The organism is Paraburkholderia phenazinium (assembly GCF_900100735.1).
Lineage (GTDB): Bacteria > Pseudomonadota > Gammaproteobacteria > Burkholderiales > Burkholderiaceae > Paraburkholderia > Paraburkholderia phenazinia.
Genome location: NZ_FNCJ01000004.1, coordinates 59,690 through 175,032, shown reverse-complemented (window position 1 = coordinate 175,032; position 115,343 = coordinate 59,690). Strand labels below are relative to the sequence as shown.

Annotated in this window: 97 protein-coding genes and 2 tRNA genes (2 of these 99 running past the window's edge); 52 read left to right on the top strand and 47 right to left on the bottom strand. The window is 63.6% G+C overall.

The features are described from left to right. The 5 genes from BLQ92_RS11085 to BLQ92_RS11065 form a co-directional block, all read left to right on the top strand. A protein-coding gene (locus tag BLQ92_RS11085) for a transglycosylase SLT domain-containing protein (RefSeq protein WP_090684309.1) crosses the window boundary here: on the top strand, nucleotides 1–838 show its end. 863 nt of this gene lie to the left of the window's left edge; only the last 838 of its 1,701 coding nucleotides appear in the window; its start codon lies off the left edge, out of view; it ends in the stop codon at nucleotides 836–838. Between the two features lie 525 nt (nucleotides 839–1,363). Further along, nucleotides 1,364–2,527: a glutamine-hydrolyzing carbamoyl-phosphate synthase small subunit gene (gene carA / locus BLQ92_RS11080; RefSeq protein WP_090684308.1), complete on the top strand. Its 1,164-nt coding sequence runs from the start codon at nucleotides 1,364–1,366 to the stop codon at nucleotides 2,525–2,527. 224 nt (nucleotides 2,528–2,751) lie between these two features. Further along, complete coding sequence (gene carB / locus BLQ92_RS11075; RefSeq protein WP_090684307.1) at nucleotides 2,752–6,006, top strand: carbamoyl-phosphate synthase large subunit; 3,255 nt, start codon at nucleotides 2,752–2,754, stop codon at nucleotides 6,004–6,006. Nucleotides 6,007–6,158: 152 nt separating this feature from the next. After that, nucleotides 6,159–6,635, top strand: coding sequence for a transcription elongation factor GreA (greA, locus tag BLQ92_RS11070; protein ID WP_090684306.1), 477 nt, complete (start codon nucleotides 6,159–6,161; stop codon nucleotides 6,633–6,635). A 32-nt stretch (nucleotides 6,636–6,667) separates the two neighbouring features. Then, on the top strand, nucleotides 6,668–7,192 hold the full coding sequence (locus BLQ92_RS11065) for a DUF4149 domain-containing protein (RefSeq protein ID WP_090684844.1): 525 nt from the start codon (nucleotides 6,668–6,670) through the stop codon (nucleotides 7,190–7,192). A 72-nt stretch (nucleotides 7,193–7,264) separates the two neighbouring features. Here the strand turns inward: BLQ92_RS11065 and BLQ92_RS11060 are convergent, their stop codons facing one another. Beyond that, on the bottom strand, nucleotides 7,265–7,798 hold the full coding sequence (locus BLQ92_RS11060; RefSeq protein ID WP_090684304.1) for a YhbY family RNA-binding protein: 534 nt from the start codon (nucleotides 7,796–7,798) through the stop codon (nucleotides 7,265–7,267). 199 nt (nucleotides 7,799–7,997) lie between these two features. Here BLQ92_RS11060 and BLQ92_RS11055 point away from each other — a divergent pair, with 199 nt between their 5' ends. From BLQ92_RS11055 to phoR, 11 genes are all read left to right on the top strand, one after another. Further along, the gene (locus BLQ92_RS11055; protein ID WP_090684302.1) at nucleotides 7,998–8,660 is read left to right on the top strand and encodes an RlmE family RNA methyltransferase; all 663 of its coding nucleotides are present in this window, start codon (nucleotides 7,998–8,000) and stop codon (nucleotides 8,658–8,660) included. 193 nt (nucleotides 8,661–8,853) lie between these two features. After that, the gene (gene ftsH, locus BLQ92_RS11050; RefSeq protein ID WP_090684300.1) at nucleotides 8,854–10,743 is read left to right on the top strand and encodes an ATP-dependent zinc metalloprotease FtsH; all 1,890 of its coding nucleotides are present in this window, start codon (nucleotides 8,854–8,856) and stop codon (nucleotides 10,741–10,743) included. 80 nt (nucleotides 10,744–10,823) lie between these two features. Continuing rightward, nucleotides 10,824–11,735 (top strand): dihydropteroate synthase, encoded by a 912-nt coding sequence (gene folP, locus BLQ92_RS11045; protein WP_090684298.1) that lies wholly within the window; start codon nucleotides 10,824–10,826, stop codon nucleotides 11,733–11,735. 28 nt (nucleotides 11,736–11,763) lie between these two features. Beyond that, nucleotides 11,764–13,122, top strand: a complete 1,359-nt coding sequence (gene glmM / locus BLQ92_RS11040; protein WP_090684296.1) for a phosphoglucosamine mutase — start codon at nucleotides 11,764–11,766, stop codon at nucleotides 13,120–13,122. A gap of 372 nt (nucleotides 13,123–13,494) precedes the next feature. After that, nucleotides 13,495–14,526 carry a phosphate ABC transporter substrate-binding protein PstS gene (gene pstS / locus BLQ92_RS11030; RefSeq protein WP_090684294.1) on the top strand — a complete coding sequence of 344 codons (1,032 nt, stop codon included), beginning with the start codon at nucleotides 13,495–13,497 and terminating at the stop codon, nucleotides 14,524–14,526. Between the two features lie 111 nt (nucleotides 14,527–14,637). Continuing rightward, entirely contained in the window at nucleotides 14,638–15,624 is a 987-nt protein-coding gene (gene pstC / locus BLQ92_RS11025) for a phosphate ABC transporter permease PstC (protein WP_090684293.1), read from the top strand. Then, nucleotides 15,621–16,517 carry a phosphate ABC transporter permease PstA gene (pstA, locus tag BLQ92_RS11020; protein ID WP_090684291.1) on the top strand — a complete coding sequence of 299 codons (897 nt, stop codon included), beginning with the start codon at nucleotides 15,621–15,623 and terminating at the stop codon, nucleotides 16,515–16,517. Before pstC ends, pstA begins: the two co-directional genes overlap by 4 nt. Nucleotides 16,518–16,533: 16 nt before the next feature. Next, nucleotides 16,534–17,382: a phosphate ABC transporter ATP-binding protein PstB gene (pstB, locus tag BLQ92_RS11015; protein WP_090684289.1), complete on the top strand. Its 849-nt coding sequence runs from the start codon at nucleotides 16,534–16,536 to the stop codon at nucleotides 17,380–17,382. Nucleotides 17,383–17,411: 29 nt separating this feature from the next. Then, nucleotides 17,412–18,116: a phosphate signaling complex protein PhoU gene (gene phoU / locus BLQ92_RS11010; protein WP_090684287.1), complete on the top strand. Its 705-nt coding sequence runs from the start codon at nucleotides 17,412–17,414 to the stop codon at nucleotides 18,114–18,116. A gap of 27 nt (nucleotides 18,117–18,143) precedes the next feature. Next, a complete protein-coding gene (phoB, locus tag BLQ92_RS11005; RefSeq protein WP_006051991.1) occupies nucleotides 18,144–18,845 on the top strand; it encodes a phosphate regulon transcriptional regulator PhoB in 702 nt (233 codons plus the stop codon). An 86-nt stretch (nucleotides 18,846–18,931) separates the two neighbouring features. Beyond that, nucleotides 18,932–20,245, top strand: a complete 1,314-nt coding sequence (gene phoR, locus BLQ92_RS11000; protein ID WP_090684285.1) for a phosphate regulon sensor histidine kinase PhoR — start codon at nucleotides 18,932–18,934, stop codon at nucleotides 20,243–20,245. A 105-nt stretch (nucleotides 20,246–20,350) separates the two neighbouring features. Here phoR and ppk1 read toward each other — a convergent pair whose 3' ends face one another. After that, nucleotides 20,351–22,414, bottom strand: a complete 2,064-nt coding sequence (ppk1, locus tag BLQ92_RS10995; RefSeq protein ID WP_090684283.1) for a polyphosphate kinase 1 — start codon at nucleotides 22,412–22,414, stop codon at nucleotides 20,351–20,353. Between the two features lie 202 nt (nucleotides 22,415–22,616). Here ppk1 and ppx point away from each other — a divergent pair, with 202 nt between their 5' ends. Further along, nucleotides 22,617–24,197, top strand: coding sequence for an exopolyphosphatase (ppx, locus tag BLQ92_RS10990; protein ID WP_244106188.1), 1,581 nt, complete (start codon nucleotides 22,617–22,619; stop codon nucleotides 24,195–24,197). 142 nt (nucleotides 24,198–24,339) lie between these two features. Here the strand turns inward: ppx and BLQ92_RS10985 are convergent, their stop codons facing one another. From BLQ92_RS10985 to BLQ92_RS10975, 3 genes are all read right to left on the bottom strand, one after another. Then, on the bottom strand, nucleotides 24,340–25,155 hold the full coding sequence (locus BLQ92_RS10985) for a GNAT family N-acetyltransferase (protein WP_090684281.1): 816 nt from the start codon (nucleotides 25,153–25,155) through the stop codon (nucleotides 24,340–24,342). A 132-nt stretch (nucleotides 25,156–25,287) separates the two neighbouring features. Further along, nucleotides 25,288–25,746, bottom strand: a complete 459-nt coding sequence (gene sixA / locus BLQ92_RS10980; RefSeq protein ID WP_090684279.1) for a phosphohistidine phosphatase SixA — start codon at nucleotides 25,744–25,746, stop codon at nucleotides 25,288–25,290. A gap of 453 nt (nucleotides 25,747–26,199) precedes the next feature. Then, a complete protein-coding gene (locus tag BLQ92_RS10975) occupies nucleotides 26,200–26,487 on the bottom strand; it encodes a hypothetical protein (protein ID WP_175772287.1) in 288 nt (95 codons plus the stop codon). A gap of 303 nt (nucleotides 26,488–26,790) precedes the next feature. On the opposite strand from BLQ92_RS10975, the gene BLQ92_RS10970 reads away from it, so the two are divergent. Next, nucleotides 26,791–27,054 (top strand): DUF4148 domain-containing protein, encoded by a 264-nt coding sequence (locus tag BLQ92_RS10970; protein ID WP_090684277.1) that lies wholly within the window; start codon nucleotides 26,791–26,793, stop codon nucleotides 27,052–27,054. A 179-nt stretch (nucleotides 27,055–27,233) separates the two neighbouring features. After that, nucleotides 27,234–27,392 (top strand): hypothetical protein, encoded by a 159-nt coding sequence (locus BLQ92_RS39925; protein WP_175772288.1) that lies wholly within the window; start codon nucleotides 27,234–27,236, stop codon nucleotides 27,390–27,392. 63 nt (nucleotides 27,393–27,455) lie between these two features. On the opposite strand, the gene BLQ92_RS10965 is transcribed toward BLQ92_RS39925, so the two are convergent. The 4 genes from BLQ92_RS10965 to BLQ92_RS10950 all read right to left on the bottom strand — a co-directional run bounded on the left by BLQ92_RS10965 (nucleotide 27,456) and on the right by BLQ92_RS10950 (nucleotide 29,761). Beyond that, on the bottom strand, nucleotides 27,456–27,659 hold the full coding sequence (locus BLQ92_RS10965) for a hypothetical protein (RefSeq protein ID WP_090684275.1): 204 nt from the start codon (nucleotides 27,657–27,659) through the stop codon (nucleotides 27,456–27,458). A gap of 67 nt (nucleotides 27,660–27,726) precedes the next feature. Continuing rightward, nucleotides 27,727–27,803: transfer RNA gene (locus tag BLQ92_RS10960), tRNA-Pro, on the bottom strand. Between the two features lie 111 nt (nucleotides 27,804–27,914). After that, a complete protein-coding gene (locus tag BLQ92_RS10955) occupies nucleotides 27,915–29,030 on the bottom strand; it encodes an S-adenosylmethionine:tRNA ribosyltransferase-isomerase (RefSeq protein ID WP_244106189.1) in 1,116 nt (371 codons plus the stop codon). Then, a complete protein-coding gene (locus tag BLQ92_RS10950) occupies nucleotides 29,027–29,761 on the bottom strand; it encodes an SDR family oxidoreductase (RefSeq protein WP_090684273.1) in 735 nt (244 codons plus the stop codon). The genes BLQ92_RS10955 and BLQ92_RS10950 overlap by 4 nt, the downstream gene beginning before the upstream one ends. Nucleotides 29,762–29,889: 128 nt before the next feature. Between BLQ92_RS10950 and BLQ92_RS10945 the strand changes: the two genes are divergently transcribed. After that, entirely contained in the window at nucleotides 29,890–30,495 is a 606-nt protein-coding gene (locus tag BLQ92_RS10945; protein ID WP_090684271.1) for a helix-turn-helix domain-containing protein, read from the top strand. 137 nt (nucleotides 30,496–30,632) lie between these two features. Here BLQ92_RS10945 and BLQ92_RS39920 read toward each other — a convergent pair whose 3' ends face one another. After that, nucleotides 30,633–30,806, bottom strand: coding sequence for a hypothetical protein (locus tag BLQ92_RS39920; protein WP_175772289.1), 174 nt, complete (start codon nucleotides 30,804–30,806; stop codon nucleotides 30,633–30,635). Nucleotides 30,807–30,977: 171 nt separating this feature from the next. Between BLQ92_RS39920 and BLQ92_RS10940 the strand changes: the two genes are divergently transcribed. Beyond that, nucleotides 30,978–31,190 (top strand): lipoprotein, encoded by a 213-nt coding sequence (locus tag BLQ92_RS10940; protein WP_090684269.1) that lies wholly within the window; start codon nucleotides 30,978–30,980, stop codon nucleotides 31,188–31,190. A 230-nt stretch (nucleotides 31,191–31,420) separates the two neighbouring features. Here the strand turns inward: BLQ92_RS10940 and BLQ92_RS10935 are convergent, their stop codons facing one another. Continuing rightward, the gene (locus BLQ92_RS10935; RefSeq protein WP_244106198.1) at nucleotides 31,421–32,746 is read right to left on the bottom strand and encodes an MATE family efflux transporter; all 1,326 of its coding nucleotides are present in this window, start codon (nucleotides 32,744–32,746) and stop codon (nucleotides 31,421–31,423) included. A 140-nt stretch (nucleotides 32,747–32,886) separates the two neighbouring features. Further along, entirely contained in the window at nucleotides 32,887–33,195 is a 309-nt protein-coding gene (locus BLQ92_RS10930) for a DUF2288 domain-containing protein (RefSeq protein WP_090684267.1), read from the bottom strand. Between the two features lie 241 nt (nucleotides 33,196–33,436). Here BLQ92_RS10930 and BLQ92_RS10925 point away from each other — a divergent pair, with 241 nt between their 5' ends. Then, nucleotides 33,437–34,147, top strand: coding sequence for a pentapeptide repeat-containing protein (locus tag BLQ92_RS10925; protein ID WP_090684265.1), 711 nt, complete (start codon nucleotides 33,437–33,439; stop codon nucleotides 34,145–34,147). A gap of 751 nt (nucleotides 34,148–34,898) precedes the next feature. Here the strand turns inward: BLQ92_RS10925 and BLQ92_RS10920 are convergent. From BLQ92_RS10920 to BLQ92_RS10910, 3 genes are all read right to left on the bottom strand, one after another. Further along, nucleotides 34,899–35,225, bottom strand: a complete 327-nt coding sequence (locus BLQ92_RS10920) for a hypothetical protein (protein ID WP_090684263.1) — start codon at nucleotides 35,223–35,225, stop codon at nucleotides 34,899–34,901. A gap of 113 nt (nucleotides 35,226–35,338) precedes the next feature. Further along, complete coding sequence (locus BLQ92_RS10915; RefSeq protein ID WP_090684261.1) at nucleotides 35,339–36,076, bottom strand: peptidoglycan DD-metalloendopeptidase family protein; 738 nt, start codon at nucleotides 36,074–36,076, stop codon at nucleotides 35,339–35,341. 174 nt (nucleotides 36,077–36,250) lie between these two features. Next, on the bottom strand, nucleotides 36,251–37,237 hold the full coding sequence (locus tag BLQ92_RS10910) for an aldose epimerase family protein (RefSeq protein WP_090684259.1): 987 nt from the start codon (nucleotides 37,235–37,237) through the stop codon (nucleotides 36,251–36,253). 714 nt (nucleotides 37,238–37,951) lie between these two features. On the opposite strand from BLQ92_RS10910, the gene BLQ92_RS10905 reads away from it, so the two are divergent. Further along, nucleotides 37,952–38,782 carry an undecaprenyl-diphosphate phosphatase gene (locus tag BLQ92_RS10905; RefSeq protein ID WP_090684257.1) on the top strand — a complete coding sequence of 277 codons (831 nt, stop codon included), beginning with the start codon at nucleotides 37,952–37,954 and terminating at the stop codon, nucleotides 38,780–38,782. Nucleotides 38,783–38,986: 204 nt separating this feature from the next. Next, nucleotides 38,987–39,061 (top strand) — tRNA-Arg (locus BLQ92_RS10900). 88 nt (nucleotides 39,062–39,149) lie between these two features. Here the strand turns inward: BLQ92_RS10900 and yfcF are convergent. From yfcF to BLQ92_RS10880, 4 genes are all read right to left on the bottom strand, one after another. Next, nucleotides 39,150–39,782 carry a glutathione transferase gene (gene yfcF / locus BLQ92_RS10895; RefSeq protein WP_090684255.1) on the bottom strand — a complete coding sequence of 211 codons (633 nt, stop codon included), beginning with the start codon at nucleotides 39,780–39,782 and terminating at the stop codon, nucleotides 39,150–39,152. A gap of 21 nt (nucleotides 39,783–39,803) precedes the next feature. Continuing rightward, nucleotides 39,804–40,310 (bottom strand): M48 metallopeptidase family protein, encoded by a 507-nt coding sequence (locus BLQ92_RS10890; protein ID WP_090684253.1) that lies wholly within the window; start codon nucleotides 40,308–40,310, stop codon nucleotides 39,804–39,806. A 100-nt stretch (nucleotides 40,311–40,410) separates the two neighbouring features. Continuing rightward, the gene (locus tag BLQ92_RS10885) at nucleotides 40,411–42,351 is read right to left on the bottom strand and encodes an AI-2E family transporter (RefSeq protein ID WP_090684251.1); all 1,941 of its coding nucleotides are present in this window, start codon (nucleotides 42,349–42,351) and stop codon (nucleotides 40,411–40,413) included. 324 nt (nucleotides 42,352–42,675) lie between these two features. Beyond that, the gene (locus BLQ92_RS10880) at nucleotides 42,676–42,906 is read right to left on the bottom strand and encodes a hypothetical protein (RefSeq protein ID WP_090684249.1); all 231 of its coding nucleotides are present in this window, start codon (nucleotides 42,904–42,906) and stop codon (nucleotides 42,676–42,678) included. A 283-nt stretch (nucleotides 42,907–43,189) separates the two neighbouring features. Between BLQ92_RS10880 and BLQ92_RS10875 the strand changes: the two genes are divergently transcribed. Both BLQ92_RS10875 and BLQ92_RS10870 read left to right on the top strand, forming a co-directional pair. Next, nucleotides 43,190–43,579 (top strand): hypothetical protein, encoded by a 390-nt coding sequence (locus tag BLQ92_RS10875; RefSeq protein WP_090684247.1) that lies wholly within the window; start codon nucleotides 43,190–43,192, stop codon nucleotides 43,577–43,579. Between the two features lie 32 nt (nucleotides 43,580–43,611). Beyond that, a complete protein-coding gene (locus BLQ92_RS10870) occupies nucleotides 43,612–44,061 on the top strand; it encodes an NUDIX hydrolase (protein ID WP_090684840.1) in 450 nt (149 codons plus the stop codon). 94 nt (nucleotides 44,062–44,155) lie between these two features. Here the strand turns inward: BLQ92_RS10870 and BLQ92_RS10865 are convergent, their stop codons facing one another. Together BLQ92_RS10865 and BLQ92_RS10860 are read right to left on the bottom strand one after the other, a co-directional pair. Next, a complete protein-coding gene (locus tag BLQ92_RS10865; protein WP_090684245.1) occupies nucleotides 44,156–45,070 on the bottom strand; it encodes a transporter substrate-binding domain-containing protein in 915 nt (304 codons plus the stop codon). A 48-nt stretch (nucleotides 45,071–45,118) separates the two neighbouring features. Then, nucleotides 45,119–46,828 carry a glutamine--tRNA ligase/YqeY domain fusion protein gene (locus BLQ92_RS10860; RefSeq protein WP_090684243.1) on the bottom strand — a complete coding sequence of 570 codons (1,710 nt, stop codon included), beginning with the start codon at nucleotides 46,826–46,828 and terminating at the stop codon, nucleotides 45,119–45,121. A gap of 280 nt (nucleotides 46,829–47,108) precedes the next feature. Here BLQ92_RS10860 and BLQ92_RS10855 point away from each other — a divergent pair, with 280 nt between their 5' ends. Further along, the gene (locus BLQ92_RS10855; RefSeq protein ID WP_090684241.1) at nucleotides 47,109–47,663 is read left to right on the top strand and encodes an RBBP9/YdeN family alpha/beta hydrolase; all 555 of its coding nucleotides are present in this window, start codon (nucleotides 47,109–47,111) and stop codon (nucleotides 47,661–47,663) included. Between the two features lie 9 nt (nucleotides 47,664–47,672). On the opposite strand, the gene BLQ92_RS10850 is transcribed toward BLQ92_RS10855, so the two are convergent. Next, a complete protein-coding gene (locus BLQ92_RS10850; protein ID WP_090684239.1) occupies nucleotides 47,673–48,893 on the bottom strand; it encodes a CaiB/BaiF CoA transferase family protein in 1,221 nt (406 codons plus the stop codon). Between the two features lie 349 nt (nucleotides 48,894–49,242). Between BLQ92_RS10850 and alaS the strand changes: the two genes are divergently transcribed. Then, nucleotides 49,243–51,867, top strand: a complete 2,625-nt coding sequence (gene alaS, locus BLQ92_RS10845; RefSeq protein ID WP_090684237.1) for an alanine--tRNA ligase — start codon at nucleotides 49,243–49,245, stop codon at nucleotides 51,865–51,867. 277 nt (nucleotides 51,868–52,144) lie between these two features. Here alaS and BLQ92_RS10840 read toward each other — a convergent pair whose 3' ends face one another. Then, nucleotides 52,145–53,065, bottom strand: a complete 921-nt coding sequence (locus tag BLQ92_RS10840; RefSeq protein ID WP_090684235.1) for a LysR family transcriptional regulator — start codon at nucleotides 53,063–53,065, stop codon at nucleotides 52,145–52,147. 142 nt (nucleotides 53,066–53,207) lie between these two features. Between BLQ92_RS10840 and BLQ92_RS10835 the strand changes: the two genes are divergently transcribed. From BLQ92_RS10835 to BLQ92_RS10790, 9 genes are all read left to right on the top strand, one after another. Next, nucleotides 53,208–54,452, top strand: a complete 1,245-nt coding sequence (locus BLQ92_RS10835) for a YbfB/YjiJ family MFS transporter (RefSeq protein ID WP_090684233.1) — start codon at nucleotides 53,208–53,210, stop codon at nucleotides 54,450–54,452. 110 nt (nucleotides 54,453–54,562) lie between these two features. Beyond that, entirely contained in the window at nucleotides 54,563–55,594 is a 1,032-nt protein-coding gene (locus BLQ92_RS10830; RefSeq protein WP_090684231.1) for a threonine aldolase family protein, read from the top strand. A gap of 57 nt (nucleotides 55,595–55,651) precedes the next feature. Further along, nucleotides 55,652–56,182 (top strand): NUDIX domain-containing protein, encoded by a 531-nt coding sequence (locus tag BLQ92_RS10825; RefSeq protein WP_090684229.1) that lies wholly within the window; start codon nucleotides 55,652–55,654, stop codon nucleotides 56,180–56,182. Nucleotides 56,183–56,188: 6 nt separating this feature from the next. Next, the gene (locus tag BLQ92_RS10820; RefSeq protein WP_090684227.1) at nucleotides 56,189–56,632 is read left to right on the top strand and encodes an acyl-CoA thioesterase; all 444 of its coding nucleotides are present in this window, start codon (nucleotides 56,189–56,191) and stop codon (nucleotides 56,630–56,632) included. Nucleotides 56,633–56,646: 14 nt separating this feature from the next. Then, nucleotides 56,647–57,585 carry a branched-chain amino acid ABC transporter permease gene (locus BLQ92_RS10815; RefSeq protein WP_090684226.1) on the top strand — a complete coding sequence of 313 codons (939 nt, stop codon included), beginning with the start codon at nucleotides 56,647–56,649 and terminating at the stop codon, nucleotides 57,583–57,585. Next, nucleotides 57,578–58,897 (top strand): branched-chain amino acid ABC transporter permease, encoded by a 1,320-nt coding sequence (locus BLQ92_RS10810; protein ID WP_090684224.1) that lies wholly within the window; start codon nucleotides 57,578–57,580, stop codon nucleotides 58,895–58,897. Before BLQ92_RS10815 ends, BLQ92_RS10810 begins: the two co-directional genes overlap by 8 nt. Further along, complete coding sequence (locus BLQ92_RS10805; protein ID WP_090684222.1) at nucleotides 58,894–59,646, top strand: ABC transporter ATP-binding protein; 753 nt, start codon at nucleotides 58,894–58,896, stop codon at nucleotides 59,644–59,646. The genes BLQ92_RS10810 and BLQ92_RS10805 overlap by 4 nt, the downstream gene beginning before the upstream one ends. Next, nucleotides 59,643–60,356 (top strand): ABC transporter ATP-binding protein, encoded by a 714-nt coding sequence (locus BLQ92_RS10800; RefSeq protein WP_090684220.1) that lies wholly within the window; start codon nucleotides 59,643–59,645, stop codon nucleotides 60,354–60,356. Before BLQ92_RS10805 ends, BLQ92_RS10800 begins: the two co-directional genes overlap by 4 nt. A 418-nt stretch (nucleotides 60,357–60,774) precedes the next feature. Beyond that, complete coding sequence (locus BLQ92_RS10790) at nucleotides 60,775–63,387, top strand: hypothetical protein (RefSeq protein ID WP_244896635.1); 2,613 nt, start codon at nucleotides 60,775–60,777, stop codon at nucleotides 63,385–63,387. A 694-nt stretch (nucleotides 63,388–64,081) separates the two neighbouring features. Here the strand turns inward: BLQ92_RS10790 and iolB are convergent. The 7 genes from iolB to BLQ92_RS10750 all read right to left on the bottom strand — a co-directional run bounded on the left by iolB (nucleotide 64,082) and on the right by BLQ92_RS10750 (nucleotide 73,149). After that, entirely contained in the window at nucleotides 64,082–64,879 is a 798-nt protein-coding gene (iolB, locus tag BLQ92_RS10780; RefSeq protein WP_090684213.1) for a 5-deoxy-glucuronate isomerase, read from the bottom strand. Continuing rightward, entirely contained in the window at nucleotides 64,876–65,802 is a 927-nt protein-coding gene (iolE, locus tag BLQ92_RS10775) for a myo-inosose-2 dehydratase (protein WP_090684210.1), read from the bottom strand. Before iolE ends, iolB begins: the two co-directional genes overlap by 4 nt. A gap of 10 nt (nucleotides 65,803–65,812) precedes the next feature. After that, a complete protein-coding gene (gene iolD / locus BLQ92_RS10770; protein WP_090684208.1) occupies nucleotides 65,813–67,774 on the bottom strand; it encodes a 3D-(3,5/4)-trihydroxycyclohexane-1,2-dione acylhydrolase (decyclizing) in 1,962 nt (653 codons plus the stop codon). Continuing rightward, nucleotides 67,771–69,795, bottom strand: a complete 2,025-nt coding sequence (locus tag BLQ92_RS10765) for a bifunctional 5-dehydro-2-deoxygluconokinase/5-dehydro-2-deoxyphosphogluconate aldolase (RefSeq protein WP_090684205.1) — start codon at nucleotides 69,793–69,795, stop codon at nucleotides 67,771–67,773. Before BLQ92_RS10765 ends, iolD begins: the two co-directional genes overlap by 4 nt. Nucleotides 69,796–69,883: 88 nt before the next feature. After that, a complete protein-coding gene (locus BLQ92_RS10760; RefSeq protein WP_090684203.1) occupies nucleotides 69,884–70,714 on the bottom strand; it encodes an ATP-binding cassette domain-containing protein in 831 nt (276 codons plus the stop codon). 14 nt (nucleotides 70,715–70,728) lie between these two features. After that, the gene (locus BLQ92_RS10755; protein ID WP_090684200.1) at nucleotides 70,729–71,898 is read right to left on the bottom strand and encodes an ABC transporter permease; all 1,170 of its coding nucleotides are present in this window, start codon (nucleotides 71,896–71,898) and stop codon (nucleotides 70,729–70,731) included. A gap of 204 nt (nucleotides 71,899–72,102) precedes the next feature. Further along, entirely contained in the window at nucleotides 72,103–73,149 is a 1,047-nt protein-coding gene (locus BLQ92_RS10750; RefSeq protein WP_090684198.1) for a sugar ABC transporter substrate-binding protein, read from the bottom strand. 279 nt (nucleotides 73,150–73,428) lie between these two features. Here BLQ92_RS10750 and BLQ92_RS10745 point away from each other — a divergent pair, with 279 nt between their 5' ends. The 4 genes from BLQ92_RS10745 to BLQ92_RS10730 all read left to right on the top strand — a co-directional run bounded on the left by BLQ92_RS10745 (nucleotide 73,429) and on the right by BLQ92_RS10730 (nucleotide 76,747). Continuing rightward, the gene (locus BLQ92_RS10745) at nucleotides 73,429–74,310 is read left to right on the top strand and encodes a MurR/RpiR family transcriptional regulator (RefSeq protein ID WP_090684196.1); all 882 of its coding nucleotides are present in this window, start codon (nucleotides 73,429–73,431) and stop codon (nucleotides 74,308–74,310) included. Next, the gene (iolG, locus tag BLQ92_RS10740; protein WP_090684194.1) at nucleotides 74,303–75,325 is read left to right on the top strand and encodes an inositol 2-dehydrogenase; all 1,023 of its coding nucleotides are present in this window, start codon (nucleotides 74,303–74,305) and stop codon (nucleotides 75,323–75,325) included. The genes BLQ92_RS10745 and iolG overlap by 8 nt, the downstream gene beginning before the upstream one ends. Continuing rightward, entirely contained in the window at nucleotides 75,325–76,362 is a 1,038-nt protein-coding gene (locus tag BLQ92_RS10735) for a Gfo/Idh/MocA family oxidoreductase (protein ID WP_090684839.1), read from the top strand. Before iolG ends, BLQ92_RS10735 begins: the two co-directional genes overlap by 1 nt. A 157-nt stretch (nucleotides 76,363–76,519) precedes the next feature. Next, nucleotides 76,520–76,747: a sulfurtransferase TusA family protein gene (locus tag BLQ92_RS10730; protein ID WP_090684838.1), complete on the top strand. Its 228-nt coding sequence runs from the start codon at nucleotides 76,520–76,522 to the stop codon at nucleotides 76,745–76,747. A gap of 16 nt (nucleotides 76,748–76,763) precedes the next feature. On the opposite strand, the gene BLQ92_RS10725 is transcribed toward BLQ92_RS10730, so the two are convergent. The 3 genes from BLQ92_RS10725 to BLQ92_RS10715 form a co-directional block, all read right to left on the bottom strand. Beyond that, nucleotides 76,764–79,124 (bottom strand): PAS domain S-box protein, encoded by a 2,361-nt coding sequence (locus tag BLQ92_RS10725; protein ID WP_090684192.1) that lies wholly within the window; start codon nucleotides 79,122–79,124, stop codon nucleotides 76,764–76,766. A gap of 189 nt (nucleotides 79,125–79,313) precedes the next feature. Further along, entirely contained in the window at nucleotides 79,314–80,195 is an 882-nt protein-coding gene (gene galU / locus BLQ92_RS10720; protein WP_090684190.1) for a UTP--glucose-1-phosphate uridylyltransferase GalU, read from the bottom strand. Nucleotides 80,196–80,259: 64 nt separating this feature from the next. Beyond that, a complete protein-coding gene (locus BLQ92_RS10715; RefSeq protein WP_090684188.1) occupies nucleotides 80,260–83,139 on the bottom strand; it encodes a valine--tRNA ligase in 2,880 nt (959 codons plus the stop codon). A 216-nt stretch (nucleotides 83,140–83,355) separates the two neighbouring features. Between BLQ92_RS10715 and BLQ92_RS10710 the strand changes: the two genes are divergently transcribed. Next, nucleotides 83,356–85,707: a UvrD-helicase domain-containing protein gene (locus BLQ92_RS10710; protein WP_090684837.1), complete on the top strand. Its 2,352-nt coding sequence runs from the start codon at nucleotides 83,356–83,358 to the stop codon at nucleotides 85,705–85,707. Further along, nucleotides 85,704–86,489, top strand: a complete 786-nt coding sequence (locus tag BLQ92_RS10705) for a 5'-methylthioadenosine/adenosylhomocysteine nucleosidase (protein ID WP_090684186.1) — start codon at nucleotides 85,704–85,706, stop codon at nucleotides 86,487–86,489. The genes BLQ92_RS10710 and BLQ92_RS10705 overlap by 4 nt, the downstream gene beginning before the upstream one ends. A 76-nt stretch (nucleotides 86,490–86,565) precedes the next feature. Here BLQ92_RS10705 and BLQ92_RS10700 read toward each other — a convergent pair whose 3' ends face one another. Both BLQ92_RS10700 and BLQ92_RS10695 read right to left on the bottom strand, forming a co-directional pair. Beyond that, a complete protein-coding gene (locus tag BLQ92_RS10700) occupies nucleotides 86,566–88,470 on the bottom strand; it encodes a propionate--CoA ligase (protein WP_090684185.1) in 1,905 nt (634 codons plus the stop codon). Nucleotides 88,471–88,780: 310 nt separating this feature from the next. Beyond that, nucleotides 88,781–90,031, bottom strand: coding sequence for an MFS transporter (locus tag BLQ92_RS10695; protein ID WP_090684182.1), 1,251 nt, complete (start codon nucleotides 90,029–90,031; stop codon nucleotides 88,781–88,783). A 479-nt stretch (nucleotides 90,032–90,510) separates the two neighbouring features. On the opposite strand from BLQ92_RS10695, the gene BLQ92_RS10690 reads away from it, so the two are divergent. Both BLQ92_RS10690 and BLQ92_RS10685 read left to right on the top strand, forming a co-directional pair. After that, nucleotides 90,511–92,175 (top strand): methyl-accepting chemotaxis protein, encoded by a 1,665-nt coding sequence (locus BLQ92_RS10690; protein ID WP_090684180.1) that lies wholly within the window; start codon nucleotides 90,511–90,513, stop codon nucleotides 92,173–92,175. 125 nt (nucleotides 92,176–92,300) lie between these two features. Further along, nucleotides 92,301–93,011: a glycosyltransferase family A protein gene (locus tag BLQ92_RS10685; protein ID WP_090684178.1), complete on the top strand. Its 711-nt coding sequence runs from the start codon at nucleotides 92,301–92,303 to the stop codon at nucleotides 93,009–93,011. A gap of 660 nt (nucleotides 93,012–93,671) precedes the next feature. Here the strand turns inward: BLQ92_RS10685 and BLQ92_RS10675 are convergent. From BLQ92_RS10675 to BLQ92_RS10660, 4 genes are read right to left on the bottom strand one after another with little or no spacing between them, the layout of a single operon-like run. Next, nucleotides 93,672–94,532: an efflux RND transporter periplasmic adaptor subunit gene (locus BLQ92_RS10675; RefSeq protein ID WP_090684173.1), complete on the bottom strand. Its 861-nt coding sequence runs from the start codon at nucleotides 94,530–94,532 to the stop codon at nucleotides 93,672–93,674. Between the two features lie 13 nt (nucleotides 94,533–94,545). Then, nucleotides 94,546–94,746, bottom strand: a complete 201-nt coding sequence (locus BLQ92_RS10670; protein ID WP_090684170.1) for a DUF1656 domain-containing protein — start codon at nucleotides 94,744–94,746, stop codon at nucleotides 94,546–94,548. Then, a complete protein-coding gene (locus BLQ92_RS10665) occupies nucleotides 94,736–96,937 on the bottom strand; it encodes an FUSC family protein (RefSeq protein WP_090684168.1) in 2,202 nt (733 codons plus the stop codon). The genes BLQ92_RS10670 and BLQ92_RS10665 overlap by 11 nt, the downstream gene beginning before the upstream one ends. Nucleotides 96,938–96,951: 14 nt before the next feature. Further along, nucleotides 96,952–98,523: an efflux transporter outer membrane subunit gene (locus tag BLQ92_RS10660; RefSeq protein WP_090684166.1), complete on the bottom strand. Its 1,572-nt coding sequence runs from the start codon at nucleotides 98,521–98,523 to the stop codon at nucleotides 96,952–96,954. A gap of 155 nt (nucleotides 98,524–98,678) precedes the next feature. Here BLQ92_RS10660 and BLQ92_RS10655 point away from each other — a divergent pair, with 155 nt between their 5' ends. Together BLQ92_RS10655 and BLQ92_RS39915 are read left to right on the top strand one after the other, a co-directional pair. After that, nucleotides 98,679–99,617 (top strand): LysR family transcriptional regulator, encoded by a 939-nt coding sequence (locus BLQ92_RS10655; protein WP_090684164.1) that lies wholly within the window; start codon nucleotides 98,679–98,681, stop codon nucleotides 99,615–99,617. Nucleotides 99,618–99,827: 210 nt separating this feature from the next. Continuing rightward, a complete protein-coding gene (locus BLQ92_RS39915; protein ID WP_175773093.1) occupies nucleotides 99,828–99,983 on the top strand; it encodes a hypothetical protein in 156 nt (51 codons plus the stop codon). 132 nt (nucleotides 99,984–100,115) lie between these two features. Here BLQ92_RS39915 and BLQ92_RS10650 read toward each other — a convergent pair whose 3' ends face one another. The 4 genes from BLQ92_RS10650 to wrbA all read right to left on the bottom strand — a co-directional run bounded on the left by BLQ92_RS10650 (nucleotide 100,116) and on the right by wrbA (nucleotide 103,799). Beyond that, complete coding sequence (locus tag BLQ92_RS10650) at nucleotides 100,116–100,973, bottom strand: metallophosphoesterase (protein ID WP_090684836.1); 858 nt, start codon at nucleotides 100,971–100,973, stop codon at nucleotides 100,116–100,118. Between the two features lie 54 nt (nucleotides 100,974–101,027). Continuing rightward, complete coding sequence (locus BLQ92_RS10645) at nucleotides 101,028–102,449, bottom strand: FAD-binding oxidoreductase (protein WP_090684162.1); 1,422 nt, start codon at nucleotides 102,447–102,449, stop codon at nucleotides 101,028–101,030. A gap of 214 nt (nucleotides 102,450–102,663) precedes the next feature. Beyond that, a complete protein-coding gene (locus tag BLQ92_RS10640) occupies nucleotides 102,664–103,068 on the bottom strand; it encodes a DUF2069 domain-containing protein (protein ID WP_090684835.1) in 405 nt (134 codons plus the stop codon). Nucleotides 103,069–103,196: 128 nt separating this feature from the next. Next, nucleotides 103,197–103,799 carry an NAD(P)H:quinone oxidoreductase gene (gene wrbA, locus BLQ92_RS10635; RefSeq protein ID WP_090684160.1) on the bottom strand — a complete coding sequence of 201 codons (603 nt, stop codon included), beginning with the start codon at nucleotides 103,797–103,799 and terminating at the stop codon, nucleotides 103,197–103,199. Nucleotides 103,800–103,909: 110 nt separating this feature from the next. Between wrbA and BLQ92_RS10630 the strand changes: the two genes are divergently transcribed. After that, nucleotides 103,910–105,223 carry a YihY family inner membrane protein gene (locus BLQ92_RS10630; RefSeq protein ID WP_175773092.1) on the top strand — a complete coding sequence of 438 codons (1,314 nt, stop codon included), beginning with the start codon at nucleotides 103,910–103,912 and terminating at the stop codon, nucleotides 105,221–105,223. An 82-nt stretch (nucleotides 105,224–105,305) separates the two neighbouring features. Here BLQ92_RS10630 and BLQ92_RS10625 read toward each other — a convergent pair whose 3' ends face one another. The 3 genes from BLQ92_RS10625 to BLQ92_RS10615 all read right to left on the bottom strand — a co-directional run bounded on the left by BLQ92_RS10625 (nucleotide 105,306) and on the right by BLQ92_RS10615 (nucleotide 108,104). Continuing rightward, a complete protein-coding gene (locus BLQ92_RS10625) occupies nucleotides 105,306–105,626 on the bottom strand; it encodes an Mpo1-like protein (RefSeq protein WP_090684159.1) in 321 nt (106 codons plus the stop codon). A 265-nt stretch (nucleotides 105,627–105,891) separates the two neighbouring features. Then, nucleotides 105,892–106,746, bottom strand: a complete 855-nt coding sequence (locus BLQ92_RS10620) for an alpha/beta fold hydrolase (RefSeq protein WP_090684157.1) — start codon at nucleotides 106,744–106,746, stop codon at nucleotides 105,892–105,894. Beyond that, on the bottom strand, nucleotides 106,743–108,104 hold the full coding sequence (locus tag BLQ92_RS10615; protein ID WP_090684155.1) for an O-acetylhomoserine aminocarboxypropyltransferase: 1,362 nt from the start codon (nucleotides 108,102–108,104) through the stop codon (nucleotides 106,743–106,745). Before BLQ92_RS10615 ends, BLQ92_RS10620 begins: the two co-directional genes overlap by 4 nt. Nucleotides 108,105–108,335: 231 nt before the next feature. On the opposite strand from BLQ92_RS10615, the gene BLQ92_RS10610 reads away from it, so the two are divergent. From BLQ92_RS10610 to BLQ92_RS10595, 4 genes are all read left to right on the top strand, one after another. Then, on the top strand, nucleotides 108,336–108,794 hold the full coding sequence (locus tag BLQ92_RS10610; RefSeq protein ID WP_090684154.1) for a CBS domain-containing protein: 459 nt from the start codon (nucleotides 108,336–108,338) through the stop codon (nucleotides 108,792–108,794). A 157-nt stretch (nucleotides 108,795–108,951) separates the two neighbouring features. Then, complete coding sequence (locus BLQ92_RS10605) at nucleotides 108,952–110,889, top strand: MFS transporter (RefSeq protein WP_090684152.1); 1,938 nt, start codon at nucleotides 108,952–108,954, stop codon at nucleotides 110,887–110,889. A 210-nt stretch (nucleotides 110,890–111,099) separates the two neighbouring features. Continuing rightward, on the top strand, nucleotides 111,100–112,200 hold the full coding sequence (gene aroC / locus BLQ92_RS10600; RefSeq protein ID WP_090684150.1) for a chorismate synthase: 1,101 nt from the start codon (nucleotides 111,100–111,102) through the stop codon (nucleotides 112,198–112,200). Between the two features lie 43 nt (nucleotides 112,201–112,243). After that, a complete protein-coding gene (locus BLQ92_RS10595) occupies nucleotides 112,244–113,713 on the top strand; it encodes a tetratricopeptide repeat protein (RefSeq protein WP_090684147.1) in 1,470 nt (489 codons plus the stop codon). A 180-nt stretch (nucleotides 113,714–113,893) separates the two neighbouring features. Here BLQ92_RS10595 and BLQ92_RS10590 read toward each other — a convergent pair whose 3' ends face one another. Continuing rightward, nucleotides 113,894–115,343: the 3' portion of an electron transfer flavoprotein-ubiquinone oxidoreductase gene (locus tag BLQ92_RS10590; RefSeq protein WP_090684145.1), read on the bottom strand. Its footprint extends 224 nt past the window's final position; only the last 1,450 of its 1,674 coding nucleotides appear in the window; the start codon falls outside the window, past its right edge — the gene reads right to left on this strand; the stop codon is at nucleotides 113,894–113,896.

The following is a 115,343-nucleotide window of genomic DNA, read 5'->3' as shown; positions in this document are numbered from 1 at the left end:
CATGACGCCTGACGAATTCCGCTCGCTGAACCCGTCGTTCAAGAAGCCGGTCATCCTGGGCGCGACGCAGCCGCAGATCCTGCTGCCGTTCGATAACGCCAGCGCCTTCGAGCACAATCTGAAGTCGTACTCCGGCAATCTGTCGTCGTGGACCACTTACACGGTCACCGAGCGCGCTGCGCCGGCCGCGATTGCGCAGAAGATCGGGGTGGACGCGGACACGCTGATGGAAGTCAACAAGATTCCCGTCGGCATGCGCCTGAAACCGGGTTCGACCATCGTCATTCCGCGTAGCGACGACGATGCCGACGAAGACATCAGCGCCGACGTCGCCGAAAGCGCCGTTCTCGCGATGGAGCCGGACGTCCCGGACACGCGCAAGATGCTGATTCGCGTGCGGCGCAAGCAGACCATGGCGGCGCTGGCGGTTCGCTATGGTGTCTCGATCGGTCAATTGAAGTCCTGGAACCGTACGCATCGCGACCAGGTGAATCCGGGTCAGGTCATCGTGCTGCACGTGCCGGTGGGCAAGGCGATGCCGAGCGAACCGGGTCCGGAGCGCATCGCCACGAGCGTGCAGGGCGGTGGCGTCGAGCGCATCGGCACCCAGGTCGCAGACACGAAGAGCGATTCGCGCTACGATAAGAAGTCAGGTCGTGGCCGCACCGCCGTCGTCAAGGTGTCGGATCCGGCGGGCAAGGCCAGCAAATCGTCCGCGTCGAGCGCTGCCAGGAGCAAGACGTCGAAAGCGCCTGCCCCGGGCACGTCCAGCAAGGCGTCGAAGGCTGTGGCAACAAGCCGCCCGAAGACCGCGGCCAAGGCGAAGAAGGGTAACTAGACCAAAGCGGCTCCCACGGAAGTGGCCACATGCGTTGCGGGGGCAGCGCATGAATTGCGCTCCGATCACTTCTCGTTTTTCGACGCCGTCACCTGTGGTGACGGCGTTTTCATTTCAGGGCTCTTGCACCGGACCGGTTGCATATCCCGATTCCGCTTTCTAAATTGGGGTCCGGCGGCCTGAGAGCCATATGGGGCAAGGCTTCTGCCTGCCCGGCGGGGCCCTGAACCCGGTCCCGGCGCCATCTCGCATTTGGAGGGAAGGGCACTTTAGAGCTATAATTCCAAGGTTTGAGCTTATCAACCCGCACCCTAGCGCCTACCTCTCCCACACCGTTCATCCGCCGCGCGCGGCTGACGCACCGCACCCTGCCGATCAGTCCATACAATGGATCCATCGCGCCCTTGCGACGTCTGCTGCGGTACGCGAGCGAGCCTGCGCGCGCATCACGACGATGCGCCTCGCTGCGGCTCGCACGGCTCGGATAGACAGGTCGGCACAGGGTGTTCCCCCAAGGAGTCTCCCGTGTTGCCGTCTTTTTCTCCCGCTCTGCTCGCGCTCGCCGACGGCACGGTCTTTCGTGGCTACTCGATCGGCGCCCCCGGCCATACGATTGGCGAAGTCGTTTTCAACACCGCTATCACCGGTTATCAGGAAATCCTGACTGACCCGAGCTACGCGCGTCAGATCGTGACCCTCACGTATCCGCACATCGGCAACGTCGGCGTGAACGCCGAAGATGTCGAAGCCACGAAAGTCCATGCCGCCGGCCTCATCATCCGCGACCTGCCGGTTCTCGCCTCGAACTTCCGCATGGAGCGCACGCTCTCGCAATACCTGCAGGACGAAGGCGTGGTGGCCATCGCCGGTCTCGACACCCGCAAGCTGACGCGTGTACTGCGCGACAAGGGTGCGCAGAACGGCGCGATTCTGGCTGGCTCGGATGACGAAGCCAAGGCAATCGAACTGGCACGCTCGTTCCCGGGTCTGGCCGGCATGGACCTCGCGAAGGTTGTGTCGACGAAAGAGTCGTTCGAGTGGACCCAGACCGAATGGCGTCTGGGCGAGGGCTACGGCACGCAGAAGGCGCCGAAGTACCGCGTGGTCGCGTTCGACTACGGCGTGAAGTACAACATCCTGCGCATGCTGGCCGAGCGCGGCTGCCACGTCACCGTGTTGCCGGCACAAGCAACTGCGGCGGATGCGCTGGCGCTCAATCCGGACGGCGTGTTCCTGTCGAACGGCCCTGGTGACCCGGAACCGTGCGACTACGCGATCGCGACCGCCAAGGAGCTGATCGAGCGCGGCATCCCGACCTTCGGCATTTGCCTTGGCCACCAGATCATGGGCCTCGCGGTTGGCGCGAAGACCATCAAGATGAAGACCGGCCACCACGGCGCGAACCACCCGGTGAAGGATCTGGGCGACGGCCGCGTGGTCATCACATCGCAGAACCACGGTTTCGCAGTCGACGCCGCCACGCTGCCCGCCAATGCACGCGCCACGCACGTGTCGCTGTTCGACGGCACGCTGCAAGGCTTTGCGCTGACTGACAAGCCGGCGTTCTGCTTCCAGGGTCACCCGGAAGCGTCGCCTGGCCCGCACGACATTGCTTATCTGTTCGATCGCTTCACCGGCTTGATGGACCAGAAAAAAGCCGGCACGACGGCAGCCGCAGCGGCCGCCTAAGGTACGCAACTAAGGTACGCAAATAAGGCGTCGCACACAGGGTGTCTGTAAAGGACGCCCGCGCAAGGCGGAGCGCCGGCAGCAACAACGCCGCCCGCTTGCGCCAGGCGAACAGAATAGAGCGCGCCGCCGCAGCAGCGGGAAGCCAGCAGTAACAACGGCCCCAGCAGCAGCGGCGCAGCGCGCCAACGGAAAGAATTCAGGAATACATTAGCGAGAGCGTTATGCCCAAGCGGACAGACATCAAGAGCATCCTCATCATCGGCGCGGGTCCGATCATCATCGGCCAGGCGTGCGAGTTCGATTACTCGGGCGCGCAGGCGTGCAAGGCGCTGCGTGAGGAAGGCTACAAGGTCATTCTCGTCAACAGCAATCCGGCGACGATCATGACCGACCCGAACACGGCCGACGTGACCTACATCGAGCCGATCACGTGGGAAGTGGTGGAGCGCATCATCGCCAAGGAGCGCCCGGACGCGATCCTGCCGACGATGGGCGGCCAGACCGCGCTGAACTGCGCGCTGGATCTCCACGCGCACGGCGTGCTGGAGAAGTACAAGGTCGAGCTGATCGGCGCGTCGCCGGAAGCCATCGACAAGGCGGAAGACCGTCAGAAGTTCAAGGACGCGATGACCAAGATCGGTCTCGGTTCGGCCAAGTCGGGCACGGCGCATTCGATGGAAGAAGCGCTGCAGGTGCAGGCGCAGATCGCAGCCGAAACCGGCAGCGGCGGCTACCCGGTGGTGATCCGTCCGTCGTTCACGCTCGGCGGTTCGGGTGGCGGCATCGCCTACAACCGTGACGAATTCGAAGAGATCTGCAAGCGCGGCCTGGACCTGTCGCCCACGCGCGAACTGCTGATCGAAGAATCGCTGCTCGGCTGGAAAGAGTACGAGATGGAAGTGGTCCGCGACAAGAAGGACAACTGCATCATCGTCTGCTCGATCGAAAACCTGGACCCGATGGGCATCCACACCGGCGACTCGATCACCGTCGCGCCGGCGCAGACGCTCACCGACAAGGAATACCAGATCCTGCGTAACGCATCGCTCGCAGTGCTGCGCGAAATCGGCGTGGACACGGGCGGCTCGAACGTGCAGTTCTCGATCAATCCGAAAGATGGCCGGATGATCGTGATTGAAATGAACCCACGCGTGTCGCGTTCGTCGGCATTGGCTTCGAAGGCCACCGGCTTCCCGATCGCCAAGGTCGCAGCGAAGCTCGCCTGCGGCTACACGCTCGACGAACTGAAGAACGAAATCACCGGCGGCCAGACCCCGGCGTCGTTCGAACCGACGATCGACTACGTCGTCACCAAGATTCCGCGTTTCGCGTTCGAAAAATTCCGCGAAGCCGATCCGCGCCTGACCACGCAGATGAAGTCGGTTGGGGAAGTGATGGCAATCGGCCGTACCTTCCAGGAGTCGTTTCAGAAGGCGCTGCGCGGTCTCGAAGTCGGCGTGGACGGTCTGGATGAAAAGACCACCAGCCGCGACGAGATCATCCGCGAGATCGGCGAAGCCGGTCCGGACCGCATCTGGTACGTGGGCGACGCGTTCCGTATCGGCATGAGCGCTGCGGAAATCTTCGAAGAGACCGCGATCGACCCGTGGTTCCTCGCGCAGATCGAACAGATCGTGCTGAAGGAAAAGGCGCTGGGCGGCCGCACGCTGGCGAGCCTGTCGAAGGAAGAGCTGAAGTATCTGAAGCAAAGCGGCTTCTCGGACCGGCGTCTTGCCAAGCTGCTCGGCGCGAAGCCGGCTGAAGTGCGCCAGCGCCGGATCGAACTGAACGTGCGCCCGGTCTACAAGCGCGTCGACACCTGCGCGGCCGAGTTCGCCACCAAGACGGCGTACATGTACTCGACCTACGAGGAAGAGTGCGAGGCGAACCCGACCAATAACAAGAAGATCATGGTGCTGGGCGGCGGCCCGAACCGGATCGGCCAGGGTATCGAGTTCGACTACTGCTGCGTGCACGCTGCACTCGCCATGCGCGAAGACGGCTACGAAACGATCATGGTCAACTGCAACCCTGAGACCGTTTCGACCGACTACGACACCTCCGATCGTCTGTACTTCGAATCGCTGACGCTCGAAGACGTGCTCGAAATCGTCGACAAGGAAAAACCGGTCGGCGTGATTGTCCAGTATGGCGGCCAAACCCCGCTGAAGCTCGCGCTCGATCTCGAAGCGAACGGCGTGCCGATCATCGGCACCTCGCCGGATATGATCGATGCGGCCGAAGACCGCGAGCGTTTCCAGAAGCTGCTGCAGGACCTCGGCCTGCGTCAGCCGCCGAACCGCACGGCCCGCGCCGAAGACGAAGCGCTCAAGCTCGCCGAAGAGATCGGCTATCCGCTGGTGGTGCGTCCGTCGTACGTGCTGGGCGGCCGCGCCATGGAAATCGTTCACGAGCCGCGCGACCTCGAGCGTTATATGCGTGAGGCTGTGAAGGTATCGAACGATTCGCCGGTGCTGCTCGACCGTTTCCTGAACGACGCAATCGAATGCGACGTGGATTGCATCTCCGATGGCGAAGCCGTGTTTATCGGCGGCGTGATGGAGCACATCGAACAGGCGGGCGTGCACTCGGGCGACTCGGCTTGCTCGTTGCCGCCGTACTCGCTGTCGAAAGAGACCGTGGCTGAGCTGAAGCGTCAAACCGGCGCGATGGCCCGCGCGCTGAACGTGATCGGCCTGATGAACGTGCAGTTCGCGATCCAGCAAGTGCCGCAAGCCGACGGCTCGAAAGAAGACATCATCTACGTGCTGGAAGTGAACCCGCGCGCTTCGCGCACGGTGCCGTATGTCTCGAAGGCGACCAGCCTGCCGCTCGCGAAGATCGCAGCGCGTGCGATGGTCGGCCAGAAGCTGGCGGCCCAGGGCGTGACGAAGGAAATCGATCCGCCGTACTTTAGCGTCAAGGAAGCGGTGTTCCCGTTCGTCAAGTTCCCGGCGGTCGACCCGGTGCTCGGACCGGAAATGCGCTCGACCGGCGAAGTGATGGGCGTGGGCCAGACCTTCGGCGAAGCGCTGTTCAAGTCGCAGCTCGCCGCAGGTTCGCGTCTGCCAGAATCGGGCACGGTGCTCTTGACCGTGATGGACGCCGACAAGCCGAAGGCGGTCGAAGTCGCACGCATGCTGCATGAGCTGGGCTATCCGATCGTCGCGACCAAGGGTACGGCTGCCGCGATCGAAGCGGCCGGCGTGCCGGTCAAGGTCGTCAACAAGGTGAAGGACGGCCGTCCGCACATTGTCGACATGATCAAGAACGGCGAAATCGCGCTGGTCTTCACGACCGTCGACGAAACCCGCGCGGCGATTGCCGATTCGCGTTCAATCCGCATGAGCGCCCAGGCGAACAAGGTCACGTACTACACGACGATGTCGGGTGCACGGGCCGCGGTCGAAGGTTTGCGGTATTTGAAGGACCTGGAAGTCTATGATTTACAAGGACTCCACGCTCGCCTAAACTAAGGCTTCGAATACCTGTCCAAGATGTAAGTGCCGCGGTTAAGCGGCGTCCCTCAAGGTACCGGCATGGGCTTTGCCCGGGCTCAGGCGCCAGCGGGGATGCACTTAACCGCGGTGATTTTTTTTATGGCCGTTTTTTGCCACTAGAGCTGTTTATGAGCACTATTCCATTGACGACGCGTGGCGCCAAGAAGCTGCGCGATGAACTGCAGCACCTGAAATCGGTTGAACGTCCGGCGGTGGTCAACTCGATCGCCGAAGCGCGTGCCCAGGGCGATCTCTCGGAAAACGCCGAATACGACGCTGCGAAAGAGAAGCAGGGCTTCATCGAGGGCCGCATTGCGGAAATCGAGTCGAAGCTGGCCGGCGCACAGATTATCGATCCCGCCCAGGTGGACGCGGATGGCCGCATCGTGTTCGGTGCGACCGTGGAGCTGGAAGACCTCGATTCGGGCGCGCCGGTCAAATACCAGATCGTCGGCGACGACGAAGCGGACCTCGAGCACGGCCTGATCTCGATCAGCTCGCCGATCGCCCGTGCCCTGATCGGCAAGTCGGAAGGCGACGTCGCCTCGGTGCAGGCGCCGGGCGGCGTGCGCGAGTACGAAATCATCGCCGTCAGCTACATCTAAAGGCCGTTCAGGTGTCTACTCAGGTGTCCGCCGTGCCGCATCGGGTGTTCCGGCTGCTGACCGTGATTTGGGTCGGCAGTCTGCTCACTATCGGCTATGCGGTTGCGCCCGTGCTGTTCAACTCGCTAGACCGGATCGATGCGGGCGCGCTTGCGGCTCAGATGTTTCGCATCGAAGGCGTGCTTGGCGTGGTGTGCGGGGTGTTGCTGCTGGTGCTTGCCAACGTGCTGATCCGCCGCGGCAACGACGCTTATCGCCGCCTGCGCTGGTTGATTGCCGGGATGCTGATGTGCGTGCTGCTGGGATACTTTGCGCTGCAGCCTTTCATGAATGCCATCCGCATCGCTGCGCTCGAGGCCGGCACGGATGTGGCCCATTCTCCGGACGCGATGCGCTTCGGCGTACTGCACGGAGTGTCGAGCCTGTTTTACCTGATCGAGAGCTTGCTCGCGATTGCCCTGGTGTGGAAGTTGCCCACCGATGCAGGCGTGGCGCGCGCCGCGAATGGGACCGAGGAAGGAGCCCAAGGCGCAGCGGGTAAGGGCGTCACCGGTTAAGGCTGACGTCCCGCGAGCGACGCCCCATGCTGCGGGCAAGGCGCCCGCAGCCTTCTCGGCCTTTCGGGCCGCTTACTTCACCGACTGATGCGGACGCTTGGCGCTGGTTTGGCGCTTTTTGGCGCGCTTGATATTGCCGCCTTGCGTGACGCGTTCGTTGCCGCGTACCACGACCTTCTTGGGCTTCGGCTTGCGCATCGGGATTTCGGAAGGCTTGACCACCGTGACCACGCGCGGGGCGCGGCCTTTACCCGGCTTGGCATCTTCAGATGCCGCTTCGCGGGCGCTCGGCAGCTCGCCACGCTTGGCGCGGCTGGCAGGCCTGGCCGCTGCTTCCGGCTTCCAGATCACCAGCAGCTTGCCGATATGCTGGATCGGCGCGGCATTCAGCGTGTCGCAGATCTGTTCGTAGATCGCAATCCGTTCTTCGCGTTCGTCGCCGAACACGCGGATCTTGATCAATTGATGGGCGCCAAGGTGGACCTTGATTTCGGCCAGAACGGCGTCAGTCAAGCCCTCGGCGCCGATGAGCACGACCGGTTTGAGCGCATGTGCCTGGGAGCGCAACTCGGCGCGTTGATCGGAAGAGACTTTGAGGGCTGGCATGGAAAGTGGGAGACTCGACTAAAATGGCGGCGCCTGCATTTCCGATCGCTTTGGTCGATCGCGCAGGGCGGCGCGTCAGAACAACAGAGAACGCGGTTGATAGCCCAAGGGTGAATGACCCAAGGAGCGGCAGCCGCGCGAATTAAACGCGTATTATCCGCTAAAAGCGCGACATCACGCAGCAAGAGTTCAACGTTTAATGGCAAAAAACAAGTTCAACACGTCGTGGCTGCACGATCACATCAACGATCCGTACGTCAAACTGGCGCAGCGGGAGGGTTACCGCGCCCGAGCGGCCTACAAGCTGAAGGAAATCGACGAACAGGACAAGCTGATCCGTCCCGGCCAGATCATTGTCGACCTCGGCTCGGCGCCCGGCAGCTGGAGCCAGTACGCCCGTAACAAGCTGGCGCAGGGCGCGAAGCGCGATGCGACGCGCGAAGGCGGCATCGACGGCATGATTATCGCGCTCGACATGCTGCCCATGGAGCCGATCGCCGACGTCACCTTCATCCAGGGCGACTTCCGCGAGGACACGGTTCTGCACCAATTGGAAGAATTGGTCGGAGAACGCCAGGTCGACCTTGTAATTTCGGATATGGCGCCCAACCTGTCGGGAGTGGCGCTCGCGGACGCCGCGCGGATCGAGCATGTATGCGATCTCGCGCTGGAATTCTCGCAGAATCATCTGAAGCCGGATGGTGCCCTTTTAGTGAAATGCTTTCACGGCAGCGGTTACAGCCAGATTGTCGAGAAATTCAAGCAGCAGTTCAAGACGGTGGCCGCGCGCAAGCCGAAAGCGTCGCGCGACAAATCGTCCGAAACTTTTATTTTGGGTAAGCATCTGAAACGGCCCGGCTAAGTGGGTACCCCAGCGGGCGTCCCGCGACCTTTTTGAGTCCCAGATTTGTCGGAAAAGCGGCACTGGGGCAGCGTCCTGCGCTATTTCTGTGGTAGCGAAACGTTATGGCAGGGGTCTGCGGACTGGATTAGAATGCTTTAGTGGTGCCGCAAGGCAAATGTAGGCGCCCGTCTATGAGTGAAGGAGTGGTGCTTTGAACAACAATATGTTTTCGAAGGCAGCAGTGTGGCTGGTTATCGCACTGGTGCTGTTTACGGTGTTCAAGCAGTTCGATAAGCCCCGTGTCCAGGAAGGCGTTTCCTATTCGCAGTTCATGGATGACGCGAAGAACGGCAAGGTCAAGAACGTCATCGTTCAGGGGCGTAACCTCACGGTCACTCCAGCAGACGGCCAGAAGTACCAGATCGTGTCGCCCGGCGACATCTGGATGGTCGGCGACCTGATGAAGTATGGCGTTCAGGTGAGCGGCAAGGCCGATGACGAACCGAACGCGCTTGTGTCCGCGCTGTATTACCTTGGACCCACAATCCTGATTATCGGGTTCTGGTTCTACATGATGAGACAGATGCAGGGGGGCGGGAAGGGCGGTGCGTTCTCGTTCGGCAAGTCCCGTGCACGTCTGATCGATGAGAACAACAACGCAATCAATTTCACCGACGTCGCCGGTTGCGACGAAGCCAAGGAAGAAGTCTCGGAACTGGTCGACTTCCTGCGCGATCCGCAAAAATTCCAGAAGCTCGGCGGGCGCATCCCGCGCGGCGTGCTACTGGTCGGGCCGCCGGGAACCGGTAAGACGCTGCTCGCCCGTGCCATTGCTGGCGAAGCGAAAGTGCCGTTCTTCAGCATTTCCGGTTCGGACTTCGTGGAAATGTTTGTCGGTGTCGGCGCCGCACGTGTGCGCGACATGTTCGAACAGGCCAAGAAGCATGCCCCGTGTATCGTGTTCATCGACGAAATCGACGCGGTCGGCCGTCATCGTGGCGCCGGCATGGGCGGCGGTAACGACGAACGCGAACAGACGCTGAACCAGATGCTGGTCGAGATGGACGGCTTCGAAGCGAACTCGGGCGTGATCGTGATCGCTGCCACGAACCGTTCCGACGTGCTGGACAAGGCGCTGCTGCGTCCGGGCCGTTTCGACCGTCAGGTCTATGTCGGCCTGCCGGACATCCGCGGTCGCGAACACATCATGAAGGTCCACCTGCGCAAGGTGCCGATCTCGAACGACGTCGACGCAGCGGTGATCGCACGCGGCACGCCGGGCTTCTCGGGCGCCGACCTGGCGAACCTCGTGAACGAAGCGGCACTGTTCGCGGCACGCCGCGGCAAGCGCATCGTCGAAATGATCGACTTCGAAGACGCCAAGGACAAGATTTTCATGGGTCCGGAGCGCAAGTCGGCCGTGATCCGCGAAGAATCGAAGCGCGCCACGGCGTACCACGAGTCGGGCCATGCGGTGATCGCCAAGCTGTTGCCGAAGGCCGATCCGGTGCACAAGGTCACGATCATCCCGCGCGGTCGCGCACTGGGTGTGACGTGGCAGTTGCCGGAGCACGACAACGAAACGTATTCGAAGGACTACCTGCTGGATCGTCTGGCGATTCTGTTCGGTGGCCGGGTGGCGGAAGAACTGTTCCTGAACCTGATCAGCACGGGCGCCTCGGACGACTTCAACAAGGCAACGGCTACGGCTCGCGCCATGGTGGCCCGCTTCGGCATGACCGATGCGCTCGGACCGATGGTCTACGTGGACGACGAGAACGACGCTACGCCGTTCGGTCGCGGCTTCACGCGCACCATCTCGGAAGCGACGCAGCAGAAGGTCGACGCGGAAATCCGCCGCGTGCTGGACGAGCAGTACAACCTCGCCAAGCGTCTGCTGGATGAGAACCGCGACAAGGTCGAAGCGATGACTGCAGCCCTGATGGAGTGGGAGACGATCGACGCCGATCAGATCAACGACATCATGGCAGGCCGTCCGCCGCGCGCCCCGAAGAGTTCGCCGCCGTCGGCAAGCGACGCTTCGTCGGGTGGCAGCGCGGGTACCGAGGTGAAGCCGGGCAGCGCGACTGCGCCGGCCTGATCGAAGCCACGTCCAAAGCACGGGCCGGTGTGATTTCACACCGGCCCGTTTTGCATTGATCTCTTTTGCCCGCAGCAGGTATGGCCCTTCACGTGTCGAACACCGCATTACCGCATCTCCCCACACCTGAGCCGTTGCAATGCGGCCGCTTCACCTTGAGCTTCGAGCGCCCGTTGGTGATGGGCATTCTCAACGTCACGCCCGATTCGTTCTCCGACGGCGGCAAGTTCGCGTTGCGCGGCGATGCGCTGCGCCAGGCCGAGCGGATGCTGCTCGACGGCGCGGACATGATCGATATCGGCGGCGAGTCGACCCGTCCCGGTGCGCCGCCGGTGCCGCTCGACGAAGAACTGGAGCGGGTGATTCCGCTAGTCGAGCAGTTGCGCGCCGCCCAGGTGCCCTTGTCCGTCGACACCTACAAGCCCGAACTCATGCGTCACGCGCTGGCCGCCGGCGCGGATCTGATCAACGACATCTGGGGCTTTCGCCTGCCCGGCGCCATTGACGCCGTGCGCGACAGCCAATGCGGCCTGTGCGTGATGCACATGCTGGGCGAGCCGCAGACCATGCAACTGGGCGAACCGGCCTATCAGGACGTGGTTGGCGAAGTGCGGGCGTTTCTGGAGGAGCGGGTCGCCGCTTTGACGCAGGCGGGTGTCGCCAAGCGGCGCATCAGCGTCGACCCCGGTTTCGGCTTCGGCAAAGCCGTGATCGAACACAACTACGCCTTGCTCGCCCACCTGCCGGACACGGCACCGCGCGGCGAGCCGCCGTCCCCAGAAGCGTTCCCAATCCTGGCGGGCATGTCGCGCAAGTCGATGCTCGGTGCGGTCACGGGCCGGGCGGCGCCGGAGCGGATGGCCGCGAGCATCGCTGCGGCGGTCTGCGCCGCCGAGCGCGGTGCCGCGATACTGCGCGTGCATGATGTGGCGCAGACAGTCGATGCATTAAAAGTTTGGGCGGCCATGCGCGACGCAGCGCGTCGCAGCTGACCCGTCGAAGAGAGAGGAAAACATCAAGATGGCACGTCGTTTTTTCGGTACTGATGGCATTCGAGGCAAGGTCGGCGACGCGCCGATCACGCCGGATTTTGTATTGCGGCTCGGTTACGCCGCCGGCAAGGTGCTGGCGGGCGGGGACCGCTGGGTCAACAGCGGCCAGCGCCCGACTGTGCTGATCGGCAAGGACACGCGCGTCTCGGGCTACATGCTCGAAGCCGCGCTGGAGGCGGGTTTTTCGGCAGCAGGCGTCGACGTCATGCTGGCCGGCCCGATGCCCACGCCGGGTGTCGCCTATCTCACGCGCACCTTGCGCCTCGCAGCTGGTGTGGTCATCAGCGCCTCGCACAATCCTTACTACGACAACGGCATCAAGTTCTTCTCGGCCAACGGCGACAAGCTGCCCGACGAAGTCGAGCTGAAGATCGAGGAGCAACTGGACCAGCCGCTCGACTGCGCCGCCTCCGAGCAACTCGGCAAGGCGCGGCGTCTGGACGACGCTGCTGGCCGTTATATCGAGTTCTGCAAGAGCACCTTCCCGGCCGCCTTCGATCTGCGCGGCATGAAGCTGGTGGTCGATTGTGCGCACGGCGCGTCGTATCACATTGCGCCGCACGTATTCCACGAACTCGGGGCTGACGTAATCTCCATCGGCGTCGCGCCGAACGGCTTCAACATCAACGACGGCGTCGGCGCCACCGCGCCGGACGCGCTGGTGCGCGCGGTACGCGCAAATCACGCCGACCTCGGCATCGCGCTAGACGGCGACGCCGACCGCCTGCAGGTGGTCGACGCCGCCGGCCGCCTCTACAACGGCGACGAGTTGCTATATGTGCTGGTCAAGGACCGCATTGCAACTGACGGCAAGGTGGAAGGCGCAGTCGGCACGCTGATGACCAATATGGCGGTCGAAGTGGCCTTGCAGCGCGCCGGCGTGCAGTTCGTGCGCGCGGCGGTCGGCGACCGCTACGTGCTCGAACAACTGCGCGAGCACGGCTGGCAACTGGGCGCCGAGGGCTCGGGCCACATCCTCTCGCTCGACCGCCATTCGACCGGTGACGGAATCGTCTCGTCGCTGCTGGTGCTGGCGGCCATCAAGCGCAGCGGCAAGACGCTCGGCCAACTGCTCGAAGGCGTGACGCTGTTCCCGCAGAAGCTGATCAACGTGCGGATGCAGCCGGGCGCGGACTGGAAGGGCAGCGATGCAATCCGCCGCGCCATCAGCGCAGCCGAGGCCGCCCTGGAAGGGCACGGCCGGGTGTTGATCCGCGCCTCCGGCACCGAGCCGGTATTGCGTGTGATGGTCGAAGCCCAACAGGTGGACGACGCGGTCCAGCACGCCGAGGCGATCGCCAGCGTGGTCAAGCAGGCGACTGCCTGATTCGAAAGCTGCCCGCTCAGGGTGGAGTGTACGGCGCTGCGGCCAATTGTCGCGCCGCCGCACGCTCCGCCTGCTAAAACGCAGGCAGCTCTCGCGCCTCGGAATCCAGGTTTACCTTTCTAATCGCTTCCGTTTCGATCACCCCCCTTCCAGAAGTCCTTCATCTGCGCGCAAACGTTCCCACTGCGCATTTTTCGCCTAATCTCTACAGACACGGCGGGAACGCCGCTCCGACAGCTTTCACTAGCCGAATCTTGCTTTCATCGCAGTAATCGTACTGTCACGCGCTTTTCACGGTTCGTCACGTTACTGTCACAAAGAGACCCTATTCTTCGCGGTGTCGTGTAATCCGCTCACACCACTGGAGGTCTCATGAAATTGATGCAAACCGCGTTCGCTGGCCTGGCTAGCGCGCTCTTCGCGATCGCAGCGCAAGCCACCGACATTACCGGCGCGGGCAGCACCTTCGCAGCACCCATCTATACGAAGTGGGCTGACGCTTATCAGAAGTCGGGCGGCGGCAAGGTCAACTACCAAGGTATCGGTTCGTCGGGCGGCATCAAGCAGATCAACGCCAAGACGGTTGATTTCGCAGGTTCGGACGCTCCGCTGAAGGACGACGAGCTCGCCAAGGACGGCCTGTTCCAGTTCCCGACGGTGGTCGGCGGCGTGGTGCCGGTTGTGAATCTGCCGGGCGTGACGCCGGGCCAACTGGTGCTGTCGGGCGAAGTGCTCGGCGACATCTACCTGGGCAAGATCAAGAAGTGGAACGATCCGGCGATCGTTGCACTGAACCCGAAGGTAAAGCTGCCGGATACGGATATCGCTGTGGTGCGCCGTGCTGACGGTTCGGGCACCAGCTTCATCTGGACGAACTACCTGTCGAAGGTCAACGCAGACTGGAAGTCGAAGGTCGGTGAAGGCGCAACGGTCAGCTGGCCGACGGGCACGGGCGGCAAGGGCAACGACGGCGTCGCAGCCTTCGTGCAACGTCTGCCGGGCGCAATCGGTTATGTCGAATGGGCGTACGCCAAGCAAAACCACATGAACTACACCGCGCTGAAGAATTCGTCGGGTGCAGTGGTCGAGCCGAAGACGGACACCTTCAAGGCTGCAGCGGCAGGCGCAGACTGGTCGAAGTCGTTCTACCAGATCCTGACGAACGAGCCGGGACAGAACGCATGGCCGGTCGTCGGCGCAACGTTCGTGCTGCTGCATACGACGCAAGAGAAGGCACCGCAAGGCGCCGAAACGCTGAAGTTCTTCGACTGGGCGTTCAAGAACGGCGCGCAGGCTGCAAACGATCTTGACTACATCTCGCTGCCGGAATCGGTTGTGTCGGAAATCAAGACGCAGTGGAAAGAGAAGGTGAAGGACGCATCGGGCAAGTCGCTCGCCGAGTAAGCGTCAACACGTAGTAACAAGCCGCCCAGCCTCACATGAGGCTGGGCGGCTGTAGTGCTGGTTGCATGGCGTTGTGTCATGCAGCATCTGGTCACAGGTACATAGGTCCCCATGTCCGACATCCCTATCGTGTCGAGCACTCCCGGCAGCGCGGCGCAGCAGAAAGCGCCCAGTCGCGCCGGCGATGTCATTTTTGGCGGTCTCGCGCGCCTCTCCGCGATCGTCACCCTCTTGCTGCTCGGCGGCATCATTGTTTCGCTGATCGTCGCCTCGATGCCGTCGATCAAGCAATTCGGCCTGAGCTTTCTCTGGACTGCCGACTGGGATCCACCCAGCCAGAAGTTCGGCGCCCTCGTGCCGATCTACGGCACGATCGCCACGTCGATCATTGCGCTCGTGATCGCGGTGCCGGTCAGCTTCGGCATCGCGCTGTTCCTCACTGAACTGTCGCCCGCGTGGCTGCGCCGTCCGCTCGGCATTGCGATCGAGCTGCTGGCGGCGATCCCGTCGATTGTCTACGGCATGTGGGGCCTGCTGGTATTCGCGCCGATCTTCGCGACGTGGTTCGAAAAGCCGCTCGGCGTCGTGCTCGGCAGCGTGCCGTTCATCGGCATCTTCTTCCAGGGCCCGCCGATCGGTATTGGCATTCTGTGCGCGGGCGTGATCCTCGCCATCATGATCATTCCGTATATCGCCTCGGTGATGCGCGACGTGTTCGAAGTCACGCCGGTGCTGCTCAAGGAATCGGCTTATGGCATCGGCTGTACGACGTGGGAAGTCATGTGGAAGATCGTCCTGCCGTTCACCAAGAGCGGCGTGATCGGCGGCGTGATGCTGGGTCTGGGACGTGCCCTCGGCGAGACGATGGCGGTCACCTTCGTGATCGGCAACACCAATCTGCTCGACAACGTCTCGCTGTTTTCGCCGGGCAACAGCATTACCTCGGCGCTGGCTAACGAATTCGCGGAAGCGGAACCGGGCCTGCATACCTCGGCGCTGATGGAACTGGGCCTGATCCTGTTTGTGATTACCTTTATCGTCCTTGCGATCTCGAAGATCATGCTGCTTCGCCTCGAGAAAGGGGAGGGCGCAAAATGAGCCAGTCCACCATGAATATGCCGGGTTCGGCGGATCCCGCCGCGCTGGAGGCGATGCGCGTCAAGCTGCAAAGCCGCCGCCGCGTGAAAAACGCCATCGCGCTGACGCTCTCGCTCGGCGCCATGGCCTTCGGCCTCATCTGGCTGGTGTGGATTCTCTATACGACGCTGCGCCTCGGGGTCGGCGGCCTGTCGATCGAACTGTTCACGCAGTCCACGCCGCCGCCGAATACCGATGGCGGCGGCCTCGCCAACGCGATCGTCGGCAGCCTGATGCTGATCGTGCTGGCCACCTTCGTCGGCACGCCGATCGGCATTCTCGCGGGCGTCTATCTGGCCGAGTACGGTCAGAAGGGCTGGCTTGCCAGCGTCACGCGCTTTATCAACGACATTCTGTTGTCGGCGCCGTCGATCGTGGTGGGCCTGTTCGTGTACGCCCTGGTCGTCGCGAAACTCGGCCACTTCAGCGGCTGGGCCGGCGTGTTCGCGCTCGCGCTGCTGCAGATCCCGATCGTGATCCGCACCACCGAAAACATGTTGAAGCTGGTGCCGAACGCGCTGCGTGAAGCGGCCTTTGCGCTCGGCACGCCGAAGTGGAAGATGGTGCTGTCGATTACCTTGAAGGCGTCGATTGCCGGGATCATCACCGGCGTGCTGCTCGGCGTCGCCCGGATTGCCGGTGAAACCGCGCCGCTGCTGTTCACCGCGATGTCGAATCAGTTCTTCTCGTGGAACATGAATCAGCCGGTCGCAAACTTGCCGGTCACGATCTATCAGTTTGCGATGAGCGCCTTCCCGCAGTGGCAATCGCTTGCCTGGGCCGGCGTCTTCCTGATCACGCTCGGGGTGCTGGGTCTGAACATCCTCGCGCGTACGATCTTTTCGAAAAAGTAAGGGCGGAGTAAATCCGATGAACATGGCAGAAACTCAACTCAATCCGACCGCGCGTCCCACCGCGCCCGCCGGTTTCGACCCCGCCCAGGGCGCCCGTGCCCAAGCGTCGGCGCAGCCGAAGATCCAGGTCAACGACCTCAACTTCTTCTACGGCAAGTACCACGCGTTGAAGAACATCAACCTGCAGATTCCCGAAGGCAAGGTGACCGCGTTCATCGGCCCGTCGGGCTGCGGCAAGTCCACGCTGCTGCGCACCTTCAACAAGATGTACGCGCTCTATCCGGAGCAGCGCGCTGAAGGCGAAATCCTGATGGACGGCGAAAACCTGCTGACCTCCAAGCGCGATATTTCGCTGCTGCGCGCACGGATCGGCATGGTGTTCCAGAAGCCGACGCCGTTCCCGATGTCGATCTACGACAACATCGCATTCGGCGTGAAGATGTTCGAAACGCTGCCGCGCTCGGAGATGGACGACCGGGTCGAATGGGCGCTCACCAAGGCGGCGCTCTGGAATGAAGTGAAGGACAAGCTCGGCCAGAGCGGCTACGGCCTCTCGGGCGGCCAGCAGCAGCGCCTGTGCATTGCGCGCGGCATTGCGATCCGCCCGGAAGTGCTGCTGCTCGACGAGCCGTGCTCGGCGCTCGACCCGATTTCGACGGGCCGCATCGAAGAACTGATCGGTGAACTGAAGACCGATTACACCGTGGTGATCGTCACCCACAACATGCAGCAGGCAGCGCGTTGTTCGGACTACACTGCCTACATGTACCTCGGCGAGCTGATCGAGTTCGGTGACACCGAAAAGATCTTCATCAAGCCGGTCCGCAAGGAAACCGAGGACTACATTACCGGCCGCTTCGGTTAAGCCCGAGCTGCACCATTAGGGAGCACGATATGTCCGATAAACACCTCTCCAGTCAGTTCGACGCCGATCTGAATCTCGCTTCGTCGAAGGTTCTCGAAATGGGCGGACTCGTCGAGTCGCAGATCGTCAATGCGATGATCGCACTCAATAATTTCGACCTCGACATGTGCGAGCAGGTGATCGCTGCCGAAGATCGCCTGAACCAGATGGAAGTCGAGATCGACGAGGAGTGCAGCAACATCATCGCGCGCCGCCAGCCGGCCGCGCGCGACCTGCGCCTTCTGATCGCGATTTCGAAGACCATCACGAATCTCGAGCGCGCCGGCGACGAAGCCGAAAAGATCGCCAAGCGCACCAAGCGCCTGATGGAAGACGGCGCCTCGCGCCAGATCAACATCGCCGAAATCAAGCTGTCGGGCGAGATGGCAGTATCGATCCTGCGCCGCGCACTCGACGCGTTTGCGCGTCTCGACACGGTGGCCGCCGCGCAGATCGTGCGCGACGATAAGGCGATCGACGAGGAATTCCGTGCTTTCGTGCGCAAGCTGATTTCGTACATGACCGAAGATCCGCGTTCGATTTCGGTGGGCCTCGATTTTCTCTTCATCGCCAAGGCGATCGAGCGGATTGGCGACCACGCAAAGAACATCGCGGAATTCATCATCTACATCGTCAAGGGCACCGACGTGCGGCACAAGTCGCGCGACGCGCTCGAACGCGAAGCGCTTAGTTAACCCCTGCATAAAGGTCAAGAGGTGCCGATGCCTAGCAGCATTCTCGTCATCGAAGATGAGCCCGCCATTTCCGAACTGATTTCGGTCAATCTTCAGCACGCGGGCCATTGCCCGATCCGCGCCTATAACGCGGAGCAGGCGCAGAACCTGATCAGCGACGTGTTGCCTGACCTCGTCCTGCTCGACTGGATGCTGCCGGGTAAATCGGGCATCGCGTTCGCGCGCGATCTGCGTAACAACGAGCGGACCAAGCACATTCCGATCATCATGCTGACCGCACGTGGCGATGAACAGGACAAGGTGCTCGGCCTCGAGATCGGTGCGGACGACTACGTCACCAAGCCGTTCTCGCCGAAAGAACTGATGGCGCGCATCAAGGCGGTGTTGCGCCGCCGTGCGCCGCAGTTGACCGAGGACGTGGTTGCGATCAACGGGCTCAAGCTCGATCCGGCCACGCATCGCGTCGCGGCGCATGCGGAAGGCAGCGAGATCAAGCTCGATCTCGGTCCGACCGAGTTCCGTCTGCTGCACTTCTTCATGACCCATCCGGAGCGCGTGCATAGCCGTACGCAACTGCTCGACCAGGTATGGGGCGACCACGTGTTCGTCGAAGAGCGCACGGTGGACGTTCATATCAAGCGCCTGCGCGCCGCGCTCAAGCCGGCAGGGTGCGATGCTATGATTGAAACGGTTCGGGGCAGCGGATACCGTCTCGCGAAAAGCGCTTAACCACGCCGGGCGGGTTTAACGCCAGTTGCATCAACGCGCCGCGACATTCACTCGCGGCGCATTGTTTTCTCTTCGATCGCTAGAACATGAACATCATCTGGGCGCGTTCCATTGTGTCGATCGTGCTGCTTGCTGTTCTGTGCGCGGTGCTTGGCATGTTCGTCAATGTCAGGACAGCACTGATCGTCGCGATCGTCGTGCTACTCGCGCAGAGCGGCTTTAGCACTTTCCATAAACAGCGTCTGTGGCGTCTGCTCGACGCGCCGGTCTACGGCGAAGTGCCGAGCGCACCGGGTATCTGGGGCGAAATCTATTACCGTTTGCACAAGCTCGCGAAGCGCTGGCATGCCCAGGTGCGCCAGGTCGAGCAGCAGCACTCGCGTTTCATCCAGGCGATTCAGGCTTCGCCGAACGGCGTGGCGATGCTCGACGATCACGACCAGATCGAATGGTGTAACGCCATCTCCGAGGTGCATTTCGGCCTCGATGCGAAGCGCGATCTGCGTCAGCACATCACGCATCTGGTGCGCCATCCCGACTTCGTCCGCTACCTGAATTCGCATCATTACGAAGACATGCTGATCATGCGCGGGATGGGCGAGAAGCGCCAGAACGTGCTGTCGGTGCAGGTGTTTCCGTATGGCGAGAACCGCAAGCTGGTGCTGTCGCAGGACATCACCGAGCTCGAGCGCACCGACGCCATGCGGCGCGACTTCGTGGCCAACGTTTCGCATGAACTGAAGACGCCGCTGACCGTGCTGTCGGGTTTCCTTGAGACGATGCGCGAGCTGCCGCTGGGAGAAGCCGAGCGGGCGCGCTACCTCGAACTGATGGAGCAGCAGGCGGCGCGCATGCGCCATATCGTCGACGACCTGCTGGTGCTCGCCAAGCTCGAAGGCGACAACAAGCCGCCGAGCGACCAGATGATCGATATGCGGGCGGTATTGCGGCATCTGCGCGACGATGCGGAGAACCTATCGAGCGATCATCATCACATCAGCTTCGACGCCGACGAGGGGCTCACCGTTACCGGTGTCGAAACGGAGATACTGAGCGCGCTCGGCAACCTCGTGACCAATGCGATCCGCTATACGCCGGACGGCGGCAAGATTCATGTGACGTGGCAGGCGAACGGCGGTTGCGCGACCTTCACCGTAGTCGATAGCGGCCTGGGTATTCCGGCCGCGGATATTCCCAGGTTGACCGAACGGTTCTACCGGGTCGACCGCAGCCGCTCGCGCGACACCGGCGGCACGGGTCTGGGGCTGGCGATCGTCAAGCATGTGCTGCAACGGCACGATGCCCAGCTCGAAGTGAAGAGCGAAGAAGGGCGCGGCAGTACGTTCACTGTGCGCTTCCCGGTGTTCCGCACGGCGCGGCGGCAACCCGCACCGGCTTGATGGCCTGATATGCTGGCCCAATGAAAAACCGCCTTTTCAGGCGGTTTTTTTACGATCGGAGTAGCGAGCCGCTTTGCTTGCGGCTGCGCTGTTTTTGACGCCGCGTCAGGAGCAGAATTTCCCGAGTAGGCTCATCTGCGCGTTACGCGAAGACTTGCCCGGCCGACGGCGGCGATAGTGCCCGTCGCTTTGCATGAGCCACGCCGACTGATTGTCGCCGAGGAAGGCCGACAGGCCCTCGGCGATCACGCGGCGCTTCAGGCGGCGGTTGTTGATCGGAAACGCCACTTCGACGCGGCGGAAGAAATTGCGGTCCATCCAGTCGGCGCTCGACAGATACACCTGCTCTTTGCCGTCGTCGTAGAAGTAGAAGATCCGGTGATGTTCGAGGAAGCGCCCGACAATCGAGCGTACCGTGATGTTCTCCGACAGCCCAGGCACGCCGGGTTGCAAGGAGCACACTCCACGCACGATCAGGTCGATCTTCACGCCGGCCTGCGACGCTTCGTACAGCTCGGCAATCACGGTCGGCTCGAGCAGCGCATTCATCTTGGCGACGATGCGCGCTTTTTTGCCGGCGCGCGCATGGTCCGCCTCGGCGCGAATCGCCTCGACGAGCTTCGGGTGCAACGTGAACGGCGACTGCCACAGCTCGTGCAGTTTCAGCTCGCCGCCGATGCCGGTGAGCTGCTGGAACACGTGGTGCACGTCCTCGCAGATCTTCTGGTCGGCCGTCATCAAGCCGAAGTCGCTGTACAGACGTGCGGTGCGCGGGTGATAGTTGCCAGTGCCAAGGTGGGCATATCGCTTGAGCGTCATCTTGCCGTTATGCGACACGCGCCGCACGATCAGCATCATCTTCGCATGGCACTTGTGGCCCACCACGCCGTAGACGACGTGCGCGCCCACCGCTTCGAGCTGCGCCGCCCAGTTGATATTGGTTTCTTCGTCGAAGCGCGCCAGCAGTTCCACCACCACCGTGACTTCCTTGCCATTGCGCGCGGCTTGCATCAGCGCGTCCATCAGCGGCGAATCGGTGCCGGTGCGATAGATGGTCTGCTTGATCGCCATCACATTCGGATCTTTGGCGGCCTGCAGCAGCAGTTCGAGCACCGGCTGGAAGCTTTCGTACGGGTGGTGCAGCAGCACGTCGCCGTTATCGATCACATCGAACAGGCTCGCGCTGTTGGCGATCTGCGGCGGAATCGACGGAATATGCGGGACGAATTTCAGATCCGGCCGGTCGACCATCTCCGGCAATTGCATCAGCCGCACCAGGTTCACCGGGCCGTCGACGAAGTAGCAGTCCTTCTCCGACAGGCCGCTTTCGTCGAGCAGACGCCGCACCAGATGCGCCGGCGTATCCGCCGACACTTCGAGACGCACCGCATTGCCCAGGTGCCGTGCCGGCAGTTCGCCTTGCAGCGCGACGCGCAGATTGGTGATTTCGTCTTCGTCGACAAACAGTTCGCTGTTGCGGGTAATGCGGAACTGGTTGCAACTGCGCACCACCAGATTCGGAAACAGTTCGCCCACGAAGCGCTGCAACAGCGAGCTGAGCAGCACAAAGCCGTGCGGGTAGCCCGACAGCTCCTGCGGCATGCGCACGAGCCGCGGCAACGCGCGCGGCGCCTGCACGATGCCCATCAGCGCCTGGCGGCCGAAGGCATCCTTGCCTTCCAGCTCGACCACAAAGTTCAGACTTTTATTGAGCACGCGCGGGAACGGATGCGCGGGATCGAGTCCGATCGGCGTCAGGACCGGCAGTAATTCGTCGACAAAGTAATTGCGCGCCCATTCGGTCTGCGCTTCATTCCACGCTTCAGTGCCGTGAAAATAAATGCCTTCCTGTTCGAGTGCGGAAAGCACGGTGTCGTGCAACATGCGATATTGGCGATGCACGAGTTTTTGCGCGCGCTCGACCACGAGGTCGTAGACGTGCTGCAGCGACATGCCATCCGGCGACAGTGCGCCCGGATTGTCGCGCATCTGCTCCTGCAGCCCGGCCATACGGACTTCGAAGAACTCGTCGAGGTTGCTGCTGGTGATGCAGATGAAGCGCAGGCGCTCGAGCAAGGGCACGGCGGGGTCGGCGGCTTGCGCCAACACACGCTCGTTAAAACCCAGGATGCCCAGTTCGCGATTCAGCAGAGGGTAGCGGGTGGACATCGGTGGTGAGAATGTAAGGTCAGGGAGGGACGACGAGAGACGCTCGGAAATTCTCACAGTATGATGAAGCTCTTATGACATTTGAATTGTCATAAATTTTACGCTGGATTCGTGCTGTGTCGTAAATATGACGCAGTCAAATGGGACCATATCGCATGCAATCACGCGCGAAGGTTACATCGTGAGGTCCGGTACGCTTAAAATGTCGTCTTTGAACAGCTCGGCTAGCAACAAGCTGGCTGCGCTTGCGCGCATGGAGTCCGCTCAATCGATGGTCCACACTCCACAACTTCTCGCTGCCGTCGATCTCGGCTCGAACAGCTTCCGGCTGATCGTGGGCCGGGTCGAGGAAACCGATGCCGGCAGCCAGATCTACCAGGTCGATGCACTGCGTGAGCCCGTGCGGCTCGCGGCCGGCCTGTCGAGCGACAAGATGCTTGACCGCGCCTCGCAGGTGCGCGGCTGGGATGCGCTCAAACGCTTCGGCGAACGGCTGCGCGACTTTCACCCTGATCACGTGCGCGCCGTCGCCACCAACACGCTGCGGATTGCCAAGAACGCTAGCGAGTTTCTCGGCGAGGCGCAGGCAGCGCTCGGTTTTCCGATCGAAGTGATTGCCGGGCGCGAAGAAGCCCGTCTGATCTATGCGGGCGCTGCGCACTCGGTGCCCGCCAGTCCCGGCAAGCGGCTGGTGGTGGATATCGGCGGCGGCTCGACCGAATTCATCATCGGTTCGCACTACACGCCGATCAAGATGGAAAGCCTGTATATCGGCTGTGTGAGCCATAGCCGGGCCTTCTTCCCGGCAGGCAATGTCGACGAGTACACGATGCGCCAGGCCGAGCTCGCGGCCGGCCGCGAAATCCAGATCATTTCCAACGAGTACAAGAAGACCGGCTGGGAACAGGCAATCGGCTCGTCGGGCACGGCCCGCGCACTCGCGGAACTGGTCGAGGCGAACGGCTTCAACGATCCGGGCGTGACGCACGGCATCTCGCGCGGCGGCCTCGAGCGTCTGAAGCGCGCGTTGATCAAGGCGGAGAACGTCAACCGGCTGAAACTGGTGGCGCTCAAGGCGGACCGGATTCCGGTGCTGGCAGGCGGCCTGTCGATCATGCTGGCGGTGTTCGACGAACTGGGCGTCGACTATGTTGACACGACCGACGGCGCCTTGCGTCTGGGCGTGCTGTACGACCTGCTGGGGCGTTCGCAGCACGAAGACATGCGCACGGTCACGGTGGAAGGCTTCATGCGCCGCTATGGCGTCGACCGCGCTCAAGCAGGGCGCATCGGCGAGCTGGCGGTGAGCTTTTACGACCAGTTCGACGAGCCGGATGCCGAGCGTCGTACCGAGAACCGCATGTTCCTGAGCTGGGCCGCTTCGCTGCACGAGATTGGCCTGTCGATCTCGCACAGCGCGTACCACAAGCACTCGGCCTATATCACCAGCAACGCGGACATGCCGGGTTTTTCGCGTACCGACCAGGCGCGCCTCGCCGCACTCGTGCTGGGGCATGCGGGCAAGCTCGGCAAGCTCTCGCAAACGCGTGAGGTGGAATGGCCGCTGCTGTTCTGTCTGCGCCTCGCAGCACTGCTATGCCGGCGCCGTGCCGATGTCGGCTTGCCGGGAATTGTCGTGAGCCGCGTCAACAACGGCTATGAAGCGCGCCTGCCGAAGGAGTGGGTGGCGAACAACCCGCTCACCGACTACAGCCTGATTCAGGAAGCGGCGGAATGGGAAAAGGTCGGGATTCCGTATCGGGTCGTTTATACGGACGACTGACGACCCGCAGCAGACGACGTGTGCGACGCTGACGGCGACGCATCAATTGCGTTGGAGCTCCGAAGCAAACAGCCCGGCAAACGATCTTTGCCGGGCTGTTGTCGTTTACGGCGTCAGCGCATCGCTACGCTGAATGTGCAGATCAACCCGGCAACGCATCGCCAAGGAAGTGGCGTGCATAGCGCGCATTGATTTCCGACAGGCGCAGCAGTGTCAGAAAGTCTGCGGTATTGAAGTCAGGATCCCAGGCCGGTGCGCCGCAGATCTTTGCGCCGAGCCGCAGATAGCCTTTGACGAGCGGCGGCGGGGCAACCTTCGCGCCGGTTTGCAGTTCGTCGACCGGCAGCGGCGTGTGCGGGAAGGCGCGGTATTCCTGCGCCGTCATCGCGTCGTCGCGCAACGCGCAGTACAGGTTCGCCGCGTAGTGGCCGCCGTCGGCCATCGCCACGCTCGCGCAGCCGAGCATCGTTTCGTAGCCGTTATGCAGCATGTACGAGGCGAGGCCGCCCCACAGCGACATGATCACGGCGCCGCTGCGATAGTCCGGGTGCACGCAGGAGCGGCCCACTTCGACCATCTTCGGGCGCAGGTGCGTGAGACGCGAGACGTCGAACTCGCTTTCGGCGTACAGGCGGCCGATGCGCGCCGCCTGGTGCGGCGGCAGGGCACGGTAGGTGCCGACCACCTTGAGCGTATCGAGATCGCGCACCAGCAGGTGATCGCAGTAGTGATCGAAGGCATCGACGTCAAGGCCAGCCGGGCCGGTCAGGCGTGCGCCCATTTCTTCGGCGAACACACGGTAACGCAGACGCTGTGCTTCGCGAAGCTCCTCGTCGGTACGCGCCCAGGCGACTTGCAGCCTGTGTTGCGCGGTGACCGTCTCTTCGGCATGCGGCAGACGGCGGCGTGTCTCGAGGTTCGAAGCGAGCGGCAGGGAGGACGTCGGCAAATCTTGCATGTGGCGTTCCAGGTCGAAAAAGGAGAATTTCGCTTTTTCGCCAATGTAGTAACGCCCGGTGACGTTCGCATGGCAATGCCGTGACCTTTAGATGACGGTCCGTAAGCTAAACCGGTTTAGTGTGCGGCTGGTTTACAGCAGATCGGGGCCTATAGCGGCGCGCAGAACCACCTGCTCGTCGCCGTCGCGTTCGCGGTTAGCGAGCCACCATAGCCCGGCTTTTTTAAGGGGCCAGCTCGATTCGCTGTTGGCAAGCAACAACGCCGCGACATGGCCCAAGGTGGGCTGGTGTCCCACGATGACCACGGTCGGCGCGATGCCTTCCGGCCAGCCGGCCGCGGCGAGCACGTCAGCCGCACTGGCGCCGGGCGCGAGTTCGCGCACCACACGGTATTGATCGGTGAGGCTTTCGACGGTCTGGATGGTGCGCACGGCCGGGCTCGAGAGAATCACGGCGTCTTCGTCGAGCCGCGCGCGCAGCCATTTCGCCACGGCTTGCGCCTGCTTGCGGCCGCGGACGGTCAACTGGCGGGCGAGGTCGCTCGGAGCGATGTCTTCGGCTTCGGCATGGCGCCAGAGGATCAGATTCATGCATGTCTCCTAATCTTGGACGACGCAAACGGGAGCGACGCTGTGTTGTACCACTGTCGCATGGGTGCGCACATGACAGCAAGACGATGCGACGCCAGCGCCGCGCGCGGCAAGAGCGGGAGAGGAGTTCTCGGAGGTAACGAAGAAAGGCGAGGGAGTCGACGCGCGGGTTCGTGACGGCGGTGCGTCACGAACCCGCTTCGGTGCGTTGCGAAGCGGGTCCTGAACCTGGGCGGATCAGACCAGCGCCAGCTTCACGACGCAGCACATCACTAGCAGGAGTAAGGCATAGGCAACGGCGATATCGAACGGATAGCGCATGGTGTGACTCTTCAGAATTTTGCCAGCAGTCATCTTAGTTAGACGTTTTGCGAAGCAACGTTATCAAGCCAACAGTTCGCCCAAAGACGTGCCGGGCCGGCTGTTGGACGGCTAAGGTGCAACCGCAGGCGCTCAGGAGGCTTTCCAGCGGGGCGCCTGGGTGGTGGAGATATCGATCGACAGCGGCGCCTGACTGGTGGGGGCGGCGCGGTGATGGCGCGCGTCGAAGGCATCGAGCTGGAGTAGCAGTCGATCCAGTGCACATAGTTGCGAGCGCGTCAGATGGCTCGCGTCCAGCAGCTTGTGGAGCCGCCGGCGCCAATATTCGGACGACAGGATCGGCCCGCCGCGGCCTTCGGCGAGGGCGGCCGGCATGACGCAGGCGATGTGTGCGATGTCCTTGTCAAGAAACATAAGCATGTGTGCGCCCCCGATTTTGCCTGTGGTCTGTGAGCGGTTTTCTGGCATCCGATGTCTTTCCCCGGCCGCTCATGGCTCGATGCTGGCGGCGATCTATTAAAACGGTGCTTACATGCTAGGGCGAGCAATGAAAGCTGACTGTTAACAATGGTCAGATCTCATCTCGAAATTGTGCTGATTTTGGCAACAGTGAATTCGTGATCTAGGTATTTACCCTAGGTCGCCGTAATCATAGACTGTTCACATCGGTCGCACACCAAGTGGCTGTAGCGCCGAACAAAACAATTTCTGGAGGTAGTTGTCATGAAGTCGCTGATTGAAGCCGTTGTCATTGCCGCTCTGATTACGGCGCCGCTTGCCGCGTTTGCCCAGTCAACCCAAGGGGTGACGCGTGCACAAGTGCGTGCGGATCTGGTTCAGGTCGAGAAGGCCGGTTACAACCCGAGCGACTGGATTCATTACCCGGAAAACATTCAGGCTGCCGAAGCCCGCGTCGCTGCCGAAAAGGGCGATGCAAGTGGCTACGGCGCAGGCAGCAATGGTACGTCGCAAGCAGGTCAGCGCTAAGCGCAGCGGTTAGCGCGGCGTAGAGCACGCCGGTGGTCAGGTACGGTCAGCAAGCCGTATGCAGACTTCGAATTGCGGGTGGCGAAGCGAACACCGCTGCGGATGAGCGCAGTATCTGGCTTTGCATGGGACCGGAGTAAGCGCCAAAGCGCTTACTCCGGTCGACATAGGAGGGCGTCATGGACGAAACGGTCTTGGCCACCGCAATTGGATTTTCGGTTTTATTGTTCGCGGTGATTTTCGCGGTCGGCCACTACCGGCGCGAGATGATGCGCAAGCGCGTGATCGGCGAGATGCAGCGCCGCCGCCTTTACGATCTCAGCAGGCCCAAACATTGATGAGGGTGGTGGACGGGACGTTCGAGCTCGATGCGGCTCGCGGCACACCACCCGGCGGTTGAGTTAGACGTAGTTCGGCTTGCGATGCGGAGGCGGACGGCGGTGATGCCGGTGATGATGCGGCGGCGGAACCTGACGGCAACGGCGCACCAGGTGGCCTCGATACCATTCCCGTTTGCAGACCACGCGCGGATGCGCCTCGGCGGTAACGGGTGCGAATGCTGCGGCGCTGGCCACGAGCAGAATGAGCGATACGAATTTGCGCACGGATCGATCCTTCAATGGCAGAAAAGAAAAAGGGTTACACGCCGAAACGTGTAACCCTTTGATTCTATGGTCGGAGCGATAGGATTCGAACCTACGACCCTCTGATCCCAAATCAGATGCGCTACCAGGCTGCGCTACGCTCCGACGAATCAGAGATTCTATCTGGTCTGATCTATCCCCGTCAATCTCGAAATGCGGAAATTGTCTGGGCGTGCTTTGCAGGGCATGCAGGCGCCCCCCCGCGACATCACAGAGTCAACAGGTCTCGCAACGCTCGCGCTCCCGCTTCCGCGGATTCACTGGACGCGCGGACATCCCTCGCACCACACAGGCGCGCCGCTCGATCCACACCGAATCGCCGAACTCATGTGTGCGATAGCGATGCGCCTCGAGTTCCTGGGTTGCCCCAAGCAAAGTCAACGTATCGGTAAAGGCGCGCAATAACGCGTAGTGACTCGTCTCCGGTTCATGCGTGCCGGAGACGATCACGTCGGCCACGCGCAGCTTCGTCTGCGATCCGATCCGCTGGTTGGCGACGCCGTCCCCTGCCCGCACGATGCCATCGCCGCTTGCCGCATGTTCGAGCGCCCGCACCACTGTCGTGCCGATCGCCACCACGCGACCTTGCCGCGCGCGAGTGGCGGCGATTAGCGTCGCCGTTGCGGCCGGAATGCGGTAGGGCTCGTCGAGCGGCAAGCGGGCATCGAGAGCAGCATCGCCGGTGGATGACAGTCCTGCTGCATGCGTGAGCGTCGCAAAGCCGATGCCGCGCGTCTGCAATTCCTTAACCGTGCGCCAGTCGAGTACGAACCCCGCCGACGGCGGTTCGAACGCTACCGGTTGCGCGGCGATCGGTGTCCACACATCCCACAAGGCGAGCGCGTCCTGCAGATGCGCGTACTGAACCGGCTTGCCCTGTTCTGCCAGCGCACGCCAGATGCGGGCTGCATCCGCTTCGAATCGCAGCTCGACAAAACGCGGGTGATCGAGCGTGCGCACGATCCTCGCACCGAGCTTGCCGAACCTCAGCCGGTCGCCAGGCAACAGCTCGGGTGGGGCGCTGCGCGCTTCAGTCGGCGTGTGGAAATCGCCCGTGCCGAACACCACGGCGGTAAAGCGTTTGACGTCCGCGGGATCGAGTGACGCACGGCCCGCGAGCCGGACTTCGATCGCGGCGCCGCTGCGTCGATGGATGCCTTGCAGACTCGCCGGCATGGTTGCCGCGTCGTTGGCGATCACGCAGTCGCCTTCGCGCAGCAATTGCGCGAGGGCCGTACGTGGGCGGTGTTCGATATGGCCGCGCGAGTCGATCACCAGCAGGCGGGCATCGTGGGGCCGTTGAACCGGCAGGGTGGCAGCGCGCATCGTCATGCTCGTACTCCTTCAAGCTGGGCAGGGTTGCGCAGGGCGTGCAAGGCCGCTTCGATCGCGTCGGCGAATTCGCGGGCAGCGTCGGTGGGGCGCTTCAGGCTGGCGGGGTCGTCGCCGGGCGCGGCGAGCGCATGCAGCGGCGTATCCATATCGCCTGGGTCGAGCGACAGCACCCGCACTCTCTGGGTGGCGAGTTCCTTGTCCCAGATGCGGCTCAGGTGCCGCAAGCCGGCCTTGCTGGCGCCGTACGCGCCCCACGTCGGATAGGGCTCGATGGCTGCGTCGCTGGAGACGTTCAGCACGACGGCCCCGCCGCGCTCGCGGGCGGCCGCGCTCAGCGAGCCGAGCAATGCGCGGGTAAGACGGAACGGTCCGAGCAGGTTGGTCGCGAGTGCGTATTCGAAGTCTTCGCATTCGGTGTCGGCGAGCAACGCGAGCGGCACCGGTCCGAGCGCCGACGCATTGTTCACCAGCACGTCGACGCCGCCGAGCAGGCCGCTGATCTGCAGCGCGAGCGGATAGATGTCGTCCTTGTCCGCGACATCGCCGACGATGCCGGCTACCCTCGTGCGTGTCGCGGCCACCTCGGCCACGCGCCGCTCGTGGCGCGCGATGAAGGCGACCTGCGCGCCGCGCGCCAGCAGTTCGTCCAGTAACGCGAGGCCGAGTCCCGAGGTGCCGCCGGTGAGGGCGACGCGCACGCCGTGCAGGTTTTTGTTGGTTCTGGTCATGTGGGTTCTCCCAAAACTGTCAGAGGGAGACGATCGCTATACCTGCGCCGTCTCGATGGCCCGATAATAGGAATCCCACGCCGCACGGCCGAGTGCGATGTCCAACTCCTTGTCAGAAAGTCGATACGATGGACGAGACCGCTTACGAACCCGCTCGCGACACCTCGCCCGACACGGCGCACGCCGCCCAGCATCTGGCGCGCAATCTGGTGGCGTTGCGGCATGCGCGTGCGCTGACACAGGAGGGATTGGCGAAGGCGTCAGGCGTGCCGCGCTCGACGGTGGCCAATCTGGAGTCGGGCGAGGGCAATCCTTCGCTGGCGGTGTTGATGAAGGTGGCGGGCGCGCTCGGTGCGCCGCTCGATGAGTTACTTGCGTCGCCGCGTGCCAAGGTCCGCAAGTGGGCGGTCGACGATATCTCCGCGCAGAATCGCGGCAACGGTTTGACGATCCGGCCTTTGGTCCCGGAGCCGATGCCCGACGGCATTCTGGAGACGATGGCGTTCGCGCCCGGCGCGTATATGCGCGGCACGCCGCACCTGCCCGGCACGCGCGAGTATTTCACCTGCATGGCAGGGCGAGTGGCGATCTTTGTGGCGGGTGAACGGCACGGCCTCGAAACGGGCGACGTGCTCGCGTTTCCCGGCCATGTGCCGCATTCGTATCGCAATGAGGACGCGCAGAGCGAGGCGCTGGGCGTGTCGATTGTGGTGCTGGCGAAGGCAGGCGTGTAAGCCGCCGCTGCGTCACACAAACAGCGACACGCTTCCCCGCTGCATGGCTTCGATAGCGTGCAGCGCAGCGCATTGCCATGAGCCTGGCGTGCGCGTCTTGCTACCTCGCAAGCGAGTGGTCGCGAGGGCGATGCGGATTAGTGCTTGCGCCGCATCCGGTCGAGCACGTGATGCTCGGACAGCCAGTGGTGCATCATCCCTTCACCGTTGTGCTCGCGCCGGTAGGTCCGCGATTCGAAAATCGACAGTCCTAGCAGGACGAGCAGGCCCACTCCGAGCCCGATGAAACCCGCAATCGATTCGGTGTCCATGGCAGCCTCCTTCGATGATTGCAGCCATGGGTACATAGTAGGTCAGGCGACGCAAAAGCGGCACCTGTGCGGTGTGTGGCGGTGTGCGGCTGCCAGCGCGGCGGCGCTGGTCAGGATTTTGCAGGTAGACTCTCGGCGCGCCTGCGTTGTTATGATCATTTTAGAGAGTCTATGAATCGCGTTCTTCTGATTGCATTTGCCGTGGCGGCCCTGGCCGGCTGTTCGAACGATCCCGCTGCGGGCCATCACGGTCCGCCCCCGAAAGATCCGCCTGACTATCACGGCGTGCCGACCGATGACCGGCCGCCTTCGATCGTCGACACACCGGACGCACCGCAAGCGACGCCTTCGCAGCCTGCACCGTCACAAGCTGCACCGCAATAACGTGCCGCAAGCGTGTACCGTGGGGAGGCGTGAAGGCTACGTTGTCCGCACGCCGCACGTCTGAGAATGGAAGGCGAAGTGCCGGCGCGGGCACGCCGGCACTTCTGACCCGCGCAGACTGTTCGCGCGGAGAGCGCGGGCTGCAGCCATTCTAGGGTGCGCAGGTCACGAGATATGTATGCGCTTGTTTCAAGCGGTAACCGGAATACATCGCGCGACAAGCCGTAGAGTCAGCCGGCCGCGGGTGCTGGTGCAACACTATGCGCAATGCGTGGCAACAGCCGCATCAGCGTGGCGCCGCGCACGGCCATGAAGACGAGCAGCGCGGCCCATAGGCCATGATTGCCGTAGAGCGTCATGAAAGCCCACGATGCCGCGACGAATACCGCGAACGAGAGCGTCATCGACACCATCAACTCGCGGGTCCGGGTGGCGCCGATAAACACGCCGTCGAGCAGGAATCCCCACACCGAAATGACCGGCGACAGCGCTGCCCACGGCAAATAAGTTTCCGCGGTGAAGCGCACCGCTGCCTGATCGGTGAGGCGCTCGATTATCCACGTCCCCGCGCTCCAGTACACCAGCGCAAAACCGAGCGCGCCAAGCCCCGACCAGAACATCGTCACCTTGACCGCTTGCCGGAACGCATGGCGGTCGCGGGCGCCGATCGCCGCGCCGACCAGCGCCTCCGCAGCGTGCGCGAAGCCGTCGAGCCCATACGCCATGAAGGTCTGGAAATTGAGCAGCAAGGCATTGGCGGCGAGCGTGGTGTCGCCCTGGCGCGCGCCCAGATGCGCGAACCAGCCGAACGAACCGAGCAGGCAGAGCGTGCGCAGGAAAATGTCGCGGTTCAGCGCAACGAGGCGCTTGAGCGCGGCGGCATCGAGCAGGGCAGTGCGCGTGAGCGGCGCGAGTCCGCGCTCGCGTAAATGCCACAACAATGCAGCGCCGAGCGCGAAGCCGAGGACGTCGGCGCTCGCCGTAGCAGCGCCGATTCCGGCAATACCCCATTTGAAGACGTACACATACAGCAGCACCGCGACGACATTCACGCTGTTGATGAACACCTGGGTTGCCAATGCGAGCCGGACGCGCTGCGTGCCGAGCAGCCAGCCGAGCACCACATAGTTGGCGAGTGCAAACGGCGCGGCCCAGATGCGCGCGTGGCAATACACCTGGGCGTGATGCTGCACGGCGGCGCTGCCGCCGATCGCGCGCAATACATAGCCGATTAGCGGCGTTTGCAGGAGCAGCACGCCTGCGCCTATCGCCAGAGCCAGCAGTAACGCCCGCACGAGGTTGGTTCTGAGTCCGGCCTGATCGTTGGCGCCCCAGGCCTGCGCGACGAGGCCGGTCGTACCCATGCGCAGGAAGCCGAAGCCCCAGAAGACGAAGTTGAAGACCAGGCCGCCGAGCGCCACGCCACCGAGATACGAGGCGCCGTCCAGATGCCCGGCTACGGCCGTATCGACGACGCCGAGAATCGGCTGCGTCAGGTTGGCGAGGACGATGGGGACGGCAAGGCTGAGCACGCGGCGGTGCCAGCGGACTGGCAGAGCGGCGCTTGCTTTGACGGCTGCGTTGGCGGTAGGGCTGGCAGTGGTCTCGGCCGTTGCGCATTCACGCGCCGTGCTCGTGTGGTCCGGCTCGCTCAAGCCGCCGGCGTGGCGTAACCCGCCCGCTTCGCCCGGATTGCTCAACCGCGTTCCTGCACGCACACCCACGGCGAGACCACTACCGCCCACAGGTCCGGATCGCGTGCGGCGAAATCGGCGGCGGTCTCGGCCTGAATGCGTTCGACGAGCCCCGCCGACAGCCATTGCGTGACTTGCGTCGTATCGTCGCTGGCGATGGCTTCGGCGACGCTGACCAGGTCGAGGTCGCGTGCGACGTGCAGCAGGATGCCGCGGGCAAAGAAACGCTCGAGTTCCGGCCAGCCGATTTTCGCGGTTTCCGCGAGCAGCGAGAGGTAGAGCGGACTATGGGCGGCGTCGTTCGAGGTCATCGGGTAGCTGGGTTGCAGAAGGGCGGCCGTTACTATAAACCATCACAGGTTGTGCGCCACGGCGGCGGCGCGTTCCGGTACGCTTACTATTTTGCGCTTGTTTTGTTCCGCGATATGCCGCGTGGCTGATCGCCGTTGTGTGCCGCTGCTGGGTGCTGGCACTTTACGCGTCCCTAATCTGCTGTCTCTCATGGATTCGCGGTTCCGGCATGTGCCGCAGCCTCACAGGAATAACTTTTTCATGTCGCTCAACTCTACGACGCCGGCTGCCGGCGCTCACACCGTCGCCGACGCGACGCTCGCACGGGAAGACGTGCAGCAGTTGCTCGGCGCCACCCAGCAACCGCTGCGCTTCGAGGACTGCGATTTCGAGGGCGCGGACCTGTCGCGGCTCGACTTGCGCGGCGCCGAATTTCAGCGTTGCAACATCGTCGAGACTTCGTTTTTCGGCGCCGCCTTGACGCAAACCCGCTGGTTGCGTTGCCGCGCGCGCCAGGCCGATTTCGCGTCGGCGGATCTGGTCGATGCGGCATTTCAATCGAGCGATCTCAACAACACGAACTGGCGCCGCGCCAAGCTCGCCTCGGCGAGCTACCACGGTTGCAAGCTGACCGGCGCGTACTTCGAGGAGTGCAGCACCCTGGGCCTGACCTTTGTCGAAAGCCTGTTGATCGGCGCACATCTGCGCGGCTTTTCGTTTCGCAAAGCCACACTGCAGGAACTCGATTTCTCCGACGCGGATCTGGCCGGCGCCGATTTTCGCGAGGCTATTTTCGAAGGGGGCAGTCTTAAGGACGCGAACGTGAAGGGAGCCCGCTTCGACGGCGCGGACCTGCGCCTAGCCGATCTGAGTGGCGTGCGCCTTGTGGATGCGGGTCTGTTTCGCGGCGCGACGATTTCGCATCAGCAGGCCGCCGTGCTGGTGACGGAACTGGGCTTGCGCGTGCTGTGACTGAGATTGCACGCCAAGGCAAATGACGCCCCGTCGCGGGCATCATTTGCCAGCGCGTGCAATCTCTTTTTGAGTCGATCCTCAATGAGCGGCATGACTCACTGCCTGGTTTATCTCAAGATATTTAACAGATAAAATGATCCGCGCTACGCGAATTAATCCCAAAGAACTGATGAATACAACCTGAGTGCTGCACTGCAATTTGAAACTTTAACCGGTGAAGAGTGTGCTTTCGCACTAAGGCGAGCAACACTGAAAGAATTGGAAAACTTGCGTTTTAAAATTTAACAATTTAACCGTCGATTGATTGAGGCGAGTAGTGGCTGATTCTATTGAAAGCTCCGTCCAGAAAGGGTGTGTACCCATCTGATCGGCTCTTTAGATGAGCTGGGAATGCGCGCTACCCCGTTTCATTTGACGCGCTTTATCGATGTTTATCTCATTATTTCGGTTCACGGAATGCGTACTCCGTGCGTCGCATCACAGTTTGTCGACAATTAATTGATTGCGTGAGCAGGTTGGCGTTGATAGATTCCGTTTTGGCGCATGGTGAACCGGTCCTTTACCGATATGCGCCGAACCCCCGTTAGCCCGGCCCTAGAGCCGGGCTTTTTTTGTTCAGGCAATTGCGGAATTTGCATTCGGCGGAGTTTATCGCGCTTTAAATGGGATTGAATGCAAGGTTTCACGCAATGCGTCTGATGAATGCAGCAAGCGGCGGCGCCAGTGGCGACCGCCTGCTGGGTTGCCGTTACTGTTTGCAGCGAACCACCATCGAGCGGTTCTTGACGTTGGCGCCGAAGATTCCACCGACCGAACCACCGGAGGTGGCGCCATTGTCGACGTCCTTCGACACCACGTCATAGCCGTACGCACCGCACACTTCACCGGCTCGCTTGTAGCATTCGGCCCAGCTTTCGCTGGCGTCGCTGCCGCTGCAGTTGATGGCGAAGCCGGTGTCGCCGCTCGGCAGATAGGTCATTTTGGTCGAGCTCGCGCAGCCACCGAGACTCGCGAGCGCCAGTACGGCGAGGCTCGCCGCCACGGCGATGGCGCTTGGGGTCCATCCAGATTTCATTGGAGGCTCCTGACAGATTGAGGGGCGCACCAGGCCGCATCGCGTCGCGTCCGGTGTCAGATGGCGTGTCGCGCGGGAACCGGGATTCCCGCGCCGACTGCCATCACCCGCAATTAGCGTGCCGGTAGCGCGCGCGACGGATCGATCGAGCGCCCTTGATAGCGTAGCTCGAAGTGGAGCATGACGCGGTCCGTGTCGGTGTCGCCCATTTCGGCAATCTTCATGCCTTGGGTGACACTCTGGCCTTCTTTGACCAGCAGCACCCGGTTGTGCGCATACGCAGTCAGGTAGTCGGCATTGTGCTTGAGGATCAGCAGATTGCCGTAGCCGCGCAGACCGTTGCCTGCGTAGACCACGGTGCCGGCTGCAGCGGCGACCACCGGCGTGCCTGGGCTTGCGGCGATATCGATGCCTTTCGAGTTCGAGCCGTCGAAACGGCGAATCACCGTTCCGTCGGCCGGCCAGACGAGCGAGATCGACGAAGCCGGCGCAGGGGCCGGCGACGCATCGTCCGGCGCGCTGCGCGGGGCCGGCGCGGCGGCCACACCGCTGCCACGGCTGCTGCTGCGCGCGCCGGCGCTGCCGCCGCCGGTTGAGGCTGTCACCGGCGCCGAATTGCCGGGCGGCGCGACGCGCAGCACCTGACCGACCTCGATGCTGTCCGGATTCGACAGGTTGTTCCAGCGCACGATGCTCTGGACCGACTGCCGGTTGCTGCGGGCGATTTTCGACAAGGTATCGCCCCGTTCGACGCGATAGAACCCCGGACCCACTGGCGCAGACCCGCATGCGGCGAGCACTGCCAACAACGACACGCACGCGAGCCGTTTCATTCTTCTTGTTCCAAACATTGGACCTCGCAAAGCGCTGCCGCGCGCCGATCCCGATCACGCGACAGATTGGCAAAAACGTCCGATTCTAACGGTTTTGCATCGCAGCACACGAAATGGGACCGCGCCGGGTGAGCGGCACGGGTTGAGTCACGGACCGCGCCGCGTCGTGCGGGCGGCCGGTGACGGGACGCGTTAGCTCAGGGTGCCGACAGCGATGCGCAGCGTGGCGGTCTCGGTTTGACCCGGCTGCAGCCAGCGCAGGCCAAGGCCGTTGTGGATCGCGTCGGGCAAGCCGAGCCAGGGCTCGATGCAGTAGAAGTCCGAGTCCGCCGCTTCGGTCCACGTCGTCACGCAGTACCAGGGCACTGAGCCTGGCCGCTGCAGGTCGAGCGTGATCGAGCGGTTCAGGCCGGGCGCGATCAGCCGCACGGGCTGCTGCGGGGCGCCGTCGCCGGGCGTAGCCGGGCCATCGGTCAGGCAATGGAAGCGGTCGAGAATCCGCGCCTCATCGAGCGTGTAGCGCGCCGCGCCGGGCTCGGGCGCGCTGATCGAGCCGTCGGCCTGCTGATAGCGGCGCTCGGTGGGCGGCAGCTCCAGCACGGTTTCGCCGCGCTGCGTATGCGGCAGCGAAAAGTAGAAGTGATGGCCGGCGTAGTAGGGCAGCGCTGCCGTGCCGGTGTTGACGGTGGTCAGTTCGACGTCGAGCGTGTGGTCGTCGACGAGCCGGTAGACCGCTTCGAAGCGAAAGCCGAACGGGTAGCCGCTGCGGGTGGCTTCGCTATCGGCGAGCGTCATGCGCAGCGTCGGGCCTGGAGCGGCCGCCACGGTCGCCGAAGCAGCTACTGAGGCCACCGTCGACGCAGCGGCGGGTTCGACGCTGGCCGCAAACGGCAGGTCGCGCGCGAAGCCGTGCATCGGCAAGTCGCGCACGGTGCCGGCGGCGTCGCGCCAGCGGCCGATCTGACCGTCGACGCGGTGGCGCCCGAGAAACGGAAACAGCAGCGGATTGCCGCCGCGGATTCTTGCCGGCTGGCTCCAGTCGGCGGCGTCGGGCCAGTGGATGACCGGCTGGCCGTCGATGTGCCACGACAGCAGGCGTCCGCCCGCTTGCGGGGCGAAGCGCAACAGCGAGGCGCCGTGAGTGATTTCGATGATGTCCTGATGCTGGAATTGGGCCATGGTGGACAAGTCTGGTTGGTAGCGGTTGAGTCGATGGGCTGCGTGGTCTGCAGCAACGGCGGTAGCGGTCGCGCGAGCCCGATTTTGCGCTGCTTTGCTCTACGGGGAAACCCTTCTCGGGGAATTCCGGGTTCGCGCCGCCGGCCGGCTTGACGATAATCGCCAGACTGCCCGGTCAAGTCAGCCGCCGGGCCTGAACGGATTCCGGAGGCGCAATGGATCTCGCAATGGCAATGGGCATGGCTCTGTTCGGCATGTTTGCCGGCAGCACGGTGTACTTCTTCTACAAGCTCGACCGCTGAGCGTTCACGTCCGGATACCCTGCCGCGCCGCCTGCGGCAACGTGGACCGGTCCCCCGTTCCTCACCTCGCATAGGTTCGCCGCGTGGCTGGCCCCGCAAAGGGTCCCCACGCTACTGCGCAGTCGTACGGCTGGTCCCGCAAGGGCGACTCCCGTAGCGACGGCCCCCGCGTGGGCGCCCCCCCGCATCGGCGGCCGCCGCAGGGGCGGCCCCCGCAAACCCGCGCCGATTGGTTTGCTGCGGCGTAACAACCGTTTCGAGTTGTGTCGCAACGCGTCAAAATTTCCCCAAACACGGTTCAAACGCTTGGCGCTGACATGGTGGCCAGGCATAATCGGTGCGCTTCCGCGCGCCGGTTGCTGTGGTCCGGCGTGCTGCTCCCCGATTGTTTACTCACTAAAAGGACTGCCGCGTGAGCTTGTCGTTTCTGATTTTTCTGAGCGTGCTGCAGGGCGTAACGGAACTGTTCCCCGTCAGCAGCCTCGGCCACACCCTGCTCGTGCCGGCGCTATTCGGCATGCATATCGACGCCCATGCGCCGCAACTGCTGCCGTTCCTCGTCGCGCTGCATCTGGGCACCGCGCTCGCGCTGCTGTGGTACTTCCGCACGCGCTGGGTCGCGCTGATCCGCGGCTTTTTCGCCTCGCTCGGCGGCCGCCGCAACGACGACGGCCACATGATGTGGGCGCTGATCATCGGCACGATTCCGGCCGGGCTGGTTGGGCTGGTGCTCGAAAAGCGCCTCGAGCGGCTGTTCCACGATCTGCGCATCGTGGCGATCGCGCTGATCGTCAATGGCGTGCTGTTGTGGCTCGGCGACCGTCTGCAGCGTTCGCGCGCGCATCAGGCGCCGGAGAAGCTGACGTTCCGCCAGGCGTTCTTCGTCGGGCTGGCACAGATCGGCGCGCTGATTCCGGGCTTTTCGCGCAGCGGCCTGACGATGATTGCCGGCAATGCTGCGGGTCTGACGGCGGAGAAGGCGGCCGAGTTTTCGTTCCTGCTCGGCACGCCGATCATTTTTGCCGCAGGTGTACTTGAGCTGCCGAAGCTGTTTCATGCACCGGGCCAGCTTGGCGATGCGCTGCTGGGCGGGGTGTTGACCGCCATCGCGGCGTATCTGAGCGTGCGCTTCCTGATGCGTTATTTCGAAGGCCGCGGGCGCCTCGCGAGCTTCGGCGTGTACTGCGTGATCGCGGGTATCGTATGTCTCGGCTGGTTCATGCTGCACACGCAACCGGTCTGAGCGTGCCACACGGGGCGCGGCGCCAACCATGGCCGCGCCCGGTTGTACGGCAGGTTCGGTTATAATCCGCCCCCTGCGTTGCTTGCAGCGCCTCGCACCGCTATAGCAGGACTTGCGTCACGCGCCAGGCAGCTTGCTGAATACCAATGGTTTATTGATCGAGCCGGGCAGTCGTTGCCTGGTCGGTTAAAATTTCAGTTTCGCCTCCCCATAGTTCAACGGATAGAACACGGGTCTTCTAAACCTGAAATCGAGGTTCGATTCCTCGTGGGGGGGCCACCCAGGCAAACGCCGCCGCACGGATTACGCTGCGGCGGGTGCGCCTCGAGCATTTGCCGGACGCCCTCCGCAATGCGAGCGCAAAGCGTTACAGCGGGGGCCGCTCCAGCTTGATCCAGCGCTGCACAGACGGCCTTTGCCACTGATGCCGTGCATACTCGGCGAGCCGTTGCGGTACCGCATCGCCGTTGAGCACGAGGCGGTTGAGCATCAGCGCCAGATCGACGTCGGCGATGCACCACTCGCCCAGCAGATTCTCCGAGCCGTCCTCGAGCAGCGCTTCGGCGGCAGCAAACAGCTTGCCGGCCGCAGCTTGCGCCACCGCGGAAAGGGGCGTGTCATTCGGGCCATAAAACACGACTTCGGTGGAGCGTTCCTGTCTGATTGGCATCAGATCGCTGCGCAGCCATGCCTGTACTTGGCGCGCCCGCGCGCGGCGCTGCGGTTCGGCCGGGTATAGCGGCGTACCTGGAAAGACCTCGTCGAGATATTCCGTGATGGCAGACGACTCCGACAACGCGAACCCGTCATGTACCAGCATCGGCACGCGCTGCGTCAGCGAGGGCACGGCGAAGTCCCGCGCGCGGTTCGCTTCGCGGCCCAGGTCGACCGTCGAGAGCTCGAAGGGCAAGCCCTTTTCATGCAGGGCCACGAAGACTGACATGGCGTAGGGGCTCGAGAATTGCGCGTCGGCGTAGAGTCGGAGATTCGTCGATGACACGGGCTTTCCTGTAGTGGAGATTTAGACGGACTGCTCGCGGACCAGATCGCGATGCGTCAGGTAAAGACGCAAGTCGAACTCGGTCTGATGATAGCCGGGCTGCATGAACTCACAGAGCCGGTAAAACGCCTTGTTGTGATCGCTCTCTTTCAGATGCGCGAGTTCGTGCACGACGATCATCTGCAGGAACTCGGGTGCCCCCTCCTTGAACAGAGAGGCGATGCGAATCTCTTTCTTCGCCTTCAGCTTGCCGCCCTGGACCCGCGAGATGGTTGTGTGCAGGCCCAGCGCGTGCCGCAGCACATCGAGCTTGCTGTCGTAGAGAACCTTGTCGATGGACGGCCCGCTGCGCACGAATTCGCGCTTCAGGTCGGCGACGTAATCGTAGAGCGCACGATCGGTCTGCACCGTATGCCGGCGCGGGTATTTGTCGGCGAGGTACGCGCCCAGTTGCTGTTCGGCGATCAGCCGGCGAACCTTGTCCTGAAGCGCGGCCGGATAGGCGCTGAGGTATTTCAGATGCTGCATGACAGTGGGGCAGGGTCGGTGGAGGCTCGCGGCTTATTGTAAGGGGATGGCGTTAGAGGCGCTAACGGGCACGATGGCCTCGAGCGCCTGCGCGGCGGTTTCAAGCCGCGCCTTGAGCCTGCTCATGACGTGCCGTTGCCAACGTCGCCGCGCGGCATTCCTCTATCAGGCCGCGGAACGAGGTGGCATTGCGCGTGCTGCCCGTGGCAGTCTCCGGGGCGCCTTCCGAGAGCCCACCAAGCCCGACGATCACCGTCGTGGCGCTGGGTTGATTGCCGATCCGGCGCAACAGGTTGCGCAAATACGGAGGCGATTCGGCTGCGTCGAGCGAAACGATGCAGATAACCGGGGTGTTTTCGCCTGGGCTTTGCTGCGCGGCCTGGGCTTCGCTGCGGCCGTTGCGGAACTGTTCATAGGTCGTCGCGACGGTGGCGATCTTCTGCCGCCCGAGCAATTGCACGGCGATCGCAGCGGCCACTTCGTCAAACGCACCGCGTCCCGAGATGCACAACACGCCCGTTGCGCCTACCGCATGCGCTGCGTCCGCGATCCCGGTTGTGCCGCCGTAGTGCGGCTCGGTGCGGCCGTGAGCGTGTGCTGCATCATCGGGCTCATGTGCGCCGAGATTGTCAGGGACGCCTTGCACCGTTTCCAGATTCTCGATGATATCGACCACTGATTCGTTGAAGCGCACCAGCTGTTCTGCGGTCAGCACGCCGCGCAGCGCGTCGTTTCGAGCGAGGCGCAGTCCTTCGAGCGCGACGTGATCGTAGTAGTCGAGCACCGACATCTCGCCGAGCAAGCGGTCCGCCTGCACGATCGCCTCATGCGGGTCATCCGCCAGCAGCCGCTGATAGAAGGTCTGCGCGGGCGTCAGCGCCGGCTGGTCGCCGAGCAGGATCGTGAGGAAGTTGAGGCGGTCCGCATAGCGTCCCAGCGTCACGACGCACAGTGTAAGCGGCGTAGACAGCACCAGGCCGACCGGGCCCCACAACCAGCTCCAGAAGATCGCCGCCACCACTACCGCGAGCGGCGAGAGGCCGGAGCGGCGGCCGTACAGGAGCGGCTCCGCGACCTGACCCGCTACCAGATCCACCACCACGAACAGCACCAAAGTCCACACCGCCATGGTCCATTGCGGCTGAATGGCGGCGGCCAGGCATACGGCCAGCAACGCGGCGATCCATATGCCGATGTACGGCACGAAGCGCAACAGCGCGGCGACCACGCCGAACAGCAAGGCCCCCGGCACGCCAATGCCGGCGAGGCCGATGGCGAGCACCGCGCCCACGCTCAGATTCAGCCCGAGTTGCGCGACGAAGTAGCGGCTCAGGCGGCTTGCCGCGTCGTTGATGGCGGTGGTGGTGCGATGCAGGTCGCGCGAGCCGAACAGGCTGATCAGCCGGTCGCGCAAGTCCTCGCGTTGCAACAGGATAAAAATGGTGACGACCAGCACGATGAAGGTCGTCTCGAGCGGGGCGATAGCCGGCGAAAACGCCCGTTGCGCCAGTTGCATGGGCGTCAGCGCCGGCTCGTGAACCTCGACGGGTAGGGGAGCGGCCGGGGCGTTCCGGCTCGCCTTGCCGAAGCTGCGCGGCGGCGCCGGGCGCGAGGGTGCGACCCGCTGCAGCGTGAGCGCGGCCTTGCCGAGCAGGACATCGGCGCGGCCGACGGTCTTTTCCTGCACGGTTTCGATCTTGCGTTCAATCGCGACCTGGTACTGCGGCAGATCGGCCGCGAGCTGCACGATCTGCGCCGCGATTAGCGCGCCCGCGCCGAGGACGATAGCCAAGGCGAAAAACACCGCGATGAAGATGGATGGCAACTGGCCCATCCGCAGGCGCCGCAGCGCCGCCACTAGCGGCGCGAGCAGGAAACTCAGCAGCACTGACAGCGTGATCGGAATCAGGACCGCGCGGCCGAAATACAATCCGCAGACCACGACGACCCCGGTGATCACCGACGCGAGGCCATGCAGGCTGGGCGCGCCGGGCGGATACACGCGATTGGGCCGTCCGTGCGGCGGCAGCGAGAGTTTCATGTTGATGACAATCCGGTTGGCGGGATGCGTGAGCGCTCCCTCAAGGCTTCGAGGATACAACTGCGAAGCATAGCAATCCACACGCCCGGGGCGCAGCTTCTGTCAGTCGGCGCGCTTACGGCATGCCGTTGCGGCAATCGGATGCGGAGCCCAATCGGCCGAGGATGCCTCGATCGCTTCGGCATCCTGATGGGCGAGCTGCGTGAGTCTAAGGGAGTGGGGAGAGGGCCGACTGGTGCAGTTCAGCGGCAGGAGAGCGGTGCAGCTGGGGTTCGCCGCTTGAGGATAGGGCTGGCTGTGGATCAGCCAGCGCGAAGACGTCGATCAGCCCTTGATCAGCAGATAGCAGCCGCCCACGAGCAGCACAAACGACGCGAGCAGTGTGGCGCTGCCCATACGGGTCAGGAGGCTCGGCCATTCCGGCCGCGGCAGCGCCTCGATGTGGACGATGCTATGCACCGGCGCCGGATCGCGCCGTACAAAGAACGGCACAAGTGCGATGCAAAAGAGCGCGAGCACAACAGAAAACGACTTGAGAGCGAATGAGAAGTCCATGACAGCGGCAGAGTGTGATGCGCGACTTTTCGCGCCGAACAGCCAATCTTATGAATTCGCCGCGGCTGCGACCATGAGACGAGTCTGAAAACCGCTTGACGCGAAACGACGCGTGCCGAAGCCATCGCACTGCCGCCAGCCAGGCAGGTCAACGTTGACGTATGAAAACGACGCCGACATGACGGGCTGAGTCTCTCGCACGAGTACCTCATGCTATGCTTTTCAGGTCCAGATCACGAACCGCTTCGTGACCGCCCGAACGATCTCTCGAGGAGAATACTCAATGTCGATGCGAACCCGTGCCTTGTTTCACGCGACCGTGGGCGGCTTGCTGCTGGCGGCATCCGTCGGCGCCTATGCGGCGAATCTCGGCTTCCTTAGCGATACGCCGATCAGCTACATGAAGCAGCGCGACATTGACTCGATCAAGGCTGCCGTGCTGGGCGCGCTCGATGCCAGGCAGGACGGCGAATCCGCCAACTGGGTGAACGAAGGCACCGGTAATTCAATCCGCATCGACGCGACCATTACGCCGCAGAGCACGTCGAAAGACGGGGACCGCACCTGCCGCGATGTGGGCGTGGTGCTCAATGCGAAGGGGCAGTCGGTGTCGCTGCGCCCGCAGTTCTGCCGCGAAGCGAGCGGCCTGTGGCATCTGCAGAAGAAGAGTTGAGCGGAACCAGGAAGCGCGCGATGGCTGCAGCTATTAGCGCACGGGTGGTGTCCTGCGGCGTCGTGCTGCTCGATCCGCACGGCCGCGTGTTGCTCGCGCATGCCACCGAGACGTCTCATTGGGATATCCCGAAAGGGCATGGCGAGGAGGGCGAGGCGCCGCATGTGACGGCGCTGCGCGAGATGGTCGAGGAGACCGGCCTCGTGATCGCCGCCGAGCGTCTGAAGGACCTGGGCCTGTTCGTTTACCGGCGCGACAAGGACCTGCATCTGTTCGCCGCGCGGGCTCATGCCGACGAACTCGACTTGTCGCAATGCGTCTGCACGTCGATGTTTCCACGCCGCTCGGACGGCACGCTGATTCCCGAAATGGACGCGTACCGCTGGGCCGCGCCGGAAGAGGTCGAACGCTATGCGAGCCGCAGTTTGACGCGTCTGTTCGACACGACCCTGTCGTTGACGGAGTTGCATCGCAGTCTGTGAGTGAGGCCGCGCATGGCATGAAGCCAGGCGCAGCCCGCAAGCCAGGCTCGTCCCCAAGCCGGGCTCAAGCATCGTAGGTGAGAGCGAAACTCGGTCAGTCGAGCGCGCGATCGTTCGGATGCGCGAACAGCGTGCGCATCGCCGCAGACAGCGGGAAATTGAGGTTGATTCCGTGGGGCGGAATCGGCTGCGTGAACCACACGTTATAGAGACGCTCCGCTTCCCCGGAGGTCTGCATCCGCTCGATCACACCGTTTACCAACTCGCGCATCGGCGCGTCGCCTTTGCGGAACATGCAGGCATACACCTCGTAGCCAAGCGGCGTACCCGTCACCACAAAATCGTCGGGGCGCGGGTCGGTCGCCTTGAAGCCATACACAATCGGCTCGTCCATGACGAAGGCCGCGGCGCGGCCATCTTTGACCGCGGCGAACGCGTCCGGATGATCGCGCACGCTGGTAATGCGCATATTGAGATGTTTCTCGCCGTTCAACTCCCGCAATAAGCGCTCGTCCGAGGTACCTGCGGTCGTCACCACTGCCTTGCCGGCCAGGTCCGGAAAATCCACGATGCCGCTACTGCGACGCACGATCATGCGTACTGCATACTGGAAGAAACTGTTGGAGAAGGCCGCTTCACTTTCGCGTTCGTGCGTATGGGTGGTGGAGCCGCATTCCAGATCGATCTGGTTGTTCTGCAGCATCGGGATGCGGTTCGACGAGGTGACAGGGACTTCGCGCACCTTGAGCTCGGGCAGTGCGAGCGTTTTCTTGATCTGTTCGACGATGGCGAGGGCAATGGTCTGCGAATAACCTACCGTGCCCTGGCCGTCGAAATAGGAGAAGGGGATCGACGCTTCGCGCACGCCGAGCGCGACGATGCCGTCGTCATGGATCTTCTTGAGCGTACCGGTGAGTTCCTGCGCCTGTGCAGAGGAGGCGAGGCATGCCGCCGCGAGCGCGGCGAGCATGATGTGTCGACGTGACGGATGGCAGGCTGCAAACCTCATCGTTCCTCCGGAAGCAGTGCGCGCACCGTCACGCTCATCCCACTCAGCTTACGCCGGCTTGCCCCAACTGTCGCGCAAACTCACGATGCGGTTGAACACTGGCTTGCCCGGCTTCGAATCGACGCGGTCGGCGACGAAGTAGCCATGCCGTTCGAACTGATAGCGCTGTTCCGGCAGCGCGTCGCGTGCGCCCGGTTCCAGGTAGGCGTTGACCACCCGCTTCGAATCGGGATTGAGCGCCTCGAGGTAGTCGCGCCCGCCTGCGTCCGGCTGCGGTTCCTTGAACAGGCGGTCATAGATGCGCACTTCGGCCGGGCACGCGCCCACGGCGCTGACCCAGTGGATATTGCCCTTGACCTTGTAGCTGTTCGCGCCTTCGGTGCCCGATTTGCTGTCCGGGAAGTAATTGCAATGGACGGCGATCACGTTCCCGTTCTCGTCCTTGTCCGCGCCCGTGCACTCGATCACGTAGCCGTAACGCAGACGCACCTTGTTGCCCGGGAACAGACGGAAGTAGCCTTTGGGCGGGGTCTCGTTGTAGTCGTCACGCTCGATCCACAGTTCGCGCGAGATCGGGAACACGCGCGTGCCGTGCTCCGGATGATGCGGATGCACCGGCGCGTTGCATTCCTCGGTGACGCCTTCCGGGAAGTTGTCGATGATCAGCTTGAGCGGGTCGAGCACGGCGGCCGTGCGCGGTGCCTTGGCGTCGAGGTCATCGCGCAGCGCGCCTTCGAACACGCTCATGTCGATCCACGAATCGACCTTGGTCACGCCGATGCGCTCGCAGAACAACTGGATCGCCTCCGGCGTGAAGCCGCGGCGGCGCACGCCGACAATGGTCGGCATGCGCGGGTCGTCCCAGCCGTCCACGTGGCCTTCGGTGACGAGTTGCAGCAGCTTGCGCTTGCTGGTGATCGCATACGTCAGGTTCAGACGCGAAAACTCGATTTGCTGCGGCAGCGGGCGGGTGAAGATGCCAGCTTCGGCCAGTTCGTTCAGGATCCAGTCGTAGAGCGGCCGGTGGTCTTCGAACTCCAGCGTGCACAGCGAATGCGTGATGTTCTCGAGCGCGTCCGAAATGCAGTGCGTGTAGTCGTACATCGGGTACACGCACCACTTGTCGCCGGTACGGTAATGATGGGCGAAACGGATCCGGTAGATGACCGGGTCGCGCATGTTGAAGTTCGGCGACGCCATGTCGATCTTCGCGCGCAGCACGTGTTCGCCTTCCTTGAACTCGCCGGCTTTCATGCGGCGGAACAGATCGAGGTTCTCCTCTACCGAACGCTCGCGGAACCGCGAAGGCGTGCCTACCTCGGTGGCCGAGCCGCGATTGGCGCGCATTTCTTCGGCCGACTGGCTGTCTACATAGGCCTTGTCGCGCTGGATCAGCAACTCGGCGAACTCGTACAGTTTGTCGTAGTAGTCGCTGGCGTAGTAGAGATGCTCGTTGCCGTCCTTCTTCCACTCGAAGCCGAGCCACTCCACGGCGTCGATGATCGATTCGACGTACTCGACGCTTTCCTTTTCCGGATTGGTATCGTCAAAACGCAGGTGGCAGATGCCGCCGTAGCTGCGCGCCACGCCGAAGTTCAGGCAGATGCTCTTGGCGTGGCCGATGTGCAGATAACCGTTCGGCTCGGGCGGGAAACGCGTTTCCACGCGCTGGCCCCACTTTCCTGAGCGGTTGTCTTCGTCAATGATGTTGCGGATGAAATTGGATGCCGCTGGCGCGTCGTTGCGTTCGGTATTCATGCGAGATGGAGAAAGTCGGTCGAGGGCGCGCAGTGCGCTCACTTATCCGTCGATTCTACCTGACGACCACCCTTCCGGCAGACTGAGTGCGGCTTCCAGCCAACGATCGGGGGCTTTTTGCACACGCTTGCATGCCGCAAGCGGAGGTAAATCGCCTGGTTGACGGGTGAGCGCCCCCTTTGGAATGGGGCCGGCACGGTGCCGGAGCGTGCGGTACGGGCGCGGATCGTGTGTTCCAATAGCCGGCTGGACGGGAGCCGCATAGCCACGAGGAGGCGCGATGAGCGAGCAAAAGGTATTGGTGTTGCCAGGTTATATGAACTCGGGCGAGGGGCATTGGCAAACCCGCTGGGAAGGCTTGGATGCCGGGTTTGAGCGTGTCCAGATGCCGGATTGGGATCATCCGGTGCGCGACGCCTGGTGCCGGACGCTGGAGGCGGCGGTGAATGCCGCACATGGCCCGGTTGCGTTCGCCGCGCACAGCCTGGGATGTCTCGCGGTGGCTTTCTGGGCGGCGCAGTACGCGAGCGCCGGGAGCCTGGCTAAAGTGAGCGCTGCGCTGCTGGTGGCGGTGCCTGACCCGGCAGGCCAGGACTTTCCGCAGGATGCCAGCGGTTTCGCGCTGCTGCCGCTTGAACCGCTGCCGTTTACGAGCGTCGTGGTTGCGAGTACCGACGATCCGTATGGCGGCGTGCCGTTTTCGCAGGCATGTGCTGCCGCGTGGGGCAGCCGCTGGCGCGAAATCGGCGCACGCGGCCATATCAATGCCGACAGCGGCCTCGGCGATTGGGATGAAGGGCGGCGCTGGCTGCTCGAGGCGGCCCAGGGCGAATGAGTGCGGCTTTCAGATCACCGCTTGCGCGCGCAGTGCCGCAATCCGCTCGTCGTCGTAGCCCAGCACGTCGCGCAGAACGCTGTCCGTATGCTCGCCGAGCGTGGGCGGGTGGGCCAGCGCCTGCGGTGGGGTGCCGCTCATATTGATCGGATTGCGCACCAGCTTGACGGTGCCGCCGGACGGATGCGGCAGATCGACCCGCATGCCTCGCGCCACCACTTGCTCGTTCTCGAACACCTCCGCCAGATCGTTGATCGGCCCGCACGGCACACCGGCGGCTTCGAGCGCGGCAATCCACTGCTGCTTGCCGAGCGTGCGGACCATCTCCGCAAGGATCGGCACCAGCGTGTCGCGATTGCGCACCCGGGCCGGGTTGGTGGCGAAGCGCTCGTCGTCGGCCAACTCCGGGCGGCTGCCGGCCTCGACGAACTTGCGGAACTGGCCGTCGTTGCCGACCGCCACGATGATCCAGCCGTCGCTGGTCTGGAAGGTCTGGTAGGGCACGATGTTCGGGTGCGCATTGCCCCAGCGTGCCGGCGGCTGGCCGCTCGCGAGGAAGTTCGAGTTCATGTTCGCCAGCATCGCGACCTGCACGTCGAGCAGCGCCATGTCGATGTACTGGCCTTCGCCCGTGCGGTCGCGGTGCGTGAGCGCGGTGAGCACGGCAATCGTTGAATACATGCCGGTCATCAGATCCGCGATGGCCACGCCGGCCTTTTGCGGACCGCCGCCGGGCAGACTGTCGCGCTCGCCGGTGATGCTCATGAAGCCGCCGATGCCCTGCACGATGAAGTCGTAGCCGGCCCGCTGCGCATACGGCCCGGTCTGCCCGAAGCCCGTTACCGAGCAGTAGACGATGTCCGGCCTGATTTCCCGCAGCGAGGCATAGTCGAGGCCGTATTTCTTCAGTTGGCCGACCTTGTAGTTCTCCAATACCACGTCACTTTGGGCGGCCAGCTCGCGGATGATGCGCTGCCCTTCGGCTGTGGCGATGTCCACGGTGACCGAGCGCTTGTTGCGGTTCGCCGCGAGGTAGTAGGCGGCCTCATGGGTATCCGCGCCGTCCGGCGTCTTCAGGTACGGGGGGCCCCAGTGGCGCGTGTCGTCGCCGACTTCCGGGCGTTCGATCTTGATGACGTCCGCGCCGAAGTCGGCGAGCGTCTGTGCGCACCACGGGCCGGCGAGCACGCGGGTGAGGTCCAGCACGCGGATATGATTGAGAGCGCCCATAGTGTGTCGTTGTCTCCATATTGGCCGAACTGCGAGGCCGCCGCGCCGTTAGGGGCGCGTTCTGGTGAAAGTACGGATGCTGTCATGGCATCGATGTGCAGAATCTTAAGCGATTCCCGCATGCGGTCACATTCGGCTGGACGGCATAAGACGAATGACACGCGCGCCAACCCGGCAACAGGGGCCAAAACCTGGCCGAACGGCTAATCCTGCTTGCGAGGCGCCCAGCGCCGCCTCGCAAGGGCGCCGATCCCGTATAATCAGTCGTTTAAGCAACCTTCGGTTGGCGCATCCCAGATGTCACCCTCGGATGTCGCCAGATCCAGCCAGGACCGTCCCCCAGTACGCTATGAAAGCCGCCGAAATCCGCGAGAAATTCCTCAAGTTCTTCGAATCGAAGGGCCATTCGATCGTTCGCTCGTCGAGCCTTGTGCCCGGCAACGACCCGACGCTGCTCTTCACCAATTCGGGCATGGTGCAGTTCAAAGATGTGTTCCTCGGCGCGGAATCGCGTCCGTACTCGCGTGCCACGACCGCGCAGCGCAGCGTGCGCGCCGGCGGCAAGCACAACGACCTTGAAAACGTCGGCTACACCGCGCGTCACCACACGTTCTTCGAGATGCTCGGCAACTTTTCGTTTGGCGACTACTTCAAGCGCGACGCGATCCTCTACGCGTGGGAGCTGCTGACGGGCGTCTACCAGTTGCCCAAAGACAAGTTGTGGGTCACGGTCTACCACGAAGACGACGAAGCGCACGACATCTGGGCGAAGGAAGTGGGCGTGCCGGTCGAGCGCATCATCCGCATCGGCGACAACAAGGGCGCGCGCTACGCCTCGGACAACTTCTGGCAGATGGCCGACGTCGGGCCGTGCGGTCCGTGCTCGGAAATCTTCTACGACCACGGCCCGGACGTGTGGGGTGGCCCGCCGGGGTCTCCTGAGGAAGACGGCGACCGTTACATCGAGATCTGGAATCTCGTGTTCATGCAGTTCAGCCGCGACGCGCAAGGCAACATGACGCCGCTGCCCAAGCAGTGCGTCGACACCGGCATGGGTCTGGAGCGTATTGCAGCCGTTCTGCAGCACGTGCACAGCAACTACGAGATCGACCTGTTCCAGGCGCTCATCAAGGCTGCGGGCCGCGAAACCGGCGTGACGGACCTGGGCAACAACTCGCTTAAGGTGATCGCCGATCACATCCGCGCCTGCTCGTTCCTGATCGTCGACGGCGTGATTCCGGGCAACGAAGGCCGCGGCTACGTGCTGCGCCGCATCGTGCGCCGTGCCATCCGTCATGGCTACAAGCTGGGCAAGAAAGGTTCGTTCTTCCATCGCATGGTGGCCGATCTGGTCGCGCAGATGGGCGAGGCTTACCCCGAACTGAAGGAAGCTGAACAACGCGTGACCGACGTGCTGCGTCAGGAAGAAGAGCGCTTCTTCGAGACCATCGAGCACGGCATGTCGATTCTCGAAAGCGCGCTGGCTGATCTGGACGCGAAGGGCGGCAAGACGCTCGACGGCGAACTCGCATTCAAGCTGCACGACACTTACGGCTTCCCGCTGGACCTGACGGCGGACGTGTGCCGCGAACGCGAAGTGACGGTCGACGAGGCCGCCTTCGACGAAGCCATGGCGCGCCAGCGCGACCAGGCGCGTGCGGCCGGCAAGTTCAAGATGGCGCAGGGCCTCGAGTACTCGGGCGCGAAGACCACGTTCCACGGCTACGAACAGATCGTCTTCGACGACGCGAAGGTGATCGCGCTGTATGTGGATGGCGCTTCGGTCAAGGAAGTGACGCACGGCCAGCAGGCAGTGGTCGTGCTCGATCACACGCCGTTCTACGCGGAATCCGGCGGCCAGGTTGGCGACGCAGGCCTGCTCGCCAACGCGAGCGTGCGCTTTGCAGTGGCGGACACGCTGAAGGTGCAAGCCGATGTGGTCGGCCACCACGGCACACTCGAGCAGGGCACGCTGAAGGTCGGCGACGTCGTGAAGGCGGAAGTCGACGCAGTGCGCCGTGCCCGCACCGAGCGCAACCACTCGGCCACCCACCTGATGCACAAGGCGCTGCGTGAAGTGCTCGGTTCGCACGTGCAGCAGAAGGGCTCGCTGGTCGATCCGGACAAGACCCGTTTCGACTTCGCGCACAACGCACCGATGACCGACGAGCAGATCCGTCAGGTCGAAGCCATCGTCAACGCCGAAGTACTGGCGAACGCGCCGGGCATCGTGCGCGTCATGCCGTTCGACGAAGCCGTGAAGGGCGGCGCCATGGCGCTGTTCGGCGAAAAGTACGGCGACGAAGTGCGCGTGCTCGACCTCGGCTTCTCGCGCGAACTGTGCGGCGGTACGCACGTGCGTCGCACCGGCGATATCGGCTTCTTCAAGATCGTGATGGAAGGCGGCGTCGCAGCCGGTATCCGTCGCGTGGAAGCGATCACCGGCGACAACGCGGTGCGCTACGTGCAGGAACTCGACGCCCGCCTCAACACAGCCGCCGCGGCCCTGAAGGCGCAACCTTCCGAGCTGACGCAGCGCATCGTCCAGGTGCAGGACCAGGTGAAGGCGCTGGAGAAGGAACTCGGTGCGCTCAAGTCGAAGATGGCTTCGAGCCAGGGCGACGAACTGGCCGGCCAGGCAATCGAAGTGGGCGGCGTGCACGTGCTGGCCGCCACGCTCGATGGCGCGGACGTCAAGACGCTGCGCGAAACGGTCGACAAGCTGAAGGACAAGCTGAAGAACGCCGCCATCGTGCTGGCTTCGGTTGAAGGCGGCAAGGTCAGCCTCATCGCTGGCGTGACGCCGGATGCGAGCAAGAAAGTGAAGGCTGGCGAACTGGTCAACTTCGTCGCGCAACAGGTGGGCGGCAAGGGCGGTGGCCGTCCCGATATGGCCCAGGCAGGCGGCACCGAACCGGCGAATCTGCCGGCGGCGCTCGCCGGCGTGAAGGGCTGGGTCGAAGCGCAGTTGTAAGCGCAGTCGTCAAACATTCGGAGTGCCTCGTGCTGTAGCGGGGCTTCTGAAATAAAAGAGCCGCGAGCTTAAAAACTCGCGGCTCTTTTGTTTTGGTGAGGCTTACGCTCGCTTATTGGCGTTGGCGTTGGCGTTGGCGTTGGCGTTGGCGTTGGCGTTGGCGTTGGCGTTGGCGTTGGCGTTGGCGTTGGCGTTGGCGTTGGCGTTGGCGTTAGTGCCGGTACAGGCGTATCCATAGCTACCTGCAAGCGTCGCGTCCTAAGCCAGGCTCCAACCTTTACGCCGTCTGCAATCCCACCTCGGCTTCCCCGGCCACCGGCTGCGGCAAATTGCTGTTGGCCAGCAGGGTCTCGCGCAATGCCTTGAGCGCCGACGAGAAGTGCCCGCGCCGCCAGACCAGTAGCGTATCGATCGTGCCCAGGTCGCCGAGCGAATGCACCGCGATGTTGTTCAGATCGTGCTGCAGGTCGAGCACTGAGCGCGGCGCGACCGCCACGCCCGCTCCCGCAGCCACGCACGCGACGATCGCATGATAGGAGCCGAGCTCCAGCACCCGCGCCGGGCGGATGCCGTGCTCCGTATACCACTTCTCGACGTAGCTGCGATACGCGCAGCCGCGCTCGAACGCAATCAGCGTCGACAGCGCGATATCGCGCCCCTCGCGAATCGGCCGATGGCCGCGCGGCGTCAGCATCACCAGTTCTTCGCGGAACACAGGGACGGTTTCGAACAGCTCGCCGGCCCAGTCCGGCTCGAGCGGGGTGGCGACCAGCGCGGCGTCCACTTCGAACGCCCGCACCCGTTCGATCAGACAGCCGGTCGTGCCGGTTTCCAGTTCGAGTTCGACCTCGGGCCAGCTCTGGTGATAGTGCGCAAGCAGCCCAGGCAAGCGGCTCGCCGCCACGCTTTCCATGGTGCCCAGGCGCAGCCGGCCGCTCGGACGGTCTTCGCGTACTGCATGGCGCGCCTCATCGGCGAGCGCGAGCAGCCGTTCGGCGTAGGGCAGCAAGGTTTCGCCGGCGGGCGTGAGCACGAGCCGGCGGCCGTCGCGGATGAACAGTTCGACGCCAAGCTGCTCTTCGAGCTGCTTGATACGGGTCGTCACGTTCGACTGCACCCGATTGAGCTTCGCGGCAGCGCGCGTGACGCCGTTCTCACGCACCACGGCGCGAAAAATCGTCAATGCAGCCAGATCCATGATTCTCTCCATGTGATCATTCACATCCATATTATTCATTTTTCATGATTCAAACGTCAAGCTATGATGGTTTGAAGGGGGTTGGCGCGCACGCCCGCATCTGCCCCCGGATTTCCGCCGTATCTGACTTTCTGGATGCCGTATGAACAATCTCGCCCCCACTCGTGCCTTCGCCGCTTCGGCTGGAACTCACCCCGCGCGTGAGGCCGCAATCGCCTGCATGATCGTGCTGGCGGTGGCGCTCGGCATCGGGCGCTTCGCCTTTACGCCGCTCCTGCCGTTGATGCTGCATGGCGGCGGGCTCGACATTCGTCACGGCGGCTGGCTCGCGTCGTGTAACTACGCCGGCTATTTCGTCGGTGCGGTGACCTGCGCGGCGCTGCGTGTCGAACCAGCGCGGATGGTGCGAGTGGGACTGGCTGTGACCGTGCTGCTGACCCTGGTGATGGGTCTGACGAATCAATTCTGGATCTGGGCAATCGTGCGCTTCGTGGCCGGTGTGGTCAGCGCCTGGACCTTTGTGTTCGCGTCGCAATGGGGGCTGCGGCGGCTTGCCGAACTGGGTTCGCATCAGTGGGCCGGGTTGATTTATACCGGGCCGGGTGTGGGGATTGTCGCGACCGGGCTGTTCGTGAGCATCGCGGGACGCCTTGGGGCGACGGCAGGCTGGCTAGGCTTCGGGTTGGCCGCGGCGGTGCTGTCAGTGCTGGTCTGGCGGGTGTTTGTGGCCGCGCCCGCAGGGCTGCCCGCCGCGGTATCTGCAAGCGGGGAGAGCACAACGCATCCGGCCTCGCCGGCAGCCCCCGCAACGACTTCCTCCGCCAGGCCCCCACACCGCGCCGATGCCTTCTGGCTAGTCGCGCTGTACGGCGTGCCGGGCTTCGGCTACATCATCACCGCGACTTTCCTGCCGGTGATTGCCCGCCATGCGCTGCCGGGTTCCGCGTGGCCCGACCTGTTCTGGCCGATGTTCGGCCTCGCGCTGATCGTCGGTGCACTGGGCGCCGCGCGTCTGCCGCACCACTGGGACAACCGGAACCTGCTGGCCGCCTGCTACGTCCTGCAGGCAGCGGGCGTGGCATCGGGCATCGTCTGGCCGACGGCAGGCGGTTTCGCGCTCGGCAGCATGCTGATCGGTCTGCCGTTCACTGCCATCACTCTGTTCGCGATGCGCGAGGCGCGCCGCCTGCGGGGCGATCACGCTGCCGGTCTGATGGGGTATGCAACCGCGGCCTATGGTGTGGGGCAGATCATCGGGCCACTGGTGGCCGCGCCGATTGCCGTCCATACCGGTTCGTTCTCGCCTGCGCTGTGGCTTGCAGCCGGCGCTTTGCTGCTCGGTGCGCTAGGCCTGACGTGGGTAGCGCATCGGCCGCATCGAGAATAGCGCTCAAGCAGCCTTTAATCTCACCGGTGAAAAACAATTTAGCGGCTGGCGCACTAAAATGACCGCTTTCCGGTCATCTCCAGCACCCGTCGCCGGGCGCTTTGCCAGCCATGCAACATTTTGCCTCCGACAACTACGCGGGCATTTGTCCTGAAGCGCTCAATGCGCTGATCGCCGCCAACAACAGCGGCCACGAACCCGCGTACGGTGACGACTCCTGGACCCAGCAGGTCTGCGACCGTTTGCGCGACCTGTTTCAGACCGACTGCGAAGTCTTCTTTGTGTTCAACGGCACGGCGGCCAATTCGCTGGCCCTCGCGTCGCTGTGCCAGTCGTACCACTCGGTGATCTGCCATGAGCTCGCACATATCGAAACCGATGAGTGCGGCGGTCCGGAGTTCTTCTCGAACGGCTCGAAATTGCTGACCGCACCGGGCATCGGCGGCAAGCTGACGCCCGATGCGATCGAGGCCGTCGTCACCCGGCGTGCCGACATCCACTACCCGAAGCCGAAGGTCGTGACGCTCACGCAGTCCACCGAAGTGGGCACCGTCTATAGCGTCGAAGAAGTCCGCGCGATCGCTGCGATTGCGAAGCGCCGTCACCTGAAGGTCCACATGGACGGCGCGCGCTTCGCCAATGCGGTGGCCGCGCTCGACGTGCATCCATCGGAAATCACCTGGCGCGCTGGGGTCGACGTGCTGTGCTTCGGCGGCACCAAGAACGGCTTGCCGGTGGGCGAGGTGGTGGTGTTCTTCGACCGCGCGCTCGCGGACGATTTCGCCTATCGCCTCAAGCAGGCCGGACAACTCGCTTCGAAGATGCGCTTCATCTCGGCGCCGTGGCTTGGCCTGCTCGACGGTGACGTGTGGCTGCGCAATGCGCGTCACGCCAATGCGATGGCGAAATTACTGGAATCGCGTCTTGCCGAGATCCCGGGCGTCAGCATCATGTTCCCGACCGAATCGAATGCCGTGTTCGCGCAGTTGCCCACCCATGTGGCCAAGGCGATGCGCTCGCACGGCTGGAAGTTCTACGAATTCATCGGCGCGGGCGGTTGCCGGCTGATGTGCGCGTGGGACACCCAGCCCGAAACGGTCGAACGCTTCGCGGCCCAGGTGCGCGAACTGTGCGCAGCCTGAGAACCACACGCAACCCAACACCACAACGACACACCAAGAGACGATTCCCCGCCCACCATGAGTGACTACCGATTCTGTCCCCGCTGCGCTACGCCTCTCGTCGAACGCGCCGACCCTGAACACGAAGGCGGCCGCATCCGCCAGGCGTGCCCTGACGACACCTGCGGCTACGTCCATTGGAACAATCCGCTGCCGGTGGTGGCCGCGATTGTCGAGTACGAAGGCAAGATCCTGCTGGCGCGCAATGCTGCGTGGCCCGAAGGCACCTTCGCACTGATCACCGGTTTTATGGAGAACGGTGAGACGCCGGAGGAGGGCATTGCGCGCGAAGTGCGGGAAGAGACTTCGCTGCATGCCGAAACGGTCGAACTGATCGGCGTGTATGAGTTCATTCGCAAGAACGAACTGATCATCGCGTATCACGTGAAGGCTTACGGCACGATCGCCTTGTCGCCGGAGCTGCTCGAATACCGGCTGGTCGAGCCGGCCAAGCTGCGGCCGTGGCGCGCCGGCACCGGTCAGGCGCTCGGCGAGTTCATGCGCCGGCGCGGCTTGCCGTTCGAGTTCGTCGAACGGCCCGGGCAGTAATCGAGCATGAACAAACCTGCACCCGCCCCACGGAGCGCTTACCCGCACTTCCTGCCGATCACGACCCGCTGGATGGATAACGATGTCTACGGTCACGTGAACAATGTCGTCTACTACAGCTATTTCGACACGGTCGTGAACGAGTACCTGATTCGCGCCGGCGTGCTGGATGTCGAGCACGGCGCGACCATTGGCCTCGTGGTCGAGACGCAGTGCAATTACTTCGCGCCGCTAGTGTTTCCGGAGCGTGTCGAAGCCGGCCTGCGGGTGGTGCGGCTCGGCTCGACGAGCGTGCGCTACGAGGTGGGCCTGTTCAAGGAGGGCGAGACGCAGCCGGCGGCGCAAGGCCATTTCGTGCATGTCTACGTCGACCGCGCAACGCGCCGGCCCGTCGCGCTGCCAGACGCGTTGCGGACGGCACTCGAAGCGCTCGTCGTGCACGCGCAGTAACGGACGACGCGCACGTGCAGTCGTTTGTCATCAACCTGCTCAACGGCGTCAGCTACGGGCTGCTTCTGTTCATGCTGTCGGCCGGCTTGACGCTGATTTTCAGCATGCTCGGCGTGCTGAATTTTGCGCACGCCAGTTTCTACATGCTCGGCGCGTATGTCGGATTCTCGGTGGCGGCGCGCACCGGCTTCTGGAGTGCGCTGGTGATTGCGCCGCTCGTCGTCGGGTGCGCGGGCGCGGCCATGGAGCGCTGGTTGTTGCGCCGGGTGCGGCCGCACGGTCATCTCGCCGAATTGTTGCTGACCTTCGGCGCCGCCTATCTGATCGGCGAAGCGGTCAAGCTCGCATGGGGCTTGCCCGCGCTCACGGCGAGCGTGCCGGCGGTGCTCGATGGGCCGTTGTTCAAGGTGTACGGCGCAGCGTTTCCGCGTTATCGCGCGTTCATGATGGCCGTGTCGGTCGCCATGCTTGCCGTATTGTATGCGGTGCTGCGCGTCTCGAAGGCTGGCTTGATCGTGCGGGCTGCGTTGACCCATGCCCCGGCCGTCGAGGCGCTCGGGCACAACGTGCCGCGCGTGTTCACCGGGGTGTTTGCGGTCGGCACGGCGCTCGCCGCGCTCGCCGGCGTGATCGGCGCGCCGCTCTTCGTGATCGAACCGGCGATGGCGGAGTCGGTCGGCTCGATCGTTTTTGTGGTCGTGGTGATAGGCGGCCTGGGGTCGCTGGGCGGGGCGCTGGTGGCGTCGCTGATCGTCGGTTGTGTGCAAACCTTCGCGGTCGCGAGCGACCTGTCGCTGGGCGAGATCACCTCGACCTTCGGGCAGTCGCTGCCGCCCGCCTGGGAGGGTCTCACGCTTGCGCAACTCGCGCCGCTCTTGCCCTACCTGCTGCTCGTCGCGATGCTGGCGCTGCGCCCGCGCGGGCTGTTCGGACAGCGCGACAACGATGCGTGAGCTCCGCAACGCACAGCGCACGCGCAGACGTACCCGGGGCGCCGATGAGCCCACGCGGTCGCTTGCTTCGCGCCATCGTCTGCTCTGGTTCGCATTGATTGCGTTTCTGGCGGCCCCCTTGGTGGCCGGATCGCAAAGCTGGTTGCTGGCGTACCTCGCGCAGACCGCCACGATGATCGTTTTCGCGCTCTCCTACAACTTGCTGCTCGGTGAAACCGGGCTGCTGTCGTTCGGCCACGCCGCCTATGCGGGGCTTGGCGCGCTCGTCGCGGCGCGGGTCTTCAACCAGTTTGGTGTGCCGCTCCCGTTGCTGCCGCTCGTCGGCGGCCTGGGTGGCGCGCTGTGCGGCGTGCTGCTCGGTGCGATCTCGACGCGGCGCGCGGGGACGGCATTCGCGATGATCACGCTCGGCATTGGCGAGCTGGTGGCCGCGGCGGCATGGACACTGCCCGACTGGTTCGGCGGCGAGGCCGGCGTGCCGATCGATCGTGCAAGCGGTCTGTGGTTCACCGCGTGGAATTTTGGTCCGGCGCGCGCAGCGTATGGTTTGATCGCGCTCTGGTGCCTGCTCGCCTGTGTGGCGCTGTACGCGTTGTCGCGCACGCCGTTCATGCGGCTTGCCAACGCGGTGCGCGACAACCCCGTGCGGGCGGCGGCGATCGGCTGCTACCCGTGGCGCATCCGTTACGGTGTCGTCGTGTTGTCGGCGTTCTTTGCGGGCATCGCAGGGACGCTTGGGCTCATCAATGTCGAACTGGTCTCGACCGAGAGCGTCGGCATGCTGCGCTCGGGTTCGGTGCTGATCGCTACGGTGATCGGCGGTACCGCATCGTTTTTCGGACCGGTGGCCGGGGCAATCGTGCTGACGTTCTTTAGCGTCGTGATTGCCGACGCGACGCGCGCCTGGCTGCTGTATCTGGGGCTGTTCTTCATTGTCGTCGTGAGCGTTTCGCCTGACGGCCTGACCGGCTGGGGACGGGCCCAGGCGGCACGGCTTGCCGTGCATGGCTGGCGGCGCTGCCTGCGGCCCTGGCTGTTGGGCGCATCTGCGCTGCTGCTGTGGACGCTGGCCGGCGTGCTGGCGGTGCAATGGGCGTATGCCGTCCAGTTCGGCGCGGACAACGGTGAGCGTCCGCAGTGGCTGCAGTGGGGATCATTGGCAGGACTCCAGATCGATGCGATGTGGTCCGGCACGTGGCTGGCACTAGCGCTTTGCTTGCTCGGGGGACTCGGCTGGCTGGGCGCGCGCGCTGCACGGCAGGCATGGATGAACCTGTCTCGCGAGCCTGGCGGCCAGGGAGGCTCGCCATGACCTTGGCGCTTTCGCTACGCGGCGTCGAAAAACGCTTTGGCGCGACGCAGATACTGCGCGGTGTCGATCTGGCGGTGGAGCCGGGGGAACGACACGCGCTGATCGGTCCGAACGGCGCGGGTAAATCGACACTCTTCAATCTGATCGCCGGCAACGCACGAGCCGACGCCGGACGCATCGAACTCTACGGGGTCGATTTGAACCGCCTCACGCCACCGGCGATCAGCCGGCGCGGACTGGCGCGCAGTTTCCAGACGACGAGCGTGTTTGCCCGCCTGAGCGTGTTCGACAACCTGCGCTGCGCGACGGCGATCGCCGAGCGGGACCGCTCGCGCTGGTGGCATCGCTGGAGCGGCTCGCGCGAAGTCGACGCCCGTGCCGAAGCGGTGCTGGAGGCCGTCGGACTGAGCGCGCGCCGCGCGGTGCAGGCCGGCACCTTGAGCTACGCGGAGCAGCGCGCGCTCGACCTCGGCATTGCGCTGGCGAGCGGTGCGCACACCTTGCTGCTCGACGAGCCGACCGCCGGCATGAACCGCGCTGAAGCGGCTCGCGCGATCGAGCTGATTCGCGAGACCACGGCAGGGCGCACCTTGCTGATGGTCGAGCACGACATGGACGCGGTGTTCCGCCTCGCCGACCGGATCTCGGTGCTGGTGCAGGGCCGCGTGATCGCAACGGGGACGCCCGCTGCGATTCGCGCCAACGAAGCGGTGCTTGCCGCCTACCTCGGTGACGGAGCGCCACGATGAGCGCCTTGCTGGAGATCGCCGGACTGTGCGCATGGCACGACGCGAGCCAGGTGCTGCACGGAGTCGACTTGCGCGTGGCCGCGGGGGAGGTGGTGGCGCTCGCGGGGCGCAACGGCTCCGGGCGCTCGACGCTGGCCCGCACGATCATGGGCATGGTGCGCGCCGAGGGTACGCTGCGCTTCGCGGACCGTTCGCTGATCGGCGTGCCGACCTTTGCAATCGCGCGCCTCGGAATTGGCTACGTGCCTGAGCATCGCGATGTCTTCGCGGCCCTGAGCGTGGATGAGAACCTGCAACTGGGTGTCGCGCCGCGAGCGCGAGGGCGGGCGCCGCACTTCACCTTCGACGACGCGTACACGCTGTTTCCGGTGCTGCGCGAGCGCCGGCGCACCCGGGCTGGCGCGCTGTCCGGCGGCGAGCAGCAGATGCTGTCGCTGGCGCGTGCGCTGCTGGGCGATCCCGATCTGCTGGTGATCGACGAACCGGCTGAAGGACTCGCGGGACAGGTGGTGGCACAGGTCGCGCAATGTCTGCGCGTGCTGCGCGAGCGAGGCGTGGCGATGCTGCTGATCGAACAGCGGCTCACGATCGCGCACCAACTGGCAAGCCGGATAGCGGTGATGGGCCACGGCGAAATTGTCTTCGACGGCTCGCCCGAGGCGTTTTACGCACGGCGCGACGTGATGCAGGAATGGCTGGGCGTCGGCTAGTGTAATGCCGGATGTATTGCACTGCGGTATGCGTCGCTTTGCTGATTTTTCTGTAACTCTTCCGCACTGCGGGTACATCGCCTTTGCGTCGTTTCCGCTTTTCTTCGCACGCGTGCCTGATCTCGACGCCTACGCGGCACTCTCGGGCGCGTTCCTCCGTGTTTGAATCCCATTTCTGAAAACCGCCCGGCGGCAGCCTCCATAAGGTTTCGCGGCGAGGTGGCTAGCCGATTCAAACGCTTGATCGTTTGGTGAGCGTCCTCCAGAAATCTTGTCGGCAACGCCGCGACAAATACAGACAATCAGGTGATAGGCGCGAGCGGGCTGCACGGTGTTTCAGACTGTCCTCGCCATGCCATACACAGTCCTGTGCTGCGCATGCGAAGTTGTGCCGCGGCCTCGGGAGGGAGGAGACATCATGCGACGTGCAAAGACGGAGACCACAGGGCGCTACGGCGTACTGATGGTGCTGGGGCGCGTATCGGACACACTTCGACGGCTCGTCGAGGCAATCGCTTCCTGGTCGATGGGCGAGGGTTGGCGGGCGGACTGGACCGTTGCATTCGACGTTCTGTCGCGGCGAGTGGCAAGGCCAAGAAGGTACGCGCGATATTTGCCAGGTGCTGTGCTTGTGACGATGACGATGACGTTGCTCGTCTCGGCCTGCGCGGATGCGAGTTCGTCTGCGAGCGACGCCACAGCGACGTCCGGGCCGAGCGCCGCTGCACCGAACGCCGTTGCGATGAGCACCGACGGATTGCCTGCACCGTCGCGGCTGACACAGGCACAGCAGGCTGCGGCGCTCGCTGCATCGTCGTCTGACGCGAAAATTGCCTCCGCTGCGAATGCATCGTTAAGCGATGGAACGGCTAAGCCTTCCACTCCGTCTATACCCAGTGATGACCCATCCGCGCAGCTCGCTGAGAACGCGTCCTCGCCATCTGCATCGGGCAATGCATCCTCCACGCTTGCCTCCGGAAACGTCCCTGCCGCACATCCTGCACTCGAACTTGCCAAGCAACGCCAGCTTGCGGAAGAACAGCGCATTGCCGGGCGCGTGCCCATGGCCGGTGGTCTCACGGAGCAACGTGTGCGTCCGCTGACACTACGCGATTCGGGCATCGACGGCTCGATGATGCTTGCTCGCGACGTGGATTTCCGTGTCACCGGGGACATCGGCTTCATGATCCACGACATGGCGGCGACGCTGACACCGACGCACCCCGGCGCGCCGATTGTGTTCGACGATCCGACCAGCGTGGTAATCGGCGTGCACCGTGGCGACGTCACGCTCGACAGCGCCAGGCTCACGGCAATTTTCAACCGCTACCTGTTCCAGTACCAGGGCTCGCCGCTACGCGAGATGCGAGTGGTGCCGCAGGACGGCGGCACGCTGCGCATTACTGGCGAAATGCACCGCGATAGCTGGGTGCCGATCGTACTGAGCGGCACGCTGTCGATGCGCAACCGGGAAGAACTGGTGTTCCACGCGGACCACGTGGAAGTGGCGGGGGTCGCCGCAGACAAGCTGATGCAGGCTGCACACGTCAAAATGGCGGACCTGCTGAAAGTGGACACGCCGATTGCGCGTCTCGAGGGCGACGACGTCGTCATGCAGGTGGCGAAACTCACGCCGCCGCCGGCACTACGCATGACGATCACGCACATCGACACTTCGGCGGCGGGCGTGCGCTTTACGCTTGACGACCATTCGCTGCAAAACATTGCGTGGCCTGCGTCGATGCCGCCGCGCGGCATACTGGTGGAGGGCGGCGACGTAAAGTTCATGCGCTCGATGCCGATGAACATCGACATGGCGCTGACGCCGACGGACACCAATGCCCCGTTCGTGCTGGACCTGTATCACTACCGCGAGCAGATGGCGGCGGGCTATTTCACGTTCGACGAAACGGGCGCGCTCGATGTGCATCTACCGTCGTTCGACAAGCTGGCTAGCGCATCGCACGATGTCGCGCAGCAGACCGGCAGCGCGAGCGCGCGCTATAACGACAGCTTCATACGCTCGCAACAGGCTTCGCTCGCGGCGGCGCGAACGCAGTGGCAGAGTGTGCCATCTGAGTTGCGCTCGATGGCGGCGCGCGCGATTCCGGTCGGCACGCGGACGGCGTTTTCCGGCGCGAACGCGCTGACGCCGGGTTCGGCGATCACGGACGAACGACACTCGTCGGGACCGGCGCCACTGATCCATATGCAGAACGTGGATTTCTTCGTCTCGGGTCGGATCGGCTTTCACGTGCGTTCGCTCGACGCGCAGATGGTGCCAAAGAAGCCGGGCCAGCCGGTCGATCTGGATGATCCGAACCAATACGACATTCACATCATCGGTGGTGAAGTAGTGGAACCGTGGCCGGCGATGGCGGCGTTGTTCAACGATTATCTGCTGGACTACGAGCCGCGTTCGCTGAACGACCTGACGTTGACGCCGGAGAATGGCGCGCTGCAGGTGACGGGCGGGATCAAGCTATGGAACCACTTTCCTGGCGTATGGTTGCCGACGACGATGAGCGGGACGATCGTGGCGCGGGATGAGCGGCATCTCGTGTATGCACCGACGTCTGTCAAGGTGTTGGGTGTGCCGCAGGCGGGGATGTTGAGGGCGTTGAACATACCGCTGGCGTCGTTGACGCCCTTCGTGCGGAAGGGGGTTGCGTTGCAAGGGAACGAACTGGTGTTCGATCAGTACACGGTGTTTCCGCCACCGGTTTTGCAGGGGCATTTGGCGAGTGCCACCGTGACGGATGAGGGGCTCGTGCTTAAGTTTCGGCGCGAGAGTGGGAGTGTGGTTGGGAGGCCACCTGCGGGGGCTGGGCAGAGTTTTGTCTGGATCGAGTCTGGGGATATCAAGATGTTTGATTCGCTGGTCACTAATGCGCGGACTTTGATACTGGATAGTTCTCGTCCTGACGGCATGCGGTTTGAGCTTTATGCCTACCGGCGGGATGTTGCCCAAGGGCGGGTCTGGATGGGGGAGGATGGGGGGCTTAGGGTTGATCTGGCGCGGGGGAAGTAGTTAGTGATTTTTGCCTTGCAGGGGGCTTGGGTTTTTGCCTGCGGCGCCTTGATTTTGGTGGTTGTTCTTGGGGTGTTGGCCTTTCCTTGCATTGTTATCGGTCTATTAGGTTCGCCCCTGTGCGGGGCGGCACCTACTTTCTTTGCCGCCGCAAAGAAAGTAGGCAAAGAAAGCGGGCTCACCCCGCAAGTTGGTAGTGAGCCATCTCGGTCTGCCACAGGGAACGGCCCAAGACGAGACCTGCTCTCGCACCGCCGGCGTTCGTGACAAGGGTGTCATCCGTTCCAGCGTTGCGCTGCGCGCCCCGCCGTTGGGCATAGCGCCTTCTGCAAATTCAGTAGGTGTTCTAACTATTGCGGCTTGTCCGTTTTCCCTTGCAAACCCATCCGCGACGCACGTAGTGCGGAGTGGGGTGGATGAGCGCTGTGTCACTAACGGTGGAAATGTGAGGGCAGGTCTCGTCTTGGGCCGTTTCCGGCTCAAAAGAGAGATGGCTCGCTACGAGCTAGCGGTTGTCAGCCCGCTTTCTTTGCCTACTTTCTTTGCGGCGGCAAAGAAAGTAGGTGCCGCCCCGCACAGGGGCGAAGCTAATAGACCGATAAGAATACAAGGAAAGGCCAACACCGTAAGCCAAACCACCAAGCACAAGGCGCCGCAGGCAAAAACCCAAGCCCCCTGCAAGGCAAAAACACCATCACTCTTTATTGATAATCCACTCATGAGCCGGATCGTTCTTGAAGTGCCAAACCCGCTGCTTCCCAGCCATAACATTGAGGTAATACGAATCATACCCGTAGGGAACAACAACCGGATGATACCCACGAGGCACCATAACAACATCATGATCCTCAACAGCCATGGACTCGTCGATATCCCTCGAATCGGTATAAACCCGTTGAAACGCAAACCCCTGCGCCGGATCGAGCCGATGATAATAAGTCTCCTCCAGTGAGCTCTCAAACGGCACGTTATCGCAGTCATGCTTATGCGGCGGATAACTCGAAGCATGCCCACCAGGCGTCCGAACCTCCACAACCAGCAAAGACTCCGCAGCCTCAGTCTGCGGCAAGATATCGCATACGTACCGCGTATTGAGCCCCTTACCCCGCGCGGAGCGCTTCATTTGCGATGGCTCGATCAACCGTGCAGGAAACTCACCCTTGGCAGGCGCGCTAGCCACCCCCACCTCCGCGTCGCGCACCGCCCGCACCGTCGCCCGCACCCCCGGCGGCAAATACACCGCATACGGCGCAGCATCCTCAAACACACTGTCGCGTGAGCCAAGACTGCTCCACTTCTGATCCGCGGTCTCGACATCCACCGCGCCCGCCAGCACCACAATGCACACCTCGCGCGCCGCCTCGAACACATGCACGACCTCGTTCGTGCCCAACCGATAAGCCGCAAAACCGACATAACGCCATGTCGCCGTCTCCGGCGTCACCCGCGCGATCGTCTGGCCTTCGCGCTGTGCCTTCACCAGCAAACTCATGCTGCCTCCTTCGTGGCAGATGTCCCCGCATCGAGCGGCGCATCCACCAATGAACGCAAGGTCCGGTATCCCTTCTCCGCATACGCGTACGACGGCGCAATCACCGGATCCTGTTCGGCTTCCACCACCAGCCAGCCGCGATACCCATGCCGTTTCAAGCGCTCGATAATCGCCGGGAAATCTACTGCGCCGTCGCCCGGAACCGTGAACGCGCCGTTGATCACCGAGTCCAGAAAACTCCAGTTGCGGTTGCGCGCCAGTTTCATTACCGCCGGGCGCACGTCCTTGCAATGCACGTGGCACACGCGCTCGATATGCTTGTCGAGCACCGTCAGTGGATCGCCGCCGGCAAACGTAATGTGCCCCGCGTCGAACAGCAGACCCACGGCCTTGCTCGTGCGCGACATCAGGTTGTCGACGTCGGCCGGCGTCTCGACGTAGGCGCCCATGTGGTGGTGGTACGCCAGCCGCACGCCGCGGCTTAACGTATAGCGGGCGAATTCGTCCACGCGGGCCGCGTATGCATCCCACTGCGCTTCGCTAAAGAAACGCGGGCGCTGGTAGAGCGGTTGCGGGGCGCCCTGGATCGAATCGGCTACCTCACCGTACACCATCACCGTCGAGCCGTTACGCGACAGCAGTTCCAGGTGCGAGTCCACCGAGGCAATCTCTTCTTCCACGCTACGCTGCGCGAGCTTGCCGGAATACCAGCCGGAGACGAGCGCCAGGTCGTATTGCGCCAGCAGCGCTTTCAAGGCCAGCGGTTCGCGCGGAAACTTGTTGCCGAGCTCGAACCCGTCATAGCCGATCGCGCGTCCTTCGGTCAGCGCCACCTCGAGCGGTGTTTCCCCGCCCAATGACGGCAGGTCGTCGTTCATCCACGACAGCGGGTTGATGCCAATGCGTACTTCGAACTGAGTCATGCGAGTGTCCTCAATCGTTTGCGGTGTCGCCGGCGCCCTGGGCGCGCTCGGCAATCTGGGCTTCGTATCGTGCACGCGCTGCGCGTACGCTGTCGCGCTCCGATACTTCCGGCACGGCCACTTCCCACCACCAGCCGCCATCGTCGGTGGTGCGGGCGGCGTCGGTGTCGATGCTGATCAGATACGTCCGGTCGGCAGCGCGTGCGCGTTGCAGGGCCGCTTCGAGTTCGGCAATGTTCGCGACGTGTTCTGCTTGCGCACCGAGCGCGCGCGCGTGCGCGGCGAAATCGATCGGCGGCGCGCCCAGCGGACCTTGCTCGCAATCGTCGAACATATTGTTGAACGGTGCGCCGCCGCAGGCCTGTTGCAGGCGGTTGATACAGCCGTAGCCGCGATTGTCGAGCACGACGATGATCAGCTTGGCGCCGAGCATCACCGAGGTGGCGATCTCGCTGTTCATCATCAGATAGCTGCCGTCACCCACCATCACGATCACGTCGCGCTCGGGGCGGGCCAGTTTCGCGCCGAGCCCACCGGCAATTTCATAGCCCATGCACGAATAGCCGTACTCGACGTGATACGCACCGGGACGGCCCGCGCGCCACAGCTTGTGCAACTCGGCGGGCAGGGTGCCCGCCGCGCACACGACGATATCGTCGGTGGCCGATATCGCGCTCGAGCGCTGCACCGCGCCGATCACATCCGCGTCATACGGCAAGACGGACTCGTGTTGCGGCGCATGCGTGAGCATGCCCACTGCGTCGCGCCAGCCTGCGGCGAGCTTGCGCGCGCGTGCGCTCCACCCAGGATCGGCATGCCAGCCGCCGAGCTGGGCCGCGAGCGCGTCGAGTGCCTGGCGCGCATCGGCCTGAACCACGAGGCCGCGATGCTTGAGACCGTCGAACGCATTCGCGTTGATGCCAATCACGTCGGCTTGCGCAAACAACGTGTTCGAGCCGGTCGTGAAATCCTGCAGACGCGTGCCGATGGCGAGCACGCAATCGGCGTCGTGCGCGAGGGCGTTGGCTGCGGGCGATCCGGTCACACCGAGCGCACCCGCGTTGAGCGGATCGTTCCATGGCAGCGTGCCTTTGCCTGCCTGGGTTTCCGTCACGGGGATGCCGTACGAGGTGGCGAACGCGTGCAGCGCCTGGGTGGCATGCCCGTACAGCACGCCGCCACCGGCGACGATCAGCGGCCGGCTCGCGCGTCGCAAGCGTTCGAGCGCGGCGTTAATCTCTTCGGCAATCGGCGCAGGCGTATGGAAGCCGACCACGCGCGGTTCGAAGAAGTCAGTGGGGAAATCCCATGCGGCGGCTTGTACATCTTGCGGCAATGCCAGCGTGACCGGGCCGCACAGGGCGGCGTCGGTCAGCACGCGCAGCGCGCGCGGCAACGCGCTTAGTAATTGCGCGGGATGCACGATGCGGTCGAAGTAACGCGAGACGGGTTTGAACGCATCGTTGGCCGAGATGCCGCCGTCGTGAAAGTCTTCGACCTGCTGCAAGACCGGGTCGGGTGCGCGCGAGACGAACGTGTCGCCGGGCAGCAGCAGGACCGGCAAACGGTTCACGTGCGCGAGCGCTGCGGCGGTCAGCAGGTTGGTCGCGCCGGGGCCGATGGAGGTGGTGACCGCCATCATCCGGCGCCGGAAATGCGCCTTCGCATACGCAATCGCACTGTGTGCCATCGCCTGCTCGTTGTGCGCGCGCAGCGTCGGCAGCTCATGACGATGCTGGTACAACGCCTCGCCAATCCCCGCGACGTTACCGTGCCCGAAGATCGCGAAGACGCCGCCGAACAGCGGCTCGGTGCCGCTTCCGTCTTCGCTCCTGACACGCTGCGCGGCGAGGTAGCGCACGAGCGCCTGCGCGGTGGTAAGCCGCAGCGTGCCCGACGTCGGCGCAGGCGATGTAGCAGCGGAGTCATGATGGGTGGAGGCCGGATCGTGATGCAAGATGCGCTGGTTCATGCAGCCTGCTCCTGGTGAACGATAGGCGGCGTCGTGCTGTGCGCCGCAGAGTTGCCGCGCGTGGCGCGCCATGCGGCGATCAGTGTTTCGAAGGTTTGCCGTACCCGCGCGATCAATTCGTCGTCGCCAATCGAGCCTGCGAGCCACGCATGGCTAGGTTCGTGGAAAATCGTCCGGCCGACGGTGAAGCCCCGGCAGGTTGCCGATTGCGCCGCCGCACGAAAACCTTCGTTGAGTTGTTCGACCGCCGCCGACAGCCCGAGCAACACCACGCCACGGCAATACGGATCACGTTCGGCAATCAGCGCATCGACGGCCTGCCATTGCGCGGCTTCCATCGGCTCGAGCTTCCACCACTCCGGGTAGATGCCGATGTTGTACAGACGCTTCAACGCGCGATACACGGTGTCAGAGCCGCTCGGCAGATTGGCGTGCTTCGGTGGGATCACTTCGAGCAGCAGTTCATGGCCGCTCGCCTGGGTCGCATCGTAGAGCGCGCGCAACTGTGCTTCCTGTTCAAGCCGCTGCTCGATCGGCTCGTCGGGATGGTATTGCACGAGGCATTTCACCACATGCTCTTGTGGCCAACTGGTGAGCGTGGTGCCGATCGAGCGTCCATGATCGAACACGAGCGGCACCGAACCCGGCAGTTCCACCGGCCGGCCGATCCACCAGCCACGGCCGGTGGCGGCGTTCAGCGCGTCCTGGCCATAGCGGTCGTCGATCAGCACGCCGATGCGGCCCTGCAAGCCGAGCGCGCTTTCGGTCTGCGCGACGGCGTCGACAAACAGGCTTTTCAACTGCGCGATGCGTGCTTCGTCCGCGCCGGTTTGTTGGGCCAGGTCGAAGAACTGGTTGCGGTGATCGAAGGCAAAGCCGAGCACTTCGTCCCATTGCTTGCGGGCAGGGGAGACGCGGTGCAGTCGCGCGAGCTTCGCGTCGCGGTCGGGGCGGCGCATGCGCTGCGGGTCGGCTTTCGCTTCGGCGAGGAAATACTCGAGCTCGGCAGGCGTGGGCATCGCCGGGGCGCAACCGTGCCGTGAGACGACCAGCGCGCCGCTCGCATTCGCGGCGCGTGCACATGCTTCGAGAGGCTGGTCGCGCAGCCAGCCCGACAGAAAGCCCGAGGCAAATGCATCGCCTGCGCCGAGCACGTTCAATACTTCGACTTCGACGCCGCCCTGGATGGGCGCATCGTCAAGCGAAGCAGGGACGTCGCCGTCGATGATCTGGCAGCCGAGCGGACCGCGCTTGACCACCAGCGTGGCCGGCGTCACGGCACGCACCATCGCGAGCGCATCGATCAGTTCGGTCTTGCCGCCCGCGATGCGGAACTCTTCTTCAGTGCCGATCACCAGATCCATCAAAGGCAGGATGCGCTGGATGTGCGCGGTGACGTCTTCGTTCGCGACAAAACGGGTTTCGCCGTCGGCCTTGCCGGTGAGGCCCCACAGCACGGGACGGTAGTCGATATCGAGCACGGTGCGCACGCCGTTGCGGCGCGCGTAATCGAGCGCCCGGCGGCTTGCGCGGTTCACCTGTTCGGTGGAGAAGTGCGTGCCGGTAATCAGCAGCGCCTTCGATGAGGCAATGAAGGCCTCATCGAAATCGGCTTCGTCTACCGCCATATCCGCGCAGTTTTCGCGGTAGAAAATCAGCGGGAAGGTATCGCGGTCCTTCAGGCCGAGCAGTACGAGCGCGGTCAGCCGTTCATGGTCGACGCGCACGTGGCTGACGTCGCAACCTTCCTTGGTGAGCGTTTCGGTGAGGAAGCGCCCCATATGGTCGTTGCCGACCCGCGCGAGCATCGCCGAGTTGAGTCCGAGCCGGGCACAGCCGAACGCGATATTGGCCGACGAGCCGCCGAGATACTTCGCAAAGCTCGACACGTCTTCGAGCCGCGCGCCGACCTGTTGGGCGTAGAGATCGACCGCGAGCCGGCCGAGGCAGATAATGTCGCGGCTGCGGCCCGCTGCAAAACGGCTGGCTGCGGAAGACGTGGGTGTGCTGGTGAGAGCCATGAAATGTCCTGTATGTCCTGGTGCCTGACTGACGCACTACGTCGCGGCGCGGGCGCGCGTCAAAACCGCGCCTGCGGCGTAGCGCAAGTCAGATCGTCGCGCCTTCGAGTTCGCCGATCATCTTCTGCATTTCGGCGCCGCCGGCCATCATGTCGAGCACTTCGTCCTTGGTAATGGTGTCCTTGGTGAAGGTGCCGAGCGACTTGCCGCGGTTGAGCAGCGTGAACGAATCGCCAATCGGATAGGCGTGGTGTACGTTGTGCGTAATGAAGATCACCGAAATGCCTTTGGCTCGCGCGGTATGGATCAGCTTCAGCACGTTAAAGCTCTGCTTCACGCCGAGCGCGGCGGTCGGTTCGTCGAGAATCAGCACGCGTGCGCCGAAGTGAATCGCCCGCGCAATCGCGAGGCACTGCTTCTCGCCGCCCGACATGGTGCCGATCGGCTGATGCGGGTCGCGCACGTTGATGCCCATTTCCGCGAGCTTCTCGCGCGAGGCGCTCGCGCAATGATCGAGATCCATCACGTTGATAAAGCCAAACAACTTTTTCTGCGGCTCGCGTCCCATGAAGAAGTTGCGCGCCACCGAAAGCAGCGGCACCAGTGCGAGATCCTGATAGACGGTCGCAATGCCGAGATCGAGCGCGTCTTTCGGCGAGGTGAAACGCACCGGCTTGCTGTCGACGAGGTAGGTGCCTTCGCTCGGCTGATGCACGCCGGCCAGTGTCTTGATCAGCGTGGATTTACCCGCGCCGTTGTCGCCGAGCAGGCAATGCACTTCGCCGCGCTTGAGCCGCAGGGTGATGTCCTTTAGCGCAATCACGTTGCCGAAGTAGCGGCTCACGTTCTCGAGCGCGAGGATATAGTCGCCTGTGGCCGGCTGTGCCGTAGCTGGTGCCGTATTCTGGGTGGTGTCCATCGTGACCTCTTCGATTAGCGGGACGCCGCGACGCGGCTGCGCACGTAGTGGTTAAAGAGCACTGCGAACAGCAGCATGCCGCCGAGGAACACGCGGAACCAGTCCGAATCGATGTTCGTATAGGTGATGCCGATCTGCACGACGCCGAAGATCAATGCCCCGAAGCTTGCCCCCACTACCGAGCCATAACCGCCAGTGAGCAAGGTGCCGCCGATCACCGCAGCGATGATGGCTTCGAATTCCGCTTGCAGGCCGCGGTCCGCTGCTGCCGAACCGATGTCGCACACTTGCAGTACGGAGTACAGGCACGAGCAGAACGCGGTCAGGACAAACAGCGAGATCTTCACGCGGCGCACCGGCACACCGACGTTTTTCGCGGCATTGGCGTCGCCGCCGACAGCGAAGATCCAGTTGCCGAATTGCGTCTTGGCGAGGGTGAATGCGCAGATAGCGGCAAGCGCGAACCACCACAGCAGGACTTTCGGAATCCCCGGCACGAGCGGCATGCCATTGTCGAGCAGTTTGACGAGGCCAATATGGCCAAGCCATGTAAACAGTCCCTTGAAGGCGACGCCCTGGAACAGCGTATGCGCGAGCCAGTCCTGCGCGGCGACGTCGCCTACGCCGGAGATGATGGTGCGATCGGCAAACATCACCGAGAGCGCGAGAGTCAGGCCGCGCAGGATGAACAGGAACGCCAGCGTCACAATGAAGGAGGGCAGGCGGGTGCGGATCACCAGGTAGCCGTTGAGGGCGCCCAGCAGCATCGAGCCTGCGAACGCGAACAGGATCGACAGCGCAATCGGCCAGTGAAAGTACATGGTGGGCAGCGCGACCATCATGCCGGAAAAGCCGATCATCGAGCCGATCGAGAGGTCGAACTCACCGGCGATCATGAGCAGGCAGGCGCCGACCGCGATAATCCCAAGGTACGCGGCAACCTGCGACCAGTTCATCACGCCGTCGAGGTTGAACATGCCCGAGTTGCCGGCGGCAAGCCCGAACACCAGGAACACCATGACGGTGCCGGCGAGAGCGGCGAACTCCGGCCGGCTCAGCAGATGCTTGAACCACGATTCGCGGCGCACGCGCTCGTCGGCGGCCGAGGCGCCTGAGGACGCAGCTGCAGCGGCGTCCTGCTCAGAAGGGGGATGTTTGGCGTGGAAAGGGTTGGCGACGCCCATTGAAGCTCTCCTTGATGCGCCGGCGGATGGCGTCGTGGCGACGCTCCGCGCAAAGGCGCTTGATACAAGTGAAATGCAAGTGAAGTGCGAGTAACACCTTGCGAAGGGAAACGGGTGCGGCCTGGCCAGTGGCGGCTGGCCGCACGCGCTTCCTTCATGCCTGCCGGGACGGCTCTGCCGTGCCCGAACTCAATGCAACATTGCTTAGCGGTACTGACCTGCGTACTTGACTACCTTGTCGATGTTCTCCTTGGTAATGAAGCCCGGACCGGAGCCGATATTGCGCGGTCCATACGAAGGGGCGAGCCCGTAGGTGGACAGACGCGCCTGGAACTTCGGATTGGCCTGCAGGATCTGGCGGATCTTCACCGGGTCGGTCGTGTGATCGTGCTTCACGATGGCCAGCACGGCGACCGCGATATAGCCCTGCAAGTACGGTTGCTGGTCGATGGCGAACTGGATCGTGCCGTCCTTGATGGCCTTGGCGATGTCGTCGTCAAAGTCGAAAGTCGCGAACCACATCTTGCCGGCCAGACCCATCTGCTGCAGCGCCTTGATGGTCGGCGCGGCCGACAGCGGCCCCAGCGCCAGCACGCCGCCGGTGTCCGGGTGATTGCGCAGATACGCGCTGACCTTCGACTGGATGCCGGTCGGGTCGGTGCCGGCATCGAGCGTGGAGCTCTTGAAGTCGACCCCAAGCGCATCGGCAAAGCCGCGGCAACGTTCGAACGAGGCCGGGTTGGTGGCGTAATGGTTCACGCACAGGAACGATTTGACGCCTGCGGCTTTGGCCTTTTCGCCGGCGGCCTTGCCCGCCGTATATTCAGGCTGGCCGATATGCATGATCGCGCCCAGATCGGCGCTCTGCTGCTCGGTGCCCGAGTTGATCGTCACGAGGGGAATGTGCTTTTCGGTGACCTTGTGGATCGAGCCTTTCAGCACGTCGTAGTCGGCGATGGTGACGATCACCCCGTCATAGTTGCGCGCCGCTGCCTGTTCGATCAGGCGTGCCATGTCGGCGATGTCGCCGTTGGGGGGATTGCGGTAGTCGGTCTCGACGTTGAAGTCTTCGTCGGCCTGTTTGATGGCGTTCTTGATGGTGTTCCACCAGGAGTCGGAATCCGGTGCGTGGCTGATCAACACGAAGTGCGCATCGGCCGCGCGAGCTGCGGTCGTGGCAGCCAATCCCGCCGTCATTGCTAGTGCCGCTACCAGAATCCTCAGCGTTGCCTTGCCATTGCAAAGTCTCATTGTCTCCACCTTTCTCGGTCTTCGTTATTGAAGGGAGCGTCTGGCGTGTCCTGATACCTGCGAGCCCTCTAAGCGTTCAACGCCTGCTCGCAACACCATCGCTCAGAACCAAGATTAGGCCATCTTTAGTCGTGTTGCAATGAAAATTTCATGACAAAGAAAAATGGAAAATATGTTCCATTTGACGGGGCGCCTGCCTATAATCGGCAACGTCAGCGCAGTGCACAGAGCCTTTGTGGAGGCCGTTCTGCAGTGCAATAAAGCAGCAAAGGAAGAGCCATGGCGGAAGACAGTACAGAAGAATTGCCGAGTGTCGAAGATTTGATGCAGCGCATCGCAGAAAACTACGAGTCGTTGCCGCGTCAGTTGAAGAACGTCGCGACCTATATCGAGCAGCATCGCTCGAGCGTGATGGTGGATCGCACCAGCGATATCGCGGCGAGTTGCGGCGTGCATCCGTCAGCGGTCGTGCGCTTTGCGCAGCGCTTCGGTTTTTCCGGGTTCTCCGATCTGCAGGCGGTGTTTCGTCAGGCGTATACGGGGCAGGGCACTTCGTCGCCGAGCTATCAGCAGCGCATTCGCAAGCTGATCGACGAAAAGCCGGGGGCGTTGTCCGGTGGCGCGGTCGCGCGCGAGTTCGTGGCGGCCTGCCGCGGCGGCCTCGATGAACTCGAAGCGGGCCTCAACGACGCCGAGTTCGACGCCGCCGTGAAGATGCTGCAGCAGGCCGACAACATCTACGTAGTCGGCGTGCGGCGTTCGTTTCCGGTGGCGAGCTATATCGTCTATGCGCTGCAGCACACGCCCAAGCGCGTGCATCTGGTGTCCGGCTTCGGCGGCATGTATCGCGAGCAGATCCGCAGCGTCAGGAAGGGCGATGTAGTCATCGCGATCAGCTTCGCGCCGTACGGCAAGGAGACGCAGTACTGCCTGCGCGTGGCGCATCACCATCAGGCGAAGACACTGGTAATCACCGACAGCCAGTTGTCGCCGCTCGCGCGCTACGCCACCACGCAACTTTATGTGAAGGAGGGGAGCGCATTCGCGTTCCGCTCGCTGACCAGCACGATCTGCCTGTGCCAGGCGCTGTTCATCGCGCTCGCGTACAAGCTCGAATTGAACGTAGAAGAATCGAAAGACACTGGAGGATACGATGACTGATGTTGCAGGCGGCAAGACAATCGACGTAGCGGTGTTCGGCGCGGGGCGCATCGGCCGGATTCATGCGGCCAATCTGGCGCGGCAACCGGGCGTGCGGCTCAAGTATGTGGTGGACGTGAACAAGGAAGCGGCAGCCTCGCTTGCCGCCTTGCATGGCGCGCAGGTGGCGGATATCGACGGCGCCATGGGCGATGCCTCGGTCGGCGCGACCGTGATCTGCTCGAGCACGGATACGCATGCCGACCTGATCCAGCAATCGGCCGCGCAGAAGAAGCATGTCTTCTGCGAAAAGCCGGTGGACCTGACGCTCGAACGTGCGCGTGCCTGCGCGGACGCGGTGGCTAAAGCGGGCGTGGTGTGCATGATTGGTTTTCAGCGTCGCTTCGATCCTACGTTCGCGGCACTGAAAGCGCGCATCGACGCGGGCGAGATCGGCACGCCGGAAATGCTGATCGTCACGAGCCGCGATCCGGGCGCACCGCCGGTCGAATACATCAAGCATTCGGGCGGCATCTTCAAGGACATGCTGATCCACGACTTCGATATCTTCCGCTGGATTCTCGACGACGAAGCCGAGACGCTGCACGCGACCGGCAGTTGCCTCACCGACCCGGCGATTGCCGAAGCGGGCGACATCGATTCGACCGCCGTGACGATTCGTACGAAGAGCGGACGCCTGTGCCAGATCAACACGGCGCGGCGCGCGGCCTATGGCTACGATCAGCGCTTCGAAGTGCTCGGCAGCACCGGCATGCTGCAAGCCGGCAACGTGCGTCCCACCGAGGTGGTGGCGTATTCGAAGACAGAAGTTTCGAGCGATGTGCCCGAAGCGTTTTTCCTCGAGCGTTACCGGGCTGCGTACGCGGCGGAAATCGCACATTTCTTCGAAGCGATCACGCATGGCAAGCCGGTTCGCACCACCGTGGCGGACGGCTTGAAGGCGCTCGAACTGGCGGACGCGGCGACGCGCTCATGGCGCGAAGGGCAGCCGGTGCGGCTCGGGGAGGGCGCATGATGACGGCGGCCTCTAGCAGCCGGCAACCGGTGCGGGTGGGTGTAGTCGGGCTGGGGCGGCTCGGCAAGCGTCACGCGGAGAATCTGGCGTATCGCGTGCCGGGTGCCGCGCTCGTGGCGGTCTGCAGTCCGCTTGAAGAAGAGCTTGCCTGGGCCGCTCAGGCGTTGCCATCCCCGCGTTTGTACAAGGACTACGCAGCGCTGCTCGAAGACCGCGAGGTCGACGCGGTGTGGCTCGTTACGCCCTCGGCCTTGCACGCGCAACAGATTGTCGACGCGTTGCGCGCCGGCAAGCATGTGTTCTGCGAGAAGCCGCTGTCGCTGGATCTGGCCGAGTGCGAGCGCGTGCTGGCGGAGGCCGAAGAGCGCCCGCATCTACAGGCGACCATCGGCTTCATGCGCCGTTTCGATCCGAGCTATCGCGACGCGTTTGAGAAGATCGAGGCGGGCGTGATTGGCCGGCCGTTCCTGGTGCGTTCGCAAACCACCGACAAGAACGATCCGGATGGCTTTTTCGTGCGCTTCGCGCCGACCTCGGGCGGGATTTTTCTCGACTGCACCGTGCACGACATCGACGTGGCGCGGTGGCTGCTCGGCAAGCCGCGCGCCAAACGTGTGTTTGCCAGCGGCACGATTGCGCTGCATGAAGGACTGCGCGAATTCGGCGACGTCGATAACGGCGTGGCGATCTGCGAATTCGAGGACGGGCGCCTTGCCATGTTTTACGCCTCGCGCACCATGGCGCACGGTAACGACACCGGCAGCGAGGTGATCGGCACGGCGGGGGCTTTGGCGATCGGCCACAACCCGCGTTTGAACCGCGTCGAAATCACGGACGCGAGCGGCATTCGCAACGAATGTACACCGACCTTCTTCGATCGCTTCGAGGACGCCTTCCTGTACGAAGCACGGGCCTTTGTCGCCGCGGTGCAGGGCGGTGCGTCCGCAGGTGCGACGCTGGCCGACGCGCTGGAGGCGACGCGCATTGGCAGCGCGCTGCGCCAGTCGCTGCAGACCGGGCAGGCGGTGACGCTGTAAGGGGCTGAGAAGGAGCTGCGAACGGTTGCGAAGGCGGCTGCCGTGATGACCGTCATATCCGCGTCGCATCGGCGCGGATATGACGGCTGCGGTAGAATTTGGCCCTCTGTCCGGCGTCGTTCGCGGCGCCTCATCCCGAAGGTCATCGTCGATGCAAATTCAGGTTCACAAGGAAGTCGATGCGCGCGGGCTGAACTGTCCGCTCCCCATTTTGCGCGCCAAAAAGGCGCTCGCCGACATGGAAAGCGGCCAGATCCTCAAGGTGCTCGCTACCGATCCCGGCTCGCAGCGCGATTTCGCCGCGTTCTCCAAGCAGACGGGCAATGAAATCGTCGAAGTTTCGACCCAGGACAAGGTGTTCGTGTTTCTGATGCGGCGCCGCTGAGCGCGGCTAAACCTGGCTAAGCCTGGAAATTGCACCGGGAACTATCCAGTACCCGGCTCAGTTCGTCTAACGTATAGGGCTTGCGTAACGCCTTCCAGCAGAACGTCAGCGCCGGCGCCTCGGGCATCTTGTTGCCAGACGCAAAGATCACGCGCAACCCCGGCTGCAACTGCACCGCTTTTTCCGCGAGTTCGATACCGGACTTGCCAGGAATGGCGAGATCGGCCAGCAAGACGTCGAAGGTCCGCTCGCCAAGCCAGCGCAACGCTTCGTCCGGCGAGTCGGTCATGGCCGGAACGTGGCCGAGCATCTTCAGCAATTCGCTCGTGGCTTCCAGTAAAGCTAGGTCGTCGTCGACCAGAAGCACGCGCAGACCGGTCGTGCCTGGGTTTGCTGCCGCTAGCGTGGCCTCCTGGCGGCGCGCGGTCGCGCTGGCCGGGTTCAGCATCTGGCGGATCTTGTAGGCCAGTTGTTCGCGACTGTATGGTTTGCTCAACAGCTCGACGCCGGGATCCAGCCGTCCGCCATGAACAATCGCGTTCTGGGTATAGCCGGAAGTAAACAGCACCTTCAGGCCCGGCAGGAGCTGCACCGCCTGGGCCGCCATCTCGGGACTGCGCGGCAACCCCGGCATGACAACGTCGGTGAACAGCAGGTCCAGGTGAACGCCGCTGCGGATCACCGTCAGCGCCTGCTCGGTGCTGTCCGCCTTCAGTACGCGGTAACCGAGGCTAGATAGCGTGTCGACCACCGTGGATTGCACCTTCGGGTCGTCTTCCACGACGAGGATCGTTTCGGTTCCGCCTTGCAGCTTGACGCTCGGCCTCGGTGGGGGCTCGACGGCGGTTTCGGTCGAACGCGGCAGGTAGATCTTGACCGTCGTTCCGTATCCCACCTCGCTGTAGATGCGGGCGTGACCGCCAGTTTGCCTCACGAAGCCATATGCCGTGCTCAAACCCAGTCCGGTCCCCTGGCCTTCCGCTTTCGTTGTAAAAAATGGCTCGAATGCCCGCTCAACCACGTCAGGCGGCATCCCCGTACCGTTGTCGGTCACGGCCAGCATCACGTACTGGCCTGCGGGCACCTCGGACACACCGGCGACGTAATCGGCGTCGAGCATCGCGTTGGCCAGCTCCATCGTCAGCTTGCCGCCATCCGGCATTGCATCGCGCGCATTGATGGCCAGATTCAGGATCACATTTTCGAGCTGGTGGATGTCGACAAACGTGTTCCACAGACCGCCCTCCACCACGGTTTCCATCTCCACGGCCTCGCCCAGGGCGCGCCGCAGCAGGTCGTCCATGCCGCGAATGGCGGCGGCGAGGTTGATCACAACCGGTTGCAGGGGCTGGCGCCGGCCGAAGGCGAGCAGTTGCGAGGCAAGCTTCGCGCCGCGCTCGACAGCATCGACCGCCTTGTCCAGCCGCTCGCGGGTCCACACGTCACCGGCATGACGCCTCTCCAGCAGTTCGAGGTTGCCGCGCAATACCTGCAGGACGTTGTTGAAGTCGTGCGCAACGCCGCCCGTCAGCTTGCCGATCGCCTCCATCTTCTGCGACTGGAACAATGCCTTCCTTGCATCTTCAAGAAGCCGGTTCGCTTCCATCCGCTCGGTAATGTCGCGCGTGATCTTGGCAAATCCAGCCAGCGTGCCATCCTCTTCCCGGATCGCGTCGATCACCACGTGCGCCCAGAAACGCGTGCCGTCCTTCCTGACCCGCCATCCTTCCGCTTCAAAGCGCCCATCCTTCGCGGCAGCATCCAGCCCGCGCTGCGGCAATCCTGCTGCGGCGTCTTCGGGCAAGTAAAAGCGCGAAAAATGCGAGCCGATGATTTCGTTTGCCGTGTAGCCCTTGATCCGCCGGGCGCCCGAGTTCCAGTTCGTGACGATCCCTTCCGGCGAGAGCATGAAGATCGCGTAGTCGGTCACGCCGTGAACCAGCATGCGGAAGCGCCGCTCGCTTTCGAGCACTGCGTCGTGTACGGCCTTTTTATCCGTGATGTCGCGCACGATCTTCACGAAGCCGGCAAGCTGCCCGTCGGCAGCGTGCAATGCGGTGATCACGACGCTGGCCCAAAACGCCGTACCGTCCTTGCGGATCCGCCACCCTTCGGTGTTGTGACGGCCTGTGCGTCGAGCGATCTCGAGGTCGGCAGCAGGCAGGCCCTTTTGCTGATCCTCGTCTGGATAGAGGATCTCCAGCGCCTGGCCGATGATTTCGTGCGGCAGGTATCCGTGGAGCGCCGTTCCGCCTGGATTCCAGGTCAGAATCTGGCCGTCCACGGAAACCACGAAGACTGAATAGTCAGAGACAGAGGCAACCCAATTGTCCGTCCAATGCTGGATCGTATCGTTTGACTGCCGTTCATTCGGCATACGGACTCCCGATTTGACTGTCTTTGGAGCTGCGGCGGCCCGCCAAGACCGGAGGGCTGTGCAAACACCATAGCGTGTCTGGCCCGTACCGAAACAAAAGGCGCTGTGCCCAACATACAGGGCAACAGCGCCTTTCCGATTTCTACTGCGTGCCTTTGCGCACTCTCGCAGCGCTTTTATTTCGAGCGCTTAGCCTTCCAGCACCGGCGAACGTGTGCGCAGGTACTCCTGGAAGTCCGCGGCCACTTCCGGATGGCGCAGCGCAAACTCCACGGTGGCCTTCAGGTAGCCGAGCTTGCTGCCGCAGTCGAAACGCGTGCCGTGGTACTTGTACGCGAGCACCTGTTCGTCGGCGAGCAGCGACTGGATCGCGTCCGTCAACTGCAGTTCGCCGCCGGCGCCCGGCTTGAGCGCGCGCAGATGTTCGAAAATCCGCGGCTTGAGCACGTAGCGGCCGACCACGCCGAGGTTCGACGGCGCGACTTCCGGCGCCGGCTTCTCAATGATGCCGGACATCTTGATGATCGAGTCCTCCCACTCCTTGCCATCGACGATCCCGTAGGACTTCGTCTCCGAGTGCGGGATCTCTTCGACGCCGATCACCGAGCTGTGATAGTGGTCGAACACCTCGATCATCTGCGCCATCACGGGGGGCGTGCCGTACAGCAAGTCGTCCGCGAGAATCACGGCAAACGGGTTGTCGCCGACCAGCTTTTCGGCGCACATCACCGCGTGGCCTAGGCCGAGCGCCTCGGGCTGGCGCACGTAGAAGCAATCCACATGGCTCGGCTTGATACTGCGCACCAGTTCGAGCAGCTTGTCCTTGCCGCGCGCTTCGAGTTCGGCTTCGATTTCGTACGATTTGTCGAAGTGATCCTCGATGGCCCGCTTGCTGCGGCCGGTGACGAAGATCATTTCGGTGATGCCGGCCGCCATGGCTTCTTCAACGGCGTACTGGATCAGCGGCTTGTCGACGATGGGCAGCATTTCCTTCGGGCTCGCCTTGGTGGCGGGGAGGAACCGGGTGCCAAGACCGGCTACCGGAAATACCGCTTTTGTAACTTTTAGCATGTTATATACCCCTGAATCCTCTGGTGGCTACGCCTGTGCGCGAGGCACAGGCGTCGAGCATCAATCAGGCCGGCAGGCGCGCAAGTTGCGCGTTCAGCTTGCCGATAGTCGTTTCGTATTCTGCCAGCCTTTTCTGCTCCTGCTCAACGACTGCAGGCGGGGCTTTGGCAACAAAGCTTTCATTTTGTAACTTGGCGTTGCACTTCACCACTTCGGCGCCCAGTCGCGCAATTTCTTTTGACAAGCGTTCGCGTTCGGCGGCGACATCGATCTCGACCTTCAGCACCAGCTTGTCATTACCTACGATAGCAATTGGCGCGCCATGTGCCTGGGCGTCGAGCGTGGCCTCGTCGGCGATGATCTGCACTTCCGACAATCGCGCCAGCGCCTGGGCGTACGGCGCAAAGGTGCGCAGCCGCTCGGCGTTGCCGGTAGCGAGCAGCGGGACCTTGGTGGCCGGCGACAGGTTCATCTCCCCGCGCAGGTTGCGGCAGGCGTCGATCACGGCCTTCAGGTCGGCCACCCACTGCTCGGCGGCTTCGTCGAGCTTGCTGAGATCGGCCACCGGATAAGGCTGCACCATGATGGATGCCTCGCCCTCTGCCTTGCCCTGCGGGTAACGGTCGGCAAGCGGCGCCACCTTTTGCCACAGCGCTTCGGTGATGAACGGAATTACCGGATGCGCGAGGCGCAGGACCGTCTCGAGCACACGCAACAGCGTGCGGCGCGTGGCGCGCTGCTGTTCCGGCGCGCCATTCTGGATCTGCACCTTGGCGAGCTCAAGATACCAATCACAGTATTCGTCCCAGACGAACTTGTATAGGGCGTTCGCCACATTGTCGAAGCGGTAGTCGGCAAAACCCTTGGCGACTTCGGCCTCGACGCGCTGCAGATGCGAGACGATCCAGCGGTCGGCCTGCGAGAAGTCGAGATAGGCGCCCGGACCGCAATTGCCCTCGCCATTCGGGCCGCACGCATCGGCCGGCTTGCCGAAACCGCAGTCGTGGCCTTCGCAGTTCATCAGCACGAAGCGGGTGGCGTTCCACAGCTTGTTGCAGAAGTTGCGGTAGCCCTCGCAGCGCGCGAGGTCGAAGTTGACGTTACGGCCGAGCGTGGCCATCGACGCCATGGTGAAGCGCAGCGCGTCGGTGCCGAAGGCGGGGATGCCGTCCGGGAATTCCTTGCGGGTCTTCTTCTCGATCGATGCCGCCTGCTTCGGGTTCATCAGACCGGTGGTGCGCTTGGCGACCAGCGAGTCGAGATCGATGCCGTCGACGATATCGATCGGGTCGAGCGTGTTGCCCTTGCTCTTCGACATCTTCTGGCCCTCGGCGTCGCGCACCAGACCATGCACATAGACGGTGTCGAACGGCACCTTGCCGGTGAAGTGGGTGGTCATCATGACCATCCGCGCGACCCAGAAGAAGATGATGTCGAAGCCGGTGACGAGCACCGAGGAGGGCAGGAACGCTTCCAGTTCCTTCGTCTCGTTCGGCCAGCCGAGCGACGAGAACGGCACCAGCGCCGACGAGAACCAAGTGTCGAGCACGTCTTCGTCACGCTTCAGGGCGCCGGTGTAGCCTTTGGCGGCAGCCTGGGCGCGGGCCTCTTCTTCCGTCTTGGCGACGAAGATTTCGCCGCTTTCGCCATACCACGCCGGAATCTGATGGCCCCACCAGAGCTGGCGCGAGATACACCAGTCCTGGATGTTTTCGAGCCATTGATAGTAGGTGTTGGTCCAGTTTTCCGGGACGAACTTGATCTGGCCGTTGCGGACCACGTCGAGCGCGGCTTCGGCGATCGACTTGCCGGGATTGAAGGTGCCTTCGGGGGCCGGCTTGCTCATGCCGACGAACCACTGGTCGGTGAGCATCGGTTCCAGCACGACGCCGGTACGGTCGCCACGCGGCACCATCAGCTTGTGCGGCTTGACGGACTCGAGCAGGCCGATGGCTTCGAGATCGGCAACGACTTGCTTGCGCGCTTCGAAGCGATCGAGACCGCGGTATTTTTCGGGCGCGTTGTCGTTGATCTTCGCTTCGAGCGTCAGGATTTCGATCTGCGGCAGCTTGTGACGCTGGCCGACCTGATAGTCGTTGAAATCGTGCGCCGGGGTGACCTTGACGACGCCGGTGCCGAATTCGCGGTCGACGTAGTCGTCGGCGATGATGGGGATTTCGCGGTCGGCGAGCGGCAGCTTGACCATCTTGCCGATCAGGGCGGCGTAGCGTTCGTCCTCCGGATGAACCATCACGGCGACGTCGCCGAGCATGGTTTCCGGACGGGTGGTTGCGACAGTCAGATGACCCGAGCCATCGGCGAGCGGGTACTGGATATGCCACAGATGGCCGTTTTCTTCTTCGCTGGCGACTTCGAGGTCGGAGACGGCGGTCATGAGGACCGGATCCCAGTTGACGAGGCGCTTGCCGCGATAGATCAGGCCTTGTTCATATAGACGGACGAAGACGTCGCGCACGGCGGCGGACATCTTGTCGTCCATGGTGAAGTATTCGCGCGACCAGTCGATGGAGGCGCCGAGGCGGCGCACCTGGCTGGTGATGGTGGAGCCGGACTGCTGCTTCCACTCCCAGACACGTTCGACGAACTTTTCGCGGCCGAGGTCATGGCGCGAGACGCCCTGGGCGTCCAATTGGCGTTCGACGACGATCTGGGTCGCGATGCCGGCGTGATCGGTGCCGGGGACCCAGAGGGTGTTTTCGCCGAGCATCCGATGGTAACGGGTGAGGCCGTCCATGATCGTCTGGTTGAAGGCGTGCCCCATGTGGAGGGTGCCTGTGACGTTCGGCGGCGGGAGCTGGATCGAGAAGTTTTTGGCGTTCTCGGCGAACGCGGGCGCGGCGTAGGCGCGTTTTTCCCACTCCGGGCCCCATTGGGCTTCGATGTTGTGGGGCTCGAAACTCTTGGCAAGCGTGCTGTCGCTCATTGTTCGTCGTCTGCTGGGATGCTGTGGAATCCCTGATTATAAGGGGTGCGCCCTTGCGGGAGGTTTGCCTGCGGCGCTTGTCCGGGTTCATGCGGTGTTGGGCTGTTTGCCTGCGGCGCCTTGGGGGTGGTCTTAAAAGCAAGGCGCCGCAGGCAAAAACCAAAACAAACCCTGAACCTTATAATGACGAACGAACCGCCGCCGACCCCCTGGAAAATGCCCGAACTCCTCGTTAACCTAAACCCCGAACAACACGCCGCGGTAACGCTCCCCAACGAACCGGCACTGATTCTAGCCGGCGCGGGCAGCGGCAAAACCCGTGTCCTGATCACCCGCATCGCATGGCTCATCCAGCAAGGTCTGGCATCGCCAGCAACCATCCTCGCGGTCACCTTCACCAACAAAGCCGCCCGCGAAATGATGGCGCGCCTGCAAGCCCTCCTGCCCATCGACACCCGCGGCATGTGGATCGGCACCTTCCACGGCCTCTGCAACCGCATGCTGCGCGCCCATCACCGCGACGCCGCCTTGCCCGCCACCTTCCAGATTCTCGATACCGCCGACCAGCTGTCCGCGATCAAGCGTCTGATGAAGGGCCTGAACATCGACGATGAGAAGTACCCGGCGAAAAATCTCCAGTACTTCATCAACAACGCCAAGGAGCAGGGCCTGCGCCCCAAAGACGTCGACGCTACCGATAACTTCAACCGCAAATTTGTCGAGCTCTACGAGGCCTACGACCAGCAGTGCCAGCGTGAAGGCGTGGTCGACTTCCCCGAACTGCTGCTGCGCTGCTATGAGCTGCTCGCGCACAATCCGCCGCTGCGCGCCCACTATCAGGCGCGCTTTCGCCATATCCTCGTCGACGAGTTTCAGGACACCAACAAGCTTCAGTACGCGTGGCTCAAGCTGCTCGCCGGGCAAACCAACTCGATCTTCGCGGTCGGCGACGACGATCAGTCCATTTACGCGTTTCGCGGTGCGAACGTCGGCAACATGCGCGACTTCGAGAACGAGTTCAATGTCCGTCACCTGATCAAGCTCGAGCAGAACTATCGCTCGCATGGCCATATCCTCGATGCGGCCAATCAGTTGATCGCCAATAACTCGCGGCGGCTGGGCAAAAACCTGCGCACCGACGCCGGCCACGGCGAGCCGGTGCGCGTCTACGAAGCCGCCACCGATATGCAGGAGGCCGGCTGGATCGTCGAGGAAATCAAGGCGCTCATCAGCACCGGCACCTCGCGCAGCGAAGTCGCCGTGCTGTACCGGAGCAACGCGCAGTCGCGCACCATCGAACATACGCTCGTCAACGCCGGTATCGCCTACCGCGTGTACGGTGGTCTGCGCTTCTTCGAGCGTCAGGAAATCAAGCACGCGCTCGCCTATCTGCGCCTGATCGACAACCCGAACGACGACACCGCGTTCTCGCGCGTCGTCAACTTCCCGACTCGCGGTATCGGGGCGCGTTCGATCGAGCAGCTCGCGGATGCCGCACGGCTCTACAACTGCTCGATGGCTGCGGCGATTCCGTACGTCGCCGGCAAGGCAGGCTCGAGCCTTGCCAGTTTCGCCAACCTGATCGGCAAGATGCGCGCGGAAACGCAGCAGATGAGCCTGCCGGAGACCGTCGAATACGTAGTGCGCACGAGCGGTCTCGCGGAGTTTTATCAGACCGAACGCGAGGGGCAGGACCGTCTGGAAAACTTGCAGGAACTGGTCAATGCGGCGGCGGCTTTCGTCAGCGAAGAAGGCTACGGCCTCGACACGCCGGCGCGCTCCATTCCGCTGCGTCCGGGCGCGACCGCTGCGCCGGAACTGGTGACGGCGACCGACGACCCGAATACCGTCGTTCTCGATGCGCCGGAAGTCACCGACCCGGCGCAGAACCCCGACACGATGACGCCGCTTGCCGGCTTCCTATCGCACGCCTCGCTCGAAGCGGGCGACAACCAGGCGCAGGCCGGCCAGGAAGCCGTGCAGTTGATGACGGTTCATGCGGCGAAGGGGCTCGAGTTCACTGCGGTGTTCATCACCGGTCTCGAAGAAGGCCTGTTCCCGCACGAGAACAGCGCGATGGAAACCGACGGGCTCGAAGAAGAGCGCCGTCTGATGTACGTCGCGATTACGCGTGCCAAGGAGCGCTTGTATCTGTCGTTCGCGCAGAGCCGGATGCTGCATGGGCAGACACGCTACAACATCCGTTCGCGCTTTTTCGACGAGCTGCCGCAGGAAACGCTCAAGTGGCTCACGCCCAAGGTCGAGGCGGGCGCACGCTGGGGTGGCCGCTCCGACAACGCAGGTTACGGCCGTGACTGGTTTGCGCGGCCGGGTTACACGGGGCCGGCGTCGACGACCTCGGCGCCGTTGCCGGCTTTTGCCAATGAGCAGCGCGCCGCCGAGAGCGGTTTCCGGGTCGGCCAGCAGGTGTTCCATACCAAGTTCGGCGAAGGCACGATCATCGCGCTCGAAGGCGGTGGCGCCGATGCCAAGGCGCAGGTCAAGTTCAAGCGGCACGGCGAGAAGTGGCTGGCGCTGGCGGTCGCCAAACTGCAGGCGGTCGAATGAGCACAGTGCAAACCGGGGCGGCGGGCGCTCGTCGTCCGCTAGGTGTGATGGCGGCTTTGCCGCAGGAACTCGGTGATCTGCTCGAGGCGATGCGCGCCGAATCCGAGGTGCGTACGGTCACGCATGGCCGGCGCGATTATCACCTCGGCACCGTGCATGGCGCGCCGTGCGTCGTCACGCTCGGACGCATCGGCAAGGTGGCCGCGGCGGCGACGGTCAGTGCCTTGATTCATGCGTTCGATGTCGAGGCAGTGGTGTTTACCGGTGTCGCAGGTGGGGTCGGGCGGGAAGTGCGGATCGGCGATGTGGTCGTCGCCGATACTTTGACGCAACACGATCTCGACGCCTCGCCGCTGTTTCCGCGTTTCGAAGTGCCGTTGCTCGGCGTTGCCCGCTTCGCCGCGGATCAGATGCTGGCCGATCAGCTTGCGGCGGCGACCGAGCAATTCGTGGCGGAAGAGGGCCCGGCATTGGCCGCGCGCTTCGCGACGCAACTGCCGCGTGTGCATCGTGGGCTCATCATCAGCGGCGATCAGTTTGTCGCCAGTGCGGCGGCCGTCGAGGCACTGCGCGAGGCCTTGCCCGATGCGCTCGCCGTCGAGATGGAAGGCGCGGCGATCGCGCAGGTCTGTCACGAGTACGGCGTGCCGTGCGCGATTGTGCGCACGGTTTCCGACACGGCGGATGCGCATGCGCCCGCGTCGTTTACCTCGTTCTTGACTGAGATCGCCGGGACCTATTCGAATGGCATTCTGAAGCGGTTCTTGCAGGCGCGCGTCTAAGCGCGCCGCGCTCCCGTCTGTCTGCGCCGCGAGCGCCGCAACGGCATCTTGCGGCGCTTGGTCCAGTGAGCAGCGGCTAAGCCTTCCCACCCGCCGTCAGCGCATCGCGCACCTGCTGCAAGGCGCTGGCATCTTCGATGGTCGGCAGATCGCCAGGATCGCGCCCTTCCGCCAGCGCCGCAATCGCGCGGCGCAGCAGCTTGCCCGAGCGCGTCTTCGGCAGCATCGCCACCATATGCACCCGCGCCGGCCGCGCAATCGCCCCAAGCTGACGGTCCACCGTCGCGGCCAAGTCGGCCTCGAGCTTCGCACGCGCGTCCTCTGGCGCGTAACGCTCTGCATCGCGCAGCACCACGAACGCCAGCGCCACTTGACCCTTGAGCGGATCGGCCACGCCCACTACCGCGACTTCGGCCACCGCCGCATGGCTCGATAGCGCTTCCTCGATTTCGCGCGTGCCGAGCCGGTGACCGGCGACGTTGATCACATCGTCCGTGCGGCCGAGGATCGTCACGTAGCCGTTGTCATCCTGGATGCCCCAGTCGAAGGTCGAATAGAGCTGCTGATCCGGGACACTCGACCAGTAGGTGCTGACGAAGCGCCGGTCGTCGCCCCACACGGTCGACATGCAACCCGGCGGCAGCGGATAGCCGAGCGTGATCACGCCTTTCTCGCCGGGTGCGCAGACATCGCCGGTTTGTTCGTTGCGCAGCGTCAGGTTGTAGCCGTAGACCGGCACGCCCGGCGAGCCGAGCTTCTGCGGCAGCGCTTCGACGCCGCGCTGGATCGCCAGCATCGGCCAGCCGGTCTCGGTCTGCCAGTAGTTGTCCACTACCGGTTTGCCGAGCGCGTCGGTGATCCACGATGCCGTGGGTTCGTCGAGCGGCTCGCCGGCCAGGAATAGCGTGCGCAAGCTCGACAGGTCGGACTTCTTCAGCAGCGCCGGGTCCTGTTTCTTGAGCACGCGCAATGCGGTCGGTGCGGTGAACATCAGGTTGATCCGATGCTGCTCGACGAGCCGCCACCAGATGCCGCCGTCCGGGCGAATCGGCGTGCCTTCGTACATCACTGTGGTCAGGCCCGCGATCAACGGTGCATAGATGATGTAGCTATGGCCGACCACCCAGCCGATGTCCGAGGCGGTGAACATGGTGTCGCCCGCGCGACCTTCGAAGATGTATTCCATCGATGCCGCCAGCGCCACCGCATAGCCGCCCACGTCGCGCACCACGCCTTTCGGCCGCCCGGTCGTGCCCGAGGTGTAGAGCACATACGATGGCTCGTTGGACTCCAGCCATTCGCACGGCACATGGACGTCGAAAAACTGTTCGCGTAGCGGCTCGTAGTCGACCAGGTAGCTGGCGTTCAGGCGTTCGGGCGCCAGCTGCCGGTCGATCCGCAGCACATGCGGCGGCTTGTGCTGCGCGCGGGCAAGCGCTTCGTCGACGAGCGGCGTGTAGTCGATCACCTTGCCTCCGCGCGCGCCGGCATCGGCGGTGACGATCAGCGCCGGTTTGGCGTCGTCGATGCGCGCCGCGAGGCTGGGCGCCGCGAAGCCGCCGAACACCACCGAGTGAATCGCGCCCAGGCGCGCGCAGGCGAGCATCGCGAACACCGCTTCGGGGATCATCGGTAGGTAGATCAGCACGCGGTCGCCGCGCTTGACGCCCAGTGAGCGCATCACTGCGGCCATCCGGTTGATTTCGGCGTACAGCTCGGCGTAGGTGTAGCGCCGCTCGATACCGGTTTCGGTCGATATATAGACGAGCGCGTTCTGTTGCGCCCGTTCGGCCAGATGCCGGTCCACCGCGTTATGGCACAGATTGGTCCGGCCGCCGACGAACCAGCGCGCAAACGGCGGATTCGAGCGGTCGAGCACGGTCTCGAACGGCGTCTCCCAATGGATGCGTCGCGCTTCGTCGCGCCAGAAGTCTTCGGGGGCTTCGATGGAACGGCGGTGGAACTCGCGATAACGGGTCATTGGCGGCGATCCTTGTCCTGCTGCATGGGGTGAGCGGGCGGGCGAAGCGCTTGCGCGCCGACGCGCGAACGGCGGTCGCGGCCTCGGCACGGTGTGTACGGTGCATGTCCGCACAGCATAGAGCAGGCTCACCGGCGCGGACAACGCGGGTTCACCATAGGCGCGGCGTGCCGCTCGCCCAAAATGGAAAAAGGCGCCGCAGCGCCTCTTTCCATTCGATCCGGGGTGTCGACCCCCGGCAATTCCCGGCAATTCCCGGTTCAGATCGCGTGGTTTAGATTCAGTCGATTCGATCCCGCCTTGAGCTCACTCAAGCCTTGGCGCGCCTGCCCTCGACGTCCGGCAGGAACACCGTCAGGATGCCGATCAGCGGCAGGAACGAGCAGACCTTATACACATAGCCGATGCTGGTCGCATCGGCCAGCTGGCCGAGCACCGCCGCGCCGATCCCGCCGAGGCCGAACGCGAAGCCGAAGAAGAGGCCCGCGATCATGCCCACCTTGCCGGGAATCAGCTCCTGGGCATACACCAGGATCGCCGAGAACGCCGACGCCAGCACCACGCCGATGACCACGGTCAGCATGCTGGTCCAGAACAGGTTGGCGTACGGCAGCAGCATGGTGAACGGCGCGACACCGAGGATCGACACCCAGATCACATATTTGCGGCCGATCCGGTCGCCGATCGGACCGCCGATGATCGTGCCCGCTGCGACGGCCGCGAGGAAAATGAACAGGTGGACCTGCGCGGCCTGCACCGGCAGATGGAACTTGTCGATCAGATAGAAGGTGAAATAGCTGTTGATGCTGGCGAGGTAGAAGTATTTCGAGAACACCAGCAGCACGAGCACTCCCATCGCGAGCCGCACCTGGTTGCGCGACAGCGACGCATGACCGGCGTGCGCGGCGCGCGCCTTTTTGGTCGCCGGATGGCGCTTGTACCAGCGGCCGATCTGGGTGAGCACGACGATCGCCACCAGCGCCGCTGAGGACACCCACGCAATGCTGCGCTGGCCGTGCGGGATGATGATCAGGGCGGCGAGCAGCGGCCCGAGCGAGGAGCCGGCGTTGCCGCCGACCTGGAACAGCGACTGCGCGAGACCATGCTGGCCGCCCGAGGCCATCCGCGCGACCCGCGACGACTCCGGGTGGAACACCGACGAACCGCAGCCGACCAGCGCTGCCGCCACCAGCAGAATGCCGAAGTTCGGCGCGACTGACATCAGCAGCAGGCCGGCGAGCGTAAAGCCCATGCCGATTGGCAGGGAATACGGCTTCGGATGCTTGTCGGTATAGCTGCCGATCAGCGGTTGCAGCAGTGAGGCGGTGATCTGATAGGTCAGCGTGATCAGGCCGATCTGCCCGAACGACAGCGAAAAGTTGGCCTTCAGCATCGGATAGATCGCGAGGACCAGCGACTGGATCATGTCGTTGATCAGGTGCGAAAAGCTGATGGCGCCGAGCACGGAGTAGACCGTGTGTTGTGGCATGGCGGCCAGAGGCGGGGCGGCGGGGCTGCTTGAGACGCCGGCGAGGGCGTTTTTGTCGAGGCTCGTTTCCATGCGCTTGAGAGAAGGAGAGAAAAGTGAGCGAGGGCCGGATCCGCTGGCTGCGGCATATCGACACATGACCCGGCGCCATCTGGCATTTCACGAAGTGTAATGTGGCTCGCGTGAAATGTAAGGACAAGTTTTGTCGCGAATCGGACACGAGTGGACATGCCTGGGGCGCGCCTCGGATGTGTCTCGGATCTTGCGCGGACAGGGGGCGGGGCGAAAGTCGTGCCGGGACGCCGTGAATTTACGGCTAACTGCCACGATTTGGGCACCTGCGCAAGTGGCCGCAGTGGTACGCCGAGGCGAATTTTGGCCGTGTATAAGACGGTCGCGGGGCGCCGCCTACAAGGCGGATGCGCGATGGCGCAAGGAGCGCTGGGGGGCGGTTGCATTAAAGATTGCAGCCGCAGATGCCGTAGACCCGGTGAGATAAAGATGAATGCCGGAACCGACCTTTCCGGCAGGTCGATACGTGGGGACGAAATATGAAAGCAGTATCGCTGGGCAGCCAGACGGGCGTGGGGTTCGTGGCGGATGGTGAGCCGGCAGGCAATTCGCCGCATTCGAGCGCGCCGGTTGGGCGGCTCAAGGGCTTGTCGGTGAAGGCGACGTTGCGACTGGCTTTCGCTGTGCTGCTGATCGGCACGCTGCTGATCGGCGTGTTTTCGCTGGCGCAGATTAGCCGGCTCAACGGCTCGGCGCAGTCGATCTACGACCAGGGCCACGTGGCGAGCCGGGCGGCCGAGGAAGCGCGCGGTTACGTCTTGCGCGCGAGCCGCGCCCAGAAGATGCTGCTGACCGCGACGACAGGCAAGGAGCGCGACGACCTTGGTTCGGACATCGACAAGGGTCTTGCCGGCCTGTCCGCGCAGATGAACACGCTGCAACAGTACGTGGACGCCTCCGATAGCGATCAGGTTGCCCAGCAGAAGAAATTCGCCACAGCGGTGGCGACATGGAGCGGCCACCTGCGCGATTTCGTGACGCTCGTGAAGGCGCAGCCGCTGGACCTGTCGCAGATGAACTGGCAGGTCGGCACGCAGGACGTGTCCTTGCTGGTGGAGACCGAGAAGCTCGAGAAGATGGTGGATGCGCTGGTCGAACAGCGCAGCGTGGCTGCGAAGGCGACCATCGCGGCATCGGCGTTCATTTTTCACTCGTCGTTCGTGATGATCGCGGCGATGACGATTGGCCTGATCGTGCTGGCGTTTGCGATCAGCGAATGGGTGGTGCGGCGGCTCGCGCGGCAACTCGGTGGCGAACCGGTGTATGCGAAGGAGATTGCGAGCCGGATAGCGGCGGGCGACCTGTCGAACCGGATCGCGCTGGCGCGCAACGATCATTCGAGCATGCTGTCGGCGCTGCATGACATGCAGACCGGACTGTCGACGACGGTATCCGACATCGCCGCGAGTGCGGATGCGATTGCGACGGCGTCGGGGCAGATTTCGATGGGTAACCAGGACCTGTCGCAGCGCACCGAACAGCAGGCGATGGCGCTGGAGCGCACGGCGAGCAGCATGGAGCAACTGACCTCGACGGTGCGGCAGAACGCCGACAACGCGAAGCAGGCGAGCACGCTGGCGAACAATGCCTCGGCGATTGCCGAGAAGGGCGGCGACGTGGTGAGCCGCGTGGTCGCGACCATGAACGAGATCAACGATAGCGCGCGCAGCATTGGCGACATCATCGGCGTGATCGAAGGGATTGCCTTCCAGACCAACATTCTGGCCTTGAACGCTGCGGTGGAAGCCGCGCGGGCGGGTGAGGAAGGACGCGGTTTCTCGGTGGTCGCCGCGGAAGTGCGCAATCTCGCACAGCGCAGCGCAGCAGCGGCCAAGGAGATCAAGGGGCTGATCAGTACTTCAGTCGAACGCGTGAGCAATGGTTCGACATTGGCGCAGGACGCGGGTCAGACGATGGATGAAGTCGTCAAGGCGGTGAAGCGCGTGACCGACATCATGGGTGAGATTTCGGCGGCTTCCTCGGAACAGAGCGCGGGGATTGAGGAGATCAATCTGGCGGTGACGCAGATGGATTCCGGGACTCAGCAGAATGCCGCGCTGGTGGAGGAGGCCACGGCGGCTGCCCGATCGCTGGATGATCAGGCTCGCGGCCTGAAGGAGATGGTTGGGAAGTTCCGGTTATAAGTTTCAGGGGTAAATGGCGGACTGCCTTGGTGGTGACGTGAATACCCCGGACGGCAGGTAATTGAGACAGGCTTTTGTGGATTGCCCATACAATCCGCGGCCTGTCGATATTACCGAGAACCTCCATGCGAGTCGCCGTCATTAGCGCCTACTATAGAGAGCCACGCCACATTCTCCGAAGATGCCACGAAAGCGTTCGTGCGCAGTCTGGCGACGTGACTCACTTCATGGTTGCTGATGGATTCCCTGACGCTGAAGTCGATAGCTGGGAGGGCGTGGTCCACATCAAGATTCCGAATCACGCCGATTACGGCGATACGCCTCGCGGTGTGGGCGCCGCTTGCGCGGCCACTAGTGGATTCGATGCGATCTGCTTCCTTGATGCCGACAACTGGTATGAGCCGAATCACGTTGAAACGATGCGCTTGACTGTCGAGAAGACAGGTGTGCAGGTGGTCACGATGGCTCGAACGCTAGTGACCGCCGATGGGCGAGTGCTCGGCACGTGTTCCGAATCCGACGGTGTGCATTTCAATGATACCAACTGTTATTTTCTGACGCGGGCTGCTTTTCCCGCATGCGCGGCCTGGATGTTCAAGGACGCTTCGCGGAGTGCTGTCGGCGACAGAATATTCTGGGATGCCGTGAGGGCTGGGCGTTACACGCGTATTCACTTGAACGTCCCGACTGTCAATTATGTCACTACCATCGCGTATCACTACGAGGTGTTTGGGGAAATCCCACCCGATGATTCGAAGGTTATCGCGGAGGTGGCGGGGGGCTCGCATATCCAGGTGATCAGTTATGCGCGGTACAAGGCGATGATTGGGGGGTGATCGTTTTTTTGCCTGCGGCGCCTTGTGCTTGGTGGTTTGGCTTACGGTGTTGGCCTTTCCTTGTATTCTTATCGGTCTATTAGCTTCGCCCCTGTGCGGGGCGGCACCTACTTTCTTTGCCGCCGCAAAGAAAGTAGGCAAAGAAAGCGGGCTGACAACCGCTAGCTCGTAGCGAGCCATCTCTCTTTTGAGCCGGAAACGGCCCAAGACGAGACCTGCCCTCGCATTTCCACCGTTAGTGACACAGCGCTCATCCACCCCACTCCGCACTACGTGCGTCGCGGATGGGTTTGCAAGGGAAAACGGACGAGCCGCAATAGTTAGACCGCCTACTGAATTTGCAGAAGGCGCTATGCCCGACGGCGGGGCGCGCAGCGCAACGCTGGAACGGATGACACCCTTGTCACGAACGCCGGCGGTGCGAGAGCAGGTCTCGTCTTGGGCCGTTCCCTGTGGCAGACCGAGATGGCTCACTACCAACTTGCGGGGTGAGCCCGCTTTCTTTGCCTACTTTCTTTGCGGCGGCAAAGAAAGTAGGTGCCGCCCCGCACAGGAGCGAACCTAATAGACCGATAACAATGCAAGGAAAGGCCAACACCCCAAGAACAACCACCAAAATCAAGGCGCCGCAGGCAAACCAACCTCCCGCAGGGCAAAAAATCAACTCGGCTTAACAACAACAGTACAAGTAGTCCCAGCAGAAAGCACAAGCCCATCAGGCACATGATCAATCTGAATCCTCACAGGTACCCGCTGCGCCAACCTAACCCAGTTAAAAGTAGGATTAACATCAGCCAACAACTCGCGGCTCTGCGGATTATCACGATCATAAATCCCGCGTGAAATGCTCTCCACATGCCCCTGCAAAACCCCGCCGCTCATCAACCGCATCTCAGCCTTGTCGCCAACATTGACATGCGGCAACTTGGTCTCTTCAAAATACCCATAGACCCAGAAAGAATGACTATCCACAATGGCAAGCTTCGCCGAGCCAGCCGTCGCATAGTCCCCCTGGAAGACGGCAAGATTCGTTACATACCCATCCACCGGTGACACCACCCGCGTGCGCTCCAGATTCAGCTTCGCCGCATCCAGCGCGGCCAGGGTCTGCTCATAAGCAGCCTCCGCCGCCGACGCGGTATGCGTCGCGTTATCGCGGCTTTCCTTCGACACCACCTGGCTGTCCAGGTCCGCGCGGCGTTGTGCATCGTCGCGGCGCATCTGCAGTTCGGCCTTGCGCGCCGCGACCGCTGCCTCAGCCTGCTCGACCGCGATCTGGTAGTGCGACGGGTCAATCTGCATCAGCAGGTCGCCTTTCTTCACCAACTGGTTGTCGTGCACCGGCAGTGCCACCACCGCGCCCGAGACGTCCGGCGCAATGTTGACGACGTCGGCGCGTACCCGGCCGTCGCGCGTCCAGGGTTCGTCCATGTAGTGAACCCACAGGGCGCGGCCTATCAGGATCGCGACAACGAAGACGACGGCTGTCGCCACAAAACCCAGAATATTTCGGATGGTCATGATTCGACTCTGATCAACGATAAACGGCGAGACCGAGCACGCCGCACACACACACGAGCAAGCTGGCCCGGAACAGGTTCGGATGCCAAACCACGCGATAAAGCCCCGTATAGGCAATCACGCGATCCAGCAACCAGGTAAGCGCGGCCCCTGCGATGAACAGCAGCACAATGGCCGGTACGTAGGCGTCAAGGACAGCAACTTCACGTGGCATGGCGAACTCCTTCTTGCCCCTCGCTCCGCTTCGCCACCAGCGTTTCCAGTGGCGATTGCGGATCGAGCAGCGCAGTACGAATGAAATGCAGATGACTCAAGATGCGTTCCAACTGGTGTCGCTCCTCGCGCGCAGGCGTGAACGTCGCCAGTACTTGCCGGACAGCGGCCGTGGCGTCGCTTGTCGCCGCGAGCGCGGCGTCCATGCGCTGCGCGCCAGGCCGGTCGAACAGCGCGGCAACCGCGTTGCGCATCCTGCGTTCGGCAACGCGCCAAGGCATCGTCTCGGCGTAGCGGGCGTCCGGCGTCAGCGCTGCGATCTCGCGCCGCAAGTCGATCATCGCGTTACCCACTTCGAGCACCGCGAAGAGCCACCGCAAGCTGTCGCGCTTGACCTCGGGCTCCTTCTCGGCGAGCGCGTTGATCTGGAACATCAGATCGCGTGCGCCGCTTTCGAAACGCGAGCGCAGGCGTGTCAGACGCGAGTTGCAAGCCAGCACGACATGGCGGCGCAGGTCGATCAGCAGGCGGTTGCGCATCCAGGGCAGCGATGGCGGCAACAGCAGCGCGAACGCGGCCGAACAGGCCAGCATCGACAGAAACAGCGCCAACGCGTCATTGATGAAGGCGGTCGGGTCGTAATGAATCACGTTGTCCGGGCCCGCAAGGAAACAAAAGAAGATGCAGTAACCCACCCCGTAGCCGGCCAGCTTCGGGCGCGTCGTCATGAACACGCCGAGCAGCAGAAACGGCGCGAGCGCAACGCAAAGCAGAGGAAAACCGTCGACGTGCGGATACAGGCCGAACACCACAATCATCCCCATCAGCGACGACAGGATCGTGCCGGCCGCCATCTGGAACGCCATGCGCGTGGGGTTCGGCGAGGTGGACGCCAGTGCGCAGGTCGCCGCGCCGACTGGCAACAGCGTGACGCCGCTCGGCCATGCGGTCGCGATCCAGAACGCGCCCAAGAGTGCGATCACGATCGCCGCGCGGGCGCCGGCGACGCCGACGGCCAAGGCGTTGGTCTTCGGCTCGTAGCGGTCGATCCAACGCTCGCGCTCGTGCGTATCGACCCCCAGCGATGCATACGTGGCCGCATACGCATGCAGATCGTCGACGAAGCGGTAAAGCAGTTCGGCGGCGGTATCGAAATCGAGCAGCGGCGCCTCGGGCCGCGTCTCCAGCGCTTCGCGCGTTGCGCGCATCCGTTTGGGCAACTCGGCTTTATAGGTGTCTAGCTGCTTGGCCGCGTGCACGGCATCGGCGGCGGTGAGAACCGGTTCGCCCGATTTGCCGAGTAGCGGCGCGATTTCCTTGAAATACGGTTCGAGCGCTTCGATGGCGACGGCTGCGCCGGCGTCGTGCAGCCGGTTCATCAACTGATGCAAGGCGTGAAAGCGCGTCGATGCGGTCATGAACTCGCTGTTCATCCGCGAGAGACGACCGCTCCTCATGCGCGAGTAGGGTGTTTCGAACACGGCGACACTGCGGATCGCTTCGAAGCCGACGATGTCGGCAACAAAGCGCGCGTTGGTGGCTTCGATCTGCGCGCGCTCGACCTGTCCCGACAACGACGCCGACACATATTCGACGAATGCGCTAAAGCGCGCGCGCACCGTGGTGCGCATCTGTTCGCCGCTGAAGCGCGGAAACACCAGCCCGCTGACCACGCCCGAACAGACAATGCCGACCACGATTTCCGCCACGCGGGTCAACGCGGACATGAACGCGTCGTCCGGATGCTGTGCCGCGGGAAAGCCGATCAAGGCCGCGGTGTAGCCGGCCAGCACGAAGCCATACGTGCGGAAATTGCGGTTGCGCGCGGCGCCTGCGGTACAGATGCCGACCCAGATCGCCGTCGACGCGATGAAGAGTTCCGGCTGCTGGGCAAACAGCCCGATCAGCGCCAGCATGACGACGAGTCCGACCAGCGTGCCGCAGATCCGGTAGAAGCTCTTTGCGAACACCATGCCGCTTTGCGGCTGCATCACGATGAATACGGTGGTCATCGCGGTACGCGGCTGCGGCAGGTCGAGCTTCATCGCTACGTACAGCGAAAGGAACGCGGCAGCCAGCGCCTTGAACAGGTAGATCCATGTAAGCCCGTCGGTGCGGGCCCAGTCGGCGGCAGCGGTGTAGAAGGCCGCAAACGTGAGCGGCTGGCGCGCGGAGGAAGGGGAGGCGGACATGATCGGCTCTGCGCTTATTGAACTGCGGCGGGATGAGCGGAGGCGTGGCCGCTCACCGCCGCGCTTCCGGATGCCGGTGCGGCAAGCGCCGCTGCCTTGCCCTTACCGTGCGCCGGCAGCGTTTCATCGGGCTTCGGGCCATCGGCCGGATCGGCGAGGCCGCCACCCAGCGCGGTCATCAGTGAAGCATGGGCGCCCAGGCGCTCGGCCTGCACGCGTGCCACGCCTTCCTGAGCATGCAGCAACTGGTTCTGCGCCACCAGCACGTTCAGGTAGTCCGTCAGGCCGCGCCGGTAGCCTTCCTTCGACAGGTCATAGTTCTTCTGTGCAGCAGCGACCGAGCGCTGCGCATCGTTGGCCTGCGTCTGCAGAGAACGAATCCGTACCACCTGGTCGGCCACGTCCTTGAGCGCGCTGACGATAGTCTGGTTGTACTGTTCGACCGCCGCGTCGTAGCCCGCGTCGGCGGCGCCCAGCTGCGAGCGCAGCCGGCCGCCGTCGAAAATCGGCAGCGATAAGGCCGGGCCGGCCGTCCAGCCGCCGTTCGCCGAGCGCAGGAACTGGAACAACGGCCCCGCCGCCGCATAGCCGCCGATCGATGCCAGCAGGTTGATGTCAGGATAGAAGTTGGCCTTGGCGACGTCGATGCCGCGCGCCTGCGCTGCCACCGTCCAGCGCGCCGCGACGATGTCGGGTCGATGGCCGAGCAGCTCGGCAGGCAAGGCCGACGGCAGGCCGGCCGGTGCGTCCAGCGACAGCGTCGGACGGGTGATCGAATCGCCCGCGCCCGGACCCTTGCCGGCCAGCGCCGCAAGCTGGTTGCGGCCCAGCGCGATCTGTTCTTCGAGCGCGTCGATCTGGCGTTCGTATTCGGGCACCGGCGTTTCGGCCTGGCTCACTTCGAGCTGGGTGCCGAGCCCCCCTTTCAGGCGGCGCGTGGCCAGATCGACGATCTGCTGTTGTTGTTGCAGCGTCGCCTTGGCGATATCGAGCAGTGCGTAGTTCATCGACATGCCGATATACGCCCGCACCACATTCGCCTCGAGCTCGAGCTGGGCGGCGCGCTCGTCGGCGGCGCTGGCGTGGGCGGTGTCGAGCGCGGCTTCCGCGGCGTTCTTGTCCTTGCCCCACACGTCGAGGTGGTAGGACAGGCCGATCGTGCCGGTGTTGTCCCAGGTCGTCGCGTTGGAGAGGGGGCCAGGACCGTAGTAAATATTGTCCGCCCAGTGTTGACGCTCGACCGACAGATTGCCGTTGACCTGCGGCGCCAGCGCTGCGTGGGCCACGCCCGCCATCGATTGCGCCTGGCGTACCCGTGCCTGCGCAATGGCGAGGGTCGGATTGCCGGCCTGCGCGGCGTCGATCCACGCGTCGAGCTGCGGATCGTTATAGGCGCGCCACCAGTCGGCAGCGGGCCATTGCGCGTCGAGATCGGCGGCACGAATCGCTGCTCCGGCATCGAGCGAGGACGGCGCGACTCCCCGTGCTTGCGGTGCGATGCCTCCGGTACTGGCACAGCCGGCGATTGTTAGTGAGATCGTAAAAACGGCGATAAAGGCGATCCCTTTTTGTACCGGAGACTGCACGATTTACCCCTTAATTGACTAAAGAACCTTGTGCGTTATTATATTTTTTGCTTTATTCCTGAATAACCCGTAAAGATGCAAGGCATTTTTACTGAAATTGAGACAATCGCTATTACGAAGCGTGTAACAATCGCCCTGTCTCAGTAAGGATATGTATGGATACGCTTCAAAACATGCGCGTATTTGTCCGCGTCGTCGAAGCGGGCAGCTTCACAGGTGCCGCGCAGCACCTGAATACGACCACGGCGTACGCGTCGCGCGCGGTTTCCGATCTCGAGGCGCATCTGCGCACACGCTTGCTCAATCGCACCACGCGCCGTATCGCGCTCACCGAAGCTGGCGAGCGCTATTTGCAGCGTTGCGAGCAGATTCTGGCGTATGTCGATCAGGCGGAAGCCGAAGCGAGCGACGCCCATGCGCGGCCGTCCGGCAAGCTGAAAGTCCATGCCATGACGAGTTTCGGCCAGCACTATGTGGTGCCGGCGGTGGGGCGCTATCAACAGCGCTATCCGGAAGTGCATATTGAATTGACGCTGGCGCAGCGCGTGCCGGACCTGCTCGACGAGGGTTATGACGTCGCCCTCGTGCTGGCCCAGGATCTGCCGGACTCGGGGCTGGTGTCCCAGCGTCTGGGCAGCGCGTTCAGCATTGCCTGCGCGTCGCCTGCTTACCTCGAACGCAACGGCGTGCCGCAGACGCCTTCTGATCTCTCCCGCCACACCTGCCTGCAGATGGTCACGCCGGTGTTTCCGACCAGCGAATGGATCTTCGACGGCCCGAACGGCCAGGAAAATCTCATGCTCGGGGCGGCGACCTTCCAGGTGAACGTCGCCGAAGCACTGGCGGTGGCGGTGCGTGAGGGCATGGGCATTGGCCTCCTGCCGATCTACTCGGCGATGAGCGGCCTGCGCAGCGGTCAGTTGGTGTGGGTGATGCCGGAGTACACGTCGCAGGAAATGAATTTGTACGCGCTGTACCCCTCGCGCCAGTATCTCGACGCGAAGATTCGCACCTGGGTCGAATTCCTGCGCGACGAACTGCCGGTGACGCTTGCTGCCGATCAGGCCGAACTGCGCAAGTTTGCGCGAACCTGAGCGCCTGCGGCGCGGCGCCAGCCGGTTGGCGCCCGCTCCGTGGCATCGACGGGCAGCGCCGTAAGGGCATCACGGACTGTTACAGATCTGCGGCGTCGCAACATTTCCTTACTTCTGCGGTCCATTTGATTTGATAACGTTGGGTCAACGCGCTGGCCGACCGCTGGGTTGCCGTCAGAAACTGGATTTAACTGGAATAAAGAGGGACTCATGGATACGCATCTGCTCATCGGCGTGGCCGTCATGCTGGGACTGATTGGAATTGCCGCGTCGCGTGACCTGCTGCGCAACTTGCGCGCACAGCCGCAACTGGTGCCAATTCGCGTTGAGCGCCGCGACGCCGCCGGTTATACGCGCCGCCGTTGAGCGGGACGCCTGAGCGTCGCTCCTAAGCGTTCTTCCGGGCGCTGAGTCTGGCACGCTTTTAAGCGGTCGGCCGCCTGGGCGAGCAGCCCGCATGGCCCGCTGCGGGATTGCGATCACCTGCATTTCGCCCCCCTAGATTTCGACCACCTTATCCCACGCAAACTGCGGATTCTCCGGCTGGCCCGTGCGGCGGTCGAGATAACCGCGTGGGTTGCACACTACCCGCGTGCCCTCGACCGTGTAATCGAACGCCGTATGCGTATGGCCGTGAATCCATAGCACGACGGGCGAGCGTACCAGGGTCGGCAAATGGTTGATGAAACCGGCCGAAACGCGGTCGTCCGCATAGCGCTCGGCGAGACTGAGCCGGTGTGGGGCGTGATGCGTGACCACGATGGTTTTCCCCGCAAACGGTTTGGCCAGCTCGCGCTCAAGCCATGCACGCGCCTGCACATGCAGGGCGAGCGAGTCGGCCGGGGTGAAATCGCGTGCGCCCAATGTGTTCGCCGAAGCGATGTTTGCGTGCGAACTTTCATGCGGCCACTCAGGTGGCCAACTATGTGGCCAACTAAGCTGGATCAGGCCGCGGAAGTCGAGCATGGCGCGCCGGGCGGCGTCGATGGATACCGTGAGCGTTTCCGCGTCGGCGCCGTACAGCGCGAAGTCGGTCCACAAGGTGGTGCCGAGTACACGCCACTCACCCGCGGGGTCGACCAGCACCTCGTTGTTCAGCACATGCACGTTGTCGACCGATGCCGCCGCGTCGTGCATCGCCGCTTCCAGCGCACCGAATTCCCCGTCGTAGTATTCGTGATTGCCCGGGACGTAGACGACCGGCACGGCGCCGTCGAAGGTCTGCGCGGCCCAGCGCGGTCCCGCTGCGTGATTGTGGATGTCGCCGGCAAGCACGATCAGGTCCGCCGAGGCATGCGGAATCACCTCGGGCTCGTTGCACTCCAGATGCAGATCGGACAGCACACGAATCTTCACGACAGCCACTCCTCTCAAGCAAGCATCGGGCTGCGCCGGCTTTGCCTTCTGCTCCTAGCGTAGCACCTTGCCGGGGTTCATCAGGTTGAGCGGGTCAAGCGCGTGTTTCAACGCACGCATCAACTGCACTTCGACGTCCTGCTTGTAGTGCATCGCCTCGTCGATCTTCAACTGGCCGAGTCCGTGTTCCGCGCTGATGCTGCCGCGATGCCGGTGCACGCTGTCATACACGATCTGGTTGATCGGGCTCTGGTATTCGGCAAGAAACGCTTTGGCGTCGATGCCTTCGGGAGCCTGCACGTTGTAGTGCAGATTGCCGTCGCCGAGGTGGCCGAACGTCACCATCCGCACGCCCGGTACCGCTTGCGCGATGGCGGCGTCGGTTTCCTCGATGAAATGCCCAATGCGCGAGATCGGCACGGCGATATCGTGCTTGATGTTAAGACCCTCCTCGGCCTGCGCGAGCGGAATGTGTTCGCGCAGATTCCAGAACGCCTGCGATTGTGCGAGGTTTTCTGCTACCACCGCATCCTCCACCAGACCTTCTTCGAGCGCGGTTTCCATCAACCGCTCGAAGAGGGCGCGCGCGTGTTCCTCGCTTTCGCTGTCCGAGAGTTCGAGCAGTACAACCTGTGCATGCGTCTCTCCGAACGGATAGCGCATCTGCGGAAAATGCCGTCCGACGAGTCGCAGGCAGAAATCCGACATCAGCTCGAAGCCGGTCAGGAGTGGCCCGGCGAGGCGCTGCGTGAGGGCCAGAAAATCGAGCGCGGCGTGCGGCGAGGCGAGTGCGGCGAGCGCCGTGACGCGCGCGGCAGGTTGCGGATGGAGCTTCAGCACGGCGGCGGTGATGATGCCGAGCGTGCCTTCCGCGCCGATAAACAGGTCGCGCAGATCGTAGCCGGTGTTGTCCTTGCGCAGTCCGCGCAGACCGTCCCACAGCTCGCCTTGCGCGGTGACCACTTCGAGGCCGAGGCACAGTTCACGGGTATTGCCATAGCGCAGCACGCCCGTGCCGCCGGCATTGGTGGCGAGATTGCCGCCGATCGTGCAACTGCCCTCTGCGGCCAGACTCAGCGGGAACAGACGGCCGGCTTCTTCCGCGCGGGTCTGCACGTCGGCGAGGATGACGCCGGCTTCGACGGTGATCGTGTTGTTGTGCGGGTCGATGTCGCGCACGCGGTTCAGGCGGCGCAGGCTCAGCACGGCTTGCGCGCCGCTCGCATCCGGCGTGGCGCCGCCTGCGAGACCGGTGTTGCCGCCCTGCGGCACCAGCGCGACTCGGTGTTCGACCGCCAGCTTCACCAGCGCGGCGACTTCGGCGGGTGTCGATGGGCACAGCACCGCGCACGCTGCACCGGCGTAGCGACGGCGCCAATCGGTGAGGTAAGGGGCAGTGTCGTGCGAGTCGGTCAGGACGTGGGCCGGGCCGATGGCGTCGCGGCAGCCAGCAATGAAGGCGGCGCTCGATGCCATGCCGGGGGCCGAGCCGGATGCGTTGCCTGATGCGGGCTTGTTTGCCCCGTTATTTGCCTGCTCGTTTACCGGGTCGTTTGCCCGCCTGGTTGCCGGTTGGGAAGCGTGTTCGGTCATGATGGTCGGTCAGAAGAGTGGGGCGAGCAGGTGACGCCGCTGCGTTAGTGCTTGATCGATGGGGTACGCACTCGGGCCGGCGTCGTTGCTCATCGTTTCAGCCGGTCCGCCTGGCTGCGCGTGCCGCGCGTTTGAACGGAGCGACGTAGGCGAGCGCGCAGACGAAGAATACTAGCGCAAGCAGGGTTTCGAGCCAGCCGAGCCGGGCGGACAAGCCACGATCGCTCATGCCGCGCACGATACCCTCGGCAAAGTACAGCAGGATCAGCATCGACGCCCATTGCAGCGTATAGATGCGTTGGCGCAGCACGCCCGGCAGGGCGAGCAGCAGCGGCACGGCTTTGAGAACGAGAGCGGTGCCGCCTGGCCGCAGCGGCGCAAGCCACCATTCCCAGGCCACTGAGAGGACGATCAGCGCCAGCAGTGCTGCGGCTGCGCCAAGCGACGCGCTGCGGTGCTGGGCAACGGGGGGCGCCTCGGTGGTGGCCGTAGATGTTGCTATGGCTGTGGCGACGCTGCTGCCTGCGGCCGTGTCCGAAGCGTCAGTTGCAGCACGGGCTGCTGCGCCAAAGGCGGCGTCCGTCGCCGTCCCATGCGCCTCGCTCGATGAAGCCGGATCCCGCGTGGTGTTCACGGGCGTTCGCTCATGACGGCCGCAGTGCGCGCGATGCGTGTGCCGAGCGCGACGGCGAGGGTCTTCTCATCGGCGGAAATGCCGTGTTCCGCGCTGTCGGCCCGTGCGAAATGCGATGCGCCGTAAGGCGTGCCGCCGGTCAGCGTAGTAGTCAGGGTGCTTTCCGTGTAGGGAATGCCGACGATCAGCATGCCGTGATGCAGGAGCGGCAGCATCATCGACAGCAGCGTGGATTCCTGGCCGCCGTGCAGGCTGCCGGTGGACGTGAACACACAGGCCGGCTTGCCTGCCAGCGCGCCGGACAGCCACTGCGGCGTGGTGCCGTCGAGAAAGTATTTGAGCGCGGCGGCCATGTTGCCGAAGCGGGTCGGCGAGCCGAGCGCGAGGCCCGCACATTCTTCCAGATCGCGCAGTTCGACGTAGGGCGGCCCTTCGCTCGGAATGTCGGGCTGGGTCGCCTCGCAGACGGTCGAGACCGGGGGCACGGTGCGCACGCGCGCCTGCATGCCGGGGACGCTGTCGACGCCGTGTGCGATCGCCAGCGCGAGTTCGCGCGTGGCGCCGTAACGGCTGTAATAAAGCACGAGAATGTCTTTCATAGGCCTGATCGAGTGAACAGGTATTATAGGGGTTGGGTCCACGGCACAGGCCGCTCGCCGGCAATCCGGCGCCTGGTGTGGATGGTTCACGAAGGCGAAGGAGGTGTGGTTTGTTGTCCAGGGTGCGTTTCGACCTCGATTCGCTCAAACGCCTCGCGCAGTTCGCCGCGAAGCGCAGCGGCGAAGATCGCATTCCGCAGGTGGCCGGCAGTCTGACGTTCACCACCATGCTCTCGCTCGTGCCGCTCGCGACGGTGGCGTTCGCGTTGTTCACCGCGTTCCCGATCTTCGGTTCGTTTCAGATGTCGCTGCAGGGCTTCCTTGCCGACCATCTGATGCCCGCGCAGATCAACGACCAGATTTTCAAGTACCTGAATCAGTTCGCGGCCAAGGCCAAAGGGCTGACGACGATGGGCATGATCATCCTGTTCGTCACCTCGGTGATGACGATGATGACGGTCGAATCCGCCTTCAACGTGATCTGGCGCGTGCGCAAGCCGCGGCCCTTCGCGCAGCGCGTGCTGGTCTATTGGGCGATCATTACGCTGGGGCCGATTCTGATCGGTGTCAGCCTGTCGATTTCTTCGTACCTGTTCACGCGTTCGATGGAGTTTAGCGCCGCGCAGCACATGACGCCGGTGATCGATTGGGCGCTGACGGGCGCGGCGCTGCCGCTTACCGCGCTCGCCTTCACGATGCTCTATGTGTACCTGCCGAACTGCCGCGTGGAGTGGCGCGACGCGGTGGTGGGCGGATTGGGCGCTGCGATTGCGTTCGAACTGGCCAAGCGCGGCTTCGGTTATTACATCCGGCGCATTCCGACTTACACGGCGGTGTATGGCGCGTTCGCGGCGGTGCCGATGTTCCTGCTATGGATGTATCTGAGCTGGTTCATCACGCTGGCAGGGGCGATGGTGGCCTCGGCGTTGCCGGCGATCCGGATTGGCCAGTTTCACCGGCCACGCTTTGCGGGCAGTGATCTGTTCGATGCGCTCGAAATGCTGGCGCGGCTCTCCGAAGCGCGCGAAGCGGGCAAGCCCGGTTACACACTGCAGGACCTGGCGCGCATGCTGCGCCGGGACATGGATACGACCACCTACCTGCTGGAAAACCTCGAGGAGATCGAGTGGATTGCGCGCTTGCATCAGGACGGTTCGCGCCCGCGCTTTGTGCTCCTGGCCAATCCTGCGCAGGTGACGGTGGAGCGGCTTTTCGACCTGTTCGTGATCGACCGCGCGGAACTCGAATATCAGCTCAATCTGGAGTCGACCCGGGTGGACGGCGCGACGCTGCTGGCGGCGCTTGGCAACGACAAGCTGAGCGTTTCGCTCGCCACCTTGCTGGCGGTGCGAGCCTCCGCGCGTGCCGCTCGGGCGGCGGAAGCGGAAGGGCGCACCGCGGCGTTGCCGCATCAGACGGCGTAAGTTGCGGCGTAGCGACGCGGTGGCTGCGAGACGCGCTTCACACTCCGGCCAGGCCTTCCGCAAATTGCCGGATGCCCTCGCGCTAGAGGGAAATCTTCCCGGTGCAAATATCCTTGAACATCACCCAGTCGCCCATCAGGCTATAAACCGGGTGCCGGAAGGTCGCTGGGCGGTTCTTCTCGAAGAAGAAATGCCCGATCCATGCACACCCATAGCCGCTGACGAGCGCGGCAGGCAGCCATAGCCAGTCGCCGGTGGCGAGCGCCATGGCCAGACAGCCGATCACGCCCAGCGAGCCGACAAAGTGCAACCGCCGCGAAACCAGATTGCGATGCTCTTCCAGGTAGAACGGATAAAACTCCGCGAAACTCGCGAAGTGTTCGGTGTGAGCGGATTGAGACATCATGGCCTCCGTTTCGCTGCTCTTTTATGGGTCTAGCCCCGGGCCGACCCAGAACGTAACCCCAGTGCCTAAGCTCGGGGCTAAGGCCCCAGACCCATCCCCCCGCCGGGCCGGTTTGCGCGCCGCGGCGGGCCCAGCTTCCAGCACACGCATGCACATGCGCTTGAAACCGGGCGGGCTGAACCATTGTGCTGCTATCGGCGCATGCGTGCAACCTGGCTGTTCGGCCGATGGTGCGTTAGGCCCTACGACGCTATCGTTGAACCTACTGAACCGATGCGGCGGAGGCTGTCGACCGGGCGGCAACGTCCGTCGCGAAGCTGAACAGCGCGTCGAGCGTGGTATCCGGTTGTTCGCTCATCAGCGCATGGCCCGCGTCGAGCGTCACCGTGTCCACGGCTGTGCCGGCTTGCGCAAATGTCTGAGCGAGCGTCTTCGCGGCGCGCGGCGGCGTCATGGCGTCGCGCTGTCCGACGATGAGCCGTACCGGGCAGCGTACCTGGGCTGCGCGGGCGAGGCCGTCGGCGTACGCGTTGCATGCGGTGAAGTCGGTATGGAACAGGCCTGCTTCGCCTTTGGCCGAAACCCGTTCCATCAGCCGCTGGTTCATGCCATGCAGCCAGAAGCCCGGGCCCGGGCAGGAGGGTTTGGCCGCGAGCGTCGAATGCGACCACTGGTTGACCATCTCGATGGCTTCCGGCTCGCGGTTGAGCGCGGCGTCGAGCAACGCGTCCGAGACGGCCATCGGCACGGCGGTGGCTACCAGAGCCAGACCGCTCGCCCGCTGCGGATAGCGCGCGGCGAAGTCGAGTGCGACGAGCGAGCCCATGCTGTGGCCGATCACGCAGGCTCGCTCCACGCCCGCGGCGTCCAGCAGCGCGGCCAGCCAGTCGGCCATGGCGGCGATTTCGGTAAGCGCCGGGCCGGCGCTGCGGTGGTGGCCCGGCAGGTCGACCGCCAGCACGCTGAAGCCGTGATGCGCGAAGTAGCGGGTCTGCAGCGCCCACACGCTATGGTCATGCTCGGCGCCATGGATGAATACGGCAGTCGGCAGGCTCGCGTCGAACGGTTTGCCGCCGGTGTAAGCGTAGGCCGCCTTATGCTGGACCTCGAAGATCATGCGGATTCCTTGGGTGCGCTGCCGTCGCTGGGGTTGCTGGAGCTGTCCTTGGGTTTGGCGGCGCTACCGCCGGCCGGTTTTTGCGCGGCCTTGAGCGCGCGCTTGAGGTCGTCGATCAGATCGTCCGGGTCCTCGAGGCCGATCGACAGGCGGATCGTGCCTTCCGCAATGCCCGCTGCGGCGAGCGCGGCGGCGTCCATGCGGAAGTGCGTGGTCGATGCGGGATGAATCGCCAGCGAACGGGCATCGCCGACGTTGGCCAGATGCGAGAACAGCGACAGCGCCTCGATGAAGCGCCGCCCGGCGGCGCGGTCGCCGCGCAGGTTGAAGCTGAACACGGCGCCGGCGCCGCGCGGCAGCAGGCGCTTCGCGAGGGCGTGATCCGGGTGCGAGTCCAGCTCCGGATAGGCGACGGATTCAACCGCGGCGTGGGCGGCGAGGAATTCGACCACTTTACGGGTGTTCGAGACGTGCCGGTCCATGCGCAGCGGGAGGGTTTCGATGCCTTGCAACAGTTGCCAGGCGGCTTGCGGATGCAGGCACGCGCCGAAGTCGCGCAGGCCTTCGCGGCGGGCACGCAGCAGGAACGGCGCGACGGTGCTTTCCTCGGCGAACACCATGCCGTGGAAACCCTCATACGGCTCGGTAAACTCGGGGAAAAGACCGGACGCCTCGAAGTCGAAGGTGCCTGCGTCGACCAGCACGCCGCCGATGGTAGTGCCATGGCCGCCGAGAAACTTGGTGGCGGAGTGATACACGAAGTCCGCGCCGTGCTCGAAGGGCTTGAGCAGGTACGGCGTGGTAAAGGTCGAGTCGACCAGCAGCGGCACGCGGTGGCCATGCGCGATCTCGGCGACGGCGGCGAGATCCAGCACGTCGAGCCCCGGATTGCCGAGCGTTTCGCCGAACAGCAGGCGGGTGTTCGGGCGCAGCGCGGCGCGCCAGCCGTCCAGATCGCCGGGTTTGACGAAGGTGGTCTCGATACCGAAGCGCCGCAGCGTGTAGTTCAGCAGGTTGTGCGAGCCGCCGTACAACGCGCCTGAGGCGACGATATGGGAGCCGGCGCCCATCAGCGTGGCAATCGCCAGATGCAGCGCGGCCTGGCCGCTGGCCGTGCCGATCGCGCCGGCGCCATTCTCCAGCGCGGCGACGCGTTCTTCGAAAACGGCCACGGTCGGGTTCGAGATGCGCGAATAGACGTGGCCGGCGCGTTCCATATTGAACAGCGCGGCGGCGTGGTCGGTGTCGCGAAACGAGAACGATGTGGTCTGGTAGATCGGCGTGGCGCGCGCGCCGGTCGTGGGGTCGGGGGCTGCGCCTGCATGCAGCGCAAGCGTGTCGAAACGGTTGGCGGACATCCTGGGCGGCGGAGCCACGGGCGGCTCCGCGAAGGGTGAAAGTGGGGGCATCGTATCACCGGGCCGGACGGCTTCAACTCCGATTTTCCCCATGCGCCTTGCTGGCAGGCCCTTACCGCTCTTGAAGCCTTGGTGGGTGGGCCGCTTTCCTTTTACAGGTCTTTCCGCTAGGATCGAAAGTCAGTCATGTATTAACGGCTTCACCGGATTCAGAGTTCTGAGGAGACAATCATGCGAGTCAGCGACATTCTCAAGGTCAAGGGCAACACCCTTTTCACCGTCACGCCGGATACGCCGCTCATCGACGCAGTCAATGCGATGGCAGAGCACGATATCGGCTCGCTGGTTGTCATGGAATACGGCGATCTGGTCGGCATGCTTACGTTCCGTGAAATCATCCTGACGCTCAGCAAGCATCACGGCAGCGTCGGCACGGCGACCATCCGCAAGGTCATGGACGACCATCCGCTCACCTGCACGCCGGAAACGGACGTGAACGAGGTGCGCCGCATGATGCTCGAACATCACGTGCGCTACCTGCCGGTCATGGAAAGCCGTACGCTGATGGGCGTGATCTCGTTCTACGACGTCGCGAAGGCGGTGGTCGAAGAGCAGGGCTTCGAAAACCGCATGCTCAAGGCATATATCCGCGACTGGCCGGAAGAGCAGGAGCCGGAACAGGCTCGCTAGTTTTCCAGCAGAAGCGGCCGCGGCGTCGCCGCCCCTGCGGGCGGAATCGGCACGAACGGCCATCGGATTGCCACAAGCCTGAGGTAATCATCTAGGGGCGTGCGCGCAAGCGTGCGCCTTTTTTACGTCAGGTCCCTTCTCCCACTCTCCAGTCTTCATGAGCGACCGTCCCATACCCGCCGCCCGCCGCGCCGCCCACCGTGACGATGCGCACGAGTCCCAGTTCCGCTTGTTGGGCGAACGGCGTTTTGCGCCGTTTTTCTGGACCCAGTTCCTGGGTGCGATGAATGACAACGTGTTCAAGATCGGCTTCACCTCGCTCGTCACGTATCAGACCGCGCGCTTTTCCGGCGTCGATGCGAAGACCGCGGCGTTTCTGATCTCGGCGATCTTCATCCTGCCGTTCGTACTGCTGTCCGCCACCTCCGGGCAGATTGCCGACAAGTACGATAAGGCGATGCTGACGCGCTTTGTGAAGACCTTCGAAATCGGCGTCATGCTGATTGGCGGGACCGGCTTCTGGCTGCATAGTGCGCCGCTGCTGTATCTCTGCACGTTTTTGATGGGGGTGCATTCCACCCTGTTCGGCCCGGTCAAGTATTCGTACCTGCCACAGCATCTGCAGAAGAACGAACTGGTGGGCGGCAACGGCATGGTCGAAATGGGCACTTTCGTCGCCATTCTCGTTGGCACCATCATCGGCGGCGAGGCGGCCGGATTCGTCGAGCATGGCGCTGTGGTGCTGGCGTTTGCCTGCGTTGGGATCGCGCTGCTGGGGCGCGCGGTGTCCGTATTTGTGCCGGCCACACCGGCGCCGCAGCCGGATCTGCAGATCAACTGGAACCCGGTTACCGAAACGTGGCGCAATCTGAAGATCGCCCGCGAGAACCGCACGGTTTTTCTCAGCTTGCTGGGCATTTCGTGGTTGTGGTTTGTCGGCGCGACCTTCCTGTCGTCATTTTTCCGTTTCGCCAAGGATGTGCTGTCGGCCAACCCCGATGTCGTGACCGTGCTGCTCGGCACCTTCTCGATTGGCATCGGCCTTGGTTCGCTGATGTGCGAGCGGCTCTCCAAGCGGCGCATCGAAATCGGCCTTGTGCCGCTCGGCTCGATCGGCATGAGCGTATTCGGCATCGATCTGTTCTTCGCGAGTCACGCGATGCCGCCGGTGGGGCACTTGCTGAGCGTCGGCGAATTTATGCTGATGCCGGCCAACTGGCGCGTCCTTGCCGATCTGTTCCTGCTTGCGATGTTCGGCGGCTTCTATAGCGTGCCGCTCTACGCGCTGATCCAGAGCCGCAGCCAGCCGAGCCATCGCGCGCGCATCATCGCGGCGAACAATATTCTCAACTCGTTCTTCATGATCGTGTCGTCGCTGATGGCGATGGCGCTGACCTCGGCGGGCGTGAGCATTCCGGGTATTTTCCTCGTGACGGCGCTGCTCAACATCGTGGTGGCCACCTATATCTACTCGCTGGTGCCGGAGTTTCTGCTGCGCTTTGTGGCATGGGTGCTGGTGCACACGTTCTACCGGATCCGCCTCGTGCATGCCGAACGCATTCCGGAGGAGGGCGCGGCGGTCCTGGTGTGCAACCATGTGAGCTATGTCGATGCGATCGTCATCATGGCCGAGAGCCCGCGTCCGATCCGCTTCGTGATGGATCACCACATCTTCAAGACGCCGCTGGCCGGCTGGGTGTTCCGCCACGCCAAGGCGATTCCGATCGCGCCGTCCCACGAAGACCCGGAAATGCTCCAGCGGGCCTATGAAACCTGCGCTCAGGCGCTCGCCGGGGGCGATCTGGTGTGCATTTTTCCGGAGGGCAAGCTGACCAAGACGGGCGAGCTCAATCCGTTCCGGCACGGCGTGACCGAGATCATCCGCCGCACGCCGGCGCCGGTGGTGCCGATGGCGCTGCGGGGGCTGTGGGGCAGCGTGTTTTCGCGCGCTGCCGACGCACGCTGGCCGCGGCCGGTGCAAAAAGGCGTGATGAGCCGGCTGACGCTGGCAGTCGGCGAGCCGCTGGATCCCGCGCAGGTGACGCCTGAAGGGCTGCAGCAGATCGTGACCGAGTTGCGCGGGGCGCGCAAATAGGCAAGGCAAATGCGCGCGGCAACGAGGCGCGGCAACCAGGGTGGCAACTAAGGTGGCAACCAGGCGAGCCGCGGCCGCGCTTAACGGGCATGGGGGTCCGAACAGACTCCCCTGCAAGATCTGTTAGGCCCAACGCCCATGCGGTGCGGCCCTCGTTGCGGGGCAGGCTGGCATAATAGCGGCTTCCCTGCATCTCTTTGGACGACGCCCATGTCCGGCAATACGCTTGGTACGCTTTTCACTGTCACGACCTTTGGCGAATCGCACGGCCCCGCTATCGGCTGCGTGATCGACGGTTGCCCGCCGGGTATGACGCTGGTTGAAGACGACATCCAGTTCGAACTGGACCGCCGCAAGCCGGGCACCTCGCGCCATGTCACGCAGCGTCAGGAAGAGGACAAGGTCGAGATTCTGTCGGGTGTGTTCGAAGGCGTCACCACCGGCGCGCCGATTGCGCTACTGATCCGCAATACGGACCAGCGCAGCAAGGATTACGGCAACATCGCGGAAACGTTCCGCCCGGGCCACGCCGATTACACCTACTGGCAGAAATACGGTATCCGCGACTATCGTGGCGGTGGCCGTTCGTCGGCGCGTCTGACCGCGCCGACCGTCGCGGCGGGCGCCGTGGCCAAGAAATGGCTGCGCGAGCATTTCGGCACGGAGATTCGCGGTTATATGGCGGCGCTCGGCGAGATCGACGTACCGTTCATTGACTGGTCGCACGTGCGCGAAAATCCGTTCTTTGCACCGAACGCAGATGTGGTGCCGCAGCTCGAAACCTATATGGACGCGCTGCGCAAGGACGGCGATTCGATCGGCGCACGCATCAACGTGGTCGCCTCGGGCGTGCCGGTTGGGCTCGGCGAGCCGTTGTTCGACCGGCTCGACGCCGACATCGCCCATGCCATGATGGGCATTAACGCGGTGAAGGGCGTCGAGATCGGCGCGGGCTTCGCCAGCGTCGCGCAGCGCGGCTCGGTGCACGGCGACGAGCTGACCCCGGAAGGTTTCGTCGGCAATCACGCGGGTGGTGTGCTCGGCGGGATTTCGACGGGGCAGGAGATTACCGTGTCGATCGCCATCAAGCCGACCTCGAGCATTCGTACACCGCGCCGCTCCATCGACAAGGATGGTCAACCGGCCATCGTCGAGACTTTCGGGCGTCACGATCCTTGCGTCGGTATCCGCGCCACGCCGATTGCCGAGTCTATGCTGGCGCTGGTGCTGATCGATCATGCGCTGCGCCATCGCGCGCAGTGCGGCGATGTGGTGGTCGGCACGCCGAAGATCGCGGCAAGCGCGCCCTAAGTCGCGTCTTGCGCGTCTTGCCGTCCCGGCCGGAATTGCCTCGATGATCGACCCGAATACCCCCGCAGCCGGCGACGCGCTGGCGCAGTTGCGCGCGCGGGTCGCCGCGCCGCAGGCGAGCGCCACAGACTGGCTCGCGTTCGGCCAGGCGTTGCTGCAGGCGGCGGGGCGTAACCGCGACCAGCAGCGCGAGGCGCTCGCCGCACTGGTGCAGGCCTATCAGCTCGATCCCGCCTGCGAGCCCACGCTGCTCCATACCATTGCTCAAACCGGATTTGTCGTACGCGACTGGCCTCTGGTCGACTCGGCCGCGGCGCTGCTGCTGGCGAGCAATGCCGAAGATGCCAACGCGCTCGTCTGGCGCGCAGCCGCTGTCCAGCAACGTGACGATTTCGACGAAGCGGAGCGCCTGTTACGCGAGGCTGTGCGGGTGGTGCCGGGCAATCCGGTCGCGCTTCACAAGCTCGCGTTGTGCATCAAGGAACAGGCGCGCTTTGCCGAAGCCGAGGCACTCTTGCGGCGGGTGCTGGAACTGTCGCCGAACAACGCGCATGCGAGCTTCGACCTCTCGGAGCTGGAAATCCGTTCGGGCCGCTATGCCGACGGTTGGGCGAACTACGAATCGCGCATCGTATTTGGCGACGATCTGAACGATGCACACCGGGCGCTCGCCGAGATCAGCAGTTACTGGCAGGGTGAGTCGCTCGCCGGCAAGACCTTGATCGTCTATGGCGAACAGGGCAACGGCGATTGCCTGTGGGCGGTGCGCTTTTTGCCCTTGCTCGCCGAGCGGGCACGGCGCGAAGGCGGGCGGGTGATCTTCGGTCACGATGGGCCACTGCGGCATTTATTCGAACGAATGCTGCCCGCCGATGTAGTACTCGAAACCAGCCTCATCACCCGGCCGGACTTTCACTGCGGGCTGATGAGCATACCTCTGCGCCTCGGCGTTTTCGATTCCACGGGCTGGGGCCGCGCCTATCTGAGCGCCGATCCGGCCCGCGCCGCAATGTGGCGCGAGCGCGTCGCGCAAACAGTGGCGCGTGGCGGGCCCAAAGTCGGCCTGGTGTGGAACGGCAACCCGCAACACATTCGCGACGCGCGGCGTTCGGTGCCGGTCGACCAACTCGAACCGTTGCTGACGGTGCCGGGTATCACGTATTTCGCACTCTCGCCGGGGCGTTTCGCGACGGTCGAGCAATGGCGTGCGCATGGCATCGAGATTGTCGATCCCACGCCGCATTTCGAAGCGGGCTTCGACGATGTGGCGGCGCTACTCGCCAACCTGGACCTCGTGGTGACCATCGATAGCGGTCCCGCCCACCTGGCCGGCGCGCTGGGCGTGCCGACCTGTCTGATGATCGATCACGTGTCGGCGTGGTTCTGGGGCGAGCAGACGCACCGCACGCCGTGGTACGACTCGGTCGAGCTGTTCCGCCAGCCGGCGATCGGCGCCTGGGCGCCGGTGCTGGCGAGCGTGCGCGCGAGACTGGAAGCGCTGGCCGAACGTTGAGCGAGACTCGCAGGCAATCCGCGAGCGCAGCAGACGAAACTCAAGCCCAGCAGATGAAGCCCAAGCCCGGCAGACGGGGCGCAACCCGGGCAAACGAAAAGCAGACGAAAAAAAGCGCCGCTCGAAGCGGCGCTTTTCGCATCCTTTTTGCGTCCAGTTACTCAGCGCGAGCGCGCCGCATCACATATTCGGATAGTTCGGCCCACCGCCACCTTCCGGCGTAACCCACACGATGTTCTGCGTCGGGTCCTTGATGTCGCAGGTCTTGCAGTGCACGCAGTTCTGCGCGTTGATGAGCAGGCGCTCGCTACCGTCGTCGTTCTTCACGAATTCATACACAGCCGCCGGGCAGTAACGCGATTCCGGCCCAGCGTAGGTGGCCAGGTTCACGTTCACCGGCACGCTCGGGTCTTTCAGCGTCAGGTGAGCCGGCTGGTTTTCCTCGTGGTTGGTGTTCGAAATGAACACCGACGACAAACGGTCGAAGGTCAGCTTGCCGTCCGGCTTCGGATACACAATCGGCTTGCACTGCGAGGCCGGCTTCAGCATTTCGTGGTCCGAATGCTGGTGATGTAGCGTCCACGGCACATTGCCGCCCAGCACCTTCTGCTCGAGGCCCACCATCAGCGTGCCCAGGTACAGGCCCTTGCTCATCCACTGCTTGAAGTTGCGCGCACGGTACAGCTCGGTGTGCAGCCACGAGGTCTTGAACGCTTCCGGATACGCCGTGAGCTCATCCGACTGGCGGCCGGCCTGGACTGCCTCGAAGGCGGCGTCGGCGGCCAGCATGCCGGTCTTGATTGCGGCGTGCGAACCCTTGATGCGCGAAGCATTCAGGAAGCCCGCGTCGTCGCCTACCAGCGCGCCGCCCGGGAACACCAGCTTCGGCAGCGACAGCAGGCCGCCCGCCGTAATGGCCCGTGCGCCGTACGAGACGCGCTTGCCGCCTTCCAGGAACGCGCGGATCGACGGATGCGTCTTGTAGCGCTGGAATTCCTCGAACGGCGAGAGATACGGATTCGTGTAGCCCAGGCCGACCACAAAGCCGATCATCACCTGGTTGTTGTCGAGGTGGTAGAGGAACGAGCCGCCATAGGTGTCGTTCTCGAGCGGCCAGCCGGCCGTGTGGATCACCAGACCCGGCTTGTGCTTCGACGGATCGATTTCCCACAGTTCCTTGATGCCGATGCCGTAGACCTGCGGGTCGGCGCCGTCGCGCAGCTTGAACTTGTCGCTCAGCTGGCGGCCCAGATGCCCGCGCGCGCCTTCGCAGAACAGCGTGTATTTGGCGTGCAGCTCCATGCCAAGCTGGAAGTTTTCGGTCGGCTGGCCGTCCTTGCCGATGCCCAGATTGCCGGTGGCGACGCCCTTGACCGAGCCGTCGTCGTTATACAGCACTTCGGCAGCCGGAAAGCCCGGGAAAATCTCCACGCCCAGCGCTTCAGCCTGCTGGCCGAGCCAGCGCGTGACGTTGGCAAGGCTGATGACGTAGTTGCCGTGGTTCTTGAAGTTGTCGGGCAGCGCCCATGTCGGCACGCTTTTCGAGCCCGTTTCGGAGAGGAACAGGAAGCGGTCTTCGGTCACTTCAACGTCCAAAGGCGCGCCTTTCTCCTTCCAGTCGGGGATCAGT

Coding starts and splice junctions, on each gene's coding strand:
- greA (WP_090684306.1), top strand. CDS start 6,159: ATGAGCACTATTCCATTGACGACGCGTGGCGCCAAGAAGCTGCGCGAT.
- BLQ92_RS10765 (WP_090684205.1), bottom strand. CDS start 69,795: ATGGCTCTCACCAGCACACCCACGTCTTCCGCAGCCAGCCGTTTTGCA.
- BLQ92_RS10645 (WP_090684162.1), bottom strand. CDS start 102,449: ATGGCATCGAGCGCCGCCTTCATTGCTGGCTGCCGCGACGCCATCGGC.
- BLQ92_RS10975 (WP_175772287.1), bottom strand. CDS start 26,487: ATGCTTATGTTTCTTGACAAGGACATCGCACACATCGCCTGCGTCATG.
- BLQ92_RS10805 (WP_090684222.1), top strand. CDS start 58,894: ATGACCTTGGCGCTTTCGCTACGCGGCGTCGAAAAACGCTTTGGCGCG.
- BLQ92_RS10825 (WP_090684229.1), top strand. CDS start 55,652: ATGAGTGACTACCGATTCTGTCCCCGCTGCGCTACGCCTCTCGTCGAA.
- BLQ92_RS10880 (WP_090684249.1), bottom strand. CDS start 42,906: ATGGACTTCTCATTCGCTCTCAAGTCGTTTTCTGTTGTGCTCGCGCTC.
- BLQ92_RS39920 (WP_175772289.1), bottom strand. CDS start 30,806: ATGGACACCGAATCGATTGCGGGTTTCATCGGGCTCGGAGTGGGCCTG.
- galU (WP_090684190.1), bottom strand. CDS start 80,195: ATGCTAAAAGTTACAAAAGCGGTATTTCCGGTAGCCGGTCTTGGCACC.
- BLQ92_RS10745 (WP_090684196.1), top strand. CDS start 73,429: ATGGCGGAAGACAGTACAGAAGAATTGCCGAGTGTCGAAGATTTGATG.
- BLQ92_RS10790 (WP_244896635.1), top strand. CDS start 60,775: ATGCGACGTGCAAAGACGGAGACCACAGGGCGCTACGGCGTACTGATG.
- BLQ92_RS10725 (WP_090684192.1), bottom strand. CDS start 79,124: ATGCCGAATGAACGGCAGTCAAACGATACGATCCAGCATTGGACGGAC.
- BLQ92_RS10890 (WP_090684253.1), bottom strand. CDS start 40,310: ATGCAGCATCTGAAATACCTCAGCGCCTATCCGGCCGCGCTTCAGGAC.
- ppk1 (WP_090684283.1), bottom strand. CDS start 22,414: ATGTCCACCCGCTACCCTCTGCTGAATCGCGAACTGGGCATCCTGGGT.
- BLQ92_RS10615 (WP_090684155.1), bottom strand. CDS start 108,104: ATGTCCGCCAACCGTTTCGACACGCTTGCGCTGCATGCAGGCGCAGCC.
- BLQ92_RS10700 (WP_090684185.1), bottom strand. CDS start 88,470: ATGACCCGTTATCGCGAGTTCCACCGCCGTTCCATCGAAGCCCCCGAA.
- pstC (WP_090684293.1), top strand. CDS start 14,638: ATGTCCGACATCCCTATCGTGTCGAGCACTCCCGGCAGCGCGGCGCAG.
- BLQ92_RS10920 (WP_090684263.1), bottom strand. CDS start 35,225: ATGAAATCTGGATGGACCCCAAGCGCCATCGCCGTGGCGGCGAGCCTC.
- BLQ92_RS11060 (WP_090684304.1), bottom strand. CDS start 7,798: ATGCCAGCCCTCAAAGTCTCTTCCGATCAACGCGCCGAGTTGCGCTCC.
- BLQ92_RS10735 (WP_090684839.1), top strand. CDS start 75,325: ATGACGGCGGCCTCTAGCAGCCGGCAACCGGTGCGGGTGGGTGTAGTC.
- BLQ92_RS10940 (WP_090684269.1), top strand. CDS start 30,978: ATGAATCGCGTTCTTCTGATTGCATTTGCCGTGGCGGCCCTGGCCGGC.
- pstS (WP_090684294.1), top strand. CDS start 13,495: ATGAAATTGATGCAAACCGCGTTCGCTGGCCTGGCTAGCGCGCTCTTC.
- BLQ92_RS10885 (WP_090684251.1), bottom strand. CDS start 42,351: ATGAAACTCTCGCTGCCGCCGCACGGACGGCCCAATCGCGTGTATCCG.
- BLQ92_RS10670 (WP_090684170.1), bottom strand. CDS start 94,746: ATGCCACGTGAAGTTGCTGTCCTTGACGCCTACGTACCGGCCATTGTG.
- BLQ92_RS10865 (WP_090684245.1), bottom strand. CDS start 45,070: ATGAGGTTTGCAGCCTGCCATCCGTCACGTCGACACATCATGCTCGCC.
- BLQ92_RS10675 (WP_090684173.1), bottom strand. CDS start 94,532: ATGACCATCCGAAATATTCTGGGTTTTGTGGCGACAGCCGTCGTCTTC.
- BLQ92_RS10610 (WP_090684154.1), top strand. CDS start 108,336: ATGCGAGTCAGCGACATTCTCAAGGTCAAGGGCAACACCCTTTTCACC.
- iolD (WP_090684208.1), bottom strand. CDS start 67,774: ATGAACCAGCGCATCTTGCATCACGATCCGGCCTCCACCCATCATGAC.
- BLQ92_RS10750 (WP_090684198.1), bottom strand. CDS start 73,149: ATGAGACTTTGCAATGGCAAGGCAACGCTGAGGATTCTGGTAGCGGCA.
- BLQ92_RS10945 (WP_090684271.1), top strand. CDS start 29,890: ATGGACGAGACCGCTTACGAACCCGCTCGCGACACCTCGCCCGACACG.
- phoU (WP_090684287.1), top strand. CDS start 17,412: ATGTCCGATAAACACCTCTCCAGTCAGTTCGACGCCGATCTGAATCTC.
- carB (WP_090684307.1), top strand. CDS start 2,752: ATGCCCAAGCGGACAGACATCAAGAGCATCCTCATCATCGGCGCGGGT.
- glmM (WP_090684296.1), top strand. CDS start 11,764: ATGGCACGTCGTTTTTTCGGTACTGATGGCATTCGAGGCAAGGTCGGC.
- BLQ92_RS10685 (WP_090684178.1), top strand. CDS start 92,301: ATGCGAGTCGCCGTCATTAGCGCCTACTATAGAGAGCCACGCCACATT.
- BLQ92_RS10910 (WP_090684259.1), bottom strand. CDS start 37,237: ATGGCCCAATTCCAGCATCAGGACATCATCGAAATCACTCACGGCGCC.
- BLQ92_RS10850 (WP_090684239.1), bottom strand. CDS start 48,893: ATGGGCGCTCTCAATCATATCCGCGTGCTGGACCTCACCCGCGTGCTC.
- iolB (WP_090684213.1), bottom strand. CDS start 64,879: ATGAGTTTGCTGGTGAAGGCACAGCGCGAAGGCCAGACGATCGCGCGG.
- BLQ92_RS10705 (WP_090684186.1), top strand. CDS start 85,704: ATGAGCACAGTGCAAACCGGGGCGGCGGGCGCTCGTCGTCCGCTAGGT.
- folP (WP_090684298.1), top strand. CDS start 10,824: ATGGCCCTTCACGTGTCGAACACCGCATTACCGCATCTCCCCACACCT.
- BLQ92_RS10855 (WP_090684241.1), top strand. CDS start 47,109: ATGAGCGAGCAAAAGGTATTGGTGTTGCCAGGTTATATGAACTCGGGC.
- pstA (WP_090684291.1), top strand. CDS start 15,621: ATGAGCCAGTCCACCATGAATATGCCGGGTTCGGCGGATCCCGCCGCG.
- BLQ92_RS10835 (WP_090684233.1), top strand. CDS start 53,208: ATGAACAATCTCGCCCCCACTCGTGCCTTCGCCGCTTCGGCTGGAACT.
- BLQ92_RS10760 (WP_090684203.1), bottom strand. CDS start 70,714: ATGGACACCACCCAGAATACGGCACCAGCTACGGCACAGCCGGCCACA.
- BLQ92_RS10755 (WP_090684200.1), bottom strand. CDS start 71,898: ATGGGCGTCGCCAACCCTTTCCACGCCAAACATCCCCCTTCTGAGCAG.
- BLQ92_RS10830 (WP_090684231.1), top strand. CDS start 54,563: ATGCAACATTTTGCCTCCGACAACTACGCGGGCATTTGTCCTGAAGCG.
- BLQ92_RS10665 (WP_090684168.1), bottom strand. CDS start 96,937: ATGTCCGCCTCCCCTTCCTCCGCGCGCCAGCCGCTCACGTTTGCGGCC.
- BLQ92_RS10820 (WP_090684227.1), top strand. CDS start 56,189: ATGAACAAACCTGCACCCGCCCCACGGAGCGCTTACCCGCACTTCCTG.
- BLQ92_RS10715 (WP_090684188.1), bottom strand. CDS start 83,139: ATGAGCGACAGCACGCTTGCCAAGAGTTTCGAGCCCCACAACATCGAA.
- BLQ92_RS10860 (WP_090684243.1), bottom strand. CDS start 46,828: ATGAATACCGAACGCAACGACGCGCCAGCGGCATCCAATTTCATCCGC.
- aroC (WP_090684150.1), top strand. CDS start 111,100: ATGTCCGGCAATACGCTTGGTACGCTTTTCACTGTCACGACCTTTGGC.
- BLQ92_RS39915 (WP_175773093.1), top strand. CDS start 99,828: ATGGATACGCATCTGCTCATCGGCGTGGCCGTCATGCTGGGACTGATT.
- BLQ92_RS10595 (WP_090684147.1), top strand. CDS start 112,244: ATGATCGACCCGAATACCCCCGCAGCCGGCGACGCGCTGGCGCAGTTG.
- BLQ92_RS10930 (WP_090684267.1), bottom strand. CDS start 33,195: ATGACCTCGAACGACGCCGCCCATAGTCCGCTCTACCTCTCGCTGCTC.
- ppx (WP_244106188.1), top strand. CDS start 22,617: ATGTCGTCTTTGAACAGCTCGGCTAGCAACAAGCTGGCTGCGCTTGCG.
- phoR (WP_090684285.1), top strand. CDS start 18,932: ATGAACATCATCTGGGCGCGTTCCATTGTGTCGATCGTGCTGCTTGCT.
- BLQ92_RS10655 (WP_090684164.1), top strand. CDS start 98,679: ATGGATACGCTTCAAAACATGCGCGTATTTGTCCGCGTCGTCGAAGCG.
- BLQ92_RS10690 (WP_090684180.1), top strand. CDS start 90,511: ATGAAAGCAGTATCGCTGGGCAGCCAGACGGGCGTGGGGTTCGTGGCG.
- BLQ92_RS10625 (WP_090684159.1), bottom strand. CDS start 105,626: ATGTCTCAATCCGCTCACACCGAACACTTCGCGAGTTTCGCGGAGTTT.
- BLQ92_RS10925 (WP_090684265.1), top strand. CDS start 33,437: ATGTCGCTCAACTCTACGACGCCGGCTGCCGGCGCTCACACCGTCGCC.
- phoB (WP_006051991.1), top strand. CDS start 18,144: ATGCCTAGCAGCATTCTCGTCATCGAAGATGAGCCCGCCATTTCCGAA.
- BLQ92_RS10800 (WP_090684220.1), top strand. CDS start 59,643: ATGAGCGCCTTGCTGGAGATCGCCGGACTGTGCGCATGGCACGACGCG.
- wrbA (WP_090684160.1), bottom strand. CDS start 103,799: ATGAAAGACATTCTCGTGCTTTATTACAGCCGTTACGGCGCCACGCGC.
- BLQ92_RS10710 (WP_090684837.1), top strand. CDS start 83,356: ATGCCCGAACTCCTCGTTAACCTAAACCCCGAACAACACGCCGCGGTA.
- BLQ92_RS10955 (WP_244106189.1), bottom strand. CDS start 29,030: ATGACGATGCGCGCTGCCACCCTGCCGGTTCAACGGCCCCACGATGCC.
- sixA (WP_090684279.1), bottom strand. CDS start 25,746: ATGAATCTGATCCTCTGGCGCCATGCCGAAGCCGAAGACATCGCTCCG.
- alaS (WP_090684237.1), top strand. CDS start 49,243: ATGAAAGCCGCCGAAATCCGCGAGAAATTCCTCAAGTTCTTCGAATCG.
- pstB (WP_090684289.1), top strand. CDS start 16,534: ATGAACATGGCAGAAACTCAACTCAATCCGACCGCGCGTCCCACCGCG.
- BLQ92_RS10840 (WP_090684235.1), bottom strand. CDS start 53,065: ATGGATCTGGCTGCATTGACGATTTTTCGCGCCGTGGTGCGTGAGAAC.
- iolG (WP_090684194.1), top strand. CDS start 74,303: ATGACTGATGTTGCAGGCGGCAAGACAATCGACGTAGCGGTGTTCGGC.
- BLQ92_RS10810 (WP_090684224.1), top strand. CDS start 57,578: ATGCGTGAGCTCCGCAACGCACAGCGCACGCGCAGACGTACCCGGGGC.
- BLQ92_RS10875 (WP_090684247.1), top strand. CDS start 43,190: ATGTCGATGCGAACCCGTGCCTTGTTTCACGCGACCGTGGGCGGCTTG.
- iolE (WP_090684210.1), bottom strand. CDS start 65,802: ATGACTCAGTTCGAAGTACGCATTGGCATCAACCCGCTGTCGTGGATG.
- BLQ92_RS10620 (WP_090684157.1), bottom strand. CDS start 106,746: ATGATCTTCGAGGTCCAGCATAAGGCGGCCTACGCTTACACCGGCGGC.
- BLQ92_RS10950 (WP_090684273.1), bottom strand. CDS start 29,761: ATGACCAGAACCAACAAAAACCTGCACGGCGTGCGCGTCGCCCTCACC.
- BLQ92_RS10605 (WP_090684152.1), top strand. CDS start 108,952: ATGAGCGACCGTCCCATACCCGCCGCCCGCCGCGCCGCCCACCGTGAC.
- BLQ92_RS10695 (WP_090684182.1), bottom strand. CDS start 90,031: ATGGAAACGAGCCTCGACAAAAACGCCCTCGCCGGCGTCTCAAGCAGC.
- BLQ92_RS11055 (WP_090684302.1), top strand. CDS start 7,998: ATGGCAAAAAACAAGTTCAACACGTCGTGGCTGCACGATCACATCAAC.
- BLQ92_RS39925 (WP_175772288.1), top strand. CDS start 27,234: ATGGACGAAACGGTCTTGGCCACCGCAATTGGATTTTCGGTTTTATTG.
- BLQ92_RS10915 (WP_090684261.1), bottom strand. CDS start 36,076: ATGTTTGGAACAAGAAGAATGAAACGGCTCGCGTGCGTGTCGTTGTTG.
- BLQ92_RS10985 (WP_090684281.1), bottom strand. CDS start 25,155: ATGCAAGATTTGCCGACGTCCTCCCTGCCGCTCGCTTCGAACCTCGAG.
- BLQ92_RS10970 (WP_090684277.1), top strand. CDS start 26,791: ATGAAGTCGCTGATTGAAGCCGTTGTCATTGCCGCTCTGATTACGGCG.